This is a genomic window from Ruegeria sp. 6PALISEP08 (assembly GCF_001238295.1).
Classification (GTDB): domain Bacteria; phylum Pseudomonadota; class Alphaproteobacteria; order Rhodobacterales; family Rhodobacteraceae; genus Ruegeria.
The window spans coordinates 1-111054 of record NZ_LGXZ01000011.1 but is presented as its reverse complement, the minus strand read 5'-3'; the positions used below and the strand labels follow the sequence as shown (position 1 = coordinate 111054).

Annotated in this window: 119 protein-coding genes and 1 pseudogene (1 of these 120 only partly in view); 68 read left to right on the top strand and 52 right to left on the bottom strand. The window is 57.9% G+C overall.

What is annotated here, in order from left to right:
- A protein-coding gene (gene recQ / locus ALB80_RS16300) for a DNA helicase RecQ (RefSeq protein WP_050605154.1) crosses the window boundary here: on the bottom strand, positions 1–1224 show its 5' portion. The gene continues 816 nt to the left of window position 1, outside the view; only the first 1224 of its 2040 coding nucleotides appear in the window; the start codon lies at positions 1222–1224; its stop codon lies off the left edge, out of view.
- A 78-nt stretch (positions 1225–1302) separates the two neighbouring features.
- Positions 1303–1590, bottom strand: a complete 288-nt coding sequence (locus ALB80_RS16295) for a YggT family protein (RefSeq protein ID WP_050605153.1) — start codon at positions 1588–1590, stop codon at positions 1303–1305.
- A gap of 127 nt (positions 1591–1717) precedes the next feature.
- Here ALB80_RS16295 and ALB80_RS16290 point away from each other — a divergent pair, with 127 nt between their 5' ends.
- The 10 genes from ALB80_RS16290 (at position 1718) to smpB (ending at position 9927) form a co-directional block, all read left to right on the top strand.
- A complete protein-coding gene (locus ALB80_RS16290; RefSeq protein ID WP_050605152.1) occupies positions 1718–3085 on the top strand; it encodes an MFS transporter in 1368 nt (455 codons plus the stop codon).
- Positions 3082–3945: a penicillin-insensitive murein endopeptidase gene (gene mepA, locus ALB80_RS16285; RefSeq protein ID WP_050605151.1), complete on the top strand. Its 864-nt coding sequence runs from the start codon at positions 3082–3084 to the stop codon at positions 3943–3945. The genes ALB80_RS16290 and mepA overlap by 4 nt, the downstream gene beginning before the upstream one ends.
- Complete coding sequence (locus tag ALB80_RS16280) at positions 3918–4802, top strand: esterase-like activity of phytase family protein (RefSeq protein WP_050605150.1); 885 nt, start codon at positions 3918–3920, stop codon at positions 4800–4802. The genes mepA and ALB80_RS16280 overlap by 28 nt, the downstream gene beginning before the upstream one ends.
- A gap of 91 nt (positions 4803–4893) precedes the next feature.
- Positions 4894–5538, top strand: coding sequence for a queuosine precursor transporter (locus ALB80_RS16275; protein ID WP_050605149.1), 645 nt, complete (start codon positions 4894–4896; stop codon positions 5536–5538).
- 262 nt (positions 5539–5800) lie between these two features.
- On the top strand, positions 5801–6220 hold the full coding sequence (gene arfB / locus ALB80_RS16270; RefSeq protein ID WP_050605189.1) for an alternative ribosome rescue aminoacyl-tRNA hydrolase ArfB: 420 nt from the start codon (positions 5801–5803) through the stop codon (positions 6218–6220).
- 60 nt (positions 6221–6280) lie between these two features.
- Complete coding sequence (locus tag ALB80_RS16265; protein ID WP_050605148.1) at positions 6281–7027, top strand: SDR family oxidoreductase; 747 nt, start codon at positions 6281–6283, stop codon at positions 7025–7027.
- 80 nt (positions 7028–7107) lie between these two features.
- Entirely contained in the window at positions 7108–8124 is a 1017-nt protein-coding gene (locus ALB80_RS16260; RefSeq protein WP_050605147.1) for a P1 family peptidase, read from the top strand.
- Between the two features lie 113 nt (positions 8125–8237).
- Positions 8238–8651: a cytochrome c family protein gene (locus tag ALB80_RS16255; RefSeq protein ID WP_050605146.1), complete on the top strand. Its 414-nt coding sequence runs from the start codon at positions 8238–8240 to the stop codon at positions 8649–8651.
- Positions 8652–8850: 199 nt separating this feature from the next.
- Positions 8851–9393 (top strand): isopentenyl-diphosphate Delta-isomerase, encoded by a 543-nt coding sequence (gene idi, locus ALB80_RS16250; protein WP_050605145.1) that lies wholly within the window; start codon positions 8851–8853, stop codon positions 9391–9393.
- A gap of 57 nt (positions 9394–9450) precedes the next feature.
- The gene (gene smpB / locus ALB80_RS16245) at positions 9451–9927 is read left to right on the top strand and encodes an SsrA-binding protein SmpB (protein ID WP_050605144.1); all 477 of its coding nucleotides are present in this window, start codon (positions 9451–9453) and stop codon (positions 9925–9927) included.
- A 15-nt stretch (positions 9928–9942) separates the two neighbouring features.
- Here the strand turns inward: smpB and ALB80_RS16240 are convergent, their stop codons facing one another.
- From ALB80_RS16240 to panB, 4 genes are all read right to left on the bottom strand, one after another.
- Entirely contained in the window at positions 9943–10359 is a 417-nt protein-coding gene (locus tag ALB80_RS16240) for a VOC family protein (protein ID WP_050605143.1), read from the bottom strand.
- An 84-nt stretch (positions 10360–10443) separates the two neighbouring features.
- A complete protein-coding gene (glpK, locus tag ALB80_RS16235; RefSeq protein WP_050605142.1) occupies positions 10444–11922 on the bottom strand; it encodes a glycerol kinase GlpK in 1479 nt (492 codons plus the stop codon).
- A 69-nt stretch (positions 11923–11991) separates the two neighbouring features.
- The gene (panC, locus tag ALB80_RS16230; protein WP_050605141.1) at positions 11992–12843 is read right to left on the bottom strand and encodes a pantoate--beta-alanine ligase; all 852 of its coding nucleotides are present in this window, start codon (positions 12841–12843) and stop codon (positions 11992–11994) included.
- The gene (panB, locus tag ALB80_RS16225) at positions 12840–13679 is read right to left on the bottom strand and encodes a 3-methyl-2-oxobutanoate hydroxymethyltransferase (RefSeq protein ID WP_050605140.1); all 840 of its coding nucleotides are present in this window, start codon (positions 13677–13679) and stop codon (positions 12840–12842) included. Before panB ends, panC begins: the two co-directional genes overlap by 4 nt.
- A gap of 170 nt (positions 13680–13849) precedes the next feature.
- Between panB and ALB80_RS16220 the strand changes: the two genes are divergently transcribed.
- The 6 genes from ALB80_RS16220 to ALB80_RS16195 all read left to right on the top strand — a co-directional run bounded on the left by ALB80_RS16220 (position 13850) and on the right by ALB80_RS16195 (position 21350).
- On the top strand, positions 13850–15337 hold the full coding sequence (locus ALB80_RS16220; RefSeq protein WP_050605139.1) for an ABC transporter substrate-binding protein: 1488 nt from the start codon (positions 13850–13852) through the stop codon (positions 15335–15337).
- 134 nt (positions 15338–15471) lie between these two features.
- Positions 15472–16470, top strand: a complete 999-nt coding sequence (locus ALB80_RS16215; RefSeq protein WP_253276894.1) for a hypothetical protein — start codon at positions 15472–15474, stop codon at positions 16468–16470.
- A gap of 40 nt (positions 16471–16510) precedes the next feature.
- Positions 16511–17458, top strand: a complete 948-nt coding sequence (locus ALB80_RS16210) for an ABC transporter permease (RefSeq protein WP_050605138.1) — start codon at positions 16511–16513, stop codon at positions 17456–17458.
- Positions 17455–18270: an ABC transporter permease gene (locus ALB80_RS16205; RefSeq protein WP_050605137.1), complete on the top strand. Its 816-nt coding sequence runs from the start codon at positions 17455–17457 to the stop codon at positions 18268–18270. The genes ALB80_RS16210 and ALB80_RS16205 overlap by 4 nt, the downstream gene beginning before the upstream one ends.
- A complete protein-coding gene (locus ALB80_RS16200; protein WP_050605136.1) occupies positions 18267–19865 on the top strand; it encodes an ABC transporter ATP-binding protein in 1599 nt (532 codons plus the stop codon). The genes ALB80_RS16205 and ALB80_RS16200 overlap by 4 nt, the downstream gene beginning before the upstream one ends.
- Positions 19866–19898: 33 nt before the next feature.
- Positions 19899–21350, top strand: coding sequence for an aldehyde dehydrogenase family protein (locus ALB80_RS16195; protein ID WP_253276893.1), 1452 nt, complete (start codon positions 19899–19901; stop codon positions 21348–21350).
- On the opposite strand, the gene pncB is transcribed toward ALB80_RS16195, so the two are convergent.
- Positions 21347–22639 carry a nicotinate phosphoribosyltransferase gene (pncB, locus tag ALB80_RS16190; protein ID WP_050605134.1) on the bottom strand — a complete coding sequence of 431 codons (1293 nt, stop codon included), beginning with the start codon at positions 22637–22639 and terminating at the stop codon, positions 21347–21349. The genes ALB80_RS16195 and pncB overlap by 4 nt on opposite strands.
- Positions 22640–22803: 164 nt before the next feature.
- On the opposite strand from pncB, the gene ALB80_RS16185 reads away from it, so the two are divergent.
- Positions 22804–23334 (top strand): hypothetical protein, encoded by a 531-nt coding sequence (locus ALB80_RS16185; RefSeq protein ID WP_050605133.1) that lies wholly within the window; start codon positions 22804–22806, stop codon positions 23332–23334.
- On the opposite strand, the gene pncA is transcribed toward ALB80_RS16185, so the two are convergent.
- On the bottom strand, positions 23331–23924 hold the full coding sequence (gene pncA, locus ALB80_RS16180) for a bifunctional nicotinamidase/pyrazinamidase (RefSeq protein ID WP_050605132.1): 594 nt from the start codon (positions 23922–23924) through the stop codon (positions 23331–23333). The two genes, ALB80_RS16185 and pncA, sit on opposite strands and share 4 nt — an antisense overlap.
- A gap of 96 nt (positions 23925–24020) precedes the next feature.
- Here pncA and ALB80_RS16175 point away from each other — a divergent pair, with 96 nt between their 5' ends.
- Together ALB80_RS16175 and ALB80_RS16170 are read left to right on the top strand one after the other, a co-directional pair.
- A complete protein-coding gene (locus tag ALB80_RS16175; RefSeq protein WP_050605131.1) occupies positions 24021–24926 on the top strand; it encodes a rhodanese-related sulfurtransferase in 906 nt (301 codons plus the stop codon).
- Between the two features lie 65 nt (positions 24927–24991).
- Positions 24992–25504, top strand: a complete 513-nt coding sequence (locus ALB80_RS16170; RefSeq protein ID WP_050605130.1) for a potassium channel family protein — start codon at positions 24992–24994, stop codon at positions 25502–25504.
- Between the two features lie 3 nt (positions 25505–25507).
- On the opposite strand, the gene ALB80_RS16165 is transcribed toward ALB80_RS16170, so the two are convergent.
- Positions 25508–25837 carry a hypothetical protein gene (locus tag ALB80_RS16165; RefSeq protein ID WP_050605129.1) on the bottom strand — a complete coding sequence of 110 codons (330 nt, stop codon included), beginning with the start codon at positions 25835–25837 and terminating at the stop codon, positions 25508–25510.
- A gap of 188 nt (positions 25838–26025) precedes the next feature.
- On the opposite strand from ALB80_RS16165, the gene betB reads away from it, so the two are divergent.
- Positions 26026–27480 (top strand): betaine-aldehyde dehydrogenase, encoded by a 1455-nt coding sequence (betB, locus tag ALB80_RS16160; RefSeq protein ID WP_050605128.1) that lies wholly within the window; start codon positions 26026–26028, stop codon positions 27478–27480.
- 225 nt (positions 27481–27705) lie between these two features.
- On the opposite strand, the gene ALB80_RS16155 is transcribed toward betB, so the two are convergent.
- From ALB80_RS16155 to fliL, 5 genes are read right to left on the bottom strand one after another with little or no spacing between them, the layout of a single operon-like run.
- Complete coding sequence (locus tag ALB80_RS16155) at positions 27706–29844, bottom strand: hypothetical protein (RefSeq protein WP_050605127.1); 2139 nt, start codon at positions 29842–29844, stop codon at positions 27706–27708.
- Complete coding sequence (gene motA / locus ALB80_RS16150) at positions 29841–30701, bottom strand: flagellar motor stator protein MotA (RefSeq protein WP_050605126.1); 861 nt, start codon at positions 30699–30701, stop codon at positions 29841–29843. The genes ALB80_RS16155 and motA overlap by 4 nt, the downstream gene beginning before the upstream one ends.
- Positions 30702–30745: 44 nt before the next feature.
- Complete coding sequence (locus ALB80_RS16145; RefSeq protein ID WP_050605125.1) at positions 30746–31330, bottom strand: MotE family protein; 585 nt, start codon at positions 31328–31330, stop codon at positions 30746–30748.
- Entirely contained in the window at positions 31327–31809 is a 483-nt protein-coding gene (locus ALB80_RS16140) for a hypothetical protein (RefSeq protein ID WP_050605124.1), read from the bottom strand. The genes ALB80_RS16145 and ALB80_RS16140 overlap by 4 nt, the downstream gene beginning before the upstream one ends.
- Positions 31810–31818: 9 nt before the next feature.
- On the bottom strand, positions 31819–32316 hold the full coding sequence (fliL, locus tag ALB80_RS16135; RefSeq protein ID WP_050605123.1) for a flagellar basal body-associated protein FliL: 498 nt from the start codon (positions 32314–32316) through the stop codon (positions 31819–31821).
- Between the two features lie 118 nt (positions 32317–32434).
- Here fliL and fliF point away from each other — a divergent pair, with 118 nt between their 5' ends.
- The 4 genes and pseudogenes from fliF to fliP all read left to right on the top strand — a co-directional run bounded on the left by fliF (position 32435) and on the right by fliP (position 35621).
- Entirely contained in the window at positions 32435–34018 is a 1584-nt protein-coding gene (fliF, locus tag ALB80_RS16130; RefSeq protein ID WP_050605187.1) for a flagellar basal-body MS-ring/collar protein FliF, read from the top strand.
- Positions 34018–34614 carry a hypothetical protein gene (locus tag ALB80_RS16125; protein WP_050605122.1) on the top strand — a complete coding sequence of 199 codons (597 nt, stop codon included), beginning with the start codon at positions 34018–34020 and terminating at the stop codon, positions 34612–34614. Before fliF ends, ALB80_RS16125 begins: the two co-directional genes overlap by 1 nt.
- Positions 34607–34894 (top strand): FliM/FliN family flagellar motor C-terminal domain-containing protein, encoded by a 288-nt coding sequence (locus ALB80_RS16120; protein WP_050605121.1) that lies wholly within the window; start codon positions 34607–34609, stop codon positions 34892–34894. The genes ALB80_RS16125 and ALB80_RS16120 overlap by 8 nt, the downstream gene beginning before the upstream one ends.
- A pseudogene (fliP, locus tag ALB80_RS16115) lies at positions 34894–35621 on the top strand (flagellar type III secretion system pore protein FliP). The gene ALB80_RS16120 and the pseudogene fliP overlap by 1 nt, the downstream one beginning before the upstream one ends.
- Before the next feature lie 98 nt (positions 35622–35719).
- Here the strand turns inward: fliP and ALB80_RS16110 are convergent.
- Positions 35720–36319, bottom strand: a complete 600-nt coding sequence (locus tag ALB80_RS16110; RefSeq protein ID WP_050605120.1) for a phospholipid-binding protein MlaC — start codon at positions 36317–36319, stop codon at positions 35720–35722.
- Positions 36309–37124, bottom strand: coding sequence for a VacJ family lipoprotein (locus ALB80_RS16105; protein ID WP_371255993.1), 816 nt, complete (start codon positions 37122–37124; stop codon positions 36309–36311). The genes ALB80_RS16110 and ALB80_RS16105 overlap by 11 nt, the downstream gene beginning before the upstream one ends.
- Positions 37125–37415: 291 nt before the next feature.
- On the opposite strand from ALB80_RS16105, the gene ALB80_RS16100 reads away from it, so the two are divergent.
- From ALB80_RS16100 to ALB80_RS16085, 4 genes are read left to right on the top strand one after another with little or no spacing between them, the layout of a single operon-like run.
- On the top strand, positions 37416–37871 hold the full coding sequence (locus tag ALB80_RS16100) for a RidA family protein (protein WP_050605118.1): 456 nt from the start codon (positions 37416–37418) through the stop codon (positions 37869–37871).
- Positions 37868–38638 (top strand): glycerophosphodiester phosphodiesterase family protein, encoded by a 771-nt coding sequence (locus ALB80_RS16095; protein WP_050605117.1) that lies wholly within the window; start codon positions 37868–37870, stop codon positions 38636–38638. The genes ALB80_RS16100 and ALB80_RS16095 overlap by 4 nt, the downstream gene beginning before the upstream one ends.
- 45 nt (positions 38639–38683) lie before the next feature.
- A complete protein-coding gene (locus tag ALB80_RS16090) occupies positions 38684–39871 on the top strand; it encodes a GNAT family N-acetyltransferase (protein ID WP_050605116.1) in 1188 nt (395 codons plus the stop codon).
- Positions 39868–40161 (top strand): 4a-hydroxytetrahydrobiopterin dehydratase, encoded by a 294-nt coding sequence (locus ALB80_RS16085; RefSeq protein WP_050605115.1) that lies wholly within the window; start codon positions 39868–39870, stop codon positions 40159–40161. Before ALB80_RS16090 ends, ALB80_RS16085 begins: the two co-directional genes overlap by 4 nt.
- Here ALB80_RS16085 and ALB80_RS16080 read toward each other — a convergent pair.
- From ALB80_RS16080 to ALB80_RS16065, 4 genes are all read right to left on the bottom strand, one after another.
- Complete coding sequence (locus tag ALB80_RS16080; RefSeq protein ID WP_050605114.1) at positions 40158–40466, bottom strand: hypothetical protein; 309 nt, start codon at positions 40464–40466, stop codon at positions 40158–40160. The two genes, ALB80_RS16085 and ALB80_RS16080, sit on opposite strands and share 4 nt — an antisense overlap.
- 24 nt (positions 40467–40490) lie before the next feature.
- The gene (locus tag ALB80_RS16075; protein ID WP_050605113.1) at positions 40491–40838 is read right to left on the bottom strand and encodes a hypothetical protein; all 348 of its coding nucleotides are present in this window, start codon (positions 40836–40838) and stop codon (positions 40491–40493) included.
- Between the two features lie 11 nt (positions 40839–40849).
- Positions 40850–41095, bottom strand: coding sequence for a glycine zipper 2TM domain-containing protein (locus tag ALB80_RS21920; protein ID WP_083445331.1), 246 nt, complete (start codon positions 41093–41095; stop codon positions 40850–40852).
- Between the two features lie 101 nt (positions 41096–41196).
- Positions 41197–41682, bottom strand: coding sequence for a peroxiredoxin (locus ALB80_RS16065; protein ID WP_050605111.1), 486 nt, complete (start codon positions 41680–41682; stop codon positions 41197–41199).
- Positions 41683–41781: 99 nt separating this feature from the next.
- Between ALB80_RS16065 and ALB80_RS16060 the strand changes: the two genes are divergently transcribed.
- The 4 genes from ALB80_RS16060 (at position 41782) to ALB80_RS16045 (ending at position 44479) form a co-directional block, all read left to right on the top strand.
- Positions 41782–42993: an NAD(P)/FAD-dependent oxidoreductase gene (locus ALB80_RS16060; RefSeq protein WP_050605110.1), complete on the top strand. Its 1212-nt coding sequence runs from the start codon at positions 41782–41784 to the stop codon at positions 42991–42993.
- A complete protein-coding gene (gene rsmD, locus ALB80_RS16055) occupies positions 42990–43550 on the top strand; it encodes a 16S rRNA (guanine(966)-N(2))-methyltransferase RsmD (protein WP_050605109.1) in 561 nt (186 codons plus the stop codon). Before ALB80_RS16060 ends, rsmD begins: the two co-directional genes overlap by 4 nt.
- A gap of 88 nt (positions 43551–43638) precedes the next feature.
- Complete coding sequence (locus ALB80_RS16050; RefSeq protein ID WP_050605108.1) at positions 43639–44274, top strand: HAD family phosphatase; 636 nt, start codon at positions 43639–43641, stop codon at positions 44272–44274.
- A gap of 25 nt (positions 44275–44299) precedes the next feature.
- On the top strand, positions 44300–44479 hold the full coding sequence (locus tag ALB80_RS16045; RefSeq protein ID WP_050605107.1) for a hypothetical protein: 180 nt from the start codon (positions 44300–44302) through the stop codon (positions 44477–44479).
- Here the strand turns inward: ALB80_RS16045 and map are convergent.
- Positions 44467–45279 carry a type I methionyl aminopeptidase gene (gene map / locus ALB80_RS16040; protein ID WP_050605106.1) on the bottom strand — a complete coding sequence of 271 codons (813 nt, stop codon included), beginning with the start codon at positions 45277–45279 and terminating at the stop codon, positions 44467–44469. The two genes, ALB80_RS16045 and map, sit on opposite strands and share 13 nt — an antisense overlap.
- Positions 45280–45454: 175 nt before the next feature.
- The gene (sfsA, locus tag ALB80_RS16035; protein WP_050605105.1) at positions 45455–46156 is read right to left on the bottom strand and encodes a DNA/RNA nuclease SfsA; all 702 of its coding nucleotides are present in this window, start codon (positions 46154–46156) and stop codon (positions 45455–45457) included.
- A 50-nt stretch (positions 46157–46206) separates the two neighbouring features.
- On the opposite strand from sfsA, the gene ALB80_RS16030 reads away from it, so the two are divergent.
- The 4 genes from ALB80_RS16030 to ALB80_RS16015 are packed head-to-tail and all read left to right on the top strand — an operon-like array spanning position 46207 to position 49123.
- The gene (locus tag ALB80_RS16030) at positions 46207–46929 is read left to right on the top strand and encodes a molybdopterin-binding protein (RefSeq protein ID WP_050605104.1); all 723 of its coding nucleotides are present in this window, start codon (positions 46207–46209) and stop codon (positions 46927–46929) included.
- Positions 46926–47636: a GNAT family N-acetyltransferase gene (locus ALB80_RS16025; RefSeq protein ID WP_050605103.1), complete on the top strand. Its 711-nt coding sequence runs from the start codon at positions 46926–46928 to the stop codon at positions 47634–47636. Before ALB80_RS16030 ends, ALB80_RS16025 begins: the two co-directional genes overlap by 4 nt.
- Positions 47637–47651: 15 nt before the next feature.
- A complete protein-coding gene (locus tag ALB80_RS16020) occupies positions 47652–48224 on the top strand; it encodes a peroxidase-related enzyme (protein WP_050605102.1) in 573 nt (190 codons plus the stop codon).
- Positions 48221–49123, top strand: coding sequence for an OmpA family protein (locus tag ALB80_RS16015; RefSeq protein ID WP_050605101.1), 903 nt, complete (start codon positions 48221–48223; stop codon positions 49121–49123). The genes ALB80_RS16020 and ALB80_RS16015 overlap by 4 nt, the downstream gene beginning before the upstream one ends.
- 77 nt (positions 49124–49200) lie before the next feature.
- Here the strand turns inward: ALB80_RS16015 and ALB80_RS16010 are convergent, their stop codons facing one another.
- Positions 49201–50106: a LysR family transcriptional regulator gene (locus tag ALB80_RS16010; RefSeq protein WP_050605100.1), complete on the bottom strand. Its 906-nt coding sequence runs from the start codon at positions 50104–50106 to the stop codon at positions 49201–49203.
- Positions 50107–50333: 227 nt separating this feature from the next.
- Between ALB80_RS16010 and ALB80_RS16005 the strand changes: the two genes are divergently transcribed.
- Positions 50334–50774 carry a DUF4399 domain-containing protein gene (locus ALB80_RS16005; protein WP_050605099.1) on the top strand — a complete coding sequence of 147 codons (441 nt, stop codon included), beginning with the start codon at positions 50334–50336 and terminating at the stop codon, positions 50772–50774.
- Between the two features lie 24 nt (positions 50775–50798).
- Here ALB80_RS16005 and ALB80_RS16000 read toward each other — a convergent pair whose 3' ends face one another.
- Complete coding sequence (locus ALB80_RS16000) at positions 50799–51710, bottom strand: AEC family transporter (RefSeq protein WP_050605098.1); 912 nt, start codon at positions 51708–51710, stop codon at positions 50799–50801.
- A 95-nt stretch (positions 51711–51805) separates the two neighbouring features.
- Positions 51806–53833, bottom strand: coding sequence for an NADPH-dependent 2,4-dienoyl-CoA reductase (locus ALB80_RS15995; RefSeq protein ID WP_050605097.1), 2028 nt, complete (start codon positions 53831–53833; stop codon positions 51806–51808).
- A 137-nt stretch (positions 53834–53970) separates the two neighbouring features.
- Between ALB80_RS15995 and ALB80_RS15990 the strand changes: the two genes are divergently transcribed.
- Entirely contained in the window at positions 53971–54465 is a 495-nt protein-coding gene (locus ALB80_RS15990) for an RNA pyrophosphohydrolase (RefSeq protein WP_050605096.1), read from the top strand.
- Positions 54466–54531: 66 nt separating this feature from the next.
- Entirely contained in the window at positions 54532–55173 is a 642-nt protein-coding gene (locus ALB80_RS15985; RefSeq protein WP_050605095.1) for a hemolysin III family protein, read from the top strand.
- A 71-nt stretch (positions 55174–55244) separates the two neighbouring features.
- Here ALB80_RS15985 and ALB80_RS15980 read toward each other — a convergent pair whose 3' ends face one another.
- Positions 55245–56234: an adenosine kinase gene (locus ALB80_RS15980; RefSeq protein WP_050605094.1), complete on the bottom strand. Its 990-nt coding sequence runs from the start codon at positions 56232–56234 to the stop codon at positions 55245–55247.
- Complete coding sequence (gene nth / locus ALB80_RS15975) at positions 56231–56875, bottom strand: endonuclease III (protein WP_050605093.1); 645 nt, start codon at positions 56873–56875, stop codon at positions 56231–56233. Before nth ends, ALB80_RS15980 begins: the two co-directional genes overlap by 4 nt.
- Positions 56876–56991: 116 nt before the next feature.
- Here nth and ALB80_RS15970 point away from each other — a divergent pair, with 116 nt between their 5' ends.
- Together ALB80_RS15970 and ALB80_RS15965 are read left to right on the top strand one after the other, a co-directional pair.
- Positions 56992–57843 carry a bifunctional helix-turn-helix domain-containing protein/methylated-DNA--[protein]-cysteine S-methyltransferase gene (locus ALB80_RS15970; protein ID WP_050605092.1) on the top strand — a complete coding sequence of 284 codons (852 nt, stop codon included), beginning with the start codon at positions 56992–56994 and terminating at the stop codon, positions 57841–57843.
- A 174-nt stretch (positions 57844–58017) separates the two neighbouring features.
- On the top strand, positions 58018–58455 hold the full coding sequence (locus tag ALB80_RS15965; RefSeq protein ID WP_050605091.1) for a glyoxalase superfamily protein: 438 nt from the start codon (positions 58018–58020) through the stop codon (positions 58453–58455).
- Between the two features lie 59 nt (positions 58456–58514).
- Here ALB80_RS15965 and ALB80_RS15960 read toward each other — a convergent pair whose 3' ends face one another.
- Positions 58515–59954 (bottom strand): aldehyde dehydrogenase family protein, encoded by a 1440-nt coding sequence (locus ALB80_RS15960; protein WP_050605186.1) that lies wholly within the window; start codon positions 59952–59954, stop codon positions 58515–58517.
- Between the two features lie 214 nt (positions 59955–60168).
- Here ALB80_RS15960 and ALB80_RS15955 point away from each other — a divergent pair, with 214 nt between their 5' ends.
- Positions 60169–60819 carry a peroxiredoxin gene (locus ALB80_RS15955; protein ID WP_050605090.1) on the top strand — a complete coding sequence of 217 codons (651 nt, stop codon included), beginning with the start codon at positions 60169–60171 and terminating at the stop codon, positions 60817–60819.
- Between the two features lie 228 nt (positions 60820–61047).
- On the opposite strand, the gene ALB80_RS15950 is transcribed toward ALB80_RS15955, so the two are convergent.
- Positions 61048–61737, bottom strand: coding sequence for an outer membrane protein (locus ALB80_RS15950; protein WP_172677906.1), 690 nt, complete (start codon positions 61735–61737; stop codon positions 61048–61050).
- Between the two features lie 255 nt (positions 61738–61992).
- On the opposite strand from ALB80_RS15950, the gene ALB80_RS15945 reads away from it, so the two are divergent.
- Complete coding sequence (locus tag ALB80_RS15945) at positions 61993–62628, top strand: DUF1326 domain-containing protein (protein WP_050605088.1); 636 nt, start codon at positions 61993–61995, stop codon at positions 62626–62628.
- 6 nt (positions 62629–62634) lie between these two features.
- Here ALB80_RS15945 and ALB80_RS15940 read toward each other — a convergent pair whose 3' ends face one another.
- From ALB80_RS15940 to ALB80_RS15930, 3 genes are all read right to left on the bottom strand, one after another.
- The gene (locus ALB80_RS15940) at positions 62635–63639 is read right to left on the bottom strand and encodes a Hint domain-containing protein (protein ID WP_050605087.1); all 1005 of its coding nucleotides are present in this window, start codon (positions 63637–63639) and stop codon (positions 62635–62637) included.
- A gap of 176 nt (positions 63640–63815) precedes the next feature.
- Complete coding sequence (gene pnp, locus ALB80_RS15935; RefSeq protein ID WP_050605086.1) at positions 63816–65966, bottom strand: polyribonucleotide nucleotidyltransferase; 2151 nt, start codon at positions 65964–65966, stop codon at positions 63816–63818.
- 193 nt (positions 65967–66159) lie between these two features.
- On the bottom strand, positions 66160–66744 hold the full coding sequence (locus ALB80_RS15930; RefSeq protein ID WP_157054229.1) for a hypothetical protein: 585 nt from the start codon (positions 66742–66744) through the stop codon (positions 66160–66162).
- A gap of 632 nt (positions 66745–67376) precedes the next feature.
- Between ALB80_RS15930 and ALB80_RS15925 the strand changes: the two genes are divergently transcribed.
- The 3 genes from ALB80_RS15925 (at position 67377) to ALB80_RS21915 (ending at position 71578) form a co-directional block, all read left to right on the top strand.
- The gene (locus ALB80_RS15925; RefSeq protein WP_050605084.1) at positions 67377–68978 is read left to right on the top strand and encodes a BCCT family transporter; all 1602 of its coding nucleotides are present in this window, start codon (positions 67377–67379) and stop codon (positions 68976–68978) included.
- 337 nt (positions 68979–69315) lie between these two features.
- Positions 69316–70068: a class I SAM-dependent methyltransferase gene (locus ALB80_RS15920; RefSeq protein ID WP_050605083.1), complete on the top strand. Its 753-nt coding sequence runs from the start codon at positions 69316–69318 to the stop codon at positions 70066–70068.
- Positions 70069–70483: 415 nt separating this feature from the next.
- Complete coding sequence (locus ALB80_RS21915) at positions 70484–71578, top strand: Hint domain-containing protein (RefSeq protein ID WP_172677905.1); 1095 nt, start codon at positions 70484–70486, stop codon at positions 71576–71578.
- Between the two features lie 178 nt (positions 71579–71756).
- On the opposite strand, the gene rpsO is transcribed toward ALB80_RS21915, so the two are convergent.
- From rpsO to rbfA, 6 genes are all read right to left on the bottom strand, one after another.
- Positions 71757–72026 (bottom strand): 30S ribosomal protein S15, encoded by a 270-nt coding sequence (gene rpsO, locus ALB80_RS15910; protein WP_050605082.1) that lies wholly within the window; start codon positions 72024–72026, stop codon positions 71757–71759.
- A gap of 143 nt (positions 72027–72169) precedes the next feature.
- Positions 72170–72820, bottom strand: a complete 651-nt coding sequence (locus tag ALB80_RS22705) for a calcium-binding protein (protein WP_253276892.1) — start codon at positions 72818–72820, stop codon at positions 72170–72172.
- Positions 72821–73276: 456 nt separating this feature from the next.
- Positions 73277–73780: a DUF1643 domain-containing protein gene (locus tag ALB80_RS15900; protein WP_050605081.1), complete on the bottom strand. Its 504-nt coding sequence runs from the start codon at positions 73778–73780 to the stop codon at positions 73277–73279.
- Between the two features lie 21 nt (positions 73781–73801).
- Positions 73802–74707, bottom strand: coding sequence for a tRNA pseudouridine(55) synthase TruB (gene truB, locus ALB80_RS15895; protein ID WP_050605080.1), 906 nt, complete (start codon positions 74705–74707; stop codon positions 73802–73804).
- A gap of 54 nt (positions 74708–74761) precedes the next feature.
- On the bottom strand, positions 74762–75505 hold the full coding sequence (locus tag ALB80_RS15890; RefSeq protein ID WP_050605079.1) for a phosphodiester glycosidase family protein: 744 nt from the start codon (positions 75503–75505) through the stop codon (positions 74762–74764).
- Positions 75502–75897: a 30S ribosome-binding factor RbfA gene (rbfA, locus tag ALB80_RS15885; RefSeq protein WP_050605078.1), complete on the bottom strand. Its 396-nt coding sequence runs from the start codon at positions 75895–75897 to the stop codon at positions 75502–75504. Before rbfA ends, ALB80_RS15890 begins: the two co-directional genes overlap by 4 nt.
- Before the next feature lie 90 nt (positions 75898–75987).
- Here rbfA and dapB point away from each other — a divergent pair, with 90 nt between their 5' ends.
- The 3 genes from dapB (at position 75988) to ALB80_RS15870 (ending at position 78271) form a co-directional block, all read left to right on the top strand.
- Positions 75988–76797 (top strand): 4-hydroxy-tetrahydrodipicolinate reductase, encoded by an 810-nt coding sequence (gene dapB, locus ALB80_RS15880; protein ID WP_050605077.1) that lies wholly within the window; start codon positions 75988–75990, stop codon positions 76795–76797.
- 88 nt (positions 76798–76885) lie between these two features.
- A complete protein-coding gene (locus tag ALB80_RS15875) occupies positions 76886–77446 on the top strand; it encodes a hypothetical protein (protein WP_050605076.1) in 561 nt (186 codons plus the stop codon).
- Between the two features lie 147 nt (positions 77447–77593).
- Positions 77594–78271 (top strand): DUF2306 domain-containing protein, encoded by a 678-nt coding sequence (locus ALB80_RS15870; protein WP_172677904.1) that lies wholly within the window; start codon positions 77594–77596, stop codon positions 78269–78271.
- On the opposite strand, the gene ALB80_RS15865 is transcribed toward ALB80_RS15870, so the two are convergent.
- Genes ALB80_RS15865 through ALB80_RS15855 form a run of 3 tightly spaced genes read right to left on the bottom strand, consistent with a single transcriptional unit; the run spans position 78258 to position 80646 of the window.
- On the bottom strand, positions 78258–78926 hold the full coding sequence (locus ALB80_RS15865; RefSeq protein WP_050605075.1) for an ureidoglycolate lyase: 669 nt from the start codon (positions 78924–78926) through the stop codon (positions 78258–78260). The genes ALB80_RS15870 and ALB80_RS15865 overlap by 14 nt on opposite strands.
- Positions 78923–79513 carry an HD domain-containing protein gene (locus ALB80_RS15860; protein ID WP_050605074.1) on the bottom strand — a complete coding sequence of 197 codons (591 nt, stop codon included), beginning with the start codon at positions 79511–79513 and terminating at the stop codon, positions 78923–78925. The genes ALB80_RS15865 and ALB80_RS15860 overlap by 4 nt, the downstream gene beginning before the upstream one ends.
- Entirely contained in the window at positions 79510–80646 is a 1137-nt protein-coding gene (locus ALB80_RS15855; RefSeq protein ID WP_050605073.1) for a TauD/TfdA family dioxygenase, read from the bottom strand. The genes ALB80_RS15860 and ALB80_RS15855 overlap by 4 nt, the downstream gene beginning before the upstream one ends.
- A gap of 98 nt (positions 80647–80744) precedes the next feature.
- On the opposite strand from ALB80_RS15855, the gene ALB80_RS15850 reads away from it, so the two are divergent.
- The gene (locus ALB80_RS15850; RefSeq protein ID WP_050605072.1) at positions 80745–81599 is read left to right on the top strand and encodes a LysR family transcriptional regulator; all 855 of its coding nucleotides are present in this window, start codon (positions 80745–80747) and stop codon (positions 81597–81599) included.
- A 4-nt stretch (positions 81600–81603) separates the two neighbouring features.
- Here ALB80_RS15850 and ALB80_RS15845 read toward each other — a convergent pair whose 3' ends face one another.
- A complete protein-coding gene (locus ALB80_RS15845) occupies positions 81604–81786 on the bottom strand; it encodes a DUF1674 domain-containing protein (protein ID WP_050605071.1) in 183 nt (60 codons plus the stop codon).
- Between the two features lie 88 nt (positions 81787–81874).
- On the opposite strand from ALB80_RS15845, the gene ALB80_RS15840 reads away from it, so the two are divergent.
- The 7 genes from ALB80_RS15840 (at position 81875) to ALB80_RS15810 (ending at position 90347) form a co-directional block, all read left to right on the top strand.
- Entirely contained in the window at positions 81875–83134 is a 1260-nt protein-coding gene (locus ALB80_RS15840; RefSeq protein ID WP_050605070.1) for an RsmB/NOP family class I SAM-dependent RNA methyltransferase, read from the top strand.
- A gap of 90 nt (positions 83135–83224) precedes the next feature.
- Entirely contained in the window at positions 83225–84964 is a 1740-nt protein-coding gene (locus ALB80_RS15835) for a heparinase II/III family protein (RefSeq protein ID WP_050605069.1), read from the top strand.
- Between the two features lie 22 nt (positions 84965–84986).
- On the top strand, positions 84987–86576 hold the full coding sequence (purH, locus tag ALB80_RS15830; protein ID WP_050605068.1) for a bifunctional phosphoribosylaminoimidazolecarboxamide formyltransferase/IMP cyclohydrolase: 1590 nt from the start codon (positions 84987–84989) through the stop codon (positions 86574–86576).
- A complete protein-coding gene (gene lspA / locus ALB80_RS15825; protein ID WP_050605067.1) occupies positions 86576–87052 on the top strand; it encodes a signal peptidase II in 477 nt (158 codons plus the stop codon). Before purH ends, lspA begins: the two co-directional genes overlap by 1 nt.
- 50 nt (positions 87053–87102) lie before the next feature.
- Positions 87103–87618, top strand: a complete 516-nt coding sequence (locus ALB80_RS15820; RefSeq protein ID WP_050605066.1) for a DUF3035 domain-containing protein — start codon at positions 87103–87105, stop codon at positions 87616–87618.
- A gap of 81 nt (positions 87619–87699) precedes the next feature.
- Positions 87700–89040 carry a pitrilysin family protein gene (locus ALB80_RS15815; protein ID WP_050605065.1) on the top strand — a complete coding sequence of 447 codons (1341 nt, stop codon included), beginning with the start codon at positions 87700–87702 and terminating at the stop codon, positions 89038–89040.
- The gene (locus ALB80_RS15810) at positions 89037–90347 is read left to right on the top strand and encodes a pitrilysin family protein (protein ID WP_050605064.1); all 1311 of its coding nucleotides are present in this window, start codon (positions 89037–89039) and stop codon (positions 90345–90347) included. The genes ALB80_RS15815 and ALB80_RS15810 overlap by 4 nt, the downstream gene beginning before the upstream one ends.
- Positions 90348–90368: 21 nt before the next feature.
- On the opposite strand, the gene ALB80_RS15805 is transcribed toward ALB80_RS15810, so the two are convergent.
- The 3 genes from ALB80_RS15805 to deoC are packed head-to-tail and all read right to left on the bottom strand — an operon-like array spanning position 90369 to position 94545.
- Positions 90369–91178 carry an SDR family oxidoreductase gene (locus ALB80_RS15805; protein ID WP_050605063.1) on the bottom strand — a complete coding sequence of 270 codons (810 nt, stop codon included), beginning with the start codon at positions 91176–91178 and terminating at the stop codon, positions 90369–90371.
- A gap of 23 nt (positions 91179–91201) precedes the next feature.
- Positions 91202–93535, bottom strand: a complete 2334-nt coding sequence (locus ALB80_RS15800; protein ID WP_050605062.1) for an aldehyde dehydrogenase family protein — start codon at positions 93533–93535, stop codon at positions 91202–91204.
- Positions 93536–93546: 11 nt separating this feature from the next.
- Positions 93547–94545 carry a deoxyribose-phosphate aldolase gene (deoC, locus tag ALB80_RS15795; RefSeq protein ID WP_050605061.1) on the bottom strand — a complete coding sequence of 333 codons (999 nt, stop codon included), beginning with the start codon at positions 94543–94545 and terminating at the stop codon, positions 93547–93549.
- 200 nt (positions 94546–94745) lie between these two features.
- On the opposite strand from deoC, the gene ALB80_RS15790 reads away from it, so the two are divergent.
- The 6 genes from ALB80_RS15790 to ALB80_RS15765 all read left to right on the top strand — a co-directional run bounded on the left by ALB80_RS15790 (position 94746) and on the right by ALB80_RS15765 (position 102053).
- Positions 94746–95699 carry a metal ABC transporter solute-binding protein, Zn/Mn family gene (locus ALB80_RS15790; protein WP_050605060.1) on the top strand — a complete coding sequence of 318 codons (954 nt, stop codon included), beginning with the start codon at positions 94746–94748 and terminating at the stop codon, positions 95697–95699.
- A 3-nt stretch (positions 95700–95702) separates the two neighbouring features.
- Positions 95703–96506 (top strand): metal ABC transporter ATP-binding protein, encoded by an 804-nt coding sequence (locus ALB80_RS15785; RefSeq protein WP_050605059.1) that lies wholly within the window; start codon positions 95703–95705, stop codon positions 96504–96506.
- 3 nt (positions 96507–96509) lie between these two features.
- Positions 96510–97715, top strand: coding sequence for a metal ABC transporter permease (locus tag ALB80_RS15780; protein ID WP_050605058.1), 1206 nt, complete (start codon positions 96510–96512; stop codon positions 97713–97715).
- Positions 97712–98641, top strand: coding sequence for a metal ABC transporter permease (locus ALB80_RS15775; protein WP_050605057.1), 930 nt, complete (start codon positions 97712–97714; stop codon positions 98639–98641). Before ALB80_RS15780 ends, ALB80_RS15775 begins: the two co-directional genes overlap by 4 nt.
- A gap of 262 nt (positions 98642–98903) precedes the next feature.
- Positions 98904–100766: a DNA mismatch repair endonuclease MutL gene (mutL, locus tag ALB80_RS15770; RefSeq protein ID WP_050605056.1), complete on the top strand. Its 1863-nt coding sequence runs from the start codon at positions 98904–98906 to the stop codon at positions 100764–100766.
- A 57-nt stretch (positions 100767–100823) separates the two neighbouring features.
- Positions 100824–102053: a DNA recombination protein RmuC gene (locus tag ALB80_RS15765; protein WP_050605055.1), complete on the top strand. Its 1230-nt coding sequence runs from the start codon at positions 100824–100826 to the stop codon at positions 102051–102053.
- Between the two features lie 2 nt (positions 102054–102055).
- Here the strand turns inward: ALB80_RS15765 and ALB80_RS15760 are convergent, their stop codons facing one another.
- From ALB80_RS15760 to ALB80_RS15750, 3 genes are read right to left on the bottom strand one after another with little or no spacing between them, the layout of a single operon-like run.
- Complete coding sequence (locus ALB80_RS15760) at positions 102056–102460, bottom strand: hypothetical protein (protein ID WP_050605054.1); 405 nt, start codon at positions 102458–102460, stop codon at positions 102056–102058.
- 46 nt (positions 102461–102506) lie between these two features.
- A complete protein-coding gene (locus ALB80_RS15755) occupies positions 102507–103157 on the bottom strand; it encodes a ChrR family anti-sigma-E factor (protein WP_050605053.1) in 651 nt (216 codons plus the stop codon).
- A 10-nt stretch (positions 103158–103167) separates the two neighbouring features.
- Complete coding sequence (locus ALB80_RS15750) at positions 103168–103824, bottom strand: sigma-70 family RNA polymerase sigma factor (protein WP_050605052.1); 657 nt, start codon at positions 103822–103824, stop codon at positions 103168–103170.
- Positions 103825–103970: 146 nt separating this feature from the next.
- On the opposite strand from ALB80_RS15750, the gene ALB80_RS15745 reads away from it, so the two are divergent.
- The 4 genes from ALB80_RS15745 to ALB80_RS22430 all read left to right on the top strand — a co-directional run bounded on the left by ALB80_RS15745 (position 103971) and on the right by ALB80_RS22430 (position 105876).
- Positions 103971–104744 (top strand): DUF1365 domain-containing protein, encoded by a 774-nt coding sequence (locus ALB80_RS15745; protein ID WP_050605051.1) that lies wholly within the window; start codon positions 103971–103973, stop codon positions 104742–104744.
- Between the two features lie 85 nt (positions 104745–104829).
- The gene (locus ALB80_RS15740; RefSeq protein ID WP_050605050.1) at positions 104830–105147 is read left to right on the top strand and encodes a DUF3775 domain-containing protein; all 318 of its coding nucleotides are present in this window, start codon (positions 104830–104832) and stop codon (positions 105145–105147) included.
- Positions 105148–105386: 239 nt separating this feature from the next.
- Positions 105387–105614 (top strand): DUF1127 domain-containing protein, encoded by a 228-nt coding sequence (locus tag ALB80_RS15735; RefSeq protein WP_050605049.1) that lies wholly within the window; start codon positions 105387–105389, stop codon positions 105612–105614.
- A gap of 58 nt (positions 105615–105672) precedes the next feature.
- The gene (locus ALB80_RS22430; RefSeq protein WP_050605048.1) at positions 105673–105876 is read left to right on the top strand and encodes a DUF1127 domain-containing protein; all 204 of its coding nucleotides are present in this window, start codon (positions 105673–105675) and stop codon (positions 105874–105876) included.
- 85 nt (positions 105877–105961) lie between these two features.
- Here ALB80_RS22430 and ALB80_RS15725 read toward each other — a convergent pair whose 3' ends face one another.
- Genes ALB80_RS15725 through ALB80_RS15710 form a run of 4 tightly spaced genes read right to left on the bottom strand, consistent with a single transcriptional unit; the run spans position 105962 to position 109461 of the window.
- Positions 105962–107104: a saccharopine dehydrogenase family protein gene (locus ALB80_RS15725; RefSeq protein WP_050605047.1), complete on the bottom strand. Its 1143-nt coding sequence runs from the start codon at positions 107102–107104 to the stop codon at positions 105962–105964.
- A 3-nt stretch (positions 107105–107107) separates the two neighbouring features.
- Entirely contained in the window at positions 107108–108163 is a 1056-nt protein-coding gene (locus ALB80_RS15720) for a saccharopine dehydrogenase (RefSeq protein WP_050605046.1), read from the bottom strand.
- A 14-nt stretch (positions 108164–108177) separates the two neighbouring features.
- Positions 108178–108792: a glutathione S-transferase family protein gene (locus ALB80_RS15715; RefSeq protein ID WP_050605045.1), complete on the bottom strand. Its 615-nt coding sequence runs from the start codon at positions 108790–108792 to the stop codon at positions 108178–108180.
- An 18-nt stretch (positions 108793–108810) separates the two neighbouring features.
- Positions 108811–109461, bottom strand: coding sequence for a histidine phosphatase family protein (locus tag ALB80_RS15710; RefSeq protein WP_050605044.1), 651 nt, complete (start codon positions 109459–109461; stop codon positions 108811–108813).
- Positions 109462–109596: 135 nt separating this feature from the next.
- Between ALB80_RS15710 and ALB80_RS15705 the strand changes: the two genes are divergently transcribed.
- Positions 109597–110790: a Zn-dependent hydrolase gene (locus ALB80_RS15705; RefSeq protein WP_050605043.1), complete on the top strand. Its 1194-nt coding sequence runs from the start codon at positions 109597–109599 to the stop codon at positions 110788–110790.
- Positions 110791–111054: the final 264 nt, after the last annotated feature.

Sequence of the window (111054 nt, the reverse complement as noted above, 5' to 3'; positions counted from 1 at the left end):
GCGAACCGGTGTTGTGCCATCAAAAACCTCGGGCGGCGTATCGCATAGGTCGCATTTGCCACAGGGCACGGCCTGTTCGCCAAAATAGCCCAGCAAGGTCTGGCGGCGACATTCCAGCGCCTCGGCCAAGCCAAGCAAAGCGTTCAGCCTTGCATGATCGGCCATGCGGCGCTCGGGAGGAGCCAGCCCTTCGTCTATCTGCGACCGCCGCAGGCGGATATCGTCGGGGCCGAACAAGGTGAGCGTTTCGGCGGGGCCGCCGTCGCGCCCTGCGCGCCCGATTTCCTGATAATAGGCCTCGATGGATTTGGGCAAGTCCGCATGGGCCACCCAGCGGATATCGGGTTTGTCGATGCCCATGCCAAAGGCCACGGTGGCCACGACAATCAGACCGTCCTCGCGTGCGAAACGGGTCTCGACGATGCGACGATCCTCGGGGTCCATCCCACCGTGGTAATGGCAAGCAGTGTGGCCTTCGGCGCGCAGGGCCTGGGCCAGGACCTCGGTCTTGTTGCGGGTGCCGCAATAGACGATGCCGGATTGCCCTTTGCGTGCGGCTGCAAAATCGAGGATCTGTTTACGCGGCCCGTCCTTGGCGGCAAACGCCAGATGGATATTGGGCCGGTCGAACCCGCGCAGAAACTTGCGCGGCTCGATATCGTCAAACAGTTTCTCGACAATCTCGTCCTGGGTTTCTGCATCCGCTGTGGCTGTGAAGGCGGCGAGAGGGACGTTCAGTGCCCGCCGCAACTCGCCGATCCGCAGGTAATCGGGGCGGAAATCGTGGCCCCATTGGCTGACGCAATGCGCCTCATCCACGGCAATCAGGCTTACATTGATCCGGCGCAACATGCCCAGCGCCGACCCGGCAGCCAGACGTTCAGGCGCCATATAAAGCAGCTTGAGCCGCCCGGCTTCCAAAGCTTCCCACACCGCGTCGGTCTCTTCGGGTGTGTTGCCCGAGGTCAGCGCCCCGGCCTCAACCCCGGCTTCCTGCAGTCCGCGCACCTGATCGCGCATCAAGGCGATCAGCGGTGAAATCACCACCGTCACACCGTCGCGCAGCAAGGCAGGCAACTGGAAGCATAGGGATTTCCCGCCCCCAGTGGGCATGATGGCCAGCACGTTTTCGCCAGCGGTCACGGCATCGACAATCTCTTCCTGCCCGGGGCGGAAGTCGTCGAATCCAAAGACATCTCGCAACAAGGGTGCGGAGTCGAACATCTGTGGGGTTGCCCTGTTTTAAGGTTTATCTGCTCTTAAGACAGGACAATCACATACTAAGATTCGGTGAACAAGAGGTCAGTAGAAGTATGGCGCGTTGTTGATCAGGATGATCCGCAGCGCATAGACCCCGATCAGCACCACCAAAGGGGTCAGATCCAGCCCGCCCATATTCGGCAAAATACGTCGGATAGGGCCATAGATAGGCTCTAATATGCGGTTCAGCCCATACCAAATTTGCGCAACCAACTGCTGGTGCAAATTGAGCACCTGAAAGTTGATCAGCCAGCTCATGATCACATGGGCCAAAATGATGAACCAGACTATGTCCAGGATCAGCAGCAGGATTTGGATCAGCGACAGCATAGGTTCTCCGTTTTCTTGTTGGCCGAGACCTAAGCGCCACAAAGGCAAAGAGCAAGTGTCTGGCACTCAAAGCTTGCGAATTGAATTAAAGCCCCTTCTTATAAACACAACAATAACTGAGGCAGAGATGGCAGAGATTTCCAAACGCAGGCGCATCTGGGGCTGGTGGTTCTTTGACTGGGCCAGTCAGCCTTATCACACCCTGCTGGTCACGTTTGTCTTTGGCCCATACTTCGCCGGGGTGGCAGCCGGGTATTATGCCAACAGTGGACTGGATTCCGAGGCCGCCGCCGCGCAGGCGCAGACGGTCTGGGCAAACTGCCTGACGATCACGGGGCTGATCATTGCCTTTGGTGCGCCTTTGCTGGGGGCGATGGCAGATGTGTCGGGGCGACGCATTCCGTGGATCTTTGCATTTTCGGTCATGTATGCGGTCGGGTCCGGCGCGCTGTGGTACACGATGCCGGATGGTTCGAATATGTGGCTGATGCTGGCGGCCTTTGGACTGGGCTTTGTGGGCGCGGAATATGCGCTGATCTTCATCAACTCGCAGCTACCCGATCTGGGCGATGACAGCGAAGTGGGCGAGATTTCGGGTTCGGGCTTTGCATTTGGCTATTTTGGTGGGTTGATCTCACTGGCGATCATGCTGGCGCTGTTTGTTGAACAGGCGAATGGCAAGACGTTGATTGGGATGGATCCCGCCCTGGGTCTTGATGCTGCGACCCGGGAAGGCACACGTTTTGTCGGCCCGTTTACGGCAGCGTGGTTCATTCTGTTCATGGTGCCCTACTTCCTGTGGGTGCGCGAGGATGTGCCAAGTGACAAAAAGGGCAGCGTGGGTGAGGCGCTGCGGCTGCTCGCGAAATCAGTGTCTAACCTGCGTTACCGCGTCAGTCTGGCCAGTTATCTGGGCTCGTCCATGTTCTATCGCGATGCGCTGAATGGGCTATACAGTTTTGGCGGTGTCTATGCTCGGTTGGTGCTGGAGTGGGACCTGATCAAGATCGGCGTCTTCGGGATTGTCAGCGTGCTGGCGGCGGCGGCGTTTTCCTGGGTGGGCGGCAAGCTGGACAAGAAGTACGGCCCCAAACCAGTGATCATCGTTGCGATCTGGGTTCTGATTTTCGTCTGCGCCACGGTGGTGATGATGGACCGGACACAGATTTACGGCATTCCACTGGTCGAAGGATCTAGCCTGCCAGACATTGTTTTCTTCGGCTGTGGTGTGCTGATCGGGGGTATGGGCGGAATTCTACAATCGGCCAGCCGTTCGATGATGGTGCGTCATACTGATCCCAAGGCTCCGGTCGAAAGCTTTGGGCTTTATGGTCTGTCGGGGCGTGCAACCGCCTTTGCGGCACCTCTATTGATCGGAATTGCAACAACCGTGACTGGCAGTGCCCGTCTGGGGGTGTCACCCGTCGTTGGGTTGTTTATTCTGGGATTAGTCCTGATGCGCTGGGTCAGACCGGAAGGGGATCAGAGCAGATGATTTTAAAGCGTTTTTTGATCGTTTTGGCGGCGCTTGCTTTTGCAGGCACTGCGACGGCAGAGCCTCTGGCGAAGCAGTTGTTTGGGGCGAAAAGGGTCAATTCACAACAAAAACCAGCCGCGTTCGGCAGTTATTCGCGTGGATGCGCCGCCGGGTCCGTGCAATTGCCCGAAACCGGACCTACGTGGCAGGCCATGCGCTTGTCACGCAATCGCAATTGGGGGCACCCCGAAGCGATTGATTATGTGACAGACCTCAGCAAATTTGCGGCGAAACAGCCGGGTTGGAATGGTCTCTATGTAGGGGATATCAGCCAGCCAAGGGGCGGGCCGATGACCTCGGGCCACCGCTCGCATCAATTGGGTCTGGATATCGATATCTGGATGCTGCCGGGAGACAACATGCGCCTCAGCCGCAAGGCGCGAGAGAATATCTCGTCCATTTCGCTGCGGCGCGCGAACGGTGCTTTTGTCAATGGAAACTGGACGAAACAGCACCATGCGGTTTTGCGCGAAGCTGCAAAAGACAAGCGTGTTGCGCGCATCTTCGTGTTTCCCGGGGCAAAGGTGCAGATGTGCAAGGATGAGAAAGGCAACCGCGCCTACCTGCGCAAGATCAGACCATGGTGGGGGCATCATTACCATTTTCACGTCCGTCTGAAATGCCCCCGAGGGTCGAAAGGCTGCGTCAATCAGGACTCGCCACCCAAGGGCGATGGTTGCGCCCAGGCGCAGGAATGGGTGAACAACATCCTCAATCCGCCGCCACCTGATCCAAATGCGCCAGCCCCCAAGAAACGCCGGGAATACGTTCTGGCCGATTTGCCACAACAATGCGCTGCCGTTTTGCAATCCAACTGAGCGCTTTTCTATTTGCGGCCACGGCAGCCGTGGCGGTCGAAATCAAGCCCGCCACATATCTGCACAGCTTTGAGTGGAAAGACCCCGCAAACTGGTTTGGCGGGTTTTCGGCGCTGCACGTCTGGGACGATGGTCAGCAGATTCTGGTGCTCAGTGATCGGGCCAGAATAGCCACGGCAAGATTAGAGCGGGACGGGGATCAGATCACCAGCGTTCGTGTGTTGGATCATTGGCAGGTTCTGTCCAGCCAGGGGCGCATCATGAAAGGCGGTGTTGGGGATTCCGAAGGGCTTGCGCTGGCACCAGGTGGTGGGGTCTATGTCGCGTTCGAGGGGGTGCACCGGGTCGCTCGTTATTCAGAGCCGGGTGCCAAGGCACGCGTTTTACCGCGCCCCCCGGCTTTTGAAGATCTCGCTGACAACGGGTCTTTCGAAGGTCTTGCCGTTGATGCGCGCGGCTGGCTTTACACAATGCCGGAAAAAGACCGTACCGCTGACGGGGACATCCCGGTTTACCGTTGGAATGGCGATGCATGGTCGATCCCATTCGTCTTTCCGCAACGCGGTGGGTTCAAGCCTGTCGGTGCTGATTTCGGCCCGGACGGGAAGTTTTATGTGCTGGAGCGTAAGCTGGGTTTTGTCGGCTTCCGCTCGCGACTGCGCCGATGGGATGTGGCGGATGACACTCCCAATGCCGAAGAAACCCTGTTCGAAACCGCAACGGGCACGCATGACAATCTCGAAGGGCTGTCAGTCTGGCGCGATGGGCAGGGCTGTTTGCGGGCCACGATGATCTCGGATGACAACTTCCTGGCCCTGCAGCGGACCGAATTGGTGGAGTATCTTCTGCCTGATTGACTCTGGGTCACCAAGGGTCTAAACGCACGGCTTGCCTTGGGACGGTCCCTTGGCCAAGTCGCCGCTACCTTGTCAAAACGGGCATCTGAAAATGCAACGCGCTTACATTCCCGGCATCATTGCCATGGCCGCCATTGTTGTGGCCTCGAACTTCCTGGTCCAGTTCCTGATCCTTGACGGGCTGTTGACCTGGGGTGCTTTTACCTATCCGCTGGCCTTTCTGGTCACAGACATCATGAACCGCGTCTACGGCGTGGGTCCGGCCCGCAAGGTCGTGTTCGCCGGGTTTGTCACCGGCATCATCTGCTCGCTGATCGGCAGCCAGATCATGTTGCAGGGTGACGGCTTCACCTATGCCGCCGTACCTCTGCGGATTGCCGTGGCTTCGGGAACCGCCTTCTTGATCGCGCAACTGACCGATGTCACCATCTTTAACTCGCTGCGTGGTGGTCGCTGGTGGCGCGCGCCTCTGGTCTCGACGCTGGTTGGCTCTGCACTGGACACTGCACTGTTCTTCACCATCGCCTTCTCGGCCTCGGTTACCTTCTTCGGTGCCAATGCAGATGCTGCGATCAACTGGGCTTGGGAGCCTGTTCCCTTCATGCTGTCTGGCCCAATGGCGCCGCTGTGGGTGACATTGGCCTTTGCAGACTGGCTGGTGAAACTGTCGCTGGCCCTGATCGCGCTGATCCCGTTCAAGGTGATCGTTGCGCGGCTGACGGCGCAGCCTGCGTAAAAAGTGCTTTGAGAATGGCGCATCTTGTGCCACGCTCAATTTCAACCGCAACAAATAGAAAAGGAGGTGATCCAGTGTCAAGAAAGAGATTGGAGAGAGGTGTCGGAACAACCGGGGGGAAAGCCTGCTAGGGCAGCCCTTGGCGGAGCGCTCGCTCCGGCTGGTCGATTGATCTAACCGACCCGACCTCCTGAACTTTCGAAGGGCCGTCCCATAGGGGCGGCCCTTTCTGTTTCCATCCATGCCCTATAAGATCCGCCCCATGTTGCACATCACTGACGATATCATCCTGCAAGACTGGGAAATGACCGAAAGCTTTGTCCGCTCTTCCGGTCCCGGTGGGCAGAACGTCAACAAGGTTTCCACCGCTGTTGAGTTGCGATTTGAGGCTGCGCGCTCGCCTTCTTTACCCGATCCGGTCAAGAACAGGCTGAAACGGCTGGCCGGGCGACGCTGGACCAAGGATGGTGCGATCATCATCCAGTGCGAAGAAACGCGATCGCAGGCCCGTAATCGGGAAATTGCGCGTACCAGACTGGCTGAACTGATCACCCGCGCGTTGGTCAAACCCAAACGGCGGATCGCAACGAAACCCACCTATGGCTCGGTCAAACGTCGGCTTGCTGCGAAAAAGGCCCGAAGCGATGTAAAAACACTGCGGGGCAAAGTGTCCGAAGATTGATCTGGCATCTTGTCGGGGCGTTGATAGTCTGACCTTCAAAAGCTGCAGGAGGGTAACGCCATGAGACTGGATGGAAAAACCGCAATCGTAACCGGTGGCGCATCCGGGTTCGGCGCAGGGATTGTACAAAAATTTCTGGACGAAGGCGCGCGCGTGATGATTGCGGATGTCAATGGCGAAGCGGCGCTGGATCTTGCGAACTCTCTCGGTGAACGGGCGATTGGACATCAGGTCGACGTCGCAGACGGGGCTTCGGTTCAAGCCATGGCTGAGGTTGCGCAGGATCAGTTCAGAGATCTCGACATTCTAGTTAACAATGCGGGCGTCACGCATTTGCCAACCCCGCTTGAGGATGTCAACGAAGAGGAATTCGACCGTGTCTTCAACGTTAATATGAAATCGGTCTACCTAACTGCGCGTGCTTTTGTCCCGGCGATGAAAGCGCGCCGGGCAGGGGCAATCCTGAATGTGGCCTCTACGGCTGGGTTGTCTCCGCGCCCCAACCTGAATTGGTACAACGCCTCCAAAGGCTGGATGATCACGGCAACCAAGACCATGGCTGTGGAACTCGCCCCGACCAGTGTGCGTGTGAACGCCATCTGCCCCGTGGCCGGAGAAACGCCGCTGCTGAAATCCTTCATGGGCGAAGACACGCCCGAGATTCGCGCCAAGTTCCTTTCGACCATCCCACTGGGCCGTTTTTCCACGCCGGAAGACATGGCAAACGCCGCTTGTTTCTTGTGCTCGGACGAGGCCAGCATGATCACCGGCACAGCACTCGAGGTCGACGGAGGCCGCTGCATCTGATCTGCTCTTCATCTTTTCGGAAATTCTCTCGCCGAAGGCAGCGCACCTATGCGCTTCCCGGCCTCAACTTCGAAGGAAAAATGACGCCTGGACCCAAAAACCTGATCACCGATATCCCTGGCCTGATGGTCGGCAACGCGCAGGACGACGCGCTGAAATCCGGCACGACCGTCTTGACGGCTCAGGCCCCGTTCCTGGCTTCGGTCCACGTGATGGGAGGGGCGCCCGGGACGCGTGAGACCGACCTTCTGGCGGCGGACAAAACGGTGACGCATGTCGATGCGATCGCATTGTCTGGCGGTTCGGCATTTGGGCTGGACGCCTGTTCCGGTGTCTCGGACGGGCTCCGTGAAAGGGGCCGGGGTTTTCCGGTCGGCGACATTAGTGTGCCCATTGTGCCGGGGGCGATCCTGTTCGATCTGCTCAACGGAGGTGATAAAAACTGGGATCAAAACCCATACCGCACCTTGGGTCGCGCCGCGTTCGAGGCTGCGTCGGATCGGTTCGATCTTGGCACTGCTGGCGCAGGCACCGGCGCTTTGGCCGCCATGCAAAAGGGCGGGCTGGGCTCTGCTTCGTTTGTTCTGGAAAGTGGCATCACTGTTGGCGCGCTGGTTGCCGCCAATCCGCTGGGCAGTGTAACCACACCCGGAGATCGGCATTTCTGGGCCGCACCGTTTGAAATTGGCGACGAGTTTGGCGGTTCAGGGCCTGACCCGGCCGCTGGTCTTGGGCTTCCACAGCCCAGCCGTAAGGCACAGGCGATGAAACCGGCAGACCCCACCAAGACAAATACGACCATCGCCGTCGTGGCAACAGATGCTGCCCTGACCAAGTCCCAATGCCAGAGGGTGGCCGTTGCCGCGCATGATGGGATCGCGCGCGCTATCGTACCGGCTCACACACCCGGTGATGGCGATCTGGTGTTTGCAGCCAGCGTTGGTGCCCGGCCTATAGCGAACAGAGCTGAGCTTGGGGTCATCGGCAACGCAGCGTCGCTGTGTCTGGCGCGGGCGATCGCGCGGGCGGTGTATCTGGCGACACCGGCAGCGGGCGACCTTTTGCCCTGCTGGTCCGGGGTACATGACAAAAGTTAAGGACAGCCTATTTGTCGCAGTGGCACAGTAAACCCGCGCGGCAATCTGCGCGTTGACTCTTTTTTGCGCCGAAGGTCCATTCGGTGCAGCCAATTTGTATCGGAGCACAAGCTATGAATCGCATCCTCGCTACCGCAATCGTCGGCCTTTTGGCCCTGCCCGCCTATGCAGAAGGCGATGCCGAAGCCGGCAAGAAAACCTTCAACAAATGCAAGTCCTGCCACTTGATCGCCGACCCCGAAGGCGAGGTGATCGTCAAAGGCGGAAAGACCGGCCCGAACCTGTATGGCGTCGATGGCCGCACGGCTGGGACATATGAGGGCTTCAAATACGGTGACAGCATTGTCGCCGCAGGCGAGAAAGGTCTGGTTTGGGACGAAGCGACCTTTGTCGAGTACTCGCAGGATCCCAAGGCATTCCTGAAATCCTATCTGGATGACACCGCCGCCAAGTCGAAAATGACGTTCAAGCTGAAAAAAGGCGCTGAAGACGTCTATGCCTATATCGTCAGCGTTTCAGGCGAATAAGCCCTGACACAAAGTGTGACGCACAAGGACCAAAGGCCGCAGCCCCTGCGGCCTTTGGTGCGATTGATACCCGAGTGAATAGAAGCCACTTTGCTATTCAACGAGAGAATTCAAAAACTCGTCGCACAGCCAGCCCATTCAGAAGGCAGCTAAACTCAAATCAGCGCCCGGCAGACGGACTGGCAGCAGGAGAGGACAGATGGGAATCATGATCCCGGCTTGGGTTGATGGCGAATTGACCCCCGTAGACAAGCTGGAAGCGCATGAAAAAGGGCTCAAGCACAAGGCTGTGTCCGTGTTTGTTGTGCGCGGTACAGAGATTTTGTTGCAACGTCGCGCGATGGGCAAGTACCACACGCCGGGTCTGTGGGCGAATACCTGTTGCACGCATCCGGAATGGGATGAAAGCTCGTCCACTTGTGCCGTGCGGCGCCTGCGCGAAGAACTTGGAATCACCGGTCTCTATCCCGAATACCGACACCGTCTGGAGTACCATGCGGATGTGGGCAACAACATGGTGGAGAACGAGGTTGTCGATGTCTTTCTGGCCCATGTCCGCGGCCCACTGAAAATTGAGCCTAACCCGGACGAAGTCATGGAAATTCGCTGGATCGACTATCACGACCTTCTGGCCGAAGTGACCCGCCATCCGGACCGGTTCACGCCGTGGCTCAAGATCTATCTGCACAATTATGCCGATACGATTTTTGGCCCTGATCTGATCATTTCGGCTAAATCCTGACCCTTCGGAAAAACCCTGCCTTGCAAGGACGGCCCAAGCCGCCTAAATCAACGCGTCATGGCCAAACAAAAGACAGACCCAAATTACAAGGTAATCGCCGAAAACCGGCGCGCCCGCTTCGATTATGCGATCGAAGAGGATATCGAGTGCGGTATTGTTCTGGAAGGGTCCGAGGTAAAGTCCCTGCGAACCGGTGGCTCGAACATCGCCGAAAGCTATGCTTCGGTCGATGATGGCGAACTGTGGCTGATCAACTGCTACATCGCACCTTACGAACAGGCCAAAGTGTTCAAGCACGAAGAGCGTCGCCGTCGCAAGTTGCTGGTATCACGCAAGGAATTGTCCAATCTCTGGAATGCGACCCAGCGCAAAGGTATGACGCTGGTGCCGCTGGTTCTGTATTTCAACCATAAGGGCCGGGCCAAGCTGAAGATCGGGATCGCCAAAGGCAAGAAGATCCACGACAAGCGGGAAACGCAAGCCAAGCGGGATTGGTCACGGCAGAAACAGCGGCTGTTGAAAGATCACAGCTAAACGCAGGGCGAAGCGTTAATCGTCGCGCCCAGGTTCGTTTGGATTGCTTGAGAACAGCGCGATCTTGTTACCTTGGGGGTCGCGCAGGTAGCCGACATAAAAGTTGGCTCCGTAATTGGCGCGAAAGCCCGGTGGGCCCTCGTCGGACCCTCCAGCGGCAAGTGCTGCGGCATGAAGATCCCGGACTTGCTGCTGGGTTTGTGCCTCAAAAGCGACCATGGATCCGTTTCCAGCCGAAGCAGGACCCCCGTCGAAGGTCGGTTTCACGTAGAAATCGGGCAGCACCGGGGACTGGCCCGGGTCCACGGGCAAGGCAAAACTTAACCCTTCGGGCCCTTCTTCAAGTTCGAAATCTAGCGCAGGCAAAAACGCCGTGTAAAACCGTTTTGCGCGCGCCATGTCATCGACGCCAACAGTGACATAGGCAATCATGTTTCGCCTTCCTATCCGAGCGTTTTGGGATCTCTGTCCCAAAGCTTAGGTCAGCTTCGACTTGGGCTCAATAAACGCCTTGCCTCAGAACGCCATCGCCGACTGCACCGCGCGTTGCCAGCGTTTATAAATGGCGTCGCGTTCATCCTGTGCCGTATCTGGTTCAAAGCGACGATCCAGCTGCCACGTTTCTGCAAATCCGCTCTGATCGGGATACACACCGGCCTTCATCCCGGCCAGCCACGCCGCACCTAGCGCGGTCGTTTCCTGCATCACGGGACGATCCACCGGCGCGCCCAAGCAGTTCGACAAGCCTTGCATGGTCCAGTCAGATGCGCTCATTCCGCCATCGACGCGCAGGATGACATCGGCATCAGCCCCCCAATCACCCTGCATGGCGTGCCACAGGTCACGTGTCTGAAAGGCAATGCTTTCCAGCGTGGCGCGTGCGATCTCGGCCCGGCCCGAGCTGCGGGTCAGCCCGAACATCGCACCGCGGCAATCGGGTTTCCAATAGGGCGCGCCCAATCCGGTAAATGCGGGCACCAGAATGACATGTTGGTTCGGATCTGCCTGAGCGGCGAGATCGCCGCTTTGAGGGGCCGAGTCGATGATCTGCAACGCGTCCCGCAACCACTGCACGGCCGCCCCTGCGATAAAGATCGATCCTTCCAGCGCATAGGTTCGTTGACCGTCCAACTGATAGGCAATCGTCGTCAGCAGTCGGTTTTTCGATTCAACCGGCTGTGCGCCCGTGTTTAGTAGCGCAAAACAGCCCGTTCCATAGGTCGACTTCATCATACCAGGCTGGAAACAGGCCTGCCCGATTGTGGCCGCTTGCTGGTCGCCAGCAACGCCCAGAATAGGAATGCTTCCTCCAAGCATTGTGGTGGTGCCGAAATCCGATGCGCAATCCCGCACTTCGGGCAAGAGGCTCAGGGGTACATCAAGCAGATCGCAGATCTCGTCGCTCCATGCGCCCTTATGGATGTCGAACAGCAAGGTACGGGCGGCGTTGGTGGCATCGGTGGCATGAACGCGGCCTTCAGTCAGCCGCCAGATCAGGAAACTGTCTATCGTGCCGAACAATAGTTCTCCGGCTTCGGCCCTCTCACGCGCACCAGAGACGTTATCCAGCAACCATTTGACCTTGGTGCCTGAGAAATACGGGTCCAGCAACAAGCCGGTCTGGGCAGTGACGTCATCCTCGCACCCTGCTTGTTTGAAGCGGGCACAGATGTCGGCGGTGCGGCGGTCCTGCCAGACGATGGCGTTGTGGATGGCTTTGCCGGTTTGTTTGTCCCAGACGACCGTTGTTTCTCGCTGGTTGGTGATGCCGATACCGGCGATTTGATCGACTGAAACGCCGGTGGTTTCAATCACTTCGCGGCACACGTGCATTACGCTGGACCAGATATCCTCGAGGTCATGTTCAACCCAGCCTTCCTGCGGGAAGTGCTGGGGAAACTCTTGCTGTGCGGCGCCTACAGGCTGCATGTGCGCATCAAACAGAATGGCGCGCGAGGATGTCGTGCCCTGATCGATTGCCAGAATATAGGTCATGTCCGCTCTCCCCCGGTCTTGTTTGACGGGACTTTAGCGCGAACAACGGCGCAGGGGCCAGAGCAGAAATCAGACCGGATTGACCGGGATATTGTCGATCAATCGAACCCCACCGGCCCAGGCGGTAACGAACAAACGGGCGGGCTTGCTGGCTTTGGACAGGTTTTCCAAAGTCTCGGCACAGCGAAGGTCGATATATTCGATCTCGGAAAACCCTGCTTGCAATAAGTTTTCCTTCGCCTCCTGCGCCAGCGGGGCAAAGTCTTTTCCGGTAGCCAAACCGTCAGCCACGTGTCGCATGACATTGTTCATTCGTTCTGCAACTCTCAACCCTTCGGGTGAAAGAAGAAGGTTGCGAGACGACATCGCCAGGCCCGAAGGTTCGCGCACGGTTGAGCAGCCGATCACCTCGATAGGGATGTTCAAATCGCGGGCCATGCGGCGGACCACCAACAGCTGTTGATAGTCTTTTTCCCCGAAATAGGCCCGATCAGCTTGGGTTTGCAGAAACAGCTTGGCGACAACGGTGGCGACGCCCTCGAAATGTCCCGGACGGAAGGGGCCTTCCATCATGTCCGTCAGGCCAGCAACCGAAACCGTGGTCGAAAAACCATCAGGATAAACTTCATGCGGGTCCGGCACATAGATCGCGTCCACCCCATAGGGGGCCAGTTTCTTGGCGTCCTCATGTTCGGTACGGGGGTAATTGGCCAGATCTTCGGGGTTGTTGAACTGCTTGGGGTTCACAAAGATGGTCACGATGACCCGGTCGCAACCTTCTTTCGCGGCCTGCGCCAGTGACAAATGTCCTTCGTGCAGCGCACCCATGGTCGGAACAACGCCAATAGTCTCTCCGTTCCTGTGCCATTCGTTGGTTTTGGTGCGCAGCTCGGCCAGAGAACGCAAAATCGGTGCAGTCATGCCTTAGGTCCTTTGGTCGGAGCCTGGTCGGCAAAGACATGTTCGTCTGCCGGGAAGGTCCGTGTGCGCACTTCGGCGGCGTATTCTGCAATGGCTGCTTCGGCCAGCGGGCCCAGCTGGGCATAGCGTTTGACGAATTTGGGTTTGAAGGCGGTGAAAAAGCCGACCATGTCGTCCACGACCAGAATCTGCCCGTCACAGCCCGCAGAAGCACCGATGCCGATGGTCGGGATCGCAATCTCTTCGGTGATCTGGTCGGCCAGACCTTGCGGGACTTTCTCCAGAACAACTGAAAACGCACCAGCCGTGGCCACGGCGCGGGCATCTGCCATGACAGTTTCTGCCTGATCGTCACGGCCCTGCACCTTGTAACCGCCCAGCGTGTTGATTGATTGCGGGGTCAGACCGATATGGGCCATCACCGGGATGCCGCGCTTGACCAGAAAGCGGATAGTCTCGGCCATTTCAACGCCACCTTCCAGCTTCACAGCCCCGGCGCCGGTTTCCGCCATAAGCCGCGCCGCGTTGCGGAAAGCATCGGCAGGAGAATGCTCGTAGCTGCCAAAGGGCATGTCGATGACCATCATTGCCCTGTCCAGACCACGCGACACCGCCTGACCGTGCAGGATCATCATCTCCGTCGTGACGCCAAGCGTGGATTCAAGCCCGTGCAGCACCATGCCAACGCTGTCGCCCACCAGAACAAAGTCGCAATGCGCATCCATCAGGCGCGCCATAGGCGTGGTGTAGGCGGTCAGCGAGACCAGAGGCACGCCGCCTTTTCGGGCGCGAATATCCTCGGCGTTCAGGGCTTTCTTGCGGGCGGTTGCGCTCATGGGTCGCTCCTGCAGGTATTATGTTGCAGTGCGGCATAGCAGATCGGAAGGGGTCGAAGAAACCCCGGTTGCGCGAACATTCCCTTGATTGACCTCAGGTTTACAGGAAGACTGTCAGTAAAACGGCCCTGAAAACAAGGGCACAACCAGTTTCAGTAGGGAGAGTTCACATGACAAAATTCATGTTCCGGACATTTGCAACGACCCTGGCCGTGGGGGCCAGTCTGCTTGCCACGCAAGCTCTGGCCAAGTCCGACATCACCATCGCGATGCAGCTTGAACCCCCGCATCTGGACCCCACCAGTGCTGCAGCGCAGGCCATCGACTCGGTGGTTTACACCAATATCTTCGAAGGTCTTACTCGCTTTATGGGTGACGGCTCGGTCGTGCCCGGCCTGGCTGAAAGCTGGGAGATTTCCGACGATGGTACGGTGTATACCTTTAAGCTGCGTGATGGTGTGACGTTCCATGACGGCACAACTATGGATGCCGAGGACGTCAAGTTCACGCTTGACCGAGCTACCGCCGAAGACAGCGCGAACGCACAGAAGGCGCTGTTTGCCGGGATCGAAAGTGTCGAAGCGTTAGACCCGCTGACCGTCAAAGTCACTCTGTCAGAACCGAATGGTAATTTTCCGTTCAATCTGGCCTGGGGGGATGCGGTCATCGTTGCGCCCGACAGTATCGAAAACATCAAGACCAACCCGATCGGCACCGGGGCTTTCTCCTTTGACAACTGGGTTCAGGGCGACAGCATCACTTTGAACCGAAACCCCAATTATTGGGGCGATCAGCCCGCGTTAGAGACTGCGACCTTCAAGTTCATCTCGGATCCAACCGCCGCTTTTGCCGCCATGATGGCCGAGGATGTGGACGTATTTGATAACTTCCCCGCGCCGGAAAACCTGCCGCAGTTCGATGCAGATCCACGCTTTCAGGTTCTGGTCGGTACAACTGAAGGGGAAACGATCCTGTCCACCAACAACAAACAGTCTCCGTTTGACGATATCCTTGTCCGGCAGGCCGTGGCTCATGCCATCGACCGACAAGCGATTATTGACGGGGCAATGTTTGGCTATGGCACGCCGATTGGCACTCATTTCGCGCCGCACCATCCGGCTTATGTCGATTTGACCGGCGAATCCGCCTATGACCCTGAACAGGCCAAGGCGTTGCTGGCCGAGGCCGGGTTTGAAAACGGGTTTGAAACCACACTTCACTTGCCGCCGCCTTCATACGCCCGTCGGGGGGGTGAGATTGTTGCCGCGCAACTGGCCGAGGTCGGCATCACGGCCGAGATCATCAATGTCGAATGGGCGCAATGGCTGGAATCGGTGTTCAGGGGCAAGGATTTTGGTCTGACGATTGTCAGCCATACCGAACCCATGGACATCGGAATTTATGCCCGGCCCGATTATTACTTCCAATATGAAAGCACTGATTTTCAGGCGCTGATGGATACTCTTAACGCCACCACCGACCCCGATGAACGCAGCCGCTTGTTGGGTGAGGCGCAGCGTCTGATCTCGACCGACTACGTGAACGGCTATCTGTTCCAATTGGCCAAGCTGGGCGTCGCAAAGGCCGGTGTGCAGGGATTGTGGGCAAACGCCCCCACAGCGGCAATCGACCTGACCCAGATCAGCTGGTCTGAATAATGCCTATACCGGGGCTGCCTGATGCGGCCTCTGCCCCACACTCTTTTCGGGTGTCTCTTGTTATGTTCGTGTTTCGTGTTTTTTGTTTTCTCTTTTTGGGCCTTTGTCTTTCGTCGATCGCACCGGACAAGGCCATGGCACAAAACGTGTTGGGCGGACGGCTGGATGCGCTGACCGGCACACCAGAGAACCCGCTTGAAGTTGGCATTGGTATCCGCATCGACCAGATTACCAGCGTCGATCAAAAGGCCGAAAACTACGGTGCTGTTGTGGTTTTGCGCGTAGAGTGGACGGATCCCGCGCTCGCGTTTGATCGTGCTGAGATCGGGCGCGATATCCGGGTTTTTAACCCGCCGAATCTTGCGGATCATGCCGCCGACATCGGCACCATTTTGCCTGCCTTTGTCATCCACAACCAGCAATCCAACAAATGGATCCACGAATCCGCGGCGTCCCTGCGGTATGATGGGCGCGTCGTTTATGTTGAGAAATCCTCGCTGACGTTGCAGGCACCGCATTTTGACTTCCGAAAATACCCGTTCGATACACAGGAGTTTCATTTCGAGGTCGTATCAATCTTTCCCTCTGACTACGTGACGTACCGCCCGCTTGAGGACTATTCCGGACTTGGCGATCTGTTGGGGGAAGAAGAGTGGATTTTGGGCAATGCACGTCTGGAAGCGACCAGGGTCACAGGCTTATCAGGCAGACAAAGCGATCAGGTCGCGCTTGTTTTCGAAGGCAACCGGCACCTGACCTATTACGTCATTCGGGTGTTCCTGCCGATGCTGGTTCTGATTTCGGTCGGATGGGCGCTGTTCTTCCTGGATGAATATCGCCGCCGGATCGAGATTGCGGGCGGCAATCTGCTGGTCTTTGTTGCCTTCAACTGGGCGATCTCTGCTGATTTGCCAAAGCTCGGCTATCTGACCTTTCTGGATTTTGTTCTTCAGTGCATGTTCCTGATGACCGGGGCATTGATCGTGTTCAATGTTGCGCTGCGAAAACTCAAAGTTTCCGGGAAAGAAGGAGCGGCGCGGACGCTGGACAATTATGCGATCAAGTGGATCTATCCGTTGGGCTATGCCGCAATCGTGGCCTACGCGGTTTTCGCCTATCTTCTGGTGCCTTAGGTGCTAGACCCGCGCTTGATGTGACCCTAACGTGGTTCCAATGCTCCGCTATGCCCTTAAACGCCTGATTTCGCTGCTGATCAGCCTGGCTGTAGCCTCGGTCGTCATCTTCGCGGTGATCGAGGTCGCACCGGGCGATCCGGCGTCGTTCATGCTGGGCGTCAACGCTCAAGAGGATACCCTTGCCGCATTGCGGGCCGAGCTGGGCCTGGACGGGTCAAAGATGCAGCGGTATCTCAACTGGGTCGGCGGGATGCTGGTGGGGGATTTCGGCACCTCCTACACGTACCGTACGCCGGTGTCCCAGATGATCGCAGACCGGCTTTGGGTGTCGCTGCCGCTGGCACTTTATGCGCTGACCCTGTCTACGGTGATTGCGTTTCCCGCCGGGATCTACGCTGCTGCCCGCCGGGGCAAACCGGGCGACCTGGTGGTAATGGGTTCCACGCAGTTGGGCATTGCCGTCCCCAATTTCTGGTTTGCGATGATGCTTGTGCTGATCTTCGCCATCAACCTGCGTTGGTTCAATGCGGGTGGGTTTGTCGGTTGGAGCAACGGGATGTGGGCCGGATTGCATTCGCTGACCCTGCCTGCAATAGCACTGGCCCTGCCACAGGCGGCGATTCTTGCGCGTGTGATGCGGTCGGCCTTGCTGGATATTTTGGGCGAGGATTTCATGCGTACCGCCCGGGCCAAGGGCTTGTCCCGCCGTCAGGCGTTGTGGCGCCATGGTGTGCGAAATGCGCTGATCCCGGTGCTGACCATCATCGGCTTGCAGTTTTCCTTCCTGCTGGCCGGGTCGATCATCATCGAACAGGTGTTTTACCTGCCCGGCCTCGGGCGATTGGTGTTTCAGGCGATCTCGGCCCGCGACCTGATCGTTGTTGAATCGGTGGTCATGTTGCTGGTCTTTGCCGTGATTACCGTGAACTTTCTGGTCGATCTGGCTTATGCCGCCGTTGACCCAAGGCTGAGGAGCAGGACATGAGCCGTAACCTGTTTCTGGGTGCCTTTTTGTCTTCACTGGTGGTTTTGGCCGCGCTGATTTCGTTTGTCTGGACCCCCTATGACTACGCGGCACTGAGCATTCCAGAGAAGCTTCAGCCCCCAAATGCGCAGCATTGGTTCGGTACGGATCACTTCGGGCGCGACATGTTTTCGATGATCATGGTCGGCGCGCGTACGTCAATCGCGGTGGCCTTGGTGGCCGTGGGGATTGGTATGGCGCTGGGTGTACCCCTTGGTCTGACAGCGGCGGCGCGTAAAGGGTCGTGGCTGGATGAGGTGATCATGCGCGGCAACGATCTGGTCTTTGCCTTCCCCTCGCTGGTTATAGCGATCCTGATCACCGCCGTGTTTGGTGCCGGAGCGATCAACGCCATCATTGCCATCGGTATCTTCAACATTCCCGTTTTTGCCCGCATCACCCGAGGCGCCGCTTTGTCGCTTTGGGAGCGCGAGTTCATCCTTGCCGCCCGCGTGTCTGGCAAGGGCGCGGCGCGGATATCGGCCGAACACATCCTTCCCAATGTCGCTAACCTGCTGATCGTGCAGGGCACAATCCAGTTCAGCTTGGGAATTTTAGCCGAGGCCGGTCTGTCATACGTCGGTCTGGGGGCACAGCCGCCTACGCCCAGTTGGGGCAGAATGCTGGCGGATGCGCAGACAATGGTTAGTTTTGCCCCGCATTTGGCTCTGATTCCGGGCGTGGCGATCATCGTCACGGTGCTGGGCCTGAACCTGCTGGGGGACGGATTGCGTGATTGGCTGGATCCCCGGATCAGGGTGGCGCGGGCATGACTTTGTTGCGCATCAAGAACCTTTCACTGTCGATCCATGGGGCTCCGATCCTGAAACACGTCGACCTGTCCATTGATCACGGTCAGATCGTGGCGGTAACGGGTGAGAGCGGCTCGGGTAAATCCATGACGGCCTTGGCGGTGATGCAGCTGCTTCCGAACGGTGCAGAGGTGGACGGTTCGATCCAACTGGACGGTGCAGGTCTGCTGACCCGGTCAGAGGCCCAGATGTGCGCCCTGCGCGGTGCATCCATCGGGATGGTGTTTCAGGAGCCGATGACAGCGCTCAACCCCGTGAAGACCGTCGGCGATCAGGTTATGGAAACGATCCTGATCCACAAGGCGATGCCTCCGGCCCAGGCCCGTACACGTGCGCAAGAGGTGCTGGCCCGCGTTGGTCTTCCTGCGGATCGGTTCCCTCTGTCCCGCTATCCGCATGAATTGTCCGGCGGGCAGCGCCAGCGTGTGGTGATTGCAATGGCCATCGCCCTGCGACCCAAGCTGTTGATTGCAGATGAGCCGACAACGGCGCTGGATGTTACCACGCAGGCTCAGATTCTTGATCTGCTCGAGGGGTTGGTGCGCGAATATGACATGGGTCTGCTGATGATCACCCATGATCTGGCTGTGGTCGCAGATATGGCCGACCAAATCATTGTTATGCGACACGGGGAAGTGGTCGAAAACGGTGCGACCAACGATCTGTTGCACAACATGCAGCATCCCTACACCCGCATGCTGTTTGAGGCATCCGACCATCAGGTCACACTGCCGGAACCACCAGAGCCTCTCCCGCTTCTGGAGGTGAACCAGGTCGTGCGGGAATACCGCCTGCCTCGGACGGGTATGTTTGTCAGGCCGCGTCATCACCGGGCAGTGGAAGGCGTAAGCTTCACCCTCAACCGAGGAGAACGTTTAGGGTTGGTGGGCGAATCTGGTTGCGGTAAATCGACCCTAACACGGGCTATTTTGGGGCTGGAAGAGGTGCAATCCGGTCAGATTCGCCTGGACGGGCAGCCAGTGTTCACCGGCCACAAACCCAATCTTGCCGTGCGTAGAAAGATGCAGGTGGTGTTTCAGGACCCCTTTGGCAGTTTCAACCCCCGCCACCGCGTCGCGCGCCTGATCACTGAACCCTTCCATCTGCTGGATACCCCACCAACCGGATCGGACCGTCAAGATCGGATTGCAGAGATGTTGAAAGCGGTCGGCCTCAGCCCGGATGACGCTGGCAAGTACATTCATGAGTTCTCGGGCGGGCAGCGCCAGCGAATTGCAATCGCGCGGGCGCTGATCATCCGGCCTGAATTGATCCTGTTTGACGAAGCTGTATCGGCGCTGGACGTGTCGGTCCGAGCACAAATCCTCGATCTGTTGGCTGAGCTTTGCGAAGCTTACGACCTGACCTATCTGTTCATCAGCCATGATCTGAGCGTCGTGCGCACGGTCACCGATCGCGTGTTGGTTATGCAGTCCGGTCGGATCGTTGAACAGGGCGCGACCGATCAGGTCTTTACGACACCAAATCACCCCTACACACAAACCCTGATCGCAGCCGCACCCCGATTGCCAGAGTTTGGGAAAATACCGGCCTGAAACCATTGATTAGAGCCTGAAATGGAGGCGAAATTGACCCAGAAAATATGGTTCGACCCCACTCTTTGCCTGATTGAGGGTCGTTGGAAACCAGCAACCTCGGGTGACACCATGCCGCTCATCAACCCCTCGGACGGGACCGAAATCTGTCGGATCGCGCGTGGTTCGGAGACAGATGTCGACGTCGCAGTTGCAGCGGCCCAAAGCGCATTGCAGGGCGATTGGGGGCGTAAAACAGCGCTTGAGCGGGGTCGCATTCTGACGAGGCTGGGTCAGCTGGTACTGGAGCGGGTCGACGATCTAGCGCAGCTTGAGGCGATGGATGTGGGCAAACCGCTGACGCAGGCCCGGGCTGATGCTGTCGCGCTGGCACGGTATTGCGAGTTCTATGGCGGTGCGGCGGATAAGGTGATGGGAGAGACCATCCCCTATCTTGATGGCTACACCGTCTATACCCTGCGCGAACCGCATGGGGTAACGGGTCATATTGTACCCTGGAACTATCCGATGCAGATCATTGGCCGTTCAGTCGGCGCTGCGCTGGCCATGGGCAACGCCTGCGTTCTGAAACCTGCGGAAGAGGCCTGTTTGACGGCACTGGCCTTTGCTCATCTGGCGCAACTGGCCGGACTGCCTGCCGGTGCGTTAAATGTCGTGCCGGGTCTGGGGGGCGAGGCAGGTGCTGCGCTGTCCGGACACCCGGGGGTCAACCATATCTCGTTCACCGGATCGGTTGCCACGGGGACCTTGGTGCAGCAGGCTGCAGGGCGCAACGTGGTGCCTGTGACGCTGGAACTGGGCGGGAAATCCCCGCAACTGGTCTTTGACGACGCCGATCTGGAAGCGGCGCTGCCGTTTCTGGTGAATGCTGGCATTCAGAATGCAGGGCAAACCTGTTCCGCCTCATCCCGCATACTGGTGCAGCGTGGGGTGTATGATCAGGTCAAATCCCGCATGTCCGAAGCTTATGAACGGCTTACTGTCGGGCCCGCAATGCAGGATCTGCGCGTTGGGCCGTTGATCTCGGACCGGCAAAAGCAGATCGTAAACGGTTTTCTGGACAAAGGCGCTAATCTGGCCATTGTTGCGCAGGGTCAGATCGTGAGTGAAGCGCCCGAGACAGGTGCCTATGTCCGGCCTACCTTGTTTGCAGATGTACCGCCCGATCACGTACTGGCGCAGGACGAGATTTTTGGTCCGGTTCAGGTTCTGATCCCGTTTGACACCGAAGAGCAGGCCCTAACCATAGCAAACAGCACAGAATATGGCCTGGTCGCCAGCATCTGGACGCGCGACGGGGCCCGGCAGATGCGGATGGCGAAGGCGCTGCATTCGGGTCAGGTTTTTATCAACAACTATGGTGCAGGTGGTGGGGTTGAACTGCCCTTTGGTGGTATTGGAAAATCCGGCCACGGTCGTGAGAAAGGGTTTGAGGCGCTTTACGGCTTTTCACAGTTAAAGACGGTCGCCGCCTTTCACGGTTAAACCACGACCTTGATCGATTCTTGCGCGCCCACTTTGAACACCCGCTTATAGCGCTCGATCTGATCTTTCGGTCCCATCGCTTTTTCCGGATTGTCCGACAGTTTAACTGTTGGGCGTCCGTTGGCGGATATCGCTTTACAGACCAATGAGAACGGTGCCAGCGCGTCATTGGGAACCAGACCGCGAAAATCGTTGGTCAGCAAAGTTCCCCAACCGAAGGAAATACTGGCGCGGCCTGCGAATTGGGTGTGCAGCTCCTGAATTTTCTCGACGTCCAACCCATCCGAAAAAATAATTCGCTTTTGTGTCGGATCTTCTCCGCGTGACTTCCACCACTGGATGGCGACTTCGGCCCCCGCCGCGGGATCGCCGCTGTCAATGCGAATGCCGGTCCATCCGGCCAGCCAATCGGGTGCATTGTCCAAAAAGCCGTTGGTGCCGTAAGTATCGGGCAGAATGATGCGCAGGTTGCCGTCATGTTCATCATGCCAATCGCTGAGCACGTCATAAGGAGCTTGCGCCAGCTCTGCGTCGGTGTCGGCCAACGCGGAATAAACCATGGGCAACTCATGTGCGTTGGTGCCAATGGCTTCGACCTCGCGCCGCATGGCGATCAGGCAGTTTGACGTGCCGGTAAACGACGCGCCCAAGCCTTCGATCATCGCTTGCACGCACCAATCCTGCCACAAAAAGGAATGCCGCCGTCGCGTTCCAAAATCGGCGATGGTCAAGCCTTCGACCGACCTCAGCTTTTCGATCTTTTCCCAGACGCGCGTCATCGCGCGGGCATAGAGCACCTGCAATGCGAACCGACGCATGTCGTTCAGAACGGCGCGCGAGCGCAGCTCCATCAGCACCGCCAGTGCGGGGATTTCCCACAGCATGACCTCGTGCCACTTGCCTTCAAAGGTCAGCTCATACTGATCGCCCTTGCGCTCCAGATGGTACGGCGGCAAGCGCATGTTCTCGAACCATTCCATGAAATCCGAGCGGAACATCTGACGTTTGCCGTAGAACATGTTACCGCGCAGCCAGGTGCTTTCCCCGCGGCTCAGGCTGAGTGATCGGATGTGATCCAACTGTTCCCGCAACTCGCCTTCGTCGATCAATTGGGCCAATGGCACGTGATTCGACCGGTTAATCAGGGAAAACACTACGTTTGTTTGGGGCTTGTTTCGAAACACTGACTGACACATCAGCAGTTTGTAGAAATCTGTGTCGATCAAAGACCGGACAATCGGGTCAATCTTCCATTTGTGATTGTATACACGGGTCGCGATGTCGACCATGGGGAACTCCTGCGATTTCCGTATTTAGATCAATCGACAACGGGAATGGCAAGAGTCGCTGATTTGGTGACAATGCCAGTATGACGTCACAATACCGGCATATTGTGCATTGTTTTCGCGAGTTAGTGATAAGAGGGGATGGAAATACGGAACTGAGTTTGTGAATGAGTCTCGAGTACGATTTTGATATTGTTAACGTAGCATTGGACGATTCTGACCCCGAAAAGCCGGGGGCTCAGATGGATGGGGGCAGTCAGGTGCATGCGGTTTTTCGCGACATTAGAACTGCGGACGCTTTGCGGGGTACGTCACCGAAAATCCGCAAGATGTTTCTGGATGCCGGGTTCAGTCTCGAGTCGCGCAACAGCGGCATTGTGCCGGGCGTTTTTCCGGCAGAGGACCAAACCGACCGGGTGCGGATTCTCCGATCACTGTTTGCCAATGTAAAAAACCGTGGGGTTCAGGGGGAGTATTGCGGTGAGTTCGACCTGATGGATTTCCTGAGCTACGTGCGCACCGCGCAGCCGATGGCCGGGATTACGCGCGCGCGTCAGACACGCACGCCGCCGCCGCAACCGACGCAGCCCAGCCCGGACCGGCGGACCGTAGCGGGCCGCATCGGTTTAGCTTTGGGATTGGCGGTTGTTTTGTTTGTGCTTCTTAAGTTGTTGGCCGCAGCCGGGACAGGTCCTTAGGCCAAAGTAACTCCGGCACCGCGCATGGCGTGTTCAGCTGTGACCAGCGATCCGTCCATATCAATTGCGCGGCAGGCATCAATGCGAACGGTGACGTCGAACCCCAATCGGGCGGCATCCACAGCCGAATAGTGAACGCAGAAATCGGTCGCCAAACCGGCCATGGTCAAACGGGTGATGCCCCGGTTTTCCAGATACCCCTTCAGGCCCGTGGACGTTTTGTGGTCGTTCTCAAAAAATGCGCTGTAGCTGTCTATGGCGCTGCGGAATCCTTTGCGCAGGATCAAGTCGCCATCGGTGCGCAGATCGGGGTGAAATGCGGCACCTTGTGTACCCTGAATGCAGTGATCGGGCCACAGAACCTGAGGGCCATATGGCATATCGATCAGGTCAAACGGGTTTTTGCCCTTATGCGCGCTGGCGAAAGAAGAATGCCCTGCCGGATGCCAGTCCTGAGTTAGGATCACGGCGTCGAATTCATCCATCATCGCATTGATCGGGGCGACGATTTCATCCCCTCCCGCTGTTGCCAACGCGCCACCGGGGCAGAAATCGTTCTGGACATCGATGACGATCAGGGCGTGGGTCATGGCAGCTTCCTTTAAATACTGTATCGGTAGGGGTCGGGATACTGGGCGTCAATGCACTCTCTTGCGACTTTAGGAATACGAAGGTAAATCGCGCCTATGTATACCATCGCCGCTTTGTACCATTTTACCCGTTTCCCGGATCCAGCCACGTTGCGAGATCCGCTGCTGGAACTGTGTCGCGCGCAATCTGTAACCGGCACATTGCTGCTGGCGCAAGAAGGGATCAACGGCACCATCGCAGGCCCGCGCATCGGGATCGACGCGGTTCTTGCGCGTATCCGTGCTTTGCCGGGCTGCGCGGATCTTGTGTGGAAAGAGGCAACCTCGGATCATCCGCCATTTGGCAAGATGAAGGTGCGGCTGAAGAAAGAGATCGTGACCATGGGGCAGCCGGATGTCGATCCGCGCGCCAGCGTTGGCAACTATGTTGAGCCGCAAGACTGGAACGACCTTATCCGCTCGGACGATGTTGTGGTGATCGACACGCGGAACGATTATGAAGTAGCGATTGGCACGTTTGAAGGCGCAATAGACCCTGAAACGGCCAGTTTTCGCGATTTCCCGGTGTGGTGGGAAGACAACAAGGACCGCTTTCACAACAAGCGCGTCGCCATGTTCTGCACCGGGGGTATCCGCTGCGAAAAATCGACCAACTTCCTGCTCGGGCAGGGGGTCGAGGATGTCTATCACCTGAAAGGCGGGATCCTTCGGTATCTGGAAGAGACGCCAGCTGAGGACAGCACCTGGCAAGGCGAGTGTTTCGTGTTCGACAATCGCGTATCCGTCGGTCATGGTCTTTTGGAAGGGCCGCACATGCTCTGCCATGGTTGCCGCCGCCCGATCTTGCCCGAGGATATGAAACGCCCGGAATACGAACACGGCGTGTCCTGTCACCAATGTATCGATGAGACATCAGAGGCCGACAAAATGCGCTTTCGCGAACGGCAAAAGCAGATCCGGCTGGCGCGTGAACGAGGCGAAACGCATTTTCGGCAGGATTGAATTCGGGTTGCAGGCCCCTGCATTAGGTCAGATGATCACCTGAAGATCAGCTTTTTGGGACTCCCATGTACCGCAAACCCACAACATTGGACGAATGGAAATCGACCCTTCTGGCGGCGTTGGGTCTGGTTCTGGCGAGCTTTCTTGCCTGGTATGGCCTCTCACGCCTGAACGAGGCGACCGCAGGTGACACGATCGGCACAATCGCTTCGGTCGGCTTGCTGATCTGGCTGGTGTCACAGTCCTGGTTTTACATGACCCAAGTGAAATCGCCGCGCAGGCTTTTGTTCCTGATGGGCGTGTCATTCATTCAGGTCGTCCCCTTCCTGTTCGCTGCCGTCTATGGCGCCTTTGGATATAATGATCATTGTGTCGTCGGCGCTCAGGGTCCGGGTGATATTCTGTATTTTTCCTATGTAACCTTTACGACGGTAGGGTATGGCGACATGTCCCCAACTGGCCTGTGCCGTGGGCTTGCTGTGTCCGAGGCCGTTACCGGGTACATTCTGCTGGGCATGTTTGTTGCGGCTGCGGTGTCGCTTTATGCACGCAATCACAGCCATGCAGACCCTAAATAGGGTCTATTTGTTGTGATCAATCCAGTTCGACATCATTTGCTTGTCACGGAAACACTCGGATGGGATCGGGCGGCGTTTGCTGCGTGAAATTCGCTCGGCAAAGGCAACTTGTTTGCCTGTCGGGTAATTGTCGAATTGCGACGTACTGTGCGGTTTGTGCGTTGAAATCCAATCGGACAGCAGCTTTCGGTCGCGCTGCGCCTCAACCGGTATTTCCAATGCCGACTTCTCGGCAATCGCGCGGGCATAGCGCATCTGCCGGTCAGTCACCGGAAGCAAATGGTAGTCATTGCTGGGCCCGTTCAGGGCAGATTGGTGCGTGTTCTGGGCCATCGGTTTATCCTCTGACTATGTAGAACATAAATAGAACATTAACCAAATATTTCAAGGTTTGTGGGTTAGAACCGGCATGATTCTGCCGTCCGAATGATTTTATTGACTGGTCAATCAATAATCTTTAGGGCCGTTTTCAACGGACTGATTTTCCCGTTCAGACGGGTGCGAAAAAAAGAGGATTCGGTATGAAGTTTCAGCCCCAAGCCAGCCATTTCATTGACGGCGCTTATGTCGAAGATACGGATGGTGCTGCCCTTGACGTGATCTACCCGGCCACTGGCGAGGTGATCGCGCGGTTGCATTCGGCAACGCCTTCAATTGTTGAACAGGCTCTAAACAGTGCGAAGAAGGCGCAGGCGGCCTGGGCTGCTTTATCTGGCACCGAGCGCGGCCGCATCTTGCGCCGTGCCGCCGACATCATGCGCGAACGCAACTATGACCTGTCGGTTCTGGAAACTCATGACACCGGAAAACCCATCCAGGAAACCACCGTGGCAGATGCCACCTCGGGCGCGGATGCGCTGGAGTATTTTGGTGGATTGGCAGGCAGCCTGACCGGCGAACACATTCCGCTGGGCGGGGGCGATTTTGTCTACACGATCCGCGAGGCTCTGGGCGTCTGCGTCGGGATCGGAGCCTGGAACTACCCCACCCAGATCGCGTGCTGGAAGGGCGCTCCGGCGTTGGCGTGCGGTAACTCAATGGTGTTCAAACCTTCGGAAACAACTCCTTTATCCGCATTGAAAGTTGCCGAAATTCTGATAGAGGCCGGCGCGCCCAAAGGTGTTTACAACGTGATCCAGGGGTATGGAGATGTAGGCGCTTCGCTGGTCACTGATCCGCGCGTTGCCAAAGTCTCGCTGACTGGTTCCGTTCCAACGGGTCGCAAGGTCTATGCCGCGGCAGCCGAGGGCATGAAACACGTCACCATGGAATTGGGCGGTAAATCCCCGATGATCGTGTTTGACGACGCCGATATCGAAAACGCGGTTTCGGGCGCGATTTTGGGCAACTTCTATTCATCGGGTCAGGTCTGTTCCAACGGCACCCGCGTGTTTGTGCAAAAGGCTATCAAGGATGCTTTCCTCAAACGCCTGTCCGAACGTCTGGCCAACGCCAAAATCGGCGACCCCATGGACGAGGACGTCAGCTTTGGTCCGATGGTCAGCGAAAATCAGATGAATATCGCGCTGGGCTATATCGAAAAAGGTAAGGCCGAGGGCGCGCGTCTTGTCCATGGCGGTGCGCGGATCGATGGCGAAGGGTTCTACATGCAACCCACAGTCTTTGCTGACGTGACCGACAACATGACGATCGCGCGTGAAGAAATCTTTGGCCCGGTCATGTCAGTCCTGGACTTTGACACCGAAGAAGAGGTCATGGCCCGCGCCAACGATACCGAATTTGGTCTGGCTGCCGGTGTCTTCACCAGCGATCTGACGCGCGCACACCGCGTGGTTGCCGGGTTCGAGGCGGGTACCTGTTATATCAACACCTACAACCTTGCCCCGGTCGAAGCCCCGTTTGGCGGATCGAAAATGTCAGGTGTGGGGCGCGAAAACTCGAAACTGGCGATTAACCATTTCAGCGAGATGAAAACCGTCTATGTCTCGATGAACGATGTCGAGGCACCTTACTGAAAACGGGCGCTTTGTCTGTTGCCCCCTAATTTCTCTGTTCCCGGCTTAAAGCGTCGGGTGCAGAGCATATTTCAAGCGGGCGCGTGCACGCCTTTTTGGGTTGCTGAAATTTGAAATGTGCGTCTGTGACGTCGACGCATTGGATGGCGATTGCAGCGCTAACCCCTTTGTGCGATTTTGCTGAGCTGTACAGTCCTATTGACCACGGTGCGCTAGAAGCGCGTGTCACTCTGTATTGATTGCATTGAACATCTCGGCGATTTTCTGTCGTGTCGTCTCACTGTTTTCAAGCAGATCTTCGGCGTCCTGTAATGGCTTTTCGAATTGCCGCACAGGAGGGGTGAACAGGGCTTGGGCTGTTCGATTAAGGGTCGCATATTTCCCATCCGGCGGGTCAGCCGTATCGGCCGACGATCCCGCCAGCCAGAACAAGCGGTTGGCCGCTTCGCCTTGCCCCAAACTCCGCATGATCTCGGCTGCGGTCGAAAAGTCCCGTGCCATGTCCAAGGCCTGCGCTTGCAAAGCTAAAGCTTCTTCTGAGCCGTCCTCGGCCAGTTCAAGCAGAGCCTGATGGGGACGTCCCGACATCAGGGCTGCCCTTGCTCGTAAACGGGCCCTTTCAGCCCGATGCGTCTGGTCTTCAGTTCTGTTTGCCAGAGCAAATGACTGATCCGCAAAACCGAGCATGGTGAGCCGATCCGCCAATGCGATTGCGGTGTCTGTGGTCAGGGCTGGTGTTTTGCTCATCTGCATTAGATGAAATGTCTGGCGCAAAAAGGTCACGTCATCTGAACGCTCTGACAACAGGTGCAGATGCCGGTTGAACGCGCGGTTCCTATCTTGCCCGTTTGCCAGCTCCAGAATGATGTCGAATGCGGGATCGAAGTCCAGACTTAGGCTCAGCGCAATCGCATAAGTGCGGGCCATCATGGGGCCCAGATCCGAGCGCCGATACTCGACCGCATAGGACGCGGCCAGTTCAAGTTCCTGCGCAGAAACGGATTGACGTTCGGTCCAGCGCTTTTCGACCAAACGGGCCAACGCCACCGGCGCTTCGGGCGTGGCTTCGGTTGACGTAACCACCTCGGTCAGCAATTCCTCTTCGCGCGTGTGGTCGCCTTCGGCTGCGGCAACAATGGCCTTGGCGCGTGTCGTACTGGGCGAGTTGCTTTTTTCGATGCGGTCGACCGAACGTATCACTCTGCGGGCGGCCTCCAATTCATCCCCTTCGACGAGAATTTGGGAAAGCCGCGTACCGAAGCGGCGGCGAAGATGATCCGGCAATCCTGCGTAAGCCTGCTCGATCGCTTCAACATCGGCATCGGAGGCCAACTTTTTTTCAGAGAGAACGGCCCACAGCGCCGCATCGCTGTCGCATCGTTGCAAGCCGCTGAACGGATTGGATGTTTGCACTGGTTTCTCATCCACAAGCCGAGCAATCGCCTCAATGCGCTCAGCTTCACCAGTGCCCGTTTGGGACAAGCCGAAAATAGCTAAAGCTTCTGTTCCAAAGCCATGGAACGCATAAAGTTTTGCCAGTTCCAGGGCTTTTTCTTCGTCGAGAGTGTCAAACTCTTGGTAAAGTGCGGTGCGCAGAGAAGACACCTGCGTGACAAAAGGTTCCGCAGTGGACCACTCTGAGAAGCCCAACTCGGTTGTCGAGATACAGACTGCATTACTTTCGAGTTGCAGCACCTCGGAATTCAACACGTCCTTCAGATCGTCAAGCACCGTGGTCAGGCGCATATTCGAACTTAGATCGGTCAACAGCGGATCCGTGTTGGACGGGGTAGAGTTGCGCGGTCCAACCGGCGCCAGCCGTAAATCAAGCAGCTTGCGGTCGGCACCTTGCAGAAAACGGTTGGAAAGCTGGTCTTTTAATTCATGTTTGAGAAGCGGCAGGTCAAGCCCGGCCATTTGTGCGTCTGTATTCGAAACAGATACCGCTTTGATCGGCTGCCGCGTCATCGGCGGTGGAAGGTCAGCCAGCAGCGGGGGCAGGAATTCGCCTGGCGCGACGTCCAGCACGATCATCGAACCTCTGTATAGGAAGGCCGAAGCCACGCATTCGCACCCAAATTCCAGTTCCAAGGCGCCACCGGGTTGTGCCTGCGACAGCGATTCAAGCCGATTTGTCGTTAATCTACTGAAAACCGACCCTGTCCGAAATGTCACGCCGTCCAAATCCACCGTCAATCGTGCACCGTCTTTGCGTTGGGCCAGCGCCCATTCTGTATTCGGTGGAACGTTGAAGACCAGACGTGTGTAGCCGTCATGCTCACCTGACCGAACCGTCACGTCTTGCGCAGCCGCTGCAGTGACCGCCATGATCAAAGCTGCGGTCAAAAGTCCAAGCTGTTTCATGCCGCAGCCTGCTTGAGGTCTTTTAACGCCTCTTCAAGCTCGGAGAACCCTGGGCGGTTATGCGTCGGCGTATTCTGGCGTCCAACCTCAATACACATGGCGGCATTGTGGTTGTGCAGGTTTGTAACCAGAACCTCCTTGATCAGTTGATAGAAGTGATTGTCTTCCTCGACCACGGTTTTCAACTTTCCAGCAAAGGGACCCACCAGACCATACGCCAGAAAAACCCCCAAGAACGTGCCCACCAGAGCGCCACCGATCAGTTTGCCCAGCACCTCGGGTGGTTGATCAATTGAACCCATGGTCTTGATCACCCCCAGAACCGCCGCCACAATCCCGAGCGCGGGCAAGCCGTCTGCCACTGTCTGTAAGGCGTGGCTTGAGTGCATCGCGTGATGAAAGTTCGCCTCCATCCGCTTTTCCAGAACCTCCTCAACCTGGTGCGGATCATCATAATTCATGGCGGCAGCACGCATCGTGTCACAAATCAGATCGACCGCTTCCTTGTCGGCTTGGATCTTGGGATATGTGGAAAACAAGCTGGAGTTTTCAGGGTCTTCGATATGTTGCTCGACCTCGACAGGATTCGCACGTGCAATACGGATCAGCGAAAACAAAAGGCAAAGAAGGTCGCGATAGTCTTCGGGTTTCCACTTCGGACCTTTGAAGACCTTTCCCATATCTTTGACCGTGTGTTTTACACCGCCCATGTCATTGCTGATCAGAAAGGCACCAACGGCGGCACCGCCAATCATCATCATTTCAAACGGAAGCGACTTCAGAATGATGGTCATCTTGCCACCAGCAGCCAGATAGCCGCCGAAAACCATCACGAAAATGACGACAATTCCAATCATTTGACATCTCCGACTAGGTGGTGCGCAAGAATGGGAGGCACGGGCTATTCCAGTGGGGCCGAGGCATTGCGACCTGCCATAACAACACTAATCGTATAGGCGACTTCGGGGCTGAGACCCGCCAGGATCCCGGCCGCAGAGTCGGGCGGCATCCGTGCCAGAAATCCAGCGGCAAATGTTGGGTCCATGGTCTCAAACAATGCTGCTGCGTCCTTGGGTTTCATGGTCTGATAAACATCTGTCAGGCGCGTTAGATCATTCTCAGCCGCGTTGACTGCAACAGCCAGGGTGGCGCGCAACGACTCTTCTGCCTCTTCAAGCGCGATCAGCCGCGTTTCGATGGCTTGGCTTGCGATCTCCACCGCCTTTTCCTGTTCGTGTAGCGCGTCTTCGCGCTGTTTTACTTTTTCCTCCCGGCGTAAAAGCGTGCTGATAAGAACCTGTATGTCGTATGCCTCGGGCGCAGCGGGATTGCTTGTCGAGGTCTCTGGTTTTGCCGGTTTTGCCAGGGCCGGTCCGGCCTCCAAACCAATTCGAATGGCGACTGAACCGATCATCAGCAAGGATATCACCGCAAGCACGCCGCCGCGCAGGCGGACGTTTTTTCGGGCAGCTCGTAGGCGGTTCATGCCTGTGCCTCACCTTGTTTGCGGTCGTGTCGGAAAAACATCAGGCCCTCTGGCGCCTTGATTTCTTCTTCCTCCACATCGGGCAAACTGGAATCAGCTACTTCTGCAGTGTCGTCCTGCCCGATTGTCTTTGGCCCTTCTGGCTGCGTGTCGGGAAGAGCAGTCTCTATCGCTTCAGGCGTTGGGTTTTCCTCGGGAATAACGTCATGCATCGAGGCCATCGTTAGTTCCAGCCGCTGCGCCACAGCTTCTGCTCGCTGTGTCAACGCCTTGAGTTGATCTCCGGACTGATCTGAGACACGACGCGCGTCTTCCAGCGACTTCCGCAATTCTTCAGCCTGTGTTGACAGCACGGCCACGGCAACGCCGACGCCTTTTTCAAGATCGGTAAACCGCTTGAGACGGCGCGCAAGAACAAAGCAATACAGACCCGCGCCCAACGCACCGGCGACCAGCAGAATATTCGCAATCAGCTCCAATTTTGCCTCCTAGTTCAGTACAAATTCCATCACCAGCACATCGCGAACGCGACCCTCGCCAACGACGATTCCAATGCGCCTCAGCAAGTGACCCCTGATGCGCATCAACGCCAGCGAGTCCTCAAGATCCTGCAGTTCGACGGCCCGCAGGTATCCGTTCAGGACATCCATGATTCGTGGTTGCATTCTTTCCGCATCAGCCATGTACGGGGCGTTAACTTCGAGCTGCGCGTGAAATTTCAAACGCCGCGAGTTGCTTGAGTTCACCGATACGATCACGGGTGGCAAATCGATGAATGCAACATCAGCCAGCGTTTTGACCGGTTTTTCTTTTTCCATATCCTGGCTTGCCTCTTCAGCGGCTTTGCCACCTAGTGGAATCAGCCCCGAAGAGGTCAGAAAATACCCGCCCGCGGCGCCAGAAACGGCCAGAATCAGTCCTATTAGAATTCCCTTTTTTCCCTTTTTATCAGTGGTTTCCGTCTGTTCAGCCGTTGCGTCGGTCATGACGTCCTCATTCACCCGTTCTGTTGTTTCATAACCGGTCAGGGACTAACCGATTGTTAAGGGCAATCGTCCAAACAGGGGGTGCGCCGGGCAGAATGTCGGCGAGTCGGAGGTGAGCGTGCAGCAGATCGGAACTGTCTGGGCAAGTTTGGACAGGCGTAAACAATTTATCGTTGCCGGCGCGGTTGTGCTGGTGTTTTTGGGAATTCTCGGAATGTCCCGCCTTGTGACAGCGCCGTCGATGACGCTTCTGTATGCAGGATTAGAAAGTGGTGCCGCAGGAGACATCGTGCGCGCATTGGATCAGCGCGGCGTCACCTATGAGATTCGGGGTGGCTCCATCTATGTTCCAGGCGCGCAGCGCGACGAATTGAGGATGACCTTGGCCAGTGAAGGCCTGCCTGCAAACGGCAACAAGGGCTATGAGCTACTTGATTCACTAAGCGGGTTTGGCACCACATCACAGATGTTCGATGCCGCTTACTGGCGCGCGAAAGAGGGTGAACTGGCGCGTACAATAGTCGGCAGCCCATATGTCAGTCAGGCACGTGTGCATATCGCAAACGGTTCGGCGAACCCGTTTCAGCGCAGTGTCGCGCCCACGGCTTCGGTATATTTGGTGCCGTCGGGGGCTGACATCACCAGCGATCAGGCCAAGGCTATCCGATTCCTCGTTGCTTCTGCCGTGAGCGGGCTTACGCCCGAAAACGTGACTGTGATCGATTCGAGCGGGGCCGTGATTGGTGGGCAGGACACGGCTGTGGCCGCGAATACAGCGGATGATAAATCGCGCCAACTGCGCGAACGTGTTCTGCGTTTGGTCGAAGCGCGCGTGGGAACCGGCAATGCGGTGGTCGAGGTCAGCGTGGATACGGAGACCAAGACAGAATCGATCCGCGAGCGGCGCTTTGATCCCAAGGGTCGTTTGGCGATCAGCACGGATGTCGAGGAACGCTCGGACAGCGCTCGCAATCAGTCTTCGGATGTCACGGTGGCATCGAACCTGCCCGATGGGGATGGGGCCGGAGGCGACGAGTCCAATTCCACCGCCACGCAAACACGTGAGAGGGTGAATTATGAGGTCTCTGAGACAGAGCTTGAGGTACACACAGCACCCGGTGCGATCAAACGTCTGACGGTTGCTGTTTTGATGAGCGGGACGCGGACAGTGGATGCCTCGGGTGCTGAAACATTTGCGCCTTTGTCGCATGCAGAGCTGGATGCGCTCGAGGAACTGGTGGCTTCGGCCGTGGGATTCGACGCGGCGCGGGGGGATGTGATCACTCTGAAATCTCTGGATTTGCCCACAGTAGACCCACAAGGCACCGTGGTGTCATCCTCGCTGTGGCAAAACATTCATCTGGACGCGATGTCTCTGATCCAGATGGCGGTACTTGCTGCGGTTTCGCTGGTGCTGGCACTGTTCGTGAACCGACCGATCCTGATGAAACCCGCAATTGCACCGGCGTTGTTGCCCGCCACTGACGGCGTCGGTGGCGAATCCTCGGTGCTGACCGGTGAAATCGCGACAGATGACGCGGCAGGTTTCGCACCTTTGCCTCATGACGGAGGCGTTCCGGCGCTGGGTGTAAAAACCGCCGAAGACCCGGTCGAACGGTTGCGGACAATGATCGGGGACAAGCAGGAAGAAACCGTCGAGATCCTGCGCAGCTGGCTTGAAGAAGGCGAGGAGCAGGTGTGATGTCAATTGCCCATCTACTTGAGGACTTCACCGCTCAGACTAACACCGGAACGGTTCTGTTTCTGGATGAGGAAATGCTGGAGGAACAGAAGCTTTCAGCCTTTGAAGAAGGGTATGGAGCCGGGTGGGAAGATGCCTCTCAAGCACAGGAGCAAAGCCGTGGGAAGATTTCGACAAAGCTCGCCCAATCGCTGGAGGACATGTCCTTCACCTATCACGAAGCGATGACCCGGATGACGCTGTCGCTGGAGCCCATGTTCGAAAGCCTGGTTCAGACGGTTCTGCCCGAGATAGTAGACCGTGGCATCGCCGCCCGTCTTGTTGAACAGCTGTGCCAGATGGCGCGGACGCAGATGGAACAACCGATGCAGATTATGGTGCCGATGGGATGCGTTGAAGATGTCGAGGCGTTTTTGCCGACAGATATGCATTCAGTCCCACGCGTGATCGAAGATCTCGCCCTCGGGCCCAGGCAGGCGCGGTTGCAGGTCGGCACCAGCAGGCGCGAAGTGGATTGCGGTGCCTTGCTGACCACCGTTGCACAGATTTTTGACGCTTACGTCTTTGAGGCAAGAGAGGCTTTGTCCAATGAATGACACTCAGATCCCGAAAACTGAAAAGCCCAACCCGTTTGAATCGGTTCCGATCGAAGTGACCGTTTCGGTAGGTCGCGCCCGCCCGTTGATCCGGGATTTGCTGACCATGGGCGAGAATGCGGTGCTGACCCTGGACAAACGGATCGAGGATCCGGTTGACCTTTATGTTGGGGATCAGTTGGTGGCGCGTGGGTTGCTCGAAGAGATGGACGGCGATCAGGCCGGACAACTGGCTGTGCGTCTGACCGAAATTGCCGATCTTCAAAACGGGATCGGTTGATGCGCTGCGCGATCTGGCTGGCTCTGGCGATGGCGCTGTTTCCTTCGCTTGCCATCGCGCAGGATGTGACTTTGTCATTGGGCGAAGGTGGGTCGATTTCGGCCCGGACCATACAGTTGATCTTGCTGATCACGGTGCTGAGCATCGCGCCGGGTCTGGCGATCATGATTACCTGCTTCCCGTTTCTGATCACGGTACTTTCGATCCTGCGGCAGGGGATCGGTCTGCAGCAATCGCCCCCCAACATGCTGCTGGTCAGTTTGGCGCTATTCCTGACTTGTTTCATCATGGATCCGGTGTTCACAAGGCGTGGGACACCGGCATCCGTCCGATGATGGAAGAAACGCTAGCGGTTGAGCCCGCACTGGAACGGGCACTGGAACCCTTTCGGGGTTTCATGGTGGCGCGGCTGGACGCTGATACGTTCTATGCAATTGCGGCATTGCGACCTGGTGGCGAAGCGATGGAATTGTCAGCACAGGCGCCTTTGTCGGTTTTGATGCCATCATTCATGCTGTCCGAAATAGCGCGGGCCTTTCAGATCGGATTTCTGATTTTCCTGCCGTTTCTGATCATCGATCTTGTTGTGGCGGCGGTGTTGATGTCGATGGGTATGATGATGGTGCCACCCGCCATCGTATCCCTGCCATTCAAGCTGGAGTTCTTTGTGATTGCGGACGGGTGGGCGTTGATCGCTGGCGCGCTAGTGCGCAGTTATTTGCCATAATTTAGACGTTTGCCACCAAAAAGGGGCCAGACGTTTCTGACCCCTCACATTAGCTTTTCAGGATTTCAGTTTGGGGCGTTCCAAACTCAACAAATGAATCAGCCCGTCTTTTTCAGGTCTTTGATCAACTGATCCAGATTCCCCTTCCGGGCATCCAGCATTGCGCCGATTTCGGTGCGCTCGGTCAGCAGAAGGTTCACGCCTTCGATGAACATGTTGTAGAACTTGTCGCGACCCGATTTGTCCGACACCAGGAATGTCACATCGAACGGGGACGATCCACGCAGCTTGACCAGGGTCCGTACCTCATATCCTGCCTTGATCTTGCGCGCGTTACGCACGTTGACTTCGCCGCCGATGAATTCGCGGAACCGGCGACCGTATTTGCGCGAGATATAGCCTTGAAAGGCATTGGTGAACTGTTTCAACTGGGCGGGGCTGGCGGTGCGGGCATCTGCCCCCAGCGCGTAGCGTGCCATGATCGGCACATCGCCATATCGCACGAAGATTTTCTCGAAGTCACGCAGCATCGCCTTTTCGGATTTGCCGGAATCGATCACCCGATTGATGTCTGTAACAACGCTGTTGACCAGCGCTTTGGCAGCGGCTTCGGTCTGCGCCAAGGCGGGCAGGGGCAGCAGGGCCAACGCGAGGCCTGAGGCGATGAAATGGCGGCGGTTCAACTCGTTATTCGGCATAGGGGTCCTCGTAGGGGTCTAAAAAGGGGTCCCTGACCGGGTCTGTCCCGGTTTCGGCATAGGGGTCAGAATACAGATCCAGATAGGCGTCTTCGTCATCTCTTGCCAGTTCAAAGCGGCGATTTTGCAGAAAGATCAGGCGTGCCTGCGCATAACTGTCTGCACTTTCATAAAGAATCGAGTCGATCGTATCCGAGAACCGGCCGCGATCTCCCATGCGGCGCACGATCTCGGCATAGACGCCAATGTTATCGGCGGGGCGCACCGGAGTAAAATTGATCGGGTTCGAGAACAGGTTAATCACAACCCCGATCGCATCCCGTTGGGTCGACGGACCGTAGAAGGGCAGTTCCACATATGCGCCTTCGCCCACGCCCCAGACATGCAGCGTCTCGCCGAAATCGGTATCCACTGGCGGCAGGTTCAACTCGTCCGCGGGTGCAGACAGACCAAAGCCTCCCACGGTCATGTTGATCACGAATCTCAGCAAGGCGTTACCCATTTGCTTCGGATTGCCTTGCAGCAGGTAATCAACGGCCTGACCCGGCAGCGAAATGTTTTCGGCAAAGGTGCTGAAGCTTGTCACCATCGGGTCGGGAACAATTTTCACATAGCCTTTCGAGGCGGGGCGGAACAAAAACCGGTCCACGCCAAGATTGAATTTGTGGATCGCCCGGTTGTTGTTTTCATAAGGATCAAAAACGTCATCGCGCGTGGCCCCTTCGGGCGGCGTGGATGCGCAGGCGGACAGAACGGCCATACATGATAGGACGACAAGATGTTTCAGGCGCAATCTGCGAGGCACGTTTTGCTTCTCCCAAGTGGCCCGGCACATGGTCCGCCGGACATTTAATCAATATCAACGTGCTGGGGTGGCACAAGTTCTGTCACATAGTCGTTTCGGGTCTCGAATGAAACACCTTGCGTGTAACCTGACCGCCGGGGGCTGGTAAAGTGACCACGGATCAATAGGTCGTAATAAGTAAAGAAACGCTTAGAACGGAGGCAAATCGGCAAGTACCGGATTTCGACTTTCCCAAACGGTTCTTCCCGGTTAGCGTCCGGCGCAGTTGAATCTAGGGAAGGACCCTCTCAAATGAGCATCGCTTCAAAGCTGGAAAGCCTTGGTGTCAGGCTGGATGATGCACCCGCGCCGGCCGCCAATTATGTACCCTTCGTGCGTATGGGCAATATCGTCTATGTTTCGGGTCAGATTTCGAAAACAGCTGAGTTGATCACCGGCAAACTGGGTGATGATATGGATGTCGAAGCCGGTGCGGCGGCGGCACGGGTTTGCGCGATCAATCTGCTGGCGCAGGTTAAGGCAGCCTGTGGCGGCGACATCGAAAAGCTGGTGCGCGTGATCAAACTGACCGGTTTTGTAAACTCGACTGCGGATTTCACCCAGCAGCCGCAAGTGATCAACGGCGCATCCGATTTCCTTGTCGAGGCGCTGGGCGAAGCCGGTCGTCATTCGCGCTCGGCCGTCAGTGCCGCGTCGCTGCCGTTGGGCGTCGCGGTCGAGATCGAAGGGATTTTCGAAGTCCAATGACACCCAGTTTGCCGTCAGAGTTTCTTCAACGCCCGATTGCGCATCGGGCGTTGCATGATATTTCGGACAACCGTCCTGAAAATAGTCGCGCTGCCATTCAGGCCGCGATTGATGCAGGGTATGGGATCGAGATTGATCTGCAACTGACCGCAGATGGTCAGGTGATGGTCTTTCATGACTATGACCTCAAGCGTCTGACCGGGCAGACCGGCGCGATCCAGCAGATCACCGGGGCCGAGGCCTTGGCGGTTCCTTTGCTGCATTCCGACAGCGAAGGTATCCCGTCACTGAAAGAAGTGCTGGATCTTGTCGCCGGGCAGGTGCCGTTGCTTATTGAGTTCAAAGATCAGGACGGCGCCATGGGCACCGGCATCGGCCCGTTGGAGCAAGAGGCCGTGCGCATTCTGTCGGGCTATGAAGGTCCGCTGGCTCTAATGTCGTTCAACCCGAACTCGACCGCTGAGCTTGCACGTCTGGCCCCGCATCTACCTTGCGGGATCGTAACCTGCGCTTTTAGGGCAGACGACTGGCCGTTACCGCAAGCCGTCCGCGAACATCTGCGGGGCATTCCGGATTTCGAAAGCACCAATGCCAGCTTCATCAGTCACGAGGCTGCTGACTTGTCGCGTCCCCGCGTGGCCGAGTTGAAAGCGCGCGGTGTGCCAATCCTGTGCTGGACAATCCGGTCGCCTGAACAAGAGGCAGAGGCGCGCAAGGTTGCCGACAATGTGACCTTCGAAGGGTATCTGGCCACGCATTCGGCTTGAACCTGCTCTGTGCTGTCACAGATAAAGGACTGGCGCGGAGGACATATGGATCAGGCACAGATCGAAATTCAGGTACTGGGCGCTCTGTCGCAGATTTCTGCGGCAGAGTGGGATGCCTGCGCCTGCCCTGAGATCGCCGATGGCGGCCGACCTCTTGATCCATTTACAACCCATCGGTTTTTACTGGCGCTGGAAGAAAGCGGGTCCGTTGGGCGTGGTACAGGCTGGCAGCCGCAATATCTGACTGCTTATCTTGACGGGATCCTGATCGCGGCGGCGCCGATGTACGCCAAATCTCACAGTCAGGGCGAATATATCTTCGATCATAGCTGGGCCCATGCCTATGAAAGCGCGGGCGGGCGCTATTACCCAAAACTTCAGATCGCGGTGCCGTTCACCCCGGCGACTGGGCGGCGTTTCCTAGTGTGTCCGGGGTACGAGCGGATCGGCATGTCGGCCTTGGTGCAAGGCGCGGTGCAACTGGCGGCGGACAATCAGATCTCGTCGGTTCACGCGACCTTCTGTGCCGAGGATGAGGCGCAGGTCGGGGAACAGATGGGATTGATGCTGCGCAGTTCGCAGCAGTTTCATTGGTTGAATGATGACTATTCAAGTTTCGACGCTTTCCTGGCCGCTTTGTCATCGCGCAAACGCAAGAACATCCGCAAGGAACGGGCGCAGGCCAATCACTTTGGCGGAGACATCCGCACCCTGACCGGGGATGCACTGCGCCCTGAGCATTGGGACGCGTTCTGGCGGTTCTATCAGGATACCGGCGCGCGTAAGTGGGGCTCGCCTTACCTGACGCGCCAGTTTTTTGACATTGCGCAGGAAACTATGGCGGATGACATGGCCTTGGTGCTGGCGGAACGGGATGGCTATGCCATTGCGGGGGCGCTGAACTTCATAGGCCGCGAAACGCTTTTTGGCCGGTATTGGGGTTGCAGTGAACATCATGCCTGCCTGCATTTCGAACTGTGCTACTATAGGGCGATAGACTTTGCCATTGCCCACGGTCTGGCCCGGGTTGAGGCGGGCGCACAGGGCGAACACAAGCTGGCGCGGGGGTATTTGCCAACGCGCACGCATAGCTTGCACTGGGTTGGCGATCCGGGTTTTGCCGATGCGGTCAAAAAATATCTGGACGCCGAAGGCCGCGCAGTGGGAGAAGAGATCGAAATTCTAACGGACTACGGTCCGTTCAGGAAATCGAACCCGGAGGAACAGCAATGACTGAACTTTTGTCGTCCGAAACCCGTGGCCCACTGCTGGATCCGCTGTTCAAGAACGGCTGGACCATGGTTGAAGGCCGCGATGCAATCACCAAGACCTTCATTTTCGACAATTTCGTGCACGCATTCGGTTGGATGACGCAAGTGGCGATCTGGGCTGAGAAATGGAATCACCACCCCGAATGGTTCAACGTTTACCGCACCGTCGAGGTTGTTCTGTCTACGCACGATGTGGGCGGCCTGTCGTCATTGGATGCCAAGCTGGCCCGTAAGATGGACAGCCTGTGCTAGCGATCGTTGCCTGAACCTTCTCCTCCGGCAAGGGATGCTGTAGTGCCCATCTGCCTGAACTCGGCAGGTGTCACGGTGCCGTCGCTGACGTCAATGGACCTTGGGATACCCGTGGTCTTGTTCCCGATCTGACGCACGCTCCGCGCGCTCGGGTTGATGTCCAGGCACCGATTTTCATAACAGGTCAGCCCGGACAGGTTGATTTGAATACGGGCCTGACCGTCCGGCCCCGTCACCACGGGTGCCTGCGGAACATCGCAGGCCGCAACCAGTGCCAATGCGCCCAAGCCAATCCATTTGTTCATACCAAGCTCCTGTCCGCGGCAGGTTTAATCCAGTTGGCCGTTACCATCCTGATCCGCCGTGTTGAAATCTTCATCCATCTGAGCATCATATTCCGCTCTTGAGATAAAGCTGTCCTTGTTGCGGTCAACATTCTGGAATTGCTTGATGTCCAGAAACGGTTTGGCCTCGTCCAACCCCAAGGTGCCGTTTTTGTCTTCATCCATGGTCTGAAACGCATAATCCGAGAACGCGTTGAACTCGTCTTTGGACAGGAAGCCGTCGTTGTTTGCGTCAATGGCGTTCAGCTCTTTTTCATGCAGCTCGGCCACAGTTTCCGCATGGGCGGCCGAGGCCAGAACTGCGGTTGCGAGTATGATTACTGTCCGTGTCATGCTCAACCTCCTCAGCACGCGAATCTCTGGCCTTCGAAACCGCCAGCGGCGGCGCCTGCTGCGGTCAGGATCGTCTTGCCCGATCCGCCGCCAAACTGGTTGCCGATTGCACCACCGATCAACGCGCCGCCAAGCGTGCCGCCAAGGCATGCAATCTCGTGCTGTCGTGCGGCTTGTTGCTGTGGGGTGGGCGCTGGTCCACAGGCCGCCACAAGGCCTGTGCCGACTAAGATGAGTGAAAATACCCTAAGCTTCATAAAAATCTCCCCAAGTTATGCGACGAGTATTCGCGCATTGGGGCGGTGCTTCAAGTTAATTTGAGAACAAGTGGCCCCGGGCAGACCGGGGCCAGCAAAACTCAGATCACCTCCAGCAGGCCTTCACCCGCTGAGATTTCACAGGCGCCGGGGTTTTCTTCCAGATTCAGCGCTGTGACTTTCCCGTCCTCGACCAGCATCGCATAACGTTTGGACCGGGCGATCAGGCCTACAGGTGGCGCGTCGAAATCCATGCCGATGGCCTTGGTGAATTCCGAGGCCGCGTCTGACACCATGGTCAATCCTGCCTCGGTCGCGCCGGTGGATTCACCCCAGGCTTGCATCACGAAAGGGTCATTGACCGACAGGCACATGATCTCGTCCACGCCCTTGTCGTCGAATTGTTTTTTCGTACGCATGAAGCTTGGCACATGTGCCGTGGTGCACGTGCCGGTATAGGCACCGGGCACTGCGAATATGACCACTTTGCGCCCTTTGGTCTTATCTGAAATCCGAACCTCTTCCGGACCGTTTGCCCCCATCTGGATCAGTGTGGCCTCGGGAAGTGCATCTCCTGTTGAAATCATTTTTCAGCTCCTGTCGTTTGGATTTGCAGAATTGGGCTTAGCCGCAATATAGGTGGTCGACAGAAAGTGACCACGAGAAATCTGCAGGGTGGGCAAAACATGAGCCATATTGTCGTGATAGGTGCCGGTCAGGCGGGCGCATCGTTGGTGGCGCGTCTGCGCAAGGATGGGTTCGAGGGGGACATCACCCTCATCGGGGCTGAACCGCATCTGCCTTATCAGCGCCCGCCTTTGTCCAAGGCGTACCTGTTGGGCGACATGGAGCTGGAGCGCCTGTTCCTGCGACCCGAGAGTTTTTACGCCGAGAACAACATCAACCTGCGTCTGGGCCAGCACGTGACGGGCATCGACCCGCACGCCAAGACTGTGACGTTGGGGGATGAAGTCATTTCCTACGACGAACTGGCCCTGACCACCGGCTCAGATCCACGCCGTCTGCCAGCCGCGATAGGCGGTGATCTGGACGGCGTCCATGTGGTGCGCGACCTGGCACATATCGACGATATGGAGCCTAAGGTAACAGAAGGTGCCCGCGCGCTGATCGTGGGGGGTGGCTATATCGGGCTTGAGGCCGCTGCCGTCTGCGCCAAGCGCGGGGTCAATGTCACTCTGGTCGAAATGGCAGATCGCATCCTCCAACGGGTCGCCGCACCCGAGACCAGCGACTATTTCCGCGCGTTGCACAGCGATTACGGCGCTGACATTCGCGAAGGTGTTGGGCTGGATCGGCTGCTTGGCGAAAACGGCAAGGTCACTGGAGCCGTTTTGACCGACGGCACCGAGCTGGCGGTTGATTTCGTCGTGGTTGGCGTGGGTATCGCACCCGCAACCCAATTGGCTGAAATGGCGGGGCTTGAGCTGGACAACGGTATCAAGACCGACGCCCATGGCCGCACATCGGACCCCTCGATCTGGGCGGCAGGCGATTGTGCTTCGTTCCCGCATGGTGAAGGCCGGATCCGGCTTGAAAGCGTGCCCAACGCCATCGATCAGGCAGAGATCGTGGCGCAGAACATGCTGGGCGCGGCCCGGCATTATGTGGCGACACCATGGTTCTGGTCAGACCAGTATGATGTCAAATTGCAAATTGCCGGATTGAACACCGGATATGACCGCGTTGTGACCCGCAAAGGCGAAGGGCAAACCGTGTCTTTCTGGTACTACAAGGGCGACCAGTTGATAGCGGTGGACGCAATGAACGATCCACGCGCCTATATGGTCGGAAAACGCCTGATTGATGCAGGCAAGACGGCCGACCCGGCCATCGTGGCCGACCCGGAAGCGGATCTGAAGCCGCTGCTCAAGGCGTGAGGATCATCGCCGGAGAGTTTCGGGGCCGCGCCTTGGCTTCGGTCGGCAAAGGGGATGCGGGCGCACATCTGCGCCCCACCACCGACCGCGTTCGCGAAAGCCTGTTCAACGTACTGACCCATCAGATCGATTTTGACAGTCTTCGTGTGCTGGACCTGTTCGCAGGCACCGGGGCGCTGGGGCTTGAGGCTCTGTCGCGCGGCGCGGCTCATGTGACTTTCGTTGATGACGGTCGTGTCGCGCAGGGGCTGATCCGGAAGAATATCGACCTCACTGGCAGCACAGGCCAGACGACATTGATCCGCCGCGACGCAACTCGGCTGGGCGACAATCCCGGCGCGGCGTATGATCTGATCTTCCTGGATCCGCCCTATGGCAAAGCTTTGGGCCAGAAGGCGCTGGCTGCTGCCCTGCAAGGCCATTGGCTGGCCGATGACGCGTTGATCGTATGGGAGGAAAACAGCCCAATGACTGCGCCCGAAGGGTTTGTCCTGCATGACTCACGCAGCTATGGAGAAACGTATATCTCATTGATGTGGCACCAGGTTTCAGACTGAAACACACCGGGCGGGTTGATGCCGACGGTTGGATTGCGCCCGCATCACGCCAAGGTGTAGGTCTCACCTGAGACAGGCAGAGGTTCCCATGCACGATTTGGTGATTTTCGATTGCGACGGCGTTCTGGTCGACAGCGAGGTTCTGTCCAATCAGGCATTGGCCGATAACCTCGCGGGCTATGGCCTGCATCTGACGCTGCCGGAGTGCATGTCCCTGTTTGTCGGGCTGACAACGGCGAAGTGCAAGGAAAAAGCCGTCGAGTTGGGGGCGAACCTGCCAGCCGACTGGATTGTCGAACTGGACGCAGAGACGGACGCGTTGTTGCAAAAAGGTGTTCCCCTGATTGATGGCATCCCTGACCTTCTGTCGTTGCTCGACCGCAGGAGCCTGCCCTATTGTGTGGCTTCGAATGGAACACTGTCCAAGATGAAGGTCACCTTGGGTCAGAACGGGCTGTGGGACCGATTCAAAGACGTTATGTTCTCAGTTGAGACAATCGGAATGGGCAAGCCTGATCCGACCTTGTTTCTGACTGCTGCCCGACAGTTGGGTGCTGCGTCTCCGATCGTGATCGAAGACAGCCCAAGCGGTGTGACGGCGGCCATCCGCGCGAATATGCGCTGCTTGGGGTATGCGCCCCATGGCGGGGGCGAGCGGTTGAGGGAACTCGGGGCCGAGGTCTTCACACAGATGTCTCAAGTGCCCAAGCTTTTGGGACTCTGAGCGACAATCATGCTATGTTTGGCTCATGGACCGCGCCATCACACCTCCGTTCTGGGCCTTCTCGCAGGACACTGACAGCACGACAGGGCCGCAGCCTAAACCGATGCGTGCACCGGTTTTCATCCACGACGCAGTTACCCCGTGGGGATCAGAGACGTTGTTGCTGAAATTCCTGCGTGAACAGGTTGCCGATCAGGAGGAATAGGTCGGGTGGAACTTGCCGCCCGGCGAGATCGTAAAGATCTCGACCCCGTCCGCCGTGACACCCACCGAATGCTCGAATTGCGCCGATAGCGACTTGTCGCGGGTCACGGCGGTCCAGTCATCGGCCAGCGTCTTGGTTTCCGGACGACCCAGATTCACCATTGGTTCGATGGTAAAGAACATACCCTCTTCCAGAACCGCGCCAGTGCCCGGACGGCCATAGTGCAGCACGTTCGGCGGCGCGTGGAACACGCGGCCCAGCCCGTGGCCACAGAAATCACGCACAACGCTCATCCGGTGCGCTTCGACAAAAGCCTGAATGGCGTGGCCGATGTCTCCGAATGTGTTGCCGGGCTTGACCATCTCGATGCCCTTGAACAGCGCGTCATGGGTCACCTGGATCAACCGTTCCGCCTTGCGCGGCAGTTTGCCGGCTACATACATGCGCGAAGTATCGCCGAACCAGCCATCGACGATGACGGTCACGTCGATATTCAGAATATCGCCATCCTTCAGCTTTTTCTCACCGGGAATGCCATGGCAGACCACGTGGTTCACACTGATACAGCTGGCGTGCTGATAGCCCTTGTAGCCAATGGTGGCCGAGGTTGCGCCTGCGTCTTCGACCATCTGTGTGATCAGCCCGTCAATCGCGCCGGTGGTCTGGCCGGGAAAGATATGCCCGGCGATATCATCCAGAATCCGCGCCGCCAAAGCGCCCGCCGCGTGCATCCCGGCGAAGTCACTTTGTTCATAGATGCGAATGCCGTCTTTCGTCAGGCGGCCACGATGCTCTTTCATCGACGCTAAGCTCCATATGTTGCGCGCAGCATTCCTTTTACGCTGCTTGTGCAGAAAGTTCCAGAGGGTGCGGGGTCGCGGGGCGATTCAACGAAAGAAAATGGCGTTTAGAGGGCTAAGTTCAAGGGCTGTACAACCTTAGCGTCAAACGAGGTTTGGCCTGCGGAATCCCTGCTCAGTCGGCCAGTCGTGCATCATCCACGCAAATACCCCCCGGCGAAATGCGCGTCCCGTAAATCAACCGTTCAACTCCCTGAACTTGCGCGGTGTCAAACGCCGACGCATAAGCCGGATCAATATCCTCAGCTAGAGCAAACCGGTCACAATCCGTCCGTTGCACCAGATACAGCATGATCGCCCGGTGTCCTTGCGCGGCCATCGTCGCCAGTTCTCCCAAATGCTTGGTACCACGGGCCGTGACGCTATCGGGAAACTCGGCGAGGCCGGGTCGGCGGGACAGGGTAACACTTTTGACCTCGACATAGGCGTCCGGTAGGCCCGGCCCGGTCAACAGGAAGTCGATGCGGCTGTTTTCGCCGTATTTCACCTCGGGCCGGACGGTGTCATAGGCGGCAAGTTCGGGGATTTCACCCGCCTCTAGGGCGGCCCGCAAAGCCCGGTTCGGAACCGAGGTATCGACCCCCGTGAAATGCCCGTTCTCGTGATCAACCAGCCGCCAGCCGTATTTCAGCTTTTTCTTGGGCTCGTCATTGGGCTCCAGCCAGATTTTCTCGCCTGGTTCGGCCAGTCCCATCATCGAGCCGGGATTGGCGCAATGGGCTGTAACCTCTCGGCCATCTTCAAGCGTGCAATCGGCCAGAAAGCGTTTGTAGCGACGGATCAGGCGGGCGGGGACAAGAGGGGTTTCAAAACGCATGGTTCAGGGCCTATACCTGCCCCTGAGAACGATCAAGAGGGGAGAGCGCCATGGCCAATCCAACCGCAGCAATGTTGGTGATCGGGGATGAAATCCTCTCGGGCCGCACCCGTGATGCCAACATGCACTTTCTGGCGCAGGAACTGACCAAGCACGGCATTGACCTGAAAGAAGTGCGCATTGTCAGCGATGACGCCCCCGCTATCGAAGCGGCTGTCAAAGCGCTATCTGACGCCCATGGCACCGTCTTTACCAGCGGCGGCATCGGCCCGACCCATGACGATATCACCGCCGACTGCATCGCACGTGCCTTTGACACGCCAATAGACATACGGGATGACGCGCGGGCGCTGCTGCAAACCCATTACGACAAATCCGGGTTGGAGCTGAACGCCGCCCGTCTGCGCATGGCCCGCATCCCGGATGGCGCGGCGCTGATCGACAACCCGGTCTCAACGGCACCGGGCTTTGTCCTTGCGAATGTGTATGTGATGGCAGGTGTGCCTTCGGTCTTTCAGGCGATGGTGGCCAGCGTTTTGCCAACACTGGCCGGCGGCAGCCCCTTGCTGTCGCAAACTCTGCGTGTGGATCGGGGCGAGGGCGATATTGCGGCAAACCTGTCCGTTTTAGCCGAAGAGTTCAACGACTTGTCCATCGGCTGTTATCCGTTCCAGATTAACGGGGCCTTCGGCGCCAATGTTGTGATACGCGGTACTGATGGTGGACAGATTGATGCCGCGATGACCCGTCTTGCGAAAGAGTTGGAGCTTTGAGTCCGAACTGGGCAGATATAGTCGACGGCACATGGCCTGCCGCACGTTACCAGGCGCTTGGCCCATTTCAGTTGCGCGAAGGGCAGGGCGGCGGGTCACGCGTGTCTGCCGCCAATGCGCTGGCCCCCGCCACCGAAGCGGATATTGACGCTGCTGAGGCCGCAATGCTTGCCATGGGGCAGAAACGCATTTTCTGCCTGCGCCCCGGGGACGAGGCGCTGGATGTTCAGTTGGCGCGTCGTGGGTATAGTATCCTGGATCCGGTCAACATTTATGCTTGCCCGGTCGCTCGGCTGACAGATCAACCGATCCCTTCGATCATGGTGTTTGCGGTCTGGGAACCGCTTGAAATCATTCGAGAAATCTGGTCTTCGGCCGGGGTCGGGCCAAAACGGCAGGCGGTGATGGCGCGCGCAAAGGGCCCCAAAACCAGTCTGTTGCTGCGCCACAACGATAAACCCAGCGGTGTGGCCTTTGTCGCGATGCATGGGAATGTTGCGATGGTCCACGCGCTTGAAATCCTGCCCGATCACCGCCGCCAAGGGCTGGGCAACTGGACCATGCGCGCGGCAGCAATCTGGGCGCGAGACCATGGTGCGCAGAGCCTCAGCGTGATCTGCACCAAAGCCAACAAAGGTGCCAACGGTCTTTATCGCACACTCGGGATGGAGCTTGCGGGCGAATACCATTACCGTCACCTTGAGTGAACTGAAGAGGCCGCCGTGACACAGAAAGACAAGCCCACCGCGCTGAACCTGCCCATGGTCGATCCCTTGCCGCCGGAAACGCAGAAGTACTTTGATATCTGTGTCGAAAAGCTGGGCATGGTGCCGAATGTGTTGAAGGCCAACGCGTTTGATATCGACAAGCTGAACGCCTTCACGGCGATGTATAATGACCTGATGCTGGCCGACAGCGGCTTGTCCAAGCTGGAACGAGAGATGATCGCCGTGGTGGTGTCGTCGATCAACAAGTGCTTTTACTGCCTGGTCGCGCATGGCGCAGCGGTACGTCAGCTCTCGGGCGATCCGCAATTGGGCGAGATGCTGGTGATGAACTATCGCGTCGCGCCGCTGGACTCTCGCCAACGTGCGATGTTGGACTTCGCTGCAAAGATGACCACTTCCAGCGCCGAGATCGAAGAACCTGACCGCCAGAAGCTGCGCGATGCCGGGTTCACCGACCGGGACATCTGGGACATTGCCAATGTCACCGGGTTTTTCAACATGTCCAACCGGGTGGCCAGCGCGACCGCAATGGTGCCCAACGAAGAATATCACGCACAGTTTCGATGATCCGCGCCGCAGCCCTTGTTTCAATGCTTCTGGCAGGTCCGGCTCTGGCGCAGGATCTGACCCTGCCAGCAAGTGCACGCCAGGTCAGCGACCGGACGTCGCCGCTGGACAGTTATGACCTGCCAACAGGGGTTTATGCCAAAGGCGTTGTACCTGCTGATACGTATGAGGGTCGGGTCGAACGGTTCACATGGCGGCTTCAGGCAGGGTCCAGTACAACCCTGCAACTTTTGGCGCCGTTGCGCGATCAGGTCGAGGCGCAGGGATACAAGATTCTGTTCGAGTGCGAGGCGCGAACTTGCGGCGGCTTCGACTTCAGATTTGGCACCGAAGTCGTGCCGACACCCGACATGTATGTCGCCATTCAGGATTACCGCTTTCTGTCCGCCACCAAGGGACCTGTCGCGCTCAGCCTGCTTGTCAGCCGCAACCCGCCGGATGGCTATGTCCAGTTGATCCGCGTGTCGCCGCAGGATGTGCCTGACCCGGATCCGGTGGTAATCGAACAGGCCGTCGAAGGCTCGGGCGGATTACTCGAGGCCCTGACACGCGCAGGACATGTGATCTTGGATGATTTGCATTTTCCAACCGGCGAGGTGGCGTTGGGTGAGGGGCCGTTTGGCTCGCTGACCCTGCTGGCCGGGTATCTGGCCGACAACCCGGACACGCGGTTGGCTTTGGTGGGGCATACTGACGACACCGGTGCGTTGCAGGCCAATATCTCGGTCAGCAAAAGCCGGGCCGAGGCCGTACGTACCCGTTTGATCGAAGCCCATGGTGTGGCCCCCGACCGGATCGAGGCGCAGGGCGTGGGCTATCTGTCTCCGATCACGTCGAATGCAACGCCCGAGGGGCGCGACCTGAACCGCCGGGTCGAGGCGGTGTTGCTGGTCAACTGAGCAGGTGCAGCCAAGCCTGAAGGCAAAAAAAGACCCGCACTTTTAGATGCGGGTCAGAGGTTGGTCTTCTGGGAGAATTACCAGTCCATCGGGCCTTTCTCGTGGTAGGAATCGACGAGGAAGTCGATGAAGGCCCGAACTTTGGGTTGTGTGAAGCGGCCGGGTGGGTAGACGGCATAGATGCCCTGAACTTCATCCGGCAGTGATGGCATTGCGTCGACCACCTGCCCTGATTTCAGCGCTTCGGCATACAGGTAGCTGGGTAGGTACGCGATCCCCAGCCCCGAGATGGCCGCGTTCAACAGCGATTGCCCGTCATTCACGCTTAGCCAGCCTGCAGTGCGCACCTGACGCTTTTCACCCGAGGGTGCGGTCAGTTTCCAGACGTTGCCCGAGGACTGGCTGGAATAGTGCAGAAGCTTGTGTTCGTTCAGATCATCGATCTTCTGCGGTCGCCCGAATCGTTCAATGTAGCTGGGCGCAACAACCATTCGTTTCACGGTTTCGGTTAGTTTCCGTGCGCGCAGCGTGCTGTCTTCCAATTCGCCGATGCGTACGGCTACGTCAAATCCTTCGGAAATCAGCTCTACGTAACGGTTGTTCAGCACCATGTTCACGGTGATGTCGGGATAGGCAGACAGGAACTTGGACAGAACGGGAGACAGGTGATTTACACCAAAATCCGTGGCGACGCTGATCCGCAGCAGGCCCGATGGGGCCGATTGCATCGACGTGACCAGCGAATCGGCCTCGCCTGCGTCATTCAGAACGCGCCGCGCGCGGTCATAATAAGCCAGGCCAATTTCCGTTGGCGACACCCGGCGCGTGGTGCGGTTCAGCAACCGGGCCCCCAGACGTGCTTCGAGGCTCGAGACATGTTTGGACACAGCAGACTTGGAGATGCCCATCTTCTTGGCCGCATCGGTGAAACCACCTTGGTCCACCACATTGGCAAAGGCTTCCATTTCGGTCAATCGGTCCATACTCGTTCCCCAGATCTTGATTTCCTCCCTGACTATGGCGCTGAATCTGGGCGGAAACGGGGCATACATGGGATAATATCGGGGATTTGAATCGGATCGTTTGCGTATGGGAAACTTAGAAACAGTGGTTTCCATAATCGCCGCAGACCCTGTGGTGCTGTGTTTTCTGGGCAATCGCGCTAAGCTGTTAACTTGAGAATGGCATTTTTGTGACAACGGAGGAGATCATGAAGACCTTTTTCGCCATTGCTTCCCTTTGCCTCTTTGCGGGCTTTGCGCAAGCCGGGGGTGAAACGCCTTCGAACCCCGATGCAAAGGTTTATTTCGTCAATTTGTCAGACGGTGACACGGTGCAATCACCGGTCACCGTTGTCTTTGGCCTCAGCGGCATGGGCGTCGCGCCAGCTGGGACCGAGAAGGAAAACACCGGTCACCATCATTTGCTGATCGACCGTCCCCCAATTGGCGAAGGCGAAGACGGCGCGGATGAACTGGCATTTGGCCTGCCCGCCGACGACAATCACCTTCATTTCGGCGGCGGCCAGACCGAGGTGACACTGGACCTGCCCGCCGGGCAGCACACGTTGCAACTGGTGCTTGGCGACGCCGGGCATGCGCCGCACGCCACTCCGATCGTATCCGAGGTGATTACGATTAACGTGGAGTAAGGTTTTTCGGACGAGGGGCGACCTCTAAAACACAGCCCGCGCCGCCAAAATCCACAGTGGCATAGTCACTGCGCTCAGAAGTGTTGATTGCGCGATTAGCGTGGCGACCAGCTTTCTGTCAGCCCCGAACCCAGACGCCAGTACGTGGGCGGCGGAGGCCGTCGGCAAGGCCGCAAAAAGGATCAACACAGGCGCCAGCCCGTTTGCCCCTTCAGCAAGCAGGCATACAAGAAACGTAGCGCCGGGAACCAGTACCAACTGTGTCAGGCAAACATATCCGCTGAATCGATCCATCTTTGCCAGCGCGGTCCAATTCATGGTTGCACCGATTGAAATAAGCGCAATCGGAATTGCCGCTGCCGCGACCATTTCAAGAGGGGCCAGAATAGGTGCGGGAATGGTTATGCCGGAAAGGCCGACTGCCACGCCCAAGACACTGGCCAGCAAAAAGGGGTTCAGTGCCACTCTGGACAGGGTCTGCAAAAGGCTCAGGCTGCCGCCCTTTGACAGCACCAAAACCGCCAACATGTTTGCAACTGGCACCGCCATCCCGATGGCCACAGCCATCTGACCGATCGTATCCGGTCCCAGTGTTTGTGATGCGACCAAAGCGATTGCCGAGTTAAAGCGCCACACCGTTTGCCAACCGCCCGCAAAATCCAGAAACCGGTCCGGTCCGATTGGTCTTGCCGCCCAGCCCAATAGCATAGCAAAGATCAAAATAGCCCATACAGCCGGTCCGATCTGTAAAACATCGGCCACAGCGATGGGTCGTTTGCAGGCCGCGACAAACAGCAACGCGGGGAACAAAATTTCAAAGTTCAGTTTGTCGAGGCCCTGCCAAGCCTTCTCGGACAACCGTGCCCGGATAACTCCGCCAAGCGCGACCATCAGGAAACTCGGGGCGAGCCCCGACAATATGGTGGCAAAGACCATGGCAAGCTGTTCCTACAATCAGCGATGCCACTCTAGTTGGCCAGCCATCACTTACAAGACAGTTACCGACACGCCAGTGTCGTAACTGACAGTTGCTAAAACTCTGCCGCCAGACGCGTCCCTTGATTGATCGCGCGTTTGGCGTCCAGCTCTGCCGCCACATCCGCGCCGCCGATCACGTGCGGAGTGATGCCGCGCTGAGTCAAAGCGTCTGCCAGCGACCGGTCCGAGACCTGACCGGCACACAGCACGATGCTGTCCGCCGCTACCACTGTTGGGTCTGCACGGTCTTCGCCAAAGCTGACGTGCAGTCCGTCCTCGTCGATGCGCTCATAGTTCACGCCGCCCACGAAATTGACATTCTTCATTTTCAGCGCTGCACGGTGAATCCAACCCGTGGTTTTGCCCAAGCCCTTACCGTGTGCCTGTTTCTTGCGTTGTAGCAAAGTGACCTCACGCGCGGGTGCGCTGGGTTGTGGTCCTTCAGGGGCAAGGCCCGAGCGGTGCTCGGCCGGGTCTGTCACGCCCCACTCTTTCATCCAAAGCGGCAAGTCGGTTGTCGCGCTGTGGCCATCTTCCAAAAGGAACTCGGACACGTCAAATCCGATGCCACCAGCCCCAATTACGGCAACGGATTTGCCGACGTCGGCCTTACCACGCAGCACGTCGATGTAACTCAGCACGTTATCCCGATCCTGCCCGGGGATCTCCGGATCGCGCGGGGTGACGCCGGTTGCAATGACCACCTCGTCAAAGCCGATCAGGTCGTCGGCACTGACCTCTCGGTTCAACTCCACGTTAACGTCCAGTTCATCCATCATGGTGCGGTACCAGTCAACCAGCCCCCAGAATTCCTCTTTCCCTGGAACTTGTTTTGCCATGTTCAACTGCCCGCCGATCTCGGATGCGCGGTCGAATAGGGTGACGTCGTGGCCGCGCTGGGCGGCGGTCATGGCTGTGGACAGACCGGCGGGGCCCGCACCGACAACGGCAACTTTTTTGCGCGTCGTGGCAGGCTCAATCACCAGTTCAGTCTCATGACAAGCGCGCGGGTTGACCAGACACGAGGTCAGTTTGCCGCTGAATGTATGATCCAGACAGGCTTGATTGCAGGCGATACAGGGTGCGATCTGCGCAGACTGGCCTGCGACGGCTTTGTTGACAAAATCTGCATCGGCCAGCATCGGGCGGGCCATCGACACCATATCGGCACAGCCTGTGGCCAAAACCTCTTCCGCAACCTCTGGCGTGTTGATCCGGTTCGAGGTGATCACAGGTATCGACACCTTGCCCATCAGTTTCTTCGTCACCCAGGCAAAGGCTGCACGCGGGACGCTGGTGGCAATGGTCGGAATCCGCGCCTCGTGCCAGCCTATGCCGGTGTTGATGATCGTGGCACCGGCCTTTTCAACCTCTTGAGCCAGTTGCACCACCTCTTCATGGGTCGAGCCATTAGGTACCAGATCGATCATCGACAGGCGGTAGATGATGATGAAATCGCTGCCAACGGCCTCACGCGTGCGGCGCACGACCTCAATCGGCAGGCGCATCCTGTTCTCGTAGGACCCGCCCCAGCGGTCGGTGCGCTTGTTGGTGTGGGTCACAAGGAACTGGTTCAGGAAATACCCTTCAGACCCCATGATCTCGGCCCCATCATAACCTGCCTTTTGCGCCAGAACGGCAGCGTTTACGATGTCGCTGATCTGTTTCTCAATACCCTCTTCATCCAGTTCATTCGGGGGAAAGGGAGAGATCGGGGATTTTGCCGGGCTGGGGGCCACGCATTTCGGACCATAAGCATAGCGGCCCGCGTGTAGGATCTGCATCGCGATCTTGCCGCCTGCTTCGTGCACCCGCTGGGTCACTATGGAATGGTTCGCCACCTCTTTGTCATTGGTCATCATCGACGCGCCAGGCAGAACCGAGCCTTCGAGGTTGGGACCAATCCCACCCGTCACCATCAATGCCACGCCGCCGCGGGCCCGGTCAGCATAGAATTCAGCAACCCGGTTCCAATCACCGGTTTCCTCAAGCCCCGTATGCATCGAGCCCATCAGCACGCGGTTCTTCAAGGTCGTAAAGCCCAGATCCAGCGGGGCCAGCATGTTTGGGTACGCAGTCATGACGAAACTCTCCCTCCCGAATGTGCGAGTTAGATTGACCTTCGCGTCAACTTTGTCACGCGAAACCCCACGTCACCCTCTTTGCTGTTGCGGCTGCGGTTGCTAGAGGTGGGCGGAACAACCCGATGAGGCCCAACATGACCCCCGAAGACATCGCCAAGCTGCCCTATCGCCCTTGCGTGGGGCTGATGCTGATAAACGCGGACGGTAGGATTTTTGTGGGCCAGCGCAACGACCGCCACAAGGACGCGTGGCAGATGCCTCAGGGCGGTGTGGACAAGGGCGAAAACCCGCGCGACGCGGCCCTGCGCGAGTTGTGGGAAGAAACCGGGGTGACCTCTGATCTGGTGGAGGTCGTGGCCGAAACCGATGGCTGGCTGCCCTATGACCTGCCGCACGACATCGTGCCCAAGATCTGGAAAGGCCGCTATCGCGGGCAAGAGCAGAAATGGTTCTTGCTGCGCTTTGTCGGGACAGATGAACAGATCAATATCGCAACCGACCACCCCGAGTTCTCACACTGGAAATGGCAGGCCCCTGATCGGTTGATCGAAGAGATTGTGCCGTTCAAACGGGACGTGTATGAGCAAGTGCTGACGGCTTTTGAAGGTCACCTTGGCTCGTACACATGACGCATGGGAAAGTTGGACATTTTCCAAACGGGTCTTTAGCGCAGAGCTGTTCGTAACCGGCCTGTCATGATGCAAACGACCTATCCAAGCCCCGTACGTGCGCATCGCACTGTCGACATGGTTGTCCATGCGATCGGGTTGTCCCTGATCCTGATGGCTGGCAGCCTGCTGATCATGAACGCCTATCAGCGTTTGGATTCCGCGCTGCTTCTTGCGGTCATTGTTTATGTGCTCTGCGCGCTTGCGTCGAATCTTGCGTCCTGCGCCTATCATTTCGCGCCTTGGCATGACCGCCGCAAATTGCTGCGCCGCATCGATCATGCCGCGATTTATCCCAGTATCTGCGGGACATTTACACCACTCTTCGTTCAGGCCGGCACGACATGGACTATGACTTTGCTTTGGGTATGCTGGGGGCTGACCATCGCAGCCGTCTGGAACAAGATTGCGAATGAGACAGTTAAATCACGATGGTCGACAGCGTCATACCTTGGTTTGGGCGGCATTGGTCTGGGCGCGATCCCCGACATGACCACCGTTCCCCTAGCCACCCTTTGGTGCATTGCGGGCGGCGCAGCCAGTTATGTTATTGGAACGATGTTTTATGTCCAAAAGACACTGCCGTTTCGTTACGCGATATGGCACGTCTGGGTGAACATGGGCGGGGTTCTGATGTTCGTCGGGATCTGGTTGGCACTGTTTTCTTAGAAAACGGTGGGGTCGGGGCGTGGGCGCCCCAATCCATTTTGTGAGTACATCAGGAAGGCCCTGATCCGAGGTCAGAGCAACCCTTCGGCGCGCAGCAATTCCTGCATGTTTGCCTCGGGGCGTGGGCCGATATGGCTGATGACTTCGCGGGCACAGACATTGCCGATCTTTGCGCAGGTCTCGTAATCCCGACCTGTGGCCATGCCAAACAGGAAGCCCGCAGCAAACTGATCGCCCGCACCTGTTGCATCCACGGGCACAACCTTTTCGACCGGTACGTCAATGCGGTTGTCACCATTCAGAACAGTCACACCGTCGCCTGAACGGGTGCAAACCACCAGCGGACAGATCGCGGCGGTTTTAGCCAGTGCTTCGTCCAGATCGTCGGTTTCAAACAGCGATTTGATCTCGGCCTCGTTGCCGATTACGAAATCCAGCTCATTCTCGATCAGCAGCAGGAAATCGACCCGGTGACGTTCCACGCAAAACGGATCGGAAATGGCGATACCGGCCTTGCCGCCGCCTTTGTGACAGGCTCGTGCAGCTTCAAGAAACGCGGCTTTGCCTTTTTCCTTATCGAACAAGTAGCCTTCGAGGAACATGATCTGGCTGTTGCCAGCGACGTCATCCGATACGTCCTGCGAGGACAGTTCGGACGAAATGCCCAGATAGGTGTTCATCGACCGCTCGCCATCGGGCGAAACAAAGATCATCGAGCGCGAGGTCGGCAGTTCTCCACCCGGAACCGGCGGGTTCACGAAATCAACGCCGTCTTCGTTCATCGCATCCGCGTAAAAACGACCCAGAGCGTCATCATGCACCCGACCGATGAAGGCGGAATCCAACCCCAACGCACCGGCACCCGCGATCGTGTTCGCCACAGACCCACCTGGGGTCTGCACGCGACCTTCCATCGAAGCATATAGCACCTCGCCACGCTCCTGCTCAATCAGCTGCATGATGCCTTTTTCAATGCCCATCAGTTCCAGGAAACTGTCATCGGCCTGGGAAATCACGTCTACAACGGCATTCCCGATGCCAGTCAGTTGGTAAGTTTTCATAAGGTTTTGTCCTCGAATTGACAGAGATCACGGATGATGCAGGTCGGGCATTGCGGCTTGCGCGCCTTGCAATGGTACCGGCCATGCAGGATCAGCCAGTGATGCGCATGGAGTTGAAAGTCAGCAGGTATGTTGTCTTCGATGGCCCGCTCGACCGTGTCCACATCCTTGCCGGGGCAAATGCCGGTGCGATTGCCGACGCGAAAGATGTGTGTGTCCACCGCTTGCGCGGGTTGCCGCCACCACATGTTCAGAACCACATTGGCCGTCTTGCGCCCCACACCCGGCAGCGATTGCAACGCGGCACGGGAATTGGGCACCTCGCCATTGTAATCCTCGACCAGAATACGGCTGAGTTTGATGACGTTCTTCGCCTTCTGCCGGAACAGGCCGATGGTTTTGATATGTTCGATCAGACCCCCTTCGCCCAGATCCAGCATCTTTTGCGGCGTGTCGGCGATTTTGAACAGCTCGCGCGTGGCTTTGTTGACGCCGGCATCGGTCGCCTGCGCCGACAGCGCCACGGCCACGACCAGAGTATAGACGTTCACATGCTCCAGCTCGCCCTTGGGTTCGGGGTCGGCCTCCTGAAAGCGCGTGAAAATCTCGCGGATCGTATGATAGTCGAGTTGCTTAGCCATCCGGGCCTTAATGCCGTCCGCCGAGCCGTGACACAAGTCCTAAGCCAATGCGCAAGTTCCGGGTCGCTTGGGCGTGGCGTGCGCGCTATGGTTTTGTCAGGAAATGAGGTAGAACCATGAACGTCCAGACCCCAGAAAGCGGATACCATTACAACGTCATGCGTCGGGCGATCGACCTGATTGATCAGAGCGGCGAGGGTCTCGGCCTTGATGAACTGGCACGCCAGATGGATATGAGCCCGGCCCATTTCCAGCGCCTGTTCTCCCGTTGGACTGGGGTGTCGCCGAAACGGTACCAACAATACCTGACACTGGGACACGCAAAGGCATTGCTGCGCGAACGGTTCACGACCTTGGAAACGGCGCACAACGTGGGTCTGTCCGGCAGCGGCCGTCTGCACGATCTGTTCCTGAAGTGGGAATCCATGAGCCCCGGCGAATACGCCCGTAAGGGTGCAGGCCTGACGATCTATTGGGGTTGGTTCGAATGCCCGTTTGGCCCTGCACTTGTCATGGGCACCGACAAGGGCATCTGCGGCATGGCCTTCGGGGCCGAGACCGGCGAAGAGGCCGCGATGGAGGACATGATCTCGCGCTGGCCGAAAGCTGAATTTGTCGAGGATCCGATGCGCTTGCGCCCTTGGGTGCTCAGTGCTTTTGGCGCCGCCAGTGACCGGCTGGAGCCAACGCCGCTTTATCTGATCGGATCACCCCTGCAGATCAAAGTTTGGGAAGCGCTGATGCACATTCCGTCGGGGCAGGTCACCACCTATTCTGAGATCGCGCAGCGCGTGGGCTCACCACAAGCCGTGCGCGCCGTTGGAACGGCGGTTGGGCGAAACCCGGTCAGCTGGCTGATCCCCTGCCACCGAGCGCTGCGCAAGTCGGGTGGTTTGGGCGGCTACCACTGGGGTCTGCCGGTCAAACGCGCCATGCTGGCCTTTGAAGCGGCGCAGGCAGATGCCTGATTGACAGATGACCTGACCGCTGCGAAAAGGCATCGCAGGTTCGGGTCCCCTGCCGTTCGCGGCCTTTGGCTTTGGTGAAACCCGGTTTGAAGAACATCTGTTGCCCATTTCTGGCGCGCGGATGGAAATGCGAACCCTGTCCAGACTTCGCGCCCGTTCAAGGAAACGAGGCACATGATGACACGAATCCAAACCGTTGCTCCGGTTGAAGAGCTGAAAGCGCAAGCCAAACGCCTGCGGGAAAAACTGAAGGCGACAGGTGTTGCGCTGTCGCACAGCGCCGCATTGGAACTGCTGGCCCATCAGCATGGCGTACGAGACTGGAACACATTGAATGCAATGGCTGGGAACCGGATGCACTTGCGTGTAGGCGACAGGGTCGAAGGACGATATCTGATTCAGGCGTTCACCGCGGAAATTCGCGGTATAACTATGCTGGGCGATGGTGCTCGTCGCCGGGTTACCCTGCACTTCGATACGCCGGTTGATGTGGTACGTTTCGATAGCTTCTCTGCTTTTCGACAGCGCGTTACCGGAGAGATTGGCTGGGACGGCCGATCCCTACGGCACACTTCCGATGGGGAACCCCAACTTGTGGTACGGCCTGTATAATACACTAAGGGCGAGGCACATGAGTCGCCTCGCCCAATCCGCGCAACTCGCCGGGAAGCTTATTCCGCAGCCCAGCCGCCGACGGCTTTGACTTCAAGGAAGTCTTCCAGACCGAAGACACCGCCCTCACGCCCGTTCCCGGATTGCTTCATGCCCCCGAACGGAGAGCCCGCGCTGCGTGACTGGCCATTCATCTCGACCATGCCCGACCGTAGAACCCGCGCCATGCGATTGGCGCGCGCGCCATCCTGGGTCTGAACGTAGTTGGTCAGGCCATAAGGCGTGTCATTGGCGATCTCGACCGCCTCCTCTTCGGTGTCGAAAGGGATCATGGTCAGGACCGGGCCAAAGATCTCTTCGCGCGCGATCGTCATCTGGTTGTTCGCATCGGCAAAGACCGTGGGGCGGACATAGTAGCCCTTGTTCAGCCCCTCAGGCCGTCCAGTGCCGCCAGCGACCAGTCGCGCGCCTTCATCGATGCCTTTCTGGATCAGGTCTTGGATCTTGGTCCACTGCACCTCATTCACCACCGGGCCGATATGGCGGCCTTCATCGGCGGCTGGACCGACCTTGATCATGTTGGCCACTTCAGTCGCCGTTTCCACCGCCTTGTCATAGATCGGGCGCTGCACCAGCATCCGGCTGGGGGCGTTACAGCTTTGGCCGGTGTTTTGCATCATGTGCAGCACACCGCGCTTGACCGCTTTCTCGTCTGCGTCCCCGAAAACCACATTCGCACCTTTACCGCCTAATTCCAGATGCACCTTCTTGAGCGTATCGGCGGCGTTCTTCGAAATCGCGGTGCCCGCGCGGGTCGAGCCGGTAAAGCTGACCATATCTACATCCGGGTGGCCGGACAGCTGAGAGCCAACGCCTACCCCGTCGCCATTCACCAGATTGAACACGCCGGGCGGGAAGCCTGCTTCGTCCATCATCTCGGCAAAGATCATCGCGTTCAGCGGGCTTTGTTCTGATGGTTTCAGCACCATGGTGCAACCTGCAATCGCTGCCGCACCGACCTTGAGCGTGATCTGGTTCATCGGCCAGTTCCACGGCGTAATCAAAGCAGCAACGCCAACCGCTTCATGGATGATCCGGTCATTCGGCGCGTGATCACCCAGCGGGCGTTCAAATTCAAACGCTTTGGCTGCGCGGATGAAGTTCTTCAGGTGGTAGATACCTGCGCCCGCCTGTGCCGAGCGCGCCAGATCGATCGGGGCGCCCATCTCAAGCGACATTGCCTGCGCCAGATCTTCGGACCGGGCCGCATAAAGATCGACCAGTTTTTCCACCAGCGCGATGCGGGTCTCCACCGGGGTTTCCATCCAGCCGGGCAGGGCGGCCTTGGCAGCCGTAACAGCTGCATTGGTATCGGCTTCAGCGCCAAGCGAAATCACCGCGCAGGGCTCTTCGGTCGAGGGGTTGATGACTTGGAAATCACTGGGCCGCGATGGAGCGACCCACTGACCGTTAATATAGAAATCCCGCTTTTCGATCATCATGAGCCCTCCTGAAGGTTCAGCATTCATCCGGCTGTTCGCGCACACTCTGTCATCCATACCTGGATCGGGCAATAGTGGATTTGATCAAATTATTTTCTCGAGGTGTCCACGAATTCCGTATCCTTGGACGAGGTGGATGGTTTAACCTTCGCTCAAAGTGATTAGGTTCCCAGCAACCGACTCAGGTTTTTCACAGGAAAGGAGATGCCCCATGGGTTTGCGCATCAACGACACCGTCCCGAATTTCACAGCAGAAACGGATCAAGGCACAGTTCAGTTTCACGATTGGATTGGCGACAGCTGGGCCATTCTGTTCTCGCACCCAAAGGACTTCACCCCTGTTTGCACCACCGAGTTTTCGGCTGTTGCGCAGTTGAATGACGAATGGGCCGCACGCAACACCAAAGTGATCGGCGTGTCGGTCGACGGTGTCGAGGACCACAAGAAGTGGAAGAAAGACATCGAAGAATACGGCAAGGCCAATCCCGGCTTTCCGATTATCGCCGATGACGGTCTGGCCGTGTCAAAAGCTTTCGACATGCTGCCTGCCGAAGCCTATCTGCCCGATGGCCGCACACCGGCTGACAGCGCCACCGTGCGTTCGGTCTTTATCATCGGCCCGGACAAGCAACTGAAACTGTCGATGACTTACCCAATGACCGTGGGCCGGAACTTTGCTGAAATCCTGCGCGCGCTGGACGGGCTGCAAATGTCGGCCAAAGGCGTTGCAACACCGGCCAACTGGGTGCCGGGCGAAGACGTTATCATCCCGCCGGCCGTGTCGAACGAAGACGCCAAAGCCAAGTTTGGCGAGTTTGAGACGATCTTTCCCTATCTGCGCAAAACCAAAGCGCCGTCCTAAGACGGTTGCCGGGTTGGGGGGCTGTTTGCCCCCCAATCACGCCTTTCTGCGCGATTCCCCCCGAAGATATTTATTGGCCAGATGAAGCAGGCGGTTGCTACGGACAGGGTGATCCGCAAAAAACCTAATGTAAGCTGATCTCTGTCGATTAATCAGAATGCCCCCGCACCTGAAGCGCGGGGGCAAATAGGGGAAGGAAAACCGGAGAGAAACCTAACCCCCATGTGATCAAAACTTGTAACGAAGTCCGAAATTGACGCTGAACGTATCCAGGTTATCTTCGACCGTTCCCGTCAATGCTCCATTCGGGGCCAACCGTTCCGACGAAACGTCAAAGGCCCGTGCATAGCGGGCGTCCATGGTAAAGGCGGTTGACGGGTTGATGTCATAGGCCACGCCCGCGATCAGCTGAGCGGCAAAAGTGGTGTCGCTGTCATCCAATGCCACACCGGGTCCGTAGGCAAAATCCAGATCCGAATAGGTGGCGCCCAGACCAAAACCCGCAAACGGAGTCAACGCACCAGCCTGTTTGAAGTCGAACAGCACGTTGGCGAAGAGCGAGGTTTGTGAAACATCGCCAGAAATGTTGCCTTCTGGTGCTGGACCATTGCCCGAGAAATTTACCCCATCCACATCACTTTCGCGGTACGACAGTTCCAGTTCGGCGCGCGTTCCGACCGTGTCATTGGACCACTGCGGGATCTCTTTACCGATGGCCACACCCAGTCCAAAGCCTGCATCAAAATCCGTATCGACCGATTGCGGCGCGTCACCGATCGTGCCCGTAAGGTCGCTGTCTTGCAGTTGGCTGTAGCCGATGAAGCCCTGAACATAGGTGCCATCACCCAGGCTCTGTGCGGTTGCTGCGGTTGTGCCCAGCATCAGGGCGGCGGAGGTCAGGATGAAGCGACTAACCATGATCATGTCCTTTGTTCCAAAACGCTTCCCGGTGTAGATCGTGTGTCTGGCGTTGCAGGGAAAGGGTTTGGATGCTCACATTGGGTCACTCTATTTTGGGACCGTGTGACAGAATAAATCGTTTCACCGAACTGTTGTCGCTGAACGTCAAGCCGTCGATTTCTGGTATGCGCGTGGACGTGCTATTGTGTCAGAAGGGCGTTGTTCTACAGGCGAAGGCCATCGGGATTTCACTGTACTTTGCAGGAGAGAACCATGGCGTTTACAGATTGGTACGTTGAAGGAGAAAGCTTCGGCAACTGCAATTGCGGTTATGCCTGTCCTTGCCAATTCGAAGAACTACCCACCCACGGAAACTGCCGGGGCTTCGAAGTGCTTGAGATTGGCAACGGGTATTTCGGCGACACAGATCTCAGTGGTACCAAGGCAGCGCTGATCTATGCCTGGCCGGGGCCGATTTTCGAGGGTGGTGGAGAAATGCAGGTGATCGTTGATCCTGCGGCGAGCCCGGGGCAACGCGCTGCGCTTGAAAAGGTCTTTCTCGGTGAAGAAACAGAAGAGATGGCAACACATTGGTACGTGTTTCGCGCCATGTGCGAGAAGGTGCACGAAACGCTTTACCTGCCGATTGATTTTGAAATGGACATGGAAGAGCGCACCGCACGCGTGTCCATCGGCGATGTGCTAAGCTCGACGGGGCGTCCCATTGAAGCCCCTCATGGCGGAGGACCGCATCGCGTGCGTATCGATATTCCCGGCGGTATCGAATTTTCTTTGGCCGAGATCGGCAGTGCCACCACGCGCTCAGATGCGGCGATCAAACTGGATTTGAAAGACAGCTATGGTCAGTGGCATGTCCTGAAACATGGGCCGCGCGGCGTCGCTCATTAAACAGCATCAAGCGGCTCTCTTCAGCAGGTTTGGATGTACCTGCCAATTTGGAACCTTCAGGTCTGCTTTCAGCATTCCGACCTCAAAAGGTTTGAGGACCGGCAGCACAGTCGGCCCGTAACCGTCCGCGCCGCGGGACAGGTTCGGAAACAGGTTGAACAACCTGCGCAGGGTGGCAGGTGTCATCGCACTGAGGGTGGTTTCGCCGGGATAGAAGGATTCGGACCAGATCCCCTCGACACTCACCAACTCATGCTGATCGAAGAGGATGTGAATATACTCAACCCCCTGCGCAGGCAGGTCCTGCACAATGCTTTGCCCATTGATCAATGCCTTCGCCGGGGCCAGCATCACGGTCTCGCCATGCATCAGTTCCATCATGGCTGAGGTAACGGCGACCCGATGTTGCGGCGACACTAACAGATCGTGCTTGGGGCTGTTCGGCCCGAAACAGCCCGCCTTGAAGCGCACCGGGCACAGATGCGGAGAGAAGCGCAGCTCTTGCGCCGACAGATGCCGTCGACCGATCCAGCGCACCGGACGGATGTGCCCATCTGAGGTTACGACCGGATCTCCGGGTACCAGCCCTTCCACCTGGCACTGTCCCGTAGGGGTCAGGATCAGTGACCCCGTGGTGAAGCACACGAAAGAGGGTAGGCTCTGGTACGGGGTAGAAGACGCGGTGCCGCCAAAGCTGGTGTCCTCGATGGTGTCATTCAGCGCCGCCTGACCCGAGGTGACGATGATGTAACGCGGGTTGGTGAACTGGATCAGGGTGAAACTGACCGGAGCGCCATCGATCGTACCAGTATATGTCTCGAACGTGCTAAAATTCTGAGAAGAGGCAGTAAAGCCCGGCAATCCGGAAAGATCCAATTGGGTGCTGTCGGGGTCAGGATCGTGCAAGATGGCGTCGTTATCCGTGATTTCAACAGAATACGCTGCCGTGATGTCGACGTCGCGCGTGCTGAACGGGTCCGCGCTGATTTCATAAACGGTAATCGAAGCCACGGTTGTACAACATCCCTGAGAGCGACAAAATCACCCTTAAGGTTGTGCTAATACGTTTAAGAAACGTTAATAGTTGATTTACCAAAGCCAGAGTGTGGGGCTGCGTATGGTCGCCCCGCACAAAAGAAAGGCCCCGGACAACGCCGGGGCCTTTCGTGTTCAGCAAGAGGGGCAGATTACTCTGCGCTTTCCTCTTTCTTTTCTTTCTTCTCGGGAACGATCTCTTCGCCGGTTTCCTGATCGACAACTTTCATCGACAGGCGCACCTTGCCGCGATCGTCAAAGCCCAGAAGCTTGACCTTCACTTCCTGACCTTCCTTCAGAACATCTGACGGATGGTTCAGGCGGCGGTTTTCGATCTGGGATACGTGGACCAGACCGTCGCGTTTGCCAAAGAAGTTCACGAAGGCGCCGAAATCGACGATCTTGACCACTTTACCGGTGTAGACCTGACCTTCTTCCGGCTCTGCCACGATCGAATAGATCATGTCGTATGCCTTCTGGATCGATTCACCATCGGGCGAGGCGATCTTGATGACGCCGTCATCGTTGATGTCGACCTTGGCACCCGAGGTTTCCACGATCTCGCGGATGACCTTGCCGCCCGAACCGATCACTTCACGGATCTTGTCGGTTGGGATGTTCATGGTCTCGATGCGCGGCGCGTGGACCGAGAATTCGTTGGTCTCGGACAGGGCTTTGCCCATCTCGCCCAGGATGTGCATCCGGCCGTCCTTGGCTTGCGCCAGGGCTTTCTCCATGATCTCGGGCGTGATGCCTGCAACCTTGATGTCCATCTGCAGCGAGGTGATGCCGTTTTCGGTACCCGCAACCTTGAAGTCCATGTCGCCCAGGTGGTCTTCATCACCCAGAATGTCCGACAGGATGGCATAGTCGCCGTCATCTTCCAGGATCAGACCCATGGCCACACCGGCAACGGGTGCCTTCAGCGGAACACCCGCATCCATCATCGACAGCGAGCCGCCGCAGACCGACGCCATCGAGCTTGATCCGTTGGATTCGGTGATCTCGGACACGATGCGGATCGTGTAGGGGAAGTCGGTTGCCGCAGGCAGAACCGCCTGCAGGGCGCGCCATGCCAGCTTGCCGTGACCGATCTCACGACGGCCCGGGCCCATGACCCGGCCAACTTCACCAACTGAATACGGAGGGAAGTTGTAGTGCAGCAGGAAGTTCGATTTGAAGTTGCCGTGCAGCGCGTCGATGAACTGTTCGTCGTCGCCGGTGCCCAGCGTGGTCACGGCCAGTGCCTGTGTTTCACCACGGGTGAACAGGGCCGAACCATGGGTTCGCGGCAGCATCGAGGTCTCTGCGACGATCGAACGGATATCGGTGGTCGAACGACCGTCGATCCGCTTGCCGCCCTTGACGACGTCGCCGCGCAGAATGCCGGCTTCCAGTTTCTTCATTGCCGAACCGAGGTTGCCGTCTTCCAGCTGCTCTTCGGTCAGTGCTTCCTTGATCGCCTCACGGGCAGCGGCAACAGCGGCGGTGCGCTCTTGCTTGTCGGTGATCGCGAAGGCGGCGCGCATCTGTTCTTCACCGGCGGCCTTCACGGCTGCAGACAGTTCGGAATAGTCGGGTGCCTGGAAGTCGAACGGCTCTTTCGCGGCGTCTTCGGCCAGCGAGATGATCAGGTCGATGACCGGCTGAATCTGCTCGTGTGCGAATTTGACCGCACCCAGCATTTCCGCCTCGGACAGCTCGTAAGCTTCCGATTCAACCATCATCACAGCGTCTTTGGTGCCGGCAACAACCAGATCCAGACGCTGTTCGGGGTTCAGGCGCAGGTCCTGCATGTCGTCGACGGTCGGGTTCAGGACGTAATCACCATCCTCAAAGCCAACGCGGCAACCGGCGATCGGGCCCATGAACGGCGCGCCGGACAAGGTCAGCGCAGCCGATGCTGCGATCATCGCAACCATGTCGGGGTCGTTGACCAGATCGTGGGACAGCACGGTGCACATCACCAGAACTTCGTTTTTGAAGCCGTCAACGAACAGCGGGCGGATCGGACGGTCGATCAGACGCGCAGTCAGCGTCTCTTTCTCGGTCGGGCGCGCCTCGCGCTTGAAGAAGCCACCCGGAACCTTACCGGCGGCATAGTATTTTTCCTGATAATGGACGGTCAGCGGGAAAAAATCCTGACCCGGCTTTTGAGCCCGCGCAAAGGTCACGTTTGCCATGACGCTGGTTTCGCCCAGCGTGGCAATCACGCTGCCGTCTGCCTGACGGGCAACTTTGCCGGTTTCCAGTGTGAGCGTCTCTTCGCCCCACTGCATCGATTTCTTTGTTACATCAAACATATGCGTATCCTAGAAGGGAGCACTCCCGGCCCTCCGGGTCTCCCGTTTGAATGGCGGCCCCATTGCCGCCGACCCCACTTTATCTTCCATTCGAGTGCCAGGGTCAGGGCACAACGTCTCAGATACCGCGCGCATACATGAGAATGCGTTGAAAGGAAAGAGGTCTAGCTTAACGCTGGGGTGGTTTCCCCACTCAGAAAGATCGCTCGCGGGACTTCCGTAGTGAGCGGATGTCCGTTGCTGTTTCAGGACCTGGTTGCGGACTGGTCGCCGGCAAAGGTGCATCGCCGCTGTGTTTCAGAAACGCCAGAGCGCAAACCGACCAGATCCAAGAGTTCAGCCAAAGCAGAGCCGCACTTGCTGCTATTCCTTTCAGTATAAGGTCTAAATCGAAATCCGGCAGAGACTGAGTCAGGATGATCGAGATAACGGAAATGAAGATCGGCAGAAGCGCAAAAAGCGCTGTCAAAAGTCCGAAATAAAACTGAAGCAAGATCGAGAAGAAAAAAACGCAGAACAACGGGATGAAACTGCGGCCAAAGCCGAAAAAAAATCCACGGCTCGGTGCGCCGTAGCCCGCTTCTTGTGCGGCGCTGGCCATAGGGACGGCCATCGCGGCACTGACGGCCGCATAGATGATGTACAAAACAATGGCTGTGCTGCCGAAGGTAAGCAGAACAAACGATGTCTGAACTGAGTCCGCAGCATCATTTACCGCTGTCAATGAGATTGGCAGATCAAGCTTCCAGAGGGAAAAAACCGCCGAGGCAACACGCACCACTATACTCAGAGCGCCCAACACGATCAGGAAAAACACTCCGTATTTGACAGCATTCAGAATGAGTATCTTTAGGTCAGTGCGACGCGTGTCCCCTTTGATTGCAAGAGCGGCGCGTATACCAAACAGGGTAATTATTGGCAGAGTTGACCGGTTCGCTCAGGGTATCTGCATAACCGGCTGTAATGGTGTCCAAAAGCGACCAGACAATCGATGAAAGGAAATAGATAACGATTACCGGAACGATCATCCGCGAAAAAACGCCGAATGACATGGGGACAGCTCTTAGGATGACGAACATATAATGGGTCCGAAAACTAAGTATGCAATGGTCAGGTACAGTGACTTGACGTGTGAAACGTGAACTTTTCGAAAAGAGTGTTTCAGTAAGTTCTGCTTATTGGAGAGAGATGTGCAAGGAGTATTCTGGAGGGTTGTGCGATCTGGAATCAGGACAGATCAATCACATAGCTAAAGTTGAATGCAATTGAAGAAATAGCAAGGTTGTATAAGCTCTTACGAACAAGCCCGCGGTCGAAATGACGGAAAAGCGCCAAGGGGGTAACTATCTCATAACCGTCCGCCGACCGAATACCTTGGCGTTTGCAAATAGCGAACAGAAGGGCAATCGAATGGCACAAACAAAGAAGATGCTGGATCCGGACCCCCGGATTTACGACTTCGAAACAGAGTATGAACTGGGGCAGGATAACGTCCGGCCGTTTGGTCTGGACATCCACAACCCGGTCTTTCTGATCTCGAGTATTATGATCTTTGGGTTCGTCCTGATCGCATTGGCCAACCAAGAGGCCTCTGCTGAGTTCTTCGGCTGGCTCCGGCCCTGGCTGACCAGTACGTTCGACTGGTTTCTGGTGTTGTCCGTGAACGCAATAACCCTGTTCTGCCTGGTCTTAATCATTCTGCCGGTGGGTAAAGTCCGGATTGGCGGCAAAGATGCCAAGCCCGACTATTCGTACCCCGGATGGATCGCGATGATGTTCGCCGCCGGTATCGGCATCGGACTGCTGTTCTTCGGTGTGATGGAGCCGGTCTATTACAACTTTGCCGAGGACGGGAATGCCCGCCCGCTGGGCATCGATATCGCGGTGCCCGGCAATGAATACGCCGGGGTCATGGGCACCATTCACCATTGGGGTCTTGAGGCCTGGGCTGTCTATGCAGCAGTGGGGCTCAGCCTTGCTATTTTCGCGTATAACCTGAACCTGCCATTGACCCTGCGGTCCGCGTTCTATCCCATTCTCGGTGAACGCGTCTGGGGTTGGTGGGGCCATATCATTGATACGCTGGCGGTGTTTGCAACGCTGTTCGGGCTGACCACCTCACTGGGACTTGGCGCACAACAGGTCGCCGCCGGTTTGAATGAGGTCTTTGGGATCGCTCCAAGCTCTACCGTTGTTGTCTTGCTGATCATCGGTATCACGATTATCGCCATGGGCTCGGTCCTGATGGGGATGGATGCAGGCGTCAAGCGGTTGAGTGAGATCAACATGATCATGGCCGTCGGGCTGTTCGTCTTCGTTATTGCTGTGACAGGTGTTGGAACAGCCGCCTCGCGGTACTTCAACGTGATGAAAGATTACGTTCTGCATTTGCCAGCGCTTTCCAACCCGTTTGGGCGTGAGGACACCAGCTATTTCCACGGTTGGACGACCTTCTACTGGGCCTGGTGGATCGCTTGGTCTCCCTTTGTGGGCATGTTCATCGCGCGTATCTCGCGTGGACGCACGGTGCGCGAGTTTATGATCTGTGCGCTTCTGGCACCAACTGCCGTCTGCGCCTTGTGGATGTCGACATTCGGAGGTGCCGCCATCGACATGCTGAATGCCGGCGGTGCCGAGGGTGTGCACGCCACGGTGATCGAAAGCTATGCCCCCGAAGGCGCGCTGTTCGGGTTCCTGAAGGAATTGCCGCTCTACGGAATTGTAGCTCCTATCGCCTTGATCCTGATCGTGATCTTCTTTGTCACCTCATCGGATTCTGGTTCGCTGGTGATCGACACGATCACGGCAGGCGGTAAGATGGACGCTCCGGTTGTACAGCGCGTATTCTGGTGCACGCTCGAAGGTTTGGTGGCCATCGCCCTGCTGCTTGGGGGTGGCCTGTCCGCCCTGCAAGGTGCAGCTGTTTCAACAGGGATACCGTTTACGCTGGTGGTCCTGATGATGTGCTACTGCTTGTGGCTGGCATTGAAGTCAGAGAAATCGAAGATGTAGAATTGGGTGTGTTTCAACGACCCAAACGCCCACCGAACGGTGGGCGTTTTTTTGGGTTCTGTCGATTGCGCATAAGGAACGGTGACTTTCACGGCTATATATACGCTCACCAGTATGAAAAAAGCTGCGTTAGGCGGCGCTGTGTTTGTGGCCAAGCGTTGGAAACCCAAGCTTTATGATACCGTTGAAACAGGGAAGTATCCAACTTTGCCCTAGGCAGAGAACCTTGCCCGCATTTTCAAGTATTCTCGGGCTGAGCTATTGCGTTGACGTTGAATCCTCTGAATAGGACTTTCACTGCAAAATAAACTGCTTTGAACCACTTTGGGAGGAACAAGTGTCAATTGTTGATGTTCTGGCTGCGCGCCTGATTGAAGATGTCAAATCCAATGACCTGTCAGGCAACTTCCTGATGCTTGGGCGGCAGGACTGGGTGGGCGCGCGCCGGTCGGCATCCGCAGACTTGTTCAGGGAAACCTTGCAGAAACACTTGCCCGGCGTGACCGAAGCCGAACTTTGCAACTCGGAGGATGGTTACTCGGAAACCTTCTTTCGGAAACTGGGGTTCTCTGAAGTGGACTCTCTGGATTATTCGGACTTCGAAGGCGCGAGCATTGTTCAGGATCTCGCCGGGGATTTGCCTGACACTCTGGTTGGTAGATTCGACGTCATTTATGATGGTGGCACCTGCGAGCACGTGTTCGACTTGCCGACCGCCTACCGGAACATTGACACGATGCTTAAGCCCGGTGGGGTGTTTATTGCACACTCTCCTTCGAACAATTGGATCAATCACGGCTTTTATCAGATTTGCCCAGAGATCGTGTATGGCTTCTGGGTCAATGCGATGAACTACGAGGCTCTGAAATGTGTGTGGCAACCGTTAAGGCCATATGCCGCGCGTAATGTGGTGAAAATGACGGACCCCAACAAGACAAAGAAACGTCCGCGCCCGCTTGGATCGTTTAATCCCGGATTGCCGGTGCTGTTGGATTATGTGGTCCGAAAACCGTTTGCTGATATAGGGAAACCCGGCAGCGTGTCGCAAAGTGACTATGCCACGCGTTGGGAAAAACACGCTGATAGCTAACAGCGGTGCGTCTCGATAGAGCTTCCTTTGCGTTCAATGGTTTTCCATCCGTTGTGGCACGTTCTGAGGGGTATGACGTCTTGATCCCAGTTCAGGTTAAATGCGCATGACCTGCTGAAGCAGATCGCACCATGCCGCGTAGCATTTGAGGTTCTGTTTTGTCTTTTTTTGATTTCTGTGGAGTGTGCATAAGTCGGGGTGGTTTTCACGGTATTTTGACTGGACTTACGCGTTCGCCAATACGAACAAAGCCGCGTCAGGCTGACGCTATTGTTGTGGCCGGGCGATGGGGAACCAAGCGATAGGGCGCTATTGTAACGGGGAAGTTTCCAACTTAATAACGACGTAAGACGAAATGAACTCAATGGTTTGCTTGGTTTTGAACGTCACGGGTCAATAGTGTTAGGATTGAATATTGGTTGCGATTAATTTTACCACGTTGCTGCAAAATGGTTCGCAGACTGTCGTTGATGCCGATGGTGATGTTGTTGTCGTAACTGCAACCTTCACAAGTGACTTCTTCGTCAATGGTTCCGGCGACGTACAATCCGACAATGCGGTGGATACCAATCCGGATTCGTTCACCCTGACCTTCTCGAAACCGGTCAAGGATTTCACTTTCACGGTTGGTGATGTGAACTCGAACGGATTTGGCGGCGGTTTCAACGACCAAATCACAGTTCAGTCAACGCTTGACGGGTCGCCTGTTGTAACAAATCTGAATTTTGGAACCAGTGGAACAACCGCTGTGTACGAAGCGCCCTTTGGCACGAACGTGACGGAAACCGTGACAGTTCCAGGTCCACTTGATCAGATCACACTCACCAATTTTGACCCGGATCAGCAGCATGGCTGGTTGTTTTTGACGACCGGCGACATTGGCGATGTCGTGTGCTTCACCAATGGTACGCAGATCGAGACTGACGATGGCCCGAAATCAGTTGAGGATCTTGTCCCTGGCGATAGGGTTTTAACCCGCGACAACGGATATCAACCGCTGCGTTGGATCGGCAGGAAAGAAGTCTCGACAGATCGGCTTCGCGAAAACCGAAAGCTGCGCCCTGTGCGCATTAAGGCAGGTGCATTGTCTTCTGGTCTGCCATGCCGGGATCTGGTTGTGTCCCGCCAACACAGAATGCTCGCCGTGTCCGAAATTGCGAGACGCATGTTCGGAGCTTTAGAAATCCTGGTTCCAGCCCATAAGCTTACTGAGCTTCCAGACGTTGAAGTCGAAGATCCGGTTCAGCCAATAACGTATTATCATCTTCTGTTCGATGGCCACGAAATCATCTACGCGGAAGGGACGCCTACAGAGAGCATGCATACTGGACCAGAAGCGATGAAAACATTGCCTCCGGAAGCCTTGGAAGAAATCTTCCAGCTGTTTCCCGAGTTGGCTGAACGTGGTGCTCAGGAAAAGCTTGCAAGGTTTACACCAAAGGGGCGGCAACAGAGAAGTTTTATTGCCCGCCTCGAAAAGAACAACCGGCCGTTTGTCGCCACGGTCTGATTTGATTGGCCGGCATAGCCGATGTTGGTTCTGCGCTGTCATGCAGTTTGACCCGCAAGAAATGCGGGAATGCAACGCCAGGATTCAAATCCCCTTAAAAAGGAAAACACCCGCCAAAATGGCGGGCGTTCAAGTCAGATTATCCGGGTCTGAGGACCCGTAAAAATCGCAAAAGCGCTTAGCGGCGGATGCCCAGCTTTTTGATCAGGTCCTGGTAACGCGCTTCTTCTTTGCCCTTCAGGTAGTCCAGCAGCTTACGGCGCTGAGCAACCATTTTCAGCAGACCGCGACGACCGTGGTTGTCTTTTTTGTGGGTCTTGAAGTGCTCGGTCAGGGTGTTGATGCGAGAGGTCAGGATTGCAACCTGGACTTCAGGCGAACCGGTGTCGCCGTCCTTGGTTGCGAATTCTTTCATGACGCGTGCTTTATCAGCGGCAGTGATCGACATCGGGGTCTCCTTTATGGGTTAGAGTTGATGGCGCAGGCCGGGATGTCGTCCAGCACAGGCCCATGGAGAAAACCGCACCGATTCCGATGCGGATGGGCGCGTATAGGCGCATTTTTGTCAAATGGCAAAGGGAATCTGTGGACTCAGACCATGTGACCGTATTGCGCAAGTTGCGCTTCTGTAATCAGTTGAATATCGGCGATGGTCATCCCCTCGGCCCCGTATACCTGCGCTACGTACTGACCGTTGATGATCACGCGCGTCAGATTGGCGTTGTCAGTGTCGGGTTCCACTTCAATCTCGGGGGAGGTCTCATCCTCCCAGGTAACGAGCAGCTTGTCCTCACCGGGCTGGAAGCCCATGACGGTGACTTCTTCGTCACCCGGGCTCAATACGATGTCATCTGCGCCCTGACCGCCGGTCACCACATCCCCTGAGCCCGCTACAATGGTATCATCCCCATCCCCGCCGTTCAGGAAATCCTTTTCGGCAACGCCCTCTTCGTTGCCGAACACAAAGTCGTCCCCGTCGCCGCCAAAGATCGCATCTTCGCCTGCGCCGCCTGTCAGGACGTCATCCCCAAAGCCGCCCTGCAATGCGTCGTCATCGGCCCCGCCTGCCAGTGTATCGTCCCCCTGACCGCCATAAAGCTCATCTTCGCCATCGCCCCCGTCCAGAGTGTCGTCGCCAAAATGCCCGAACAGAGCGTCATCGCCGGTGTCGCCAAACAGCAGGTCGTCATCCGCTTCGCCATGCAGGACATCGTCGTCCTGTCCGCCATAGATGGTATCCATCCCGTCGCCACCATGCAGAACGTCATCCCCTTTCCGCCTTGGATCGTATCGTCACCGCCATAGCCGTTGATCTGATCCACGCCGTCCTCTCCGGTAATGACATCGGGATCGTCATCTCCTGCAATCACCAGATCGCCTTCGAATTCCGAAATCACGATACCAGTGGACAGGGGTGTGACCTCGGTTTCGACGGGGTCTTCGACATTTTCGCCGATGTCCAGAAATTCTCCGGTTTCGACGCTGGTTTCTGCGTCATCTTCGGGGATGTCATCTGACACGTCCTCGTCTTCGATCAGCATGTCGCTCATCGCGTACGCTGCACCGCCAATGGCGGCCAGTCCGATCAATCCGGCCAGAAACATGACACCCCTCCGATATCAGAATGCTCCGAGGGTGAATGTTTCATGCTGCGGGCAGCGACTTCAAAGGCAAGTCGTTGAAATGGTTAATACTTTGTCACCATCGCTCAGGCTTCTGGGTGTAGGCGATGTAAAGGGGATGCTTGGGGTGGCCGTCTTTGGTCAGACCCAGATGGAACAGTGGTTGACCCGTGTTACGCAACAGCTGTTCAACTGCCGGGCCACGGTCCAGATGCGCACCATGGGTGCCCCAGGCGGCGATGACCTGATCGGCCCAATTCACACCGTCCAGAATGGCTGCGTCATTCGCAGGCCCGACTGGGTCGGCAGCGGCACGCATCTTGCGCGGGTCGGTGTCGCGCCAGGCAAAGATGTTGGTAACCTGAAACGCGCCAAAACCCAACGCCCGCGCACGCCGTTCGCAGCGTTCCACCGTAGGGTCGTTCTGCACTTCGGTCGCGGTCGAGGGGTTCAGCATCACAAACAATGCCTTCCGCCCCGCCGCATCCCAGACACGGGTCAGGCTATAGCGGTACTTTTCGCAATCGGAATAGATGGCGGTCGAGGGCGCGTCGCCCTTGGTATGCGTTCTGGTGATCATGCCACCCGCCTAACACGTGGTTCAGGCGACGAACACCCGGCTGGGGTGCAACTCGCCCGATTTGTAGATGCCCACTGCCACCGCCTTGCCATCCAGCGAGGCCCAGGCTTCATCGCCGTATTCGACGTCTGACGCCAATACCATACCCGGATTGCCGTTGCGCAAACGGGTGGCGCCCTCGGCAGTGCACTTCAGCTCGGGCAGGTCCGACAGGCCGGTTTCCAGAGGGTGCAGATACGCGTCCAGCGCGGTGGTCTTGGCCATCTCGTCGATCTGTTCGATGGTCATGCCATCTTCGGCCTCGAAAGGGCCGGACCAGACGCGGCGCAGTTCCTTGACGTGGCCGTGACATCCCAATACCTCACCCAGATCGCGCGCAATCGAGCGCACATAGCCACCCTTGCCGCAAGTCATTTCCAACACCACGTGATCTTCATCGGGGCGGTCGACAAGGACCAGTTCCTCGACCCAAAGGGGCCGGGCGGTTAGTTCCACATCTTCGCCATCGCGGGCCAGCTTGTAGGCGCGCTGACCGTTAATTTTTACCGCCGAGAACTTTGGCGGGACCTGCATGATGTCGCCCAGAAACGGGGTTAGCGCCGCTTTGATGTCCTCATCCGTAGGGCGCGCATCGCCTTGTGCGATCACTTCGCCCTCGGCATCGTCGGTATTGGTGGCCTGACCCAGCCGCACAGTGAACGTGTAGGCTTTCAGCGCATCGGTGATGTAAGGAACGGTTTTTGTCGCCTCGCCCAAGGCCACGGCCAGAACGCCAGTCGCCTCAGGATCCAATGTGCCCGCATGGCCCGCTTTTTTGGCGTCCATCGCCCAACGCACCTTATTGACCACGGCGGTCGAAGTCATGCCCGCAGGCTTGTCCACCACCAACCAACCGGAAATGTCACGACCCTTGCGTTTGCGTCCCATCTTGCACCTTGCCCTTTGCTGAGGCGCGCGAGTTAGCGGATCATACCCGCCCTGTCAATTTGCAGGCATATCCTCGACTACGCCGACGATGGGCCCCAACGAGAATCCCAGATCCGAGCGGTTACTCGCCCGGTCATACATCCGCGAGATATTGCCATCCAGAAACAGCGCGTTCGGGGTATCCAGCACATCGCGGAACAGGCTGCCGAATTCATGGAAGGTGACATAATCCTCAGAGATTGCAAAAACGGCCCGCATTCCATCGGCGCTGGTACCCACGCCGTTGCGGATATAGCGCGATGTCGAATCGGGCAGAAAGCGAGGGTGCAGTGCGCCGTCGATCACCAGCATAGGGCCGGATTGGGTGGCAAAGCGGCAGATGGGGGCTTGATCCACGAAATCCAGCGTCTCGAAAACATCGGCGCGCCCGTCGCGGATGCAGAACACTCCATTGGGCAGCAGGCCGAAATTTCCAGGACCGGGGTTCGGGATTACCCGCATCTGCTCTTGCCCGTCCTCGACGTAATGGCCAACGGGCGAGCGGTCGTCGTGATACATACCCGCGTTCATCGCAAAAGCCAGCCGTTTGCCCTCGGGCGCAAGTGCCTCGTTGACCGAGGAGAAATGCCCCAGCACTTCGCCGTCTTCGCCATTCAGAAACAAGCGCAGGTCTGCGGCGGACGCGTCGACTTCGCAGACGGTATAACGCAGTTCCTCATGGGTCAGATTTTCGCACGTAACCGCAAAGGCTTGTGTGGCGCACAAGATCGCGCCCAATGTCGTTAAAGTGCGGATCACTCGTCCAGATCGCGGCGCACCGCGTCCTGCTGGAACATGCGGCGGGTGTCGTCCAGACGGTCAAACGTGTCATCCAGACGGAATCTCAGATCGGGCGAGAATTTTAGGTTCAGTTTTTTGCCGATCACGCGCCGCAGCTCACCCTTGTTGCGGGCGAGCAGTTCGATCACGTCCTCCTGCCCCTTACCGCCCAAGGGCAGCACAAAGGCGGTTGCGATCTTCAGATCGGGCGAGGTGCGCACCTCACCTACGGTGATCGACATGCGGTTCAGGTCGGGGTCGTGGATATCTCCGCGCGCCAGAACTTCGGACAGTGTGCGGCGGATCAGTTCGCCGACACGCAGCTGTCGTTGGGACGGGCCGGGGCCATCGTGGAATTTGTTCTTTGCCATATCTCCGATCTAAGCCCAAAGCGGGGCTTTGCCAAGCGGGCGCGAACGGGGTAGGAGGCTTTGAGCCGAATTCGAGAAAGGACCAGCGCAATGACCCATATTCCGGGGATCGTCATCACAGGGGCTTCGGGCCGTATGGGGCAGATGCTGATCAAGACTGTCACCGACAGCGATCAGGCGCGTCTGGTTGGCGTGGTCGAGCGCGAAGGGCATGACTGGATCGGTCAGGATGTGGGTACGGCCATGGGCGGGCAGGCGCTGGGCGTCATCGTGACCGATGACCCGTTGGAAGCATTCGCACAGGCGCAAGCGGTGATCGATTTTACCGCGCCCGAAGCGACTTTGGAATTTGCCGCTCTGGCTGCGCAGGCGCGCTGTGTCCACGTGATCGGGACAACCGGCATGTCCGACGAGCAAATCGCGGCGCTGGAACCTGCCGCGCGCCATGCAGTGATCGTGCGGGCCGGGAATATGAGCCTTGGCGTGAACCTTCTGGTGCAACTGACAAAAAAGGTTGCTGCGGCATTGGATGAAGATTTCGACATCGAGATCATCGAAGGCCATCACCACCACAAGGTTGACGCGCCCTCGGGCACGGCACTGATGCTGGGCGAGGCGGCTGCTGAGGGGCGCGGCGTCAAGCTGGCGGATGTGTCTGATCGGGGTCGCGATGGCATCACCGGCGCGCGCAAGCGCGGTGACATCGGCTTCCACGCCATTCGCGGCGGCGACATTGTTGGTGAACATGATGTGCTGTTCGCCGCGCCCGGAGAACGCATCGTCCTGCGTCATTTGGCCAGCGACCGCGCGATCTTTGCCCGTGGTGCACTCAAGGCCGCGCTGTGGGGGCAGGGCAAGGCACCCGGACAATACGATATGGTGGACGTGCTGGGGTTGTGAGCCAGTCTACAACCCTGTTTCGCATTCATAACCCTTTACGATTGCAGAAAAACAAACCCAGACTGACTTCAACAAGAGAACGTCAGGTATGGTGCCGAATTATCAGGTAGTTGAAACGGATGAAGTTGGTAACGCTGCTGCGGTCATCATAGACGGCGAACGCTATCTGGCATTCAACCCCGAATGGCTGGCGCAGTACGAGGCGGACCCCAATGCGCGCTGGCAGCTATATGGCGTCATGGCGCATGAGGTCGGTCATCATCTGCAGGGGCATACCATTACCGGTACAGGATCACGTCCGCCGACCGAATTGGAAGCAGACGAATACGCAGGCTTCATCCTGGCAGCACTCGGAGCGAACCTGGAAGAAGCGCAGTCTCTTTGGGCCACGCTGCCAGCAGAGGGGTCAGTGACGCACCAACCGCAACATCAACGCCTCGCGGCTGTTGAGCGTGGCTGGTTGCGTCGAAAAGGACAGCCACCTGCCACAGCAACTCCGGCTGCACAGCCGCCGGCTGGCAGGGCACATCTGCGCTTGCCGACTATGGTCCAGTATCGTGGGTCAACTTTGAGATCACTGAAGTTTATCCCGGAACACATTATCAGGACACGGCCATCACCGAGCTCGCATTCGATTGATCACGAGTGACTGCCGGTCGCACGGTTCAATGACGCCTCACCGCCTTTTTGAATGGGGGTTAAAACAGCAATTGCCGTGTTTGCATGTCAAGATTCGAGTTCTGACTTTTATCCTCGTAGACGGATCGTCTTTCAAAGCTAAAGTTCTGCTATGGGTATGTTGAAATCTGGAGTGGTGTCGGGCCTTCTTTTGGCGCTGTTTTATCTGACGCTACTGCCTTTTGTTGTGCATGGGTTTGGTATGATTGGCGTTGGGCTGTCGGACAAAGCAGCCACGCAAAGCTACTTGTTTGCCGATGGCCAGATTGTCGCCAATACGGCCATGACGTTGCACATCTTGGCTGGCACATTGTTGCTTATGCTTGTGCCGCTTCAATTGCTGAATGGCCTTCGCCTCAGGTACAACCGATTTCACCGCGCGTTGGGAACTGGCTTGGTTGCGCTGGCGCTGATGACCGGGGCGGCGGGCATGACATATATCCCATTACGCGGAACAATCGGCGGCCCAGTGATGTCTGCTGCCTTCTTTCTGTATGGCCTCTGCCTGTTCACTGCGGCCTTGATGGTGGCGCGCATGGCCCTGACCGGGGATCGCGCAAGACATTGGAGCTGGGGGTTGCGCCTGTTCTGGCTGGCGCTGGGGTCGTGGTTGTATCGGGTGCATTACACACTTTGGTATCTGGCGACCGGTGGTCTTGGGTCAGAGCCCGATTTCTCGGGCCCTTTCGATCTGGTTCAGAACTTTGCGTTCTACGTGCCGTATTTGCTGGCCGTGCAGGTTTGGATCGTGCGCAGACGGTCAGGGCATCAAGGGGATTTGTTTACAGGTCCCTGATCTTGTCTTCGCGCAATGGGCAGGCCAGATACACGCCGAATTCCTTGCCAATATCCGCGCTGACCCGGGCATGAACGGCCCCTTGACGGTCAAGAAAGCGCTGATTGTCTTCGACCGGGAAAATCCCTTCGTGCCAGATGCCAGGGTGGATATACAAACCGCGCGATCCGTCACACCAGAATGCCACCACCTTGTCGGGGGTCAGGTTATCTCCGGGAAGGGCAGCAGGCACGATGAAAGGCTTGTTGTCCAGCGGCCAGAACATCTGCCCTCCATCCGGGTGGTAGTTCATGTGCCACAGAAGCACCTGATCCCGTGGCGTGGTTTGCTGGTCCGTCTGCGCGTTCTGAGGATCGGCAGACCAGCCAAGAACGTAGTGACCTTTGACCGCTTCGTTTTCGCCATACAGGACATCGCCCTGCCAATCGCATTTGAACGTGCCTTCGACCCAGCCACCTTCGTCACCTGTTCCTTCGTCGATGGGGCGCCAGCCTTGCTGGGGCCAGCGCACTATTTCGATTTCAAAGGATTCAGGGTCATCGACAAGGCAGCCATAACCCTTGACCGTATCTTCCGTTGCCCTAATCAGGGGAACTTCATGCCACGGCAAGGATGGCTTGGAACTGGCTTCGAAAATGTACTCGGGCGCAGTCATGTTGTTCCCAGATGTCTGTCGACCATGCGCTGCACCATCGGGGCAAAATGGGTGAAATCGGGGGTCTCCATTTCCGCGCGTTTCCCGGCCTCGTCGAGATAGCGTACTTGAATGATCTCTTTCAGGTTCGGGTTGGCTTCGAATTCTGCTACTTCCTCGGCGCTCATCGGTCCACCTTGCAGTTCCAATGTATGGACCGAGGCGGCAGACAGGCGGTTGAAATATTCGGGTTTAGTGGCGCAGAGATACCTCTTGGCCGCCACGTGGTAACGGCAGCAATCAGTGATGACCGAGGGGAAGAACTGCTCCAGCACTTCGGCCCCTGCATCCTCGTGATGGCGGTCTTCGGTGTCGTCGGGGTGATAAGTGCCGAACTCGGACGTAAAGTGCCCGATGTCGTGCAGTAGCGCGCCGACGATAATTTCTTCGGGTTGACCGTTCTGCTCGGCGATGGTGGCCCCTTGCAGCATGTGCTCGGCCATGGTGACGGGTTCCCCCAAATATTCTTCGCCGCCGCGACGTTCAAAGATGTCGCCGATGAAGGCCACGATGTTTTCCCTGTTCAAAGTTGAGAAATCGGGTTTCATTCCGCTGCCTCCGGTTGGGCCATCTGCATCGCAGCCAGTGTCGACAGCAGACCATCCTTGTCGGCGTAACACCCCTGCAACCAACGCGAACCCGCACCGGAATAGCCCAGCCGTGCGTGCAGAACGCGGGTGTTGTCGACGATAAAGCTTTCACCCGGTTCCAGTTTGAACGACACGCCCATGGCCGGGTCGTCGATGATCTCGCCTAGCTGACGATAGGCGGCGTAATAAGCTTCCATCTTGTCGAATGGTACGTCCACGAAAGGCGCGGACGAACGGTTGTTGAAGCGGATGCCGATCAATTCTCCATCCGGAGACAGCTCGATCATCGGACGGCGCGACCGCAGCCAGACCCCGTCTGAACCTTTGTATTCAAACCGTGCTGGGTGGCCTGCCAGTAGGGCAAAACCCTCGGGGTTCTGTGCGCGCAGTTTTTCGGCAGCGCGAAAACCATCGACCACGATCGAGTCGCCACCTTCTGCTGAGTTCTCAAGACAATAGAGGATTTGTAGCGTAGGTACCGGGTCGCGATAGGGATTATCGGTATGGGCCTGCAAACCCAGTCCGGTATAAGCGAGGTTGGTCGGGTTCACCTCGGTCCGCACTTCGAAATAGGGGCCATAGTTAGTTTCACGCACATAGCCGAACAGACCCGCAACTTTCAGCAACGATTCCGGCTCGGTTGGCCCGCCCGTCAACTTGGCGAAGCCGAATTCTGCCACAGAAGCCAGCCAATTGCGCTTGGCTGCAGGGCTGGCATGGACCTCGTTCCAATCGCCGCTGGGTGCTTCGATGCCGCGTTCCCATGTCGTTATACCCGGTGCGATACGACCTAGTGCAACATCTTGATCGCGGTCGTAACTGTGTTCGGCCAGCCAGTCGGCCGGGAAGGTAACAGTCTTGCCTTCAGGCTGGAACGTGACCTGCAAACCGCCCGAAACAACCTCGGCTGCACTGACCGAGATGTTTGCAGGGATATCGCCGATGGTGATCAGACGCTGGCCGTTTCCGGGCGCGCGGGTTTCGGAGTCCAGCGCGTTGTCGCGCAGCCAGATGGCGTGAAAGCGGGCTTGGGTTCCGGTGTCAAACGCGACGGTGACGACCGAGGTGTCGTGGGTGGCAGAGCGCAGCATGGGGGTCTCCTGTTCAGCGCGGGCTTTGGTTGAGCAGATAGGCTGTTCGTGGCATTACGACAATTAATCCTTATTTCGGCTGAGGCTTGGAAAATCTTATGGCTAAAAAGAAGATCGGACTGCCACCTCTGGACTGGTTGCGCGTGTTCGAGGCAGCGGGGCGTTTGGGTGGGTTCTCGGCCGCAGCCAAAGAGTTTGGTTTGACACAGGCCGCTGTCAGCCAACGGATCGGCAATCTTGAAGCCTGGCTGGGCCGATCCTTGTTCGTGCGCGAGGCACGGGGTGTTTCGCTTACTGTGGAAGGCGAGAGCTATTTGCCGCTAGTGCAAGACAGCCTGCAAGCGTTGGAGCGCAACACAGAGGATTTGTTCGGGAAGTCCCCGCGTGAGTTGCGGGTGGCCGGATTGTCTTCGAACATTCATGCGCTGGTCCTGCCTGCTCTACCTGCCTTCCACCAGTTGCGGCCCAAGGTGCGGGTGATGACGGACTCGGTTGCACGGCGGTCTTCGCTGGATGAAGAACGCACGTGGCTGCAAATCCGATATGGCCGAGGCATGTGGGTAGGGCGCGATGCGGCCTTGATTGCGCGCGAGGTACTGGTGCCCATGGCAGCCCCGGGTGTCGATTGGGGCGCACCTTTGATCGATTTGCGTGGTGAACGCCCCGGTTGGCGAGAATGGGCTCAGAAATGCGATCAACAGGATGTACCGCCGTCCCAAATTAGTTTTGATTCGATGGAGCATTCGATCTCGGCGGCGCGGCGCGGGCTTGGTGTGGTGCTGGGGTCGGTTCCTCTGGCCTCGGCCGATCTTCAAGAGGGGCGATTGCGCAGGTTGGACCAGCCTGAACTTCAAACCAAAGACGGGTATTGGCTGACATGGCCCGAAGACCGGGCAAAGTCCAAGAAACAGCGCGCCTTGATCGAGGATTTCTTGCAGGCGCTGCGCGGCTGATCGCTCAGAAATCGATGGCGATCCCCTTCTTTTCCCAATCACCATAACGGGCGGGGTCCGGCCCATCGCGTCCGCCCAGTTCCTTGGGCAGTTCCTTGGCCTCGGCTTCGGCTTTGCGTCGGCGCTCTTCCGCTTCGGCCAGTGCGCGCTGGGCGGCGGGGGGCAGATCTTTGCGGTCGTCAGTCATGACATCGGCTTCCTTTCCGTGCTGCGTCTTGATATACGCCCGCGTCCGCCAATGGCAATGCGGGCGCAGGTCACATGAAGGCGGTACAATGGAAAACAGCGCAACTGCAGCACGGCGCAGCGCAATCTATCTTCTCGATCAGGTCCTTGGGGAAGGCCGCCTGTTGCCCGAATGTCTCGCAGCGGGCGCATTGGACCGGCTGGGGCCTGAAGATCGCGCGCGTGCTCAGCGGTTGGCGTTGGAGACCTTGCGCGGACTGGAACGCGCCGACAGGTTGCTGGACAACCATCTGAACCGCACACCCGCCCTAACGGTTCATAACGCGCTGAGATTGGGCGCGGTTGAGCTGTGCAACGGTGAAGCCGCGCATGGCGTGGTGAATTCGATGGTCGAGATCATCAGCCGTTCGCGCAAGCATGGGCGTCTCAAGGGCCTTGTGAATGCAGTTCTGCGCAAAGTGGCAGCCGAAGGGCCGGAAGCCTGGCCCAAGATGCGTGTCCCACGTTTGCCAAAATGGCTTCGCGATCCCCTGATCATGGCGTGGGGCGCGGATGCCGTGGCCGGGATGGAGCAGGCGCATTTCGCCGGTGCATCGCTTGATCTGACCGTGAAACCGGGAGCGGCAGGCCCTTCGGGCAATGTGTTGCCGACAGGCTCAATTCGCTTGCAGGATGCCGGTCAGGTTTCGACCCTGCCGGGGTACAAAGCCGGGGATTGGTGGGTGCAGGATGCGGCGGCTGCTTTGCCGGTTCGCGTTCTGGCGCCCAAGGCGGGCGAGAAGGTACAGGACCTTTGTGCAGCGCCCGGAGGTAAAACGATGCAAATGGCCGCCGCCGGGGCGGATGTTACGGCGCTGGATGTGTCGGGCTCTCGGATGGACCGGGTGCGTGAAAACCTTGCACGGACCGGATTGAAGGCGGAGGTTGTTGTTGGGGATGCGCTGGAGCATCAAGGCCAGTACGACGCGATCCTGCTGGATGCGCCGTGTTCGGCCACGGGTACGATCCGACGGCACCCAGATTTGCCGTTTGCCAAGGATGGGTCTGAATTCGGTGGATTGATTGAACTTCAGTCCCAGATGCTCGCCCATGCCTGGGGCTTGCTGAAACCCGGTGGACGCCTGGTCTATTGCACCTGTTCCTTGTTGCCGGATGAAGGTGAGGTGCAGGTCGAAGAGGCGCTGGAGATGTATCCCGATATGAGCGTGGATCGCGACGCACTGAACATACCGGGTGTCGAAGCTGGCTGGATGACCGACGAGGGCGGCCTGCGTCTGCGACCTGACTACTGGCCGGATAATGGTGGCATGGATGGGTTCTATATTGCCTGTCTGACCAAATCCGCCTGAGTGTACGCTTTTCGATGACTTGACGATCGGCGCGGTCTATCGTTGGGTCTCAAGCGCCAGCAGAGCGCAAGGGGCAGAGTAACGCGAGACATGTCGAACTCGGACACCATGACCAGTCGGTGGATGCGGTTTCAAAACCGTTTCTACGCGCGTCTGAGCCAACGGCAAAAGGCGGTCACGGGATTTGTAGCGCAACCTGATCCGCGCACTGTGGGCTCGTTTGCCCGCGGACGACAGCTGGTCGCCGGAAACCTTTTGTTCGCCGGGTATCTGGTCGAGGCGGAAGATACCGGCCTGTGGGATGTCACGGCCCCAAGCGCTGGCTTTGATGATGAACGCCATGGTTTCGCGTGGCTGGACGATCTGGCCGCAGTCGGAGACATGCGCGCGCGCGAAAAGGCGCAACGTTGGGTCTGGGGCTGGATTGAAGCGCATGGTCGCGGGCAAGGCCCCGGTTGGGTGCCTGACCTGACCGGTCGGCGGGTCATGCGCTGGATCAACCACGCGATCTTTCTCCTGCGAGGTGCAGATGAAAAGCAAAGCAAGCTGTTCTTTCGCTCGCTTGCCCAACAGACATGGTTCCTGTCCAAACGCTGGCAGGCTGCGACCCCGGGCCTGCCCCGATTCGAAGCTTTGGCCGGGCTGGTGCAGGCCGGTTTGGCGTTGGAAGGGTTGGAGCATATGGCTGATCCAGCCTTGCGCGCCCTGGCCGGCGAATGCGACAGGCAGGTGGACGCGCAGGGCGGTATTCCCACCCGAAACCCAGAGGAATTGCTGGAAGTGTTCACACTGCTCAGCTGGACCACGGCGGCACTGAATAATCTGGGGCGCGGTGCGCCTGTCGCGCAGGTCAATGCGATCAAGCGGATTGCGCCGACCCTGCGCAGCCTGCGCCATGCAGATGGTGCGCTGGCGCGGTTCCATGGTGGCGGACGCGGTGTCGAGGGACGTCTGGAACAAGCCCTTGCACAAAGTGGCGTCAAACATAAGGCGGCGACGGAATTACCGATGGGCTACGCCCGCCTGTCCGCTGCACGCACCACCGTAATCGTGGATGCCAGTGCGCCGCCTACCGGTGCCGCGTCGTTCAATGCCCACGCCTCTACTCTGGCGTTCGAGCTGACTTCGGGGCGGCGTCCGTTGATTGTGAATTGCGGGTCTGGGGCCAGTTTCGGGTTGGAATGGCGCCGCGCCGGGCGGGCAACGCCGTCGCATTCGACACTGTGCCTGGATGGATTCTCCAGCGCCCGGTTGGCCAATCCCATGCCCGGCCGCGAAAGTCAGGCGTTAGTGGATGCGCCGCAGGACGTGCCTGTTGATTTCGAAGATGCATTTGAAGGTGTCCGCTTCATGGCCGGGCATGACGGGTATGGCAAAGTGTTCGGCCTGACCCATGCGCGGACCTTTGAATTGCGGTTCGATGGTCGTGAGCTGATGGTCGAGGATATTCTGCTGACTGCGACCGACAAGGCAAAGCGCCAATTTGACAAGGCGTTGGACGCCTCGGGGCTCAAGGGGATCGGGTTTGATATCCGCTTTCATCTACATCCGGACGTGGATGCAGCGTTAGATCTGGGCGGGGCGGCGGTGTCCATGGCGCTCAAAAGCGGTGAGATCTGGGTTTTCCGCCATGATGGCGTTGGAAAATTGTTCGTAGAGCCAAGCGTTTACCTTGAAAAAGGGCGTTTAAAGCCACGCGCGACAAAACAGATCGTTCTATCTGGCCGCGCAATGGAGTATGCGACGCGCATCCGGTGGACTCTGAGCAAGGCACAGGACACAGCCTATGCCGTGCGCGATACGCACCGGGACGAGCCAGAATTCGACTGACGCCAAAAGGACCTTTGGACCCATGACCGATCTTCACCCCGTGCGCCGCGCGTTGCTTTCCGTATCCGACAAAACCGGGCTGATCGAGCTGGGCAAGGCGCTGGCCGAGCGCGGGGTCGAGCTGCTGTCGACTGGCGGCACGGCCAAGGCGCTGCGCGATGCGGGGCTTGCGGTCAAGGATGTCAGCGAGGTCACCGGCTTCCCCGAGATGATGGATGGCCGCGTCAAAACCCTGCACCCAATGGTGCATGGTGGTCTGCTGGCGTTGCGCGACAATGACACCCATGTTGCGGCCATGAACGAACACGGCATCCGTGCAATTGATCTGCTGGTGGTGAACCTCTACCCGTTCGAGGCCACCGTTGCCAAAGGCGCAGGTTACGATGAATGCGTCGAGAATATCGACATTGGCGGTCCGGCGATGATCCGGGCGGCGGCCAAGAACCATGCGTTTGTAAACGTGGTCGTGGACGTTGAGGATTACGACAAACTGCTGGGCGATATGGATCAGCACAACGGTGCGACCTGTCCGAAATTCCGCCGGAAGCTGGCGCAAAAGGCCTATGCCCGCACCGCGGCCTATGACACCGCCGTATCCAACTGGCTGGCCGATGCGCTGGAGCTTGAGGCCCCTAAGCGCCGCGCCTTTGCCGGTGAGTTGAAACAGACCCTGCGCTATGGCGAGAACAGCCATCAGCAGGCTGCCTTCTATACGGACGGCACGAATCGTCCGGGTGTGGCCACCGCCGTGCAGCATCAGGGCAAAGAGCTGAGCTACAATAACATCAACGACACGGACGCTGCGTTTGAGCTGGTTGCTGAATTCGACCCCGCTCGGGGCGCGGCTTGTGCCATTATCAAACACGCCAACCCTTGCGGCGTGGCCACAGGTGCAAACCTGCTTGAGGCCTACAAGGCCGCGTTTGACTGCGACCGAACCTCGGCCTTCGGCGGGATCGTGGCGCTTAACCAGCCGCTGGATGCAGAAACCGCGCAAGAGATTACCGGCATCTTCACCGAAGTCGTGATTGCTCCGGATGCTACTGACGAAGCCAAGGCGATTTTTGCGGCCAAAAAGAACCTTCGCCTGCTGACGACCGACGGCCTGCCTGATGTGACAGCAGGTGGTAAAACCGTCCGTCAGGTGGCCGGAGGCCTGCTGGTACAGGACAAGGATAACGGATTTGTCGGCATGGATGACTTGAAGGTCGTCACCAAAAAAGCCCCGACTGACGTACAGATGCGTGACCTGCTGTTTGCGTGGAAAGTGGCGAAACATGTCAAATCCAACGCCATCGTCTACGTCAAGGATGGCGCGACTGTGGGTGTGGGCGCGGGCCAGATGAGCCGCGTGGATTCGGCCATGATCGCGGCCAAGAAAGCCGAGCGGATGGCGGATGTGCTGGGCCTGCCCCAACCGCTGACCATCGGATCTGCTGTCGCATCGGATGCCTTTTTCCCTTTCCCAGACGGTCTGATGGAAGCCGCCGAGGCCGGTGCAACCTGCGTCATCCAACCCGGTGGGTCCATGCGCGATGACGAAGTGATTGCAGCCGCAGATGAGGCCGGGCTGGCCATGGTCTTCACCGGTATGCGGCATTTCCGTCACTGATGCGGTCTCGCCTGCTTCTCTGGGCGGCTTTGGCTGCCTTTGCGATCGACCAGATCAGCAAGTATCTGGTCGTTCATGTTATGCGCGTGGCTGAGCAGCCAAGTGGCATCGACGTTCTGCCGCCGTTTCTTGTCTTCAAATACGGCGAGAATCGCGGCATCAACTTTGGCCTGTTTCAGGGCGACTCCGACACTGCGCGCTGGGTGCTGATCGGCATCTCGGTTGCAATCTGTGTCGGAGTTCTTGTCTGGCTCAGCCGCACGGCCACATCGAATCTCATGCTCTTGTGCGCTGGTCTTTTGATCGGCGGAGCGCTTGGGAATGTGGTGGACCGGGTTCTTTACGGGTTCGTTCTGGATTTCCTGAACATGTCCTGTTGCGGCATCAACAACCCGTTTGTGTTCAACCTGGCAGATGTGTTTATTTTTGCAGGGGCCATTGGGCTGGTCCTGTCTGATGGCAAAAAGCCCTCGTGACGCGCCGAATGAAATGCGATAAAAGCGCCTTAAACAGGCTGGAGACACCAATGCGGATGCCGCGCGCCATTATTGTTCTGACTGTTGCCGCTGCGGTTGCGGCATGTTCGAATCCTGGTCTGCGGGATCTGGCGCCTCCGGGACCCGGTCCGGACGAGTTTTCGGTTTTGCCGGTCAAACCGCTGACGCAGCCTCAGGATTATGCATTTCTGCCCGCGCCTACGCCCGGCGGTGGAAACCTGACGGATCCGAATCCGAACGCTGACGCCGTGGCTGCGCTGGGTGGCAATGCGTCGGCTTTGAACCCAAATACAGCTGTGCCATCTTCAGACGCGGCATTGGTCACGGCCTCCAGCCGGTATGGTGTGTCACCCGATGCGCGCCAGGTTGTCGAGGCCGAAGATGCCGCGTTCCGAAAACGCCGTGGCCGCTGGACCGGTTTGCGCCTGTTCCCTGTTGACCGCTATGGGCAGGTCTACGAGCGGCAATCCATAAATCCCTATGCGGAAACCAACGCCGCGCGTAATGCCGGGATTGAAACCCCGTCATCGCCGCCGGGTGAATAATTCTTAACTTTCCGTCATCGGGCTTGAACCCGGGCCGCACCACCGTAGTTTGAATACCAGAAACGAAACGGAGGATGCCCCATGGTTCGGGCCCTGGCCTTATCGGCTGCCCTGATCGCCGCCACCCCGGTTTTTGCCGAGGACGGAAAAGAAGCGGTCACCACATTCACTCTGGACAACGGCATGGATGTCGTCGTGGTCGAAGACCACCGCGCCCCTGTCGTGCAACACATGGTCTGGTACCGCGCCGGATCCGCGGATGAGCCGATCGGGTCGTCCGGTGTGGCGCATTTCCTGGAACACCTGTTGTTCAAAGGCACCGATACGCTGGCCCCGGGCGAGTTTTCGGCCACCGTCGCGGCCAATGGCGGCAATGACAACGCGTTCACCTCATATGACTACACGGCGTATTTCCAGCGCGTTGCTGCCGACCGTCTGGAACTGATGATGCAGATGGAATCCGACCGGATGCGGAACCTGCGCCTGAGTGAAGGGGATATTCTGACCGAACGTGACGTGATCCTTGAAGAACGCAACCAGCGCACCGAGAACAACCCACGTGCATTGTTCGGCGAACAGATGAATGCCGCGCAATATCTCAACCATCGCTACGGCGTGCCGATCATCGGCTGGATGCACGAGATGGAAGAACTGGACATGGAAGATGCGCTGTCGTTTTACCAGACCCATTATGCGCCCAATAACGCCATTCTGGTGGTCACAGGTGATGTTGAGCCTGTTGAGGTCCGCGCCCTTGCCGAGCAGTATTACGGTGTGATCCCGGCCAACGCGGACTTGCCCGAGCGGGTGCGGTCGCAAGAACCGCCACACACGGCCGAACGACGCCTGACCTACAAGGACCCGCGCGTCGCGCAGCCCTATGTGCAACGCAGCTATCTGGCCCCGGAACGCGATCCGGGTGACCAGGAAAAGGCCGCAGCCCTGTTTTTGCTGGCCGAGTTGATGGGCGGCAGCACCACGTCGTATCTGAACGAAAAGCTTCAGTTTGATGAGCAAAAAGCTGTCTATGCAGGGGCGTTCTATCGCGGCGTCTCGCTGGATGACACGACCTTCGATCTGTTGGTTGTTCCGGCCGAAGGTGTTTCCCTGCAAGAGGCAGAAGATGCCATGGATCAGGCCGTGGTCGACTTTATTGCCGAAGGTGTGAACGAAGACGATCTGAACCGTATCAAGATGCAGCTGCGCGCGTCACAAACCTATGCCCGCGACAATGTGGATGGGATCGGCAACCGGTATGGTCGTGCCCTGACCAGCGGCCTGACGGTAGAGGATGTGCAGGCTTGGCCCGACATTCTTCAGGCGGTGACCGGTGATGAAATCATCGCCACCGCCCGCGAAGTTCTGCAACCCGAGACATCGGTCACAGGCTGGCTGATGCGCGATGATGAGGTGACGCAATGAAACGGTTTCTTGCAACTCTGATTGCCTGTCTGGTTGCTCTGCCGGCCCTGGCTGAGATCGAGATCGAAGAAGTGACCTCGCCCGGCGGTATCAAAGCCTGGCTGGTCGAAGATCACTCGATTCCCTTCACGGCGCTGGAACTGCGGTTTCGGGGTGGCACCTCTCTGGATGATCCGAATAAGCGCGGTGCCGTTTATTTGATGAGCGGCCTGATCGAAGAAGGCGCAGGCGATATGGACGCCCAAACCTATGCCCGTGAACTTGAAGCGCTGGCCGCGTCCTTCAAATATAACGCAGGCGACGATACCGTTTCGATCTCGGCGCGTTTTCTGACCGAGAACCGGGATGAGGTGGTCGACCTTTTGCGAACCACGCTGCACGAGCCGCGATTCGATCAGGATGCCATTGACCGCGTGCGCGCACAGATTCTGTCGGGATTGCGCTCGGATCAGACCGACCCGAATGAGATCGCGGGCCTAAACTTTGCAAAGATGGCCTATGGCGACCATCCGTACGGGTCCGAAGGGAAGGGCTCGATCGAAAGCGTTTCGACCCTGACTCGGGATGACGTGGTGGCCGCGTATGACAGCGTGTTTGCCAAAGACCGCCTGTATGTCGGAGCCGTGGGCGACATCACCGCGGAAGAACTGGGTGTGTTGCTTGATACCTTGCTTGCCGATTTGCCCGAGACCGGTAAACCCATACCGGACAAAGCAGATGTGACTATTCCCGGTGGTGTCAGCGTCGTCGAGTTTGACACACCTCAATCGGTGGCCCTGTTCGGTCAGGCTGGCATTGATCGGGACGACCCGGATTTCTTTGCGGCGTTTGTCCTGAACCACATCCTCGGCGGTGGCGGGTTCGAAAGCCGCCTGATGCAGGAAGTGCGAGAAAAGCGCGGCCTGACCTATGGCGTCGGAACCTATCTGGTACCCAAGGATCTGGCCTCGGTCTATCTGGGGTCTGTGTCCTCTGCGAACGATCGTATTGCCGAAGCGGTTGAGGTGATCCGGGATGAATGGGCTCGTGCGGCCACTGAAGGCGTGACGCAGATGGAACTGGACGACGCCAAGACCTATCTGACCGGCGCCTATCCGTTGCGCTTTGATGGCAACGGACAGATTGCCGGGATCATGGTTGGTATGCAGATGGAAGGTCTGCCAATCGACTATATTGCCACCCGGAATGACAAGGTGAACGCGGTGACTTTGGAAGACGTGAACCGTGTCGCTGCCGAACTGCTCGACCCGGATGGCTTGCACTTTACTGTCGTTGGCAAACCGGTTGGTCTGGACACAACGAACTGAACTGGAAGGGGTGAGCGTGGCTCACCCTTTTTTCATACTGCGCAGCATGTCCCCCATCATCTGGCCGAATTTGCCTGAGCCGCGCTGATACAGCGCGCCATCCACGGCCAGAACCGTGCCGCTGATATAGCTGGCCAAATTCGAGCTAAGAAACAGGCAGGCATTGGCCACGTCCTGCGGCTGACCCCAGCGGCCCAAAGGCACGTCGCGGCGCAACGCTTCTCCGGCATCTGGGGTGGGGGCCAGACGTTTCGCACCCTCGGTGCCTTCGATGAACCCCGGCACGACAGAGTTCACTCGGATGCCCTCGACCCCCCATTCCATCGACAGCGTGCGGGTGATCTGATCGACGCCTGCCTTGGCGGCGCAGACATGGGCTTGGCCCTCATAGGGCAGATAAGATTGCGGGGCGGAGATGTTGATGATGCTGGCACCGGGACGTTTCAGGTAGGGGTAGGCCCCTTTCATCACGTGGATGGTGCCCATCAGGTCGATATCGATTACTGTCTTGAACGCATTCACCGACATCTCAGCTGCCAGTGCCGGGAAGTTGCCTGCAGCGCCTGAGATCAGCACGTCGAAATCACCGAAGGCGTCGTGAAACTGCTTCAATCCATCGGTTACAGCATCCGGGTCACGCACATCAAACGCCGCGCCGATCGCGTCTTGTGCGCCCGCTTGTTTCAGTGCGGTGACGGTATCATCGACCTTTTCCTGCGACCGGCTTGCGACCGCCAGTTTAGCGCCCGAGGCCGCAAAGGCCTCGGCAATGCCGCGATTGATACCGCTGGTTCCGCCAATGACAATGACGGTTTTTCCTGAAAAATCCATGTAGGCCTCCCGTGGCGGGAGCCCTACTCGCCGTAGGGCACCCAGATGTTCTTCACTTCGGTCGCAGCCTGCAGGAAGCGGCGCGATTGGTCCATGCTCCAGTCAAATGTCGTCGCGTTATTGACCCAGGTCCGTTTCAAGTTCCCGGCCGAGACCGCTTCGATCTCTTTCGACAGGTCAGTGGACGAAAATGACCAGACCGCATCCACGTTCAGGTGCGAGGCCAGCGGTTTCGCCAGTTCCGCATGACTGCCGGTCAGGATGTTGACCACGCCTGCGGGGACGTCAGAGGTCTCAAGGATCTGGTAGAAGTCCGTCGCTGCCAGCGGATAGGGTTCCGAGGAAACCAAAACCGTCCGGTTGCCCATCGCAATCGCAGGCGCCATGGCTGAAACCAGTCCCAACAGGGGCGCTTCATCGGCACAGAGGGCACCGATCACGCCAACCGGTTCTTTCATCGCAATCGCGACACCCCGGATCGGAACGCCATGGACCTGACCGTCATATTTGTCGGCCCAGGCGGCGGCGGTGAACAGGCGCTGGATCGAGGCTTCGACCTCTTTCACGCCGTCCTTCTTGCCAGTCATCGCGTCGATCCGAGCCGCGAATTCATCAGCACGCGCCGAGAGGTTTTCGCCGATGTAATACAGGATCTGGGCCCGCAGGTGGCCGGTGGTCCTGGACCAGCCTTTGGCACCTGCAGCAGCCTCAACAGCGTTGCGTACGTCTTTCCGGTTAGCCAGCCCAACGTGACCCAGCAGGCCGGATTTGCCCCAGACAGGCTTCGAATATCCACCATCAGGCCGCGCCTGTTTGCCACCGACATACATCTTGGCGGTGCGGTCAATCGGGTCGACCGGAGCACCTTCGCCCATGCTTGCATCGACCTTCGACAGCGGTTTTGCCTTGCCTTTGGGCTTGGTATAGGCGGCCAGACCTTCCCAACCGCCTTCTCTGCCAAAGCCACTCTCGCGTACACCGCCGAAACCGGCGGCGGCGTCGAACAGGTTGGTCGCATTGACCCAGACCACGCCCGCAACCAGTTTGGGCGCGATATCCAGCGCGAGGTTCACATTCTCGGTCCAGACGGTCGCGGCCAACCCGTAACGGGTGTTGTTGGCCAGTTCGACCGCTTCAGCAGGCGTACGGAATGTCGAGGACACCAGAACCGGGCCAAAGATCTCCTCCTGCATCAGCGGGTCAGAGGTTTCGAGGCCAGAGATAAGCGTCGGCGGATAGTAGCAGCCATTTTCGGGTAGCTGGCAGGCCGCCTGATGCACGTGGCCAGCCGTGTTGCTTTCGACCATGCCCTTGATGGTCTGCAACTGGACCGGGTCAACGACCGCGCCCACGTCGATACATTTGTCCAGCGGATCACCGATGCGCAAGCCGTCCATCCGGGCGCGCAGTTTCTCGTGGAAGCGATCAGCGATACCTTCCTGAACCAACAGACGGGAACCAGCACAGCAGACCTGACCCTGATTGAACCAGATCGCGTCCACCAGTCCTTCGATGGCACTGTCAATATCGGCGTCGTCGAACACGATGTAGGCGGATTTACCACCCAGCTCCAAGGTCAGTGCTTTGCCGGAACCGGCGGTTGCCTCGCGGATACGGCGGCCCACAACGGTCGAGCCGGTGAAGGCGATCTTGTCCACGTCCGCGTTCACGATCATCTCACCCACCGCACCGTCCCCGGTGACGATGTTGACCACGCCCTTCGGCAGACCGGCCTGCGAACAGATATCGGCAAACAGCAGTGCGGTCAGCGATGTATACTCGGCTGGTTTCAGTACCACCGTGTTACCCATCGCCAGAGCAGGCGCGATCTTCCAAGCCAACATCAGCAGCGGGAAGTTCCATGGGATGATCTGGCCGCATACGCCCAAGGCCTGCGTGTCCGGCAGTTCGCTTTCCATCAACTGCGCCATACCTGCGTGATAGTAGAAGTGGCGCTGTGCCAGCGGAATGTCGATATCGCGCGACTCGCGGATCGGTTTCCCGTTGTCCATGCTCTCCAACACCGCGAACAGACGCGAATGCTTCTGCAGCAGGCGCGCAATGGCATAGAGATACCGTGCGCGGCCTGCGCCGCCCAGCTTCTCCCATTTTGGCTGTGCTTGTCGCGCAGCGCCAACGGCAGCGTCTACGTCGGCCTGTTTCGCCTGTGTCAGCTTGGCAAGCACTTCGCCATTAGCTGGGTTGCGGCTGTCGAAGCCTTTACCGGGCTTGGTGAAGGCGCCATCGATATAGTGACCGAACTTGTCACCCTGATCGACCAGCCAGGCCAGCGCCTCGGCAACGCTTTCGGGGGCGGGGCCGTAATCCATGGTCTCGAAAATCTCTTTGACTGTCATTGTTCTTGTCCTCAGCCCATGGAGTGACGGTAGCCAGCCGAGTAGGTCCCGGTGACATAGTGTTCCAACTGCCGCTCGATGTCGCCCAGCAGCGATGACGCACCAAAGCGGAACAGGTCCGGCTCCAGCCAACGGTCGCCCAGCTCGTCCTTGATCAGCGACAGATAGACCAGCGCATCCTTGGCTTTCGAAATGCCACCCGCAGGCTTGTACCCTACGCGATATCCGGTGCGATCATAGTAGTCGCGGATGGCGCGGATCATGACCAGTGAGACAGGCAGGGTGGCGTTGACGTTTTCCTTGCCGGTCGAGGTTTTTATGAAATCCGCCCCCGCCATCATGCAGACCAGCGAGGCGCGCGCGACGTTGCGCAGGCTGCCCAGTTCACCGGTCGCAAGGATGGCTTTGACATGGGCATCGCCGCAGGCCACGCGGAAAGCCTTCATCTCTTCATACAGCGCCTGCCAATCGCCCGACAGCACATGACGGCGCGAGATCACGATGTCGATCTCTTCTGCACCGGCTTTCACGCTTTCTTCGATCTCTGCCACGCGCAGGTGGAAAGGGGACAGGCCCGCCGGGAAACCTGTCGAGACAGCAGCAACCGGAATGCCGGTGCCTTTCAGCGCGTTCACGGCGGTTTCGATCATGTCGTGATAGACACAGACGGCGCCCGTGGTGATCGGCGGCATTTCCAGCGTTTGGAGGACTGAAGGCGCAACGGGCTGGCGCGCCTTGGCGCACAGACGGCGCACGCGACCCACGGTGTCATCGCCGGACAAGGTGGTCAGGTCAATCATCGTGATCGCCTTCAGCAGCCACGCAGCCTGATACTCTTTTTTCACTGACCGACGCCCGGGCAGGGTGGCTGCCCGACGTTCAATCGCGGAAGTGTTGGCCTGAACAGCGCGGACCCAATCCAGATCCAGTTCCATGCCGGGATTCCGGGGTTCAGTCACTTGCGGCAGATGCGCGGTGCGCACGGGGCTTTCTGAGCTCTGCGTATCCATAGTCACGTCCTTTGGGAGGTTTGCGACAAAATCGCATGGTAGGCCGTGGAATGGAAGGTGTTGAGAGGGTTTGATTGGGAAATTTTTGACCAAATGGACAAATAAGCATGACTTTCTTGCGAATAATTCGCATTAGCGTTGACTTGGTTGCGAGTGGTTCTCATATTTATCCTAATCAGGACGCGAAATTGAGGTCTAAGATGATTCGTCGGAGTTTTCTTTGCACATTGGTGCTGGCGGTTTCACTGCCACTGGCAGCTTGGGCCGAGGCACCGCTCAAAGTGGTTGCCACGACGGGCATGATCGCGGATGCGGCGCGTCAGGTCGGTGGCGATCAGGTTGAGGTCAAAGGGCTGATGGGCCCCGGCGTGGACCCGCATGCCTATCGCCAGACCCGCAGTGACATCGCGGCCATGACCCGCGCGGATCTGATCCTGTGGCACGGTCTGTATCTGGAAGCGCAGATGGAACATTTCTTCCATGATCTGGGGCGCAAACGGACCGTGGTCGCAGTTGCTGAAGGGGTCGATAAATCCAAACTGCGTGCGCATGATGATTACGCCGACAAGTTTGATCCACATGTCTGGATGACACCCAAGTTGTGGCGTGATGTTGTACTGGAAATCCAGACTGCATTGACTGAAGCACGCCCCGAAGCGGCCGAGGTTTTTGCAGCAAATGCAAAGGCCCATCTGGCTGATATCGATCGTCTGGCAACGTATGCCAACAACGCGTTGTCTTCCGTTCCGGAAAGCAGCAAGGTTCTGATCACCGCCCACGACGCCTTTGGTTATTTTGGCGAAAGCTTCGGGTTCGAGGTTCTGGGCATTCAGGGAATCTCGACCCAGTCCGAGGCTGGTCTGAACCGGATCGGTGAACTGGTAGATTTGCTGGTTGACCGTCAGGTCACGGCTGTCTTCGTTGAAAGCTCGGTCTCGGATCGTTCGATCCGCGCGCTGATCGAAGGTGCGGCTGCCAAGGGGCATGACGTGAAAGTCGGGGGCGAGCTGTTCTCGGATGCCATGGGTGAAGAGGGTACTTATGAAGGTACCTATGTCGGAATGCTGGACCATAACATCACTGTCATTGCTGGTGCTTTGGGTGGCGATGTGCCGGGTCGTGGCATGGACGGAAAACTGTCGGCGGGATTTTGATTGATGTTGGACCTGATCAGCAATGAAGGCGTGACAGTTGAGGCGCAAAGGTTGGAAGACAGCCCCCTTGCTGTGCGCGGACTGACAGTATCATACGGGCAAAAGCCTGCGGTCTTTTCGGTTGATATGACCGTCCAGCCCGGTGCGATGACTGCGATCATCGGACCGAACGGGGCTGGGAAGTCCACTTTGCTCAAGGCGGCGCTTGGTATCGTTTCGCCTCTGTCAGGTCAGGTAATCGTTTTTGGTCAGCCATTGGACAAGCAGCGTGCGCGCATTGCCTATGTCCCGCAGCGGGCCAGCGTAGATTGGGATTTCCCAACGCGTGTGATTGACGTGATCCTGATGGGCCTGTCGCGTGAGCTTGGGCTTCTGGGGCGCGTCCGCGCCCGTCACAAGGCGTGCGCGATGGACTGTCTGAACCGTGTCGGAATGCGGGACTTCGCGGATCGTCAGATCGGGCAATTGTCCGGTGGCCAGCAGCAGAGGGTATTTCTGGCCCGCGCTTTGGCGCAAGGGGCGGATCTGTACCTTCTGGATGAACCTTTCGCCGGGGTGGACGCCGCCACCGAGAAGGCCATTATTGCGGTGCTGAAATCCCTGAAAGACGCGGGCAAAACAGTTGTGGTGGTGCATCACGATCTGGCGACCGTGACCGATTACTTCGACCACGTTTTCCTGATCAATACCCGCAAAGTGGCCGAAGGGCCGGTGTCCGAGGCTTTCACTGCGGAAACGTTGCAATCCGCTTATGGAGGGCGGCTGGCAACCGCGCAGATTGATCAGATTTCGCGCGCACTGGGATAACACATGATTTGGGACGCTCTGACCCTGCAGCTTGGCTATAACGCCACGCTGGTCGCCATTGGTGCGACTTTGCTGGGTGTATCGGCGGGTGTGACGGGGACGTTCCTGTTCCTGCGCAAGCGCGCTTTGGTCAGCGATGCAATCAGCCACGCAACCCTGCCGGGCGTCTGTCTGGCTTTCATGGTTTTGGTCGCGCTGGGTGGGGATGGGCGCAACCTGTTGGGCTTGCTGGCAGGGTCAGCGATTTCGGCCTGGGTTGGGCTTCTTTGCATGAATTGGCTGACGCGCCGCACCCGACTGGCCGAAGACGCAGCGATCGGCGCGATCCTATCCGTCTTCTTCGGTTTTGGTATCGTGCTTTTGACAATCATCCAGACCATGGGTGTAGGGCGTCAGGCGGGGTTGGAGGGCTTCTTGTTGGGCTCGACCGCCGGAATGCTGTGGGCGGATGCGATGATCATTGCCATCGGTGGCGCGGCGACGCTGCTGCTGGTTCTGATCCTGCGCCGTCCCATGACTCTTGTTGCCTTTGACCCGGAATATGCTGCGGCCCGTGGCTTGCCAATCCATCGCATCGACCTTGCGATGATGGGGTTGGTCATGGCTGTCACTGTGGTCGGCCTGAAAATCGTAGGCTTGATTCTGATTGTGGCTCTGCTGATCATCCCGGCGGTCACGGCGCGGTTCTGGTCGGAGCGTTCGGAGCACGTTGTCCTGCTTGCCGGTCTTGCCGGAGGTCTGGCCGGATACATCGGCGCTGCTATTTCCGCTTCTGCCCCCAACTTGCCGACAGGCCCGATCATCGTTCTGGTCAGCTTTGCGTTTTTTGTCCTGTCCCTGTTCTGCGCCCCAAAGCGGGGGGTGCTGGCGGCGGTCTTGCGGCATTTACGCTTTCAACGCCGGGTGCACATCCGTCAGGGTCTGTTGGCACTGGCGCAGGGGCAGAAGATCTACGAACCGCTCACGCTGCGCTTGCTGCGCCGTGCGGGTCTGGTCCGGCCAGACGGGGTCGCCACTGACACCGGCAAGGCGCGGGCCGGCAAGGCGCTGCGCGACGAAAAACGCTGGGAGATCGTGCGCGGGGATCAGGCGCATGAGGCGACGGCTGCGCTGTATGACGGGATGCGGGATATCGAAACCGTCATGACCCATGATCAGATCGCTGAAATCGACCGTCAAATTGGCGGACCGCAGGGGGTACCGGCATGAGTGGTGAGGAGTTTGTACCGCTGTCGCTGACGCCGCTGCTGATTGGCACATTTGCGGCCATTGCTTGCGCCTTGCCCGGCAATTTTCTGGTGCTGCGCAAACAGGCGCTGATCGGGGACGCGATCAGCCATGTGGTGCTTCCGGGTATTGTTGTGGCGTTCCTGCTGACCGGGGCAATATCGACCTGGCCGATGATGCTGGGTGCTGCGGGCGCTGCAATTGTAGCTGTGGTTCTGATCGAGGCCATTCGCCGACTGGGTCAGATCGAACCCGGTGCAGCCATGGGCGTTGTCTTTACCACGATGTTTGCGGCGGGTGTTTTGCTGCTTGAGCAGACGGACACCTCGACTGTGCATCTGGACGTGGAACATGCGCTTTATGGCAACCTTGAAAGCCTGATCTGGCTGGATGCAACCGGCTGGGGATCATTGCTGGATGTCGAAGCCCTTGCAGGTCTGCCGCCTGAACTGTCCCGGATTGCTCTGACGCTGGTGGGTGTGTCTGTGTTCACCTGGCTGTTCTGGCGACCGCTGAAGATTTCCACCTTCGATGAAGGCTTTGCGCGCACGATCGGGATTCGAACGGGTGCCTTGGGCATGGCACTGGTTATTACCGCGGCCATCGCGGCGGTGGCCGCATTCGACGCAGTAGGCTCGATCATCGTGATCGCCATGTTCATCTGCCCTCCGGCTGCGGCCAGAATGTTGACCAACCGGCTCGAGGCGCAGATTGCCTGGAGTATTGTGTTCGCCACAGCCTCGGCAGTGTCGGGCTATGTGCTGGCAGGCTACGGCCCTTTATGGCTGGGCGGGTCGGATGCAGTCAGCGCGGCGGGCATGATTGCCACGATGTCCGGTTTGATACTTGCCGCAGCCGCTATGTTCGGACCCTGCCGAGCGCGTATCGGGGCGCACACATCTGCGTGATCCGGCATGTTCCTGCCACACCTGCCCGTGCGTCGTCGGCCAATCTCTGCCCAGATGCCCAAAAGGTTAATCTTAAGAAGATTATTGGGCAGGCACATGTTACACGCCCACTATTCATTAACTGACTCACACCACTCACTTGGTGCGTCCGGGTGGACCTGAAGGCAAAGCCGTTCACGGCCCCCCGGACACCTTTTTTCTGATCAGAAAACCTGCGCAAACCAGTGGCAGAATCGTGTGCGATTGTGCTAGGTCTAGCGGTATGGCGCAATCAAACCCCAATATCGGCGAAAGCCGCCCGGTGATCCGACAGCTGGACGATGCTGCAATCAACAGGATTGCCGCCGGTGAGGTGGTGGAACGTCCGGCCTCTGCTGTGAAGGAACTGGTCGAGAACGCTATTGACGCAGGGGCCACGCGGATTGCCATCGATATTGCAGATGGAGGCAAGACCCTGATCCGTGTCACGGATGATGGTTGCGGTATCTCGCCCGATGATCTGCCGCTGGCTTTGTCCCGCCATGCCACGTCAAAGATCGACGGGTCAGACTTGCTGAACATCCACACCTTTGGTTTTCGGGGTGAGGCGCTGCCCTCTTTGGGCGCGGTCGGGCGCCTGACCATCACCAGCCGCGTGCCGGGCATGGATGCGGCGCAGATCCACGTTGCGGGCGGCAGGATGGGCGCCGTCAAACCCGCCGCCCTACGCACAGGCACAGTGGTCGAGCTGCGCGATCTGTTCTTCGCCACACCGGCCCGGCTGAAGTTCATGCGCACCGACCGGGCCGAGGCACAGGCCATCAGCGACACAGTGAAACGGTTGGCGATGGCCGAACCTTCCGTGACCTTCACCCTGCGCGATGTGTCGGGCGGTGGCGAGGGCCGTGTCACTTTCCGTGCGGATCGCGAGAACGGAGATCTGTTCGACGCGCTCCACGCCCGTCTGGCCTGCGTGATCGGGCGTGAATTTGCCGAAAACGCTCTGCGGATCGACGCCACACGTGAGGGCATCCGGCTTTATGGCTATGCTGCCTTGCCGACTTACTCGCGTGGCGCAGCAGTCGCACAGTATCTGTTCGTCAATGGCCGCCCCGTGCGCGACAAGATGCTGACCGGCGCTTTGAGGGCCGCATATTTCGACTTCCTCAGCCGCGATCGTCATCCGGCGGCGGCTTTGTTTATCGACTGTGACCCGACGCTGGTGGATGTGAACGTTCATCCCGCCAAATCCGAGGTTCGGTTCCGCGACCCCGGCGTTGCACGGGGCTTGATCGTGTCCAGCCTGCGCCATGCACTGGCCGAGGCTGGACATCGGGCGTCCTCGACCGTGGCCAACGCGACCCTGGGCGCGATGCGGCCGGAACCGGCGCAACCGACCCCGGCGCGGGTGTATCAGATGGACCGACCTTCGCCCGCTGCGCGGCAGGCGGCCTATCGGGCGCAGTCTCCGGGCTTTGCTGAACTGGCCCAAGATTACAGCGGCAGCATTGTCGAACCGACCCCAATTACCCCGGTAGTGGAAGCACAAGACTCCCAACCGCAGGACTTGCCTTTAGGGGCCGCGCGGGGGCAGGTGCACGAGAATTACATTATCGCGCAAACCGCCGACGGTATGGTGATTGTGGACCAGCACGCCGCACATGAACGGTTGGTCTATGAGAAACTCAAAACTCAGATGGCCAATAACGGCGTCGCGGCGCAGGCGCTTCTGATCCCTGAAATCGTGGAACTGTCGGAAAGTGACTGCGCACGTCTGATGGCCGTTGCGGATGATTTGACGCGCTTTAGCCTGACGGTTGAGCCTTTTGGTGGCGGAGCTGTCGCTGTGCGTGAAACCCCAGCCATTCTGGGTGAGGTCGATGCCCGCGCGATGATCCTCGATATCCTCGACGAACTGGCCGATCAGGGCGAAAGCCAGATGGTTCAGGCAAAGATCGAGGCGATCCTCAGCCGGGTGGCCTGCCACGGTTCCATCCGATCCGGCCGCCGGATGCGCGCCGAAGAAATGAACGCCCTGCTGCGCGAGATGGAGGCGACACCGCATTCAGGTCAATGCAACCACGGTCGCCCGACCTATGTGGAGTTGAAGCTCAGCGATATCGAAAGGTTGTTCGGACGCAGTTGATCCGTCGTTCAGAACCTATTAAGAAGATAGAAACAAAACGAGAACATAAAGACTGACATGATCCAGATTGCAGGCACCCAGATCCCACTGAACGACCCGGTTCTTCTGACCGCCGGCGGGGTTGTCCTGCTGATCCTGCTGCTTTTGTTCCTGTCTTTACGGGCAGCCAATCGCTCGGCCCGGATGGCGGAACCTCTGGCGCGGCAAATGGCGCATCTGGGCCAGCATGTGCAGCAATTGGGGCAGGGGCAAGAGCAAATGCGAGGTGGCTTGCAGCATGTCTCGGACACGCAGGCCAATGCGCAGGTGCAGGTGATCCAAACGGTCGAGGCGCGTCTGTCCTCGGTCCAGCAGCAGATGAATGACCGGCTGGCTGATAACGCCATGAAGTCTGCACGTGCGCTGGCCGAGATGCAGGAGAGGATGAAAGAATCTCTGCATGGGTCATCGAAACAGACCGCGACATCCTTGACCCAATTGCAGGAGCGTCTGGCCGCGATCGACAAAGCGCAGGACAATATCACCAAACTGTCTGGCGATGTTCTCAGCCTGCAGGATATCCTGTCAAACAAGCAGACGCGCGGTGCGTTTGGGGAAATTCAGCTGACTGACATTGTCTCAAAGGCACTGCCCCGGGACAGTTTCAAGTTGCAGGCCACGCTGTCCAACGGGCGTCGTGCGGATTGTCTGATCCATCTGCCGAACCCGCCGGGCCCCATCGTGATCGACAGCAAATTCCCGTTGGAGGCGTATGAGGCATTAATAGGTGCGACCAATGACGCTGAGCTGAAAGCGGCCTTGCAGATGTTCCGCAGTACGGTCCGCAAACACATCACCGACATTGCCGAGAAGTACATCCTGGACGGTGAAACCGCCGATGGTGCGCTGATGTTCCTGCCGTCCGAGGCCGTTTATGCTGAACTTCACGCCAAGTTCCCTGAGCTGGTTCAGGAGAGTTTTGCCAAGCGCGTCTGGATCGTTTCACCCACCACCTGCATGGCGACGCTGAACACGATGCGCGCGATCCTGAAGGATGCGCGCATGCGCGAACAGGCCGGTGCGATCCGCAAAGAACTGGGGTTGCTGCACAAGGATGTGGATCGTCTGGGGGATCGTGTGACCAATCTGGACCGCCATTTTGGACAGGCGGCCAAGGATATCTCGGAAATCAAGATCAGTGCGGAAAAAGCTGGCCGACGGGCGCAACGTCTGGACAATTTTGATTTCGAGGAAATCGCACCTGATGCCGCGTCAGACGTTGTGCCTTTGGCGCGTCACGAAGGCTGAAATCACTGGATCGACAGGTCCAGATTGTACCCCACGGTTTTGCCTGTGTCCCTGTCATTGCCCATCAGGTAGACGCGGATCGTGTAATCTCCTTCGTCTGGCAAGTTGATCCGGGCCGTATTGCCGTTAATCGATCCATTATAGATCGCAACGCCGTCGCTTCCCGGTGGCAGGATATTGAAGTAAATGACGCCGTTTCCATTGGTGTCACTGACCTGAAGGTCGGCCAACATCTCCTGTCCGGCTTTGGCGCCCAGCACATAGTCGAAATATTCATCGCCAGTGACAGTCCCGCTGACCATGGTGCCATAATTGCCGGACTCAAACTGTACCTCAGCCCTCATTTGGGCTGATGCGCCAGCTGCAACGCCCAGCAAAAGGGTCGACAAAAGTAGTTTTCCTGTCATGTCTGTGTCCTTTCAAGTCGGGCCTGAGGTGGAAATCACCAGCAGGTCAGATGCGTAGGAAGGGCTGGAACAGGCGCGGCATGAGCTTGCTGAACTTCAGCGGCGCATCCGTGACCGCAAGACAAATGCAGTCTTCCGAGATATCAGCGACGGGTGAGTGTTCCAGGTTCTCGTCAGCGATTTCAACATCACCGCGAGCGAAGTGATCAACCTCGTCCGAAAACGCGCCTTGCAGTACCATTGTCAGTTCCTTGCCCTGATGACCGTGGTCCGGGACCGCCGCGCCGGCTGGAATGAACAACAATCGCGCTGTGGCCTCTTTGGTGGTCGGCAGGATGGCCTGCTTCACGCCCATGCCAATCGATTTCCAGCGAATGTCTGCGACGGTTCCACCCACGTAGTCCTGCAAGGGGGTTGGCAAAACGGAGCAGCCGGCGCGCGCGGGTTTGGGGGTCGGTGCGCCCTGAGCTATCAAGGCCATGGTTGCCGCCAAAGAAGCATCAGAAATGGCGACTAAACCTGCTTGATCGTCCAGAACTTGCCCACCAACGGCGTCAAAGCTCTCGGCCCGTGCGCGGCAATGGTTACACAGGGACAGATGGGTCGCGACCATTAGATCGAACGCCTCGGGCAAATTCCCCGCAGCATAAGCCATCAGCAGGTCATCTGTCAGGTGATGTTTAATCGACTTGCTCATCTCACTCATCTCAGTTCATTGCATGGCGCAAGCGGTCCAGCGCCAGCCTTATACGTGATTTGATCGTGCCCAGGGGCAACCCGGTCTGTGACGCAATTTCCCCGTGGCTCATATCTCCGAAATACGCCTTCTCGATCAGCTCTCTCTGCGCTTCCGGCAACGCCAGCATGGCGGTGCGCAGCTGCGCGGTTTCCTGTTGCAGCGCGATGACGTCTTCCTGGTCAGGCTCGGCCTCGGGTCCCCATCCCAGTTCCTCGGGTTCGGGGCGGCGTTGCTTGCGCAGCACGTCGATGCGCTTGTTCCGAGCAATTGTGAACACCCACGTGGCCACGGTGGCCCGTGTTGGATCGAACAGATGGGCCTTGTGCCACAAGGTTGCCATCACCTCTTGCGCGCATTCTTCGGCCATGGTGGCATCAGACCCTGACTTCATCAGGAACCCCTTGATTCGTGGCGCGAAGTGCTGGAACAACTCGGCAAAGGCCGACTGGTCCTGCGCATCCCGGATGCGTTTGACGTGTTCCACCCACTCGGATCTGGCGTCGCAACTGTCTTTTGTTCCGTTCACCTGTCTACCCTTGATGCGTTTCTTCGCGCGCCAAGGCTGAGGGGCGGCTGTGTCAACCGCAGGTTCGTCCAAGGTCGCAGTATTGATCTCGGTAAACATAACCACATTACGGGCCGCACCCCAAGCCGGATCACTTTATCAGGACATTATGATCCAACCTGCGCCAAATTCCGTACTATAAATGTATGCATTGGACAGAAAACGATGCTGTTTTAGGCAGTTATGGGCAGGTCTGAAAACAAACAATGGCAAAAGAGATAGATCATATCGCTGGCCACACCTATCACGGGCGCAAGGGCGGGATCGAAAATGCGTTTCGGTATTCGATCGATTACATTTTGTTCGACCCTGAGGCACAGCTGAATACGCCGCTGCTATTTTCACGTGACCGCGCAAATGTCGCCAACTGGCGCACGAGCGATCATGGTGGCGCGCCCGGTAAAGGTGAAGGTGCCGCGTGGTTGCGTGCCCGCTTTGACAAGATGGCAGTGCCGCAACCGGCGCACATCATGTTGCTGACTCAGCCAAGGGTTCTGGGGCATGTCTTCAACCCGGTGAGCTTCTGGTTCTGTTTTGACGACAACGGCCAATTCTACGCCGTTGTAGCCGAGGTGACGAACACCTTTGGGACGCGACACAGCTATCTGTGCCACAAGCCTGGTTTTGCAGCCATCGAGCCATCAGACCGGGTGGTGGCCGATAAGCTGATGCATGTCTCTCCGTTCCAGAAGATCGAAGGCACCTATACGTTCCGGTTCGATTTTCGCGTGGACAGGGTCGGTATCTGGATCGACTATACACGGCCCGACGGTGGGCTGATCGCCACACTGACCGGACCGCGCCAGCCACTGACAAATCGTTTGATCCTGTGGTCTTTGCTTCGGCGTCCATTTGGGGCCCGGCGGACCTTTGCGCTGATCGTTTGGCAGGCGTTGAAACTGTGGGTGAAAAAGGCATCCTTCCGCCCGTTTCGATCCGAGCCTGTACCAGAACAACCGATATCCCGAGCGCGGGACTGATCGCTGGTTTGCTTAAGATCAAAGACTCAGGTCCTCTTCGATGGTTGTGATGGCATGACAACCGCGAACAACAGGAGCTGAGGACATGTTGGAAATTTCGGCAAGGAAAGTTGCCCAAGTGGCCATGATGGGCCGTGAACTGAACCGGGCCGAGGGTGAGCTGCGGGCGTTCATCGGCCGTATGGGCGAAGACGAGCAGGCCGAGCTGGTCGCCATCATGTGGATCGGCCGCGAAAGCTTTTTCGCTGAAGACCTGGCCGAAGCCATCGCAACCGCCAAGTCCGAAGCCTCGACCCCCTGCGCCGACTACCTGATCGGCACCCCGCATCTGTCGGACCACCTTGAGAACGGACTGGATGCGTTGGGCATCTCGGCTGAGGATGTTGAGAACGACCTGATGTAATTCACCTCGTCGACCAAGTGCCATGGGTGGCGGTTCGCCCGCCATCTGATTTTAATCATTGATTAAGATGCGTGTTGCGGATGCATTTAGCAGATACGCTTCGGCGGATCTGATCCACCGCGCGCTTCCTCCGAACCTATCTAAACAAACCTTAATGAAGCGCTTTGATAACGTTAAGGCAGCGTTCCCAAATTTGATGTCAGGAAGACAATACACATCAAATTCAGGAGGACAAAGACATGGTACATACCCAGACAGCAGACACCCGGAACGGCCTTTTTGACGGCCTGTTTTCGAAATACGCCGATGGAAAGGTCGAACACTTCCGTCGCCGGATTGTTGCAAAAACTGTGCGCGATCTCGAAAGGCTGGACGACCAGCAACTTGCCGATATCGGTATCCAGCGGGACCAGATCAAACGGCGCGCGTATGAGAGTGTTTATTACAACAAGCCTTACCGGCAGTGATACCAAACTCAGCCGGATTTCAAGTTACCCAAATGAACCAGTCAGTGAGGTTATCAGTATGTTTGACGTTATCCCGCCCATCAATCAACCGGCCCCGGCGGCCAGCGCATTGCTGCTGTTCGACCGTGCCATGCGCATCCGAGCGATCAGCCCTGACATTGTCCGCGCGGCCCAGCATCTGAACGCTTTGAACGATCATCAATTGTCAGAGCTTGGCATCAATCGCTGCGATATCGAAGACACGATTGAGCGGTACATCTGAAGGCCCGAATAGGGAAAGCTAGACATGCCTAAAGAAGAACAATGAAAGCCATTCCAGCAAACCTGGGATGGCTTTCTTCTTTCCACTAGTTCAGGTGTTCGACGATCTGCAAATGTTGCGCCAGTTTATCGATCTCACCCATCCAATCCTGCACAAGCTTCGGGTCGCTGGGTGCTGCGTGAACCCCGGCCGGAATCGCGCGGTTCAGGACGGCCTCAATAGCCAGTGAGACGGGGATAGACACCAGACGCGCCATCGCGGTGCCACGCGCATCACCCCACGCGTCCATGACATAGGTTTTGTTCCAAACCTCGATGCCGTCCTTCTCGGCCTTCAGGCCAACGCACAGCACAACCCGGTCAGGTTCGCCTTCTTCATAGGCGTTTTCGTCCCAGAACTGATCCGACATCTCTTTCAAACGTGCATCGCCTTCAGGCCCCGACAGGGTTTCAATCTCGGCGAACACATCCGACCATGCATCGGCCCAGCCGTTCAGGCGCAGGGTGCCGCGGACGAATTCCTTGACCGGCCAATGATCCTCGAAATGGTATTGCGCCTTGAACGGGATCGAGTCGCGGTTCGGGTAGACTTCGAAGCTTTCCGGGGTCGGAAGCGGTGCAACATAGCTGCTGATCGCGTCCCACGGGCGGGCAACGTCCAGCGGAGCATAGTCACGAATGGATTTCGAAGGCGAACGCAATGCTTTCAGAACACCCAAAGGCGACCAGCTGAATTTGTAGCGGAAGGGGTTTGAGGTTTTCGGGATACCACCGCAGTATGAGATAAAGCTTAGGTGGTTTTCCGGGTCAAATGCATCTGAAGCACGATAGTCGTCGACCAGCGCATGGGCCATCAGGTGGTCGATGCCCGGGTCCAGCCCGACTTCGTTGACCAGAACCACACCGGCTTCGCGCGCCTTGTCGTCCAGTGCACGCATCTCGGGAGCGATGTACGATGACGAGACGAAGTTGGCCTGTTTCGAGATCGCCAGTTCTGCCAGTGGAACATGCCAGTCGCCCGGTAGCATCGAGACGATCACGTCGCCTTTTCCAAGCACCGCGCCAAGTGAATCAATGTCGAAGGCTCGGATATCGTCGGTCAGATCTCCGACCTCGGCCTTGGCCTTTTCGATGGTTCGGTTCCAGACTGTGACCTTGTGCCCGCCCTCGATCAGGCGGCGCAGGCCGGGAATGGCCGACAGGCCGGTGCCACACCAGTGAATCGTCATCGTTCAGAGTCCTTCGATATGGGTATTGCAGGTTGCTTCTGCCCGACCCCAGACACCGCTGTCCAGATCATTCAATGTCAACAAAGAAGGCAGCAGTTGTGCGGCATAGTCTTCCGAACTTTCGACCGGCAGCATCGACGGCAGATTGTCGATGGCCATCACGTCCATCACCGGATCATTCGCGACGCGCAGGGCAGGTGCGTCCCATGTGGTTGCGCGGTCATAGACCGGCACCGGGTTGTAATCACTGTCCGGGTCGCAGGCCACGTCACCAATGGCGGTCAGGTTGCGCGGGGCGGTCAGGGCCTCTTGCGGGACAAAAACAGGCGTACCGGGGCGCGCGAAAATGCAATTCAGGAACAGATCGTGGTCCAGGATCTCCGGGAAAGGTCCACCGCTGGAAGTTTCGGCCATATCCCATTTGGTGACAGCGACGCCCATCGCTTCGCACAAATCGGCAGCGCCAGTGCCAACGCGGCCCAACGCCCCGATGACGATGGCGCGCGGTCGGGCGGTTCCGGTGGCGTCCAGTTCAGCCAGCAGATCGTCATTCAGCGCGTCCTTGCCCGCGTAGACACCTACGGGCGGGCATACCTCGCCCCGCTGCTGCGCGGCCCATGCTTTCAGGGTAACTGCCGCTCCGGCATACCCGGCCCAATAGCCAAAGGCGGCAACCCGGCGGCCGTCTTCATCCACCAGATATTCCAGATCATACAGCGTACCGCCCCCGGCTTTGAACCGTTCCAACAGCGCGCGACCAGAATGCTGGCCCTTGTAGGCATGGCCGAACATGATGTGGCGATGGGGCAGGGGCGTGCCGTCCTCGGGCAGTTCCTTGAGACCGAAGATGATCGCGTCCAGCGGGGCTTCGGGCCAGGAGTTTTCAGCTGCGATCTCGCAGCCTGCGTCCTTGTAGCGGTCAATCGGAATGGCACGGACATGGCTTTCCTCGACCGTCACGCGGATGCCAGCCGCGATCAGCGCTGCGGCGCCTTCAGGGGTCAACCCAACCCGTTCCTCGTTCGGGCGCTGTTCTGCCCGGACCCAGAGATGTGTCATCGTATTTCCTTTTGTCAGAGCATTCCGGCGGCACGGACCGCCTGAACCGAGGGTCGTGCCTCCATCGCTTCGCGGAAGGCGAGAATTTTGGGGAAGGTCGTGACATCGACACCGTCACCTTCCAGCCAACTGCAAACCACATAAAGGTAGGCATCTGCCAGCGAGAACGCCTCACCCAGCACAAACGGACCACGCAACCCGTTTGAACAGATATAGTCACAGGACGCAGTCATCGTCTGCGCCACCTTGTCTTTCATGTCCTTCCAGCTGGATTTCTTGTCGGCCCAGCGGTGGCCCCGCATCTTGTGGGCATGGTTCACATGCATGGTCGAGGCCAGGTAGAACATCACCTCGCGCATCCGCGCGGCCATGACCGGATCAGCGGGCACCAGCCCGGCTTCAGGTGCTTTGGCCGCGATATACTCCAGCAACGCTCCGGTTTCGGTCAGGATGCCGCCATCAACAACCAGCGCCGGAACGCGGCCCTTTGGGTTGATCTGCCTGTAGGCAGATTTCGTCTGCTCGCCCCCGGCAAAATCAAGCATGATCGCTTCATACTCAAGTCCTGCCTCTTCCAGGGTAATCGCAACAGCGACCGAGATGGTGCGGGGGGCATAGTAAAGCTGCATCAGAGGTCTCCGATCAAATTACAGGTGTGTCTGCGCGAACTGCCGGTCGGGTGCTTCCAGATGCGGAACGGCGTTGAACAGAACCGGGCTTAGCTGAGCCCCAATCGGGTGCAGACGATGCATTGACGTGTTCATGATGGCAAGGGCCACCCGCGCCATGGACGGGATGTCCAGCCCCATTGCCTGCCGCACCACCATCGAGATCAGCGCGCCTGATGTCACCACGATGGCCGGTCCGCCTGCGGTCCCGATCTCGTGCAGCGCGTCGCGGACGCGTGTTTCGAATTCGTCAAAGGATTCGGGCGTGTCCTCGATTTCCCCACTGGCCCACGCTGTAAATGTCTTTGGCAGATGCTCGACAAAGCCCTCGCGATCCGTTGGGATCGCAACACCGTGCTGTTCTTCGAACAGTTGCGCAAGCGTGAAATACTCAATCTCATTGAGCCGGGCATCTTGCACCGGATTGACCAACCCCATGCTGGCGGCTGTTTCGGCATGGCGAGTCAGAGTGCCGCAAAAGACGCGGGGATAGTGGCTGCGGGTGTCACGAAGATGCGCGCCCAGCCAGCGGGCTTGCTGATGCCCCAACTCGCTAAGCCTGTCATAACTTACTTCGTCGCGCGCTGCGGTGTTGGCCTGTCCGTGACGCACCAATGTAATATGTGACATGTCAGTCCCTCTTGCGCAGACGTCTTAGGGCAGGTTCCACCCCGGGACCAGAGGGGTTTCATGTACCATTGAAAAAATCCTCGCTGTGGTCCGGTTTGTGGCTATGGTCTGCCCAAGGAAAACTCGGAGGATGTCATGTCGGTCAATCACACGCGGTTCTTGGCAGATTTGCATAAGTTACGCGAATTTGGGGCCTCGGGTGTCGGCAAGGGCGTGATCCGACCGGCATACTCAGAAGCGGATATTGCTGCGCGCAAATGGCTTGCAGAACGCATGTCTGACGCCGGGCTGACACCACATTTCGATCCGGTCGGAAATCTGTTCGGGTTGGCCGAAGGCCCTTCGTTGCTGATGGGATCGCATTCCGACAGCCAGCCCGAAGGCGGCTGGCTGGATGGCGCGCTGGGTGTCATTGCCGCGTTGGAGATCGCGCGCTTCAGTGACCGGCCCATCTCGGTCGTCAGCTTTCAGGACGAAGAAGGGCGGTTTGGTGTGACCACTGGCTCTGCCGTGTGGTCCGGTGGCCTGCCGTTGGATCAGGCGGATGGGCTGACGGATGGCGCGGGTGTCAGCTTTGGTGCCGCCCGTGCCTCAATGTCCGGGATGTCCGGTGACTTTGTGGACCCTTCCCGGTTCAGCGGCTTTGTTGAGATGCATATCGAACAAGGCCCTTCCCTGGACGCGGCGGGTGAGCAGATCGGCGTTGTTACCGATATTGTCGGCATCCGCGACATGTCGATTACTTTTGAGGGTCAGCAGAACCACGCAGGCACAACACCGATGCACCTGCGCCGCGATGCGTTTCAGGCACTGTCCCTTTTCAACACGCGTCTCAATGACCGTTTCCGCAATGTGGTGACGCCTCAGACCGTCTGGACCATCGGGCGTGTTGACGTGCATCCCAATGCTTCGTCCATCGTTCCGGGGCGGGTTCGGTTTTCGATGCAATGGCGCGATGGCGATGCGGACCGGCTGGTCCGGATGGAAGAGATCATTCGCGCGACAGCTTTGGAGGTTGCCGATGAACAGGGGATGGCGCTGGATTACGGCCCGATGCTGGGGCTGGAGCCTGTTGCCATGGACCGGACACTGCGGGAAGCCTTGGAAAGCGGCGCGCAACAGGTCGCTCCGGGGAAATGGCGCCGGATGCCTTCGGGCGCGTTGCATGATGCAACAAACGTGTCGCGCCTGATGCCGGTTGCAATGTTGTTTGTGCCTTCGATCAACGGAATCAGCCACGATTTCGCCGAAGACACCGCAGAAAGCGATCTGCTTGCCGGACTGAACGTGCTCGACACCGCCGTTCAGGTGCTTGGGGGGCAATGGTAAAAGGAGAAGGCAAAATACTGATTTTTCTGATCCTTGCGGCCAAGTAGGCTGGAGCAAAACAGCGGAAACATTTCCGGGGTTTTAGGGTTCGAACAAGGCGTGTTGCTTAAGGGAAAAAAGTTTCCTATAGGAACATTTATATGCATACCTCCGTATGCAGTGCTGTCCAAAGCCGGTGTGACGGGTGTAAACTGTCTGGAATCGTTGCAATCCGCGCAGCTTGGGGCAGACTGACGGGGATGCGTCAACCCACAGGTACGAAAA

Coding starts and splice junctions, on each gene's coding strand:
- ALB80_RS16295 (WP_050605153.1), bottom strand. CDS start 1,590: ATGCTGTCGCTGATCCAAATCCTGCTGCTGATCCTGGACATAGTCTGG.
- ALB80_RS16290 (WP_050605152.1), top strand. CDS start 1,718: ATGGCAGAGATTTCCAAACGCAGGCGCATCTGGGGCTGGTGGTTCTTT.
- mepA (WP_050605151.1), top strand. CDS start 3,082: ATGATTTTAAAGCGTTTTTTGATCGTTTTGGCGGCGCTTGCTTTTGCA.
- ALB80_RS16280 (WP_050605150.1), top strand. CDS start 3,918: ATGCGCTGCCGTTTTGCAATCCAACTGAGCGCTTTTCTATTTGCGGCC.
- ALB80_RS16275 (WP_050605149.1), top strand. CDS start 4,894: ATGCAACGCGCTTACATTCCCGGCATCATTGCCATGGCCGCCATTGTT.
- arfB (WP_050605189.1), top strand. CDS start 5,801: ATGTTGCACATCACTGACGATATCATCCTGCAAGACTGGGAAATGACC.
- ALB80_RS16265 (WP_050605148.1), top strand. CDS start 6,281: ATGAGACTGGATGGAAAAACCGCAATCGTAACCGGTGGCGCATCCGGG.
- ALB80_RS16260 (WP_050605147.1), top strand. CDS start 7,108: ATGACGCCTGGACCCAAAAACCTGATCACCGATATCCCTGGCCTGATG.
- ALB80_RS16255 (WP_050605146.1), top strand. CDS start 8,238: ATGAATCGCATCCTCGCTACCGCAATCGTCGGCCTTTTGGCCCTGCCC.
- idi (WP_050605145.1), top strand. CDS start 8,851: ATGGGAATCATGATCCCGGCTTGGGTTGATGGCGAATTGACCCCCGTA.
- smpB (WP_050605144.1), top strand. CDS start 9,451: ATGGCCAAACAAAAGACAGACCCAAATTACAAGGTAATCGCCGAAAAC.
- ALB80_RS16240 (WP_050605143.1), bottom strand. CDS start 10,359: ATGATTGCCTATGTCACTGTTGGCGTCGATGACATGGCGCGCGCAAAA.
- glpK (WP_050605142.1), bottom strand. CDS start 11,922: ATGACCTATATTCTGGCAATCGATCAGGGCACGACATCCTCGCGCGCC.
- panC (WP_050605141.1), bottom strand. CDS start 12,843: ATGACTGCACCGATTTTGCGTTCTCTGGCCGAGCTGCGCACCAAAACC.
- panB (WP_050605140.1), bottom strand. CDS start 13,679: ATGAGCGCAACCGCCCGCAAGAAAGCCCTGAACGCCGAGGATATTCGC.
- ALB80_RS16220 (WP_050605139.1), top strand. CDS start 13,850: ATGACAAAATTCATGTTCCGGACATTTGCAACGACCCTGGCCGTGGGG.
- ALB80_RS16215 (WP_253276894.1), top strand. CDS start 15,472: ATGGCACAAAACGTGTTGGGCGGACGGCTGGATGCGCTGACCGGCACA.
- ALB80_RS16210 (WP_050605138.1), top strand. CDS start 16,511: ATGCTCCGCTATGCCCTTAAACGCCTGATTTCGCTGCTGATCAGCCTG.
- ALB80_RS16205 (WP_050605137.1), top strand. CDS start 17,455: ATGAGCCGTAACCTGTTTCTGGGTGCCTTTTTGTCTTCACTGGTGGTT.
- ALB80_RS16200 (WP_050605136.1), top strand. CDS start 18,267: ATGACTTTGTTGCGCATCAAGAACCTTTCACTGTCGATCCATGGGGCT.
- pncB (WP_050605134.1), bottom strand. CDS start 22,639: ATGGTCGACATCGCGACCCGTGTATACAATCACAAATGGAAGATTGAC.
- ALB80_RS16185 (WP_050605133.1), top strand. CDS start 22,804: ATGAGTCTCGAGTACGATTTTGATATTGTTAACGTAGCATTGGACGAT.
- pncA (WP_050605132.1), bottom strand. CDS start 23,924: ATGACCCACGCCCTGATCGTCATCGATGTCCAGAACGATTTCTGCCCC.
- ALB80_RS16175 (WP_050605131.1), top strand. CDS start 24,021: ATGTATACCATCGCCGCTTTGTACCATTTTACCCGTTTCCCGGATCCA.
- ALB80_RS16170 (WP_050605130.1), top strand. CDS start 24,992: ATGTACCGCAAACCCACAACATTGGACGAATGGAAATCGACCCTTCTG.
- ALB80_RS16165 (WP_050605129.1), bottom strand. CDS start 25,837: ATGGCCCAGAACACGCACCAATCTGCCCTGAACGGGCCCAGCAATGAC.
- betB (WP_050605128.1), top strand. CDS start 26,026: ATGAAGTTTCAGCCCCAAGCCAGCCATTTCATTGACGGCGCTTATGTC.
- ALB80_RS16155 (WP_050605127.1), bottom strand. CDS start 29,844: ATGAAACAGCTTGGACTTTTGACCGCAGCTTTGATCATGGCGGTCACT.
- motA (WP_050605126.1), bottom strand. CDS start 30,701: ATGATTGGAATTGTCGTCATTTTCGTGATGGTTTTCGGCGGCTATCTG.
- ALB80_RS16145 (WP_050605125.1), bottom strand. CDS start 31,330: ATGAACCGCCTACGAGCTGCCCGAAAAAACGTCCGCCTGCGCGGCGGC.
- fliL (WP_050605123.1), bottom strand. CDS start 32,316: ATGACCGACGCAACGGCTGAACAGACGGAAACCACTGATAAAAAGGGA.
- ALB80_RS16125 (WP_050605122.1), top strand. CDS start 34,018: ATGTCAATTGCCCATCTACTTGAGGACTTCACCGCTCAGACTAACACC.
- ALB80_RS16120 (WP_050605121.1), top strand. CDS start 34,607: ATGAATGACACTCAGATCCCGAAAACTGAAAAGCCCAACCCGTTTGAA.
- ALB80_RS16110 (WP_050605120.1), bottom strand. CDS start 36,319: ATGCCGAATAACGAGTTGAACCGCCGCCATTTCATCGCCTCAGGCCTC.
- ALB80_RS16100 (WP_050605118.1), top strand. CDS start 37,416: ATGAGCATCGCTTCAAAGCTGGAAAGCCTTGGTGTCAGGCTGGATGAT.
- ALB80_RS16095 (WP_050605117.1), top strand. CDS start 37,868: ATGACACCCAGTTTGCCGTCAGAGTTTCTTCAACGCCCGATTGCGCAT.
- ALB80_RS16090 (WP_050605116.1), top strand. CDS start 38,684: ATGGATCAGGCACAGATCGAAATTCAGGTACTGGGCGCTCTGTCGCAG.
- ALB80_RS16085 (WP_050605115.1), top strand. CDS start 39,868: ATGACTGAACTTTTGTCGTCCGAAACCCGTGGCCCACTGCTGGATCCG.
- ALB80_RS16080 (WP_050605114.1), bottom strand. CDS start 40,466: ATGAACAAATGGATTGGCTTGGGCGCATTGGCACTGGTTGCGGCCTGC.
- ALB80_RS16075 (WP_050605113.1), bottom strand. CDS start 40,838: ATGACACGGACAGTAATCATACTCGCAACCGCAGTTCTGGCCTCGGCC.
- ALB80_RS21920 (WP_083445331.1), bottom strand. CDS start 41,095: ATGAAGCTTAGGGTATTTTCACTCATCTTAGTCGGCACAGGCCTTGTG.
- ALB80_RS16065 (WP_050605111.1), bottom strand. CDS start 41,682: ATGATTTCAACAGGAGATGCACTTCCCGAGGCCACACTGATCCAGATG.
- ALB80_RS16060 (WP_050605110.1), top strand. CDS start 41,782: ATGAGCCATATTGTCGTGATAGGTGCCGGTCAGGCGGGCGCATCGTTG.
- ALB80_RS16050 (WP_050605108.1), top strand. CDS start 43,639: ATGCACGATTTGGTGATTTTCGATTGCGACGGCGTTCTGGTCGACAGC.
- ALB80_RS16045 (WP_050605107.1), top strand. CDS start 44,300: ATGGACCGCGCCATCACACCTCCGTTCTGGGCCTTCTCGCAGGACACT.
- map (WP_050605106.1), bottom strand. CDS start 45,279: ATGAAAGAGCATCGTGGCCGCCTGACGAAAGACGGCATTCGCATCTAT.
- sfsA (WP_050605105.1), bottom strand. CDS start 46,156: ATGCGTTTTGAAACCCCTCTTGTCCCCGCCCGCCTGATCCGTCGCTAC.
- ALB80_RS16030 (WP_050605104.1), top strand. CDS start 46,207: ATGGCCAATCCAACCGCAGCAATGTTGGTGATCGGGGATGAAATCCTC.
- ALB80_RS16015 (WP_050605101.1), top strand. CDS start 48,221: ATGATCCGCGCCGCAGCCCTTGTTTCAATGCTTCTGGCAGGTCCGGCT.
- ALB80_RS16010 (WP_050605100.1), bottom strand. CDS start 50,106: ATGGACCGATTGACCGAAATGGAAGCCTTTGCCAATGTGGTGGACCAA.
- ALB80_RS16005 (WP_050605099.1), top strand. CDS start 50,334: ATGAAGACCTTTTTCGCCATTGCTTCCCTTTGCCTCTTTGCGGGCTTT.
- ALB80_RS16000 (WP_050605098.1), bottom strand. CDS start 51,710: ATGGTCTTTGCCACCATATTGTCGGGGCTCGCCCCGAGTTTCCTGATG.
- ALB80_RS15995 (WP_050605097.1), bottom strand. CDS start 53,833: ATGACTGCGTACCCAAACATGCTGGCCCCGCTGGATCTGGGCTTTACG.
- ALB80_RS15990 (WP_050605096.1), top strand. CDS start 53,971: ATGACCCCCGAAGACATCGCCAAGCTGCCCTATCGCCCTTGCGTGGGG.
- ALB80_RS15985 (WP_050605095.1), top strand. CDS start 54,532: ATGATGCAAACGACCTATCCAAGCCCCGTACGTGCGCATCGCACTGTC.
- ALB80_RS15980 (WP_050605094.1), bottom strand. CDS start 56,234: ATGAAAACTTACCAACTGACTGGCATCGGGAATGCCGTTGTAGACGTG.
- nth (WP_050605093.1), bottom strand. CDS start 56,875: ATGGCTAAGCAACTCGACTATCATACGATCCGCGAGATTTTCACGCGC.
- ALB80_RS15970 (WP_050605092.1), top strand. CDS start 56,992: ATGAACGTCCAGACCCCAGAAAGCGGATACCATTACAACGTCATGCGT.
- ALB80_RS15965 (WP_050605091.1), top strand. CDS start 58,018: ATGATGACACGAATCCAAACCGTTGCTCCGGTTGAAGAGCTGAAAGCG.
- ALB80_RS15960 (WP_050605186.1), bottom strand. CDS start 59,954: ATGATCGAAAAGCGGGATTTCTATATTAACGGTCAGTGGGTCGCTCCA.
- ALB80_RS15955 (WP_050605090.1), top strand. CDS start 60,169: ATGGGTTTGCGCATCAACGACACCGTCCCGAATTTCACAGCAGAAACG.
- ALB80_RS15950 (WP_172677906.1), bottom strand. CDS start 61,737: ATGGTTAGTCGCTTCATCCTGACCTCCGCCGCCCTGATGCTGGGCACA.
- ALB80_RS15945 (WP_050605088.1), top strand. CDS start 61,993: ATGGCGTTTACAGATTGGTACGTTGAAGGAGAAAGCTTCGGCAACTGC.
- pnp (WP_050605086.1), bottom strand. CDS start 65,966: ATGTTTGATGTAACAAAGAAATCGATGCAGTGGGGCGAAGAGACGCTC.
- ALB80_RS15925 (WP_050605084.1), top strand. CDS start 67,377: ATGGCACAAACAAAGAAGATGCTGGATCCGGACCCCCGGATTTACGAC.
- rpsO (WP_050605082.1), bottom strand. CDS start 72,026: ATGTCGATCACTGCCGCTGATAAAGCACGCGTCATGAAAGAATTCGCA.
- ALB80_RS22705 (WP_253276892.1), bottom strand. CDS start 72,820: ATGGATACCATCTATGGCGGACAGGACGACGATGTCCTGCATGGCGAA.
- ALB80_RS15900 (WP_050605081.1), bottom strand. CDS start 73,780: ATGATCACCAGAACGCATACCAAGGGCGACGCGCCCTCGACCGCCATC.
- truB (WP_050605080.1), bottom strand. CDS start 74,707: ATGGGACGCAAACGCAAGGGTCGTGACATTTCCGGTTGGTTGGTGGTG.
- rbfA (WP_050605078.1), bottom strand. CDS start 75,897: ATGGCAAAGAACAAATTCCACGATGGCCCCGGCCCGTCCCAACGACAG.
- dapB (WP_050605077.1), top strand. CDS start 75,988: ATGACCCATATTCCGGGGATCGTCATCACAGGGGCTTCGGGCCGTATG.
- ALB80_RS15875 (WP_050605076.1), top strand. CDS start 76,886: ATGGTGCCGAATTATCAGGTAGTTGAAACGGATGAAGTTGGTAACGCT.
- ALB80_RS15870 (WP_172677904.1), top strand. CDS start 77,594: ATGTTGAAATCTGGAGTGGTGTCGGGCCTTCTTTTGGCGCTGTTTTAT.
- ALB80_RS15865 (WP_050605075.1), bottom strand. CDS start 78,926: ATGACTGCGCCCGAGTACATTTTCGAAGCCAGTTCCAAGCCATCCTTG.
- ALB80_RS15860 (WP_050605074.1), bottom strand. CDS start 79,513: ATGAAACCCGATTTCTCAACTTTGAACAGGGAAAACATCGTGGCCTTC.
- ALB80_RS15855 (WP_050605073.1), bottom strand. CDS start 80,646: ATGCTGCGCTCTGCCACCCACGACACCTCGGTCGTCACCGTCGCGTTT.
- ALB80_RS15850 (WP_050605072.1), top strand. CDS start 80,745: ATGGCTAAAAAGAAGATCGGACTGCCACCTCTGGACTGGTTGCGCGTG.
- ALB80_RS15845 (WP_050605071.1), bottom strand. CDS start 81,786: ATGACTGACGACCGCAAAGATCTGCCCCCCGCCGCCCAGCGCGCACTG.
- ALB80_RS15840 (WP_050605070.1), top strand. CDS start 81,875: ATGGAAAACAGCGCAACTGCAGCACGGCGCAGCGCAATCTATCTTCTC.
- ALB80_RS15835 (WP_050605069.1), top strand. CDS start 83,225: ATGTCGAACTCGGACACCATGACCAGTCGGTGGATGCGGTTTCAAAAC.
- purH (WP_050605068.1), top strand. CDS start 84,987: ATGACCGATCTTCACCCCGTGCGCCGCGCGTTGCTTTCCGTATCCGAC.
- lspA (WP_050605067.1), top strand. CDS start 86,576: ATGCGGTCTCGCCTGCTTCTCTGGGCGGCTTTGGCTGCCTTTGCGATC.
- ALB80_RS15820 (WP_050605066.1), top strand. CDS start 87,103: ATGCGGATGCCGCGCGCCATTATTGTTCTGACTGTTGCCGCTGCGGTT.
- ALB80_RS15815 (WP_050605065.1), top strand. CDS start 87,700: ATGGTTCGGGCCCTGGCCTTATCGGCTGCCCTGATCGCCGCCACCCCG.
- ALB80_RS15810 (WP_050605064.1), top strand. CDS start 89,037: ATGAAACGGTTTCTTGCAACTCTGATTGCCTGTCTGGTTGCTCTGCCG.
- ALB80_RS15805 (WP_050605063.1), bottom strand. CDS start 91,178: ATGGATTTTTCAGGAAAAACCGTCATTGTCATTGGCGGAACCAGCGGT.
- ALB80_RS15800 (WP_050605062.1), bottom strand. CDS start 93,535: ATGACAGTCAAAGAGATTTTCGAGACCATGGATTACGGCCCCGCCCCC.
- deoC (WP_050605061.1), bottom strand. CDS start 94,545: ATGGATACGCAGAGCTCAGAAAGCCCCGTGCGCACCGCGCATCTGCCG.
- ALB80_RS15790 (WP_050605060.1), top strand. CDS start 94,746: ATGATTCGTCGGAGTTTTCTTTGCACATTGGTGCTGGCGGTTTCACTG.
- ALB80_RS15785 (WP_050605059.1), top strand. CDS start 95,703: ATGTTGGACCTGATCAGCAATGAAGGCGTGACAGTTGAGGCGCAAAGG.
- ALB80_RS15780 (WP_050605058.1), top strand. CDS start 96,510: ATGATTTGGGACGCTCTGACCCTGCAGCTTGGCTATAACGCCACGCTG.
- ALB80_RS15775 (WP_050605057.1), top strand. CDS start 97,712: ATGAGTGGTGAGGAGTTTGTACCGCTGTCGCTGACGCCGCTGCTGATT.
- mutL (WP_050605056.1), top strand. CDS start 98,904: ATGGCGCAATCAAACCCCAATATCGGCGAAAGCCGCCCGGTGATCCGA.
- ALB80_RS15765 (WP_050605055.1), top strand. CDS start 100,824: ATGATCCAGATTGCAGGCACCCAGATCCCACTGAACGACCCGGTTCTT.
- ALB80_RS15760 (WP_050605054.1), bottom strand. CDS start 102,460: ATGACAGGAAAACTACTTTTGTCGACCCTTTTGCTGGGCGTTGCAGCT.
- ALB80_RS15755 (WP_050605053.1), bottom strand. CDS start 103,157: ATGAGCAAGTCGATTAAACATCACCTGACAGATGACCTGCTGATGGCT.
- ALB80_RS15750 (WP_050605052.1), bottom strand. CDS start 103,824: ATGTTTACCGAGATCAATACTGCGACCTTGGACGAACCTGCGGTTGAC.
- ALB80_RS15745 (WP_050605051.1), top strand. CDS start 103,971: ATGGCAAAAGAGATAGATCATATCGCTGGCCACACCTATCACGGGCGC.
- ALB80_RS15740 (WP_050605050.1), top strand. CDS start 104,830: ATGTTGGAAATTTCGGCAAGGAAAGTTGCCCAAGTGGCCATGATGGGC.
- ALB80_RS15735 (WP_050605049.1), top strand. CDS start 105,387: ATGGTACATACCCAGACAGCAGACACCCGGAACGGCCTTTTTGACGGC.
- ALB80_RS22430 (WP_050605048.1), top strand. CDS start 105,673: ATGTTTGACGTTATCCCGCCCATCAATCAACCGGCCCCGGCGGCCAGC.
- ALB80_RS15725 (WP_050605047.1), bottom strand. CDS start 107,104: ATGACGATTCACTGGTGTGGCACCGGCCTGTCGGCCATTCCCGGCCTG.
- ALB80_RS15720 (WP_050605046.1), bottom strand. CDS start 108,163: ATGACACATCTCTGGGTCCGGGCAGAACAGCGCCCGAACGAGGAACGG.
- ALB80_RS15715 (WP_050605045.1), bottom strand. CDS start 108,792: ATGCAGCTTTACTATGCCCCCCGCACCATCTCGGTCGCTGTTGCGATT.
- ALB80_RS15710 (WP_050605044.1), bottom strand. CDS start 109,461: ATGTCACATATTACATTGGTGCGTCACGGACAGGCCAACACCGCAGCG.
- ALB80_RS15705 (WP_050605043.1), top strand. CDS start 109,597: ATGTCGGTCAATCACACGCGGTTCTTGGCAGATTTGCATAAGTTACGC.